This is a genomic window from Pseudomonas sp. Eth.TT006, assembly GCF_054456575.1.
On sequence record NZ_JBTJEN010000001.1, the window covers coordinates 284800 to 396356 of the forward strand.

106 protein-coding genes and 3 pseudogenes (2 of these 109 only partly in view) are annotated in these 111557 nt (G+C 60.2%); 53 read left to right on the forward strand and 56 right to left on the reverse strand.

The window, feature by feature from the left end:
* From ACXR0M_RS01300 to ACXR0M_RS01380, 17 genes are all read left to right on the forward strand, one after another.
* Positions 1-2732 carry the 3' portion of a pesticin C-terminus-like muramidase gene (locus ACXR0M_RS01300; protein WP_458829197.1) on the forward strand. The gene continues 286 nt to the left of window position 1, outside the view, so the window shows 2732 of its 3018 coding nt (coding positions 287-3018); its start codon lies beyond the left edge, outside the window; its stop codon occupies positions 2730-2732.
* 8 nt (positions 2733-2740) lie between these two features.
* Positions 2741-3145, forward strand: coding sequence for a hypothetical protein (locus tag ACXR0M_RS01305; RefSeq protein WP_458829199.1), 405 nt, complete (start codon positions 2741-2743; stop codon positions 3143-3145).
* Positions 3146-3357: 212 nt separating this feature from the next.
* The gene (locus ACXR0M_RS01310; RefSeq protein ID WP_458829200.1) at positions 3358-4107 is read left to right on the forward strand and encodes a lysozyme inhibitor LprI family protein; all 750 of its coding nucleotides are present in this window, start codon (positions 3358-3360) and stop codon (positions 4105-4107) included.
* 47 nt (positions 4108-4154) lie between these two features.
* Positions 4155-4580 carry a hypothetical protein gene (locus ACXR0M_RS01315; RefSeq protein ID WP_458829202.1) on the forward strand — a complete coding sequence of 142 codons (426 nt, stop codon included), beginning with the start codon at positions 4155-4157 and terminating at the stop codon, positions 4578-4580.
* Positions 4581-4589: 9 nt separating this feature from the next.
* A complete protein-coding gene (locus ACXR0M_RS01320; protein ID WP_458829204.1) occupies positions 4590-5051 on the forward strand; it encodes an XAC2610-related protein in 462 nt (153 codons plus the stop codon).
* Between the two features lie 19 nt (positions 5052-5070).
* The gene (locus tag ACXR0M_RS01325; RefSeq protein ID WP_458829206.1) at positions 5071-6435 is read left to right on the forward strand and encodes a lysozyme inhibitor LprI family protein; all 1365 of its coding nucleotides are present in this window, start codon (positions 5071-5073) and stop codon (positions 6433-6435) included.
* Positions 6436-6575: 140 nt separating this feature from the next.
* A complete protein-coding gene (locus ACXR0M_RS01330) occupies positions 6576-7064 on the forward strand; it encodes a cell division protein (RefSeq protein WP_458829208.1) in 489 nt (162 codons plus the stop codon).
* Positions 7057-8499, forward strand: coding sequence for a TIGR01777 family oxidoreductase (locus ACXR0M_RS01335; protein ID WP_458829210.1), 1443 nt, complete (start codon positions 7057-7059; stop codon positions 8497-8499). Before ACXR0M_RS01330 ends, ACXR0M_RS01335 begins: the two co-directional genes overlap by 8 nt.
* 9 nt (positions 8500-8508) lie before the next feature.
* Positions 8509-10959 carry an alpha/beta hydrolase gene (locus tag ACXR0M_RS01340; RefSeq protein WP_458829212.1) on the forward strand — a complete coding sequence of 817 codons (2451 nt, stop codon included), beginning with the start codon at positions 8509-8511 and terminating at the stop codon, positions 10957-10959.
* A complete protein-coding gene (locus tag ACXR0M_RS01345; RefSeq protein WP_458829213.1) occupies positions 10956-11465 on the forward strand; it encodes a hypothetical protein in 510 nt (169 codons plus the stop codon). Before ACXR0M_RS01340 ends, ACXR0M_RS01345 begins: the two co-directional genes overlap by 4 nt.
* On the forward strand, positions 11465-12199 hold the full coding sequence (locus ACXR0M_RS01350) for a hypothetical protein (protein ID WP_458829215.1): 735 nt from the start codon (positions 11465-11467) through the stop codon (positions 12197-12199). Before ACXR0M_RS01345 ends, ACXR0M_RS01350 begins: the two co-directional genes overlap by 1 nt.
* Before the next feature lie 38 nt (positions 12200-12237).
* Entirely contained in the window at positions 12238-12741 is a 504-nt protein-coding gene (locus tag ACXR0M_RS01355) for a hypothetical protein (RefSeq protein WP_458829216.1), read from the forward strand.
* 4 nt (positions 12742-12745) lie between these two features.
* Entirely contained in the window at positions 12746-13291 is a 546-nt protein-coding gene (locus tag ACXR0M_RS01360) for a hypothetical protein (protein ID WP_458829218.1), read from the forward strand.
* A 120-nt stretch (positions 13292-13411) separates the two neighbouring features.
* Complete coding sequence (locus ACXR0M_RS01365; RefSeq protein ID WP_458829220.1) at positions 13412-14125, forward strand: tetratricopeptide repeat protein; 714 nt, start codon at positions 13412-13414, stop codon at positions 14123-14125.
* On the forward strand, positions 14122-15201 hold the full coding sequence (locus ACXR0M_RS01370; protein ID WP_458829222.1) for a tetratricopeptide repeat protein: 1080 nt from the start codon (positions 14122-14124) through the stop codon (positions 15199-15201). The genes ACXR0M_RS01365 and ACXR0M_RS01370 overlap by 4 nt, the downstream gene beginning before the upstream one ends.
* Positions 15198-15797: a lysozyme inhibitor LprI family protein gene (locus ACXR0M_RS01375; protein ID WP_458829224.1), complete on the forward strand. Its 600-nt coding sequence runs from the start codon at positions 15198-15200 to the stop codon at positions 15795-15797. Before ACXR0M_RS01370 ends, ACXR0M_RS01375 begins: the two co-directional genes overlap by 4 nt.
* Positions 15798-15941: 144 nt before the next feature.
* Complete coding sequence (locus ACXR0M_RS01380) at positions 15942-16103, forward strand: hypothetical protein (RefSeq protein WP_458829226.1); 162 nt, start codon at positions 15942-15944, stop codon at positions 16101-16103.
* Between the two features lie 113 nt (positions 16104-16216).
* On the opposite strand, the gene ACXR0M_RS01385 is transcribed toward ACXR0M_RS01380, so the two are convergent.
* Positions 16217-16588 (reverse strand): DUF6124 family protein, encoded by a 372-nt coding sequence (locus ACXR0M_RS01385; RefSeq protein ID WP_458829228.1) that lies wholly within the window; start codon positions 16586-16588, stop codon positions 16217-16219.
* Positions 16589-17108: 520 nt separating this feature from the next.
* On the opposite strand from ACXR0M_RS01385, the gene ACXR0M_RS01390 reads away from it, so the two are divergent.
* Positions 17109-17492 carry an SCP2 sterol-binding domain-containing protein gene (locus tag ACXR0M_RS01390; protein ID WP_458829229.1) on the forward strand — a complete coding sequence of 128 codons (384 nt, stop codon included), beginning with the start codon at positions 17109-17111 and terminating at the stop codon, positions 17490-17492.
* Positions 17493-17757: 265 nt separating this feature from the next.
* Here the strand turns inward: ACXR0M_RS01390 and ACXR0M_RS01395 are convergent, their stop codons facing one another.
* The 6 genes from ACXR0M_RS01395 to exbB all read right to left on the reverse strand — a co-directional run bounded on the left by ACXR0M_RS01395 (position 17758) and on the right by exbB (position 24662).
* Positions 17758-19158 (reverse strand): aminoacyl-tRNA deacylase and HDOD domain-containing protein, encoded by a 1401-nt coding sequence (locus ACXR0M_RS01395; protein ID WP_458829231.1) that lies wholly within the window; start codon positions 19156-19158, stop codon positions 17758-17760.
* Positions 19159-19237: 79 nt separating this feature from the next.
* Positions 19238-21313 carry an ATP-dependent DNA helicase RecG gene (recG, locus tag ACXR0M_RS01400; RefSeq protein WP_458829233.1) on the reverse strand — a complete coding sequence of 692 codons (2076 nt, stop codon included), beginning with the start codon at positions 21311-21313 and terminating at the stop codon, positions 19238-19240.
* 9 nt (positions 21314-21322) lie between these two features.
* A complete protein-coding gene (locus ACXR0M_RS01405; protein ID WP_458829234.1) occupies positions 21323-22252 on the reverse strand; it encodes a LysR substrate-binding domain-containing protein in 930 nt (309 codons plus the stop codon).
* A 266-nt stretch (positions 22253-22518) separates the two neighbouring features.
* The gene (locus tag ACXR0M_RS01410; RefSeq protein ID WP_458829236.1) at positions 22519-23274 is read right to left on the reverse strand and encodes an energy transducer TonB family protein; all 756 of its coding nucleotides are present in this window, start codon (positions 23272-23274) and stop codon (positions 22519-22521) included.
* Positions 23271-23699: a TonB system transport protein ExbD gene (exbD, locus tag ACXR0M_RS01415; protein WP_458829238.1), complete on the reverse strand. Its 429-nt coding sequence runs from the start codon at positions 23697-23699 to the stop codon at positions 23271-23273. The genes ACXR0M_RS01410 and exbD overlap by 4 nt, the downstream gene beginning before the upstream one ends.
* A gap of 6 nt (positions 23700-23705) precedes the next feature.
* On the reverse strand, positions 23706-24662 hold the full coding sequence (gene exbB / locus ACXR0M_RS01420; protein WP_458829240.1) for a tonB-system energizer ExbB: 957 nt from the start codon (positions 24660-24662) through the stop codon (positions 23706-23708).
* A gap of 188 nt (positions 24663-24850) precedes the next feature.
* Here exbB and ACXR0M_RS01425 point away from each other — a divergent pair, with 188 nt between their 5' ends.
* Positions 24851-25708 (forward strand): SDR family oxidoreductase, encoded by an 858-nt coding sequence (locus ACXR0M_RS01425; RefSeq protein WP_458829242.1) that lies wholly within the window; start codon positions 24851-24853, stop codon positions 25706-25708.
* 139 nt (positions 25709-25847) lie between these two features.
* Here the strand turns inward: ACXR0M_RS01425 and ACXR0M_RS01430 are convergent, their stop codons facing one another.
* The 6 genes from ACXR0M_RS01430 to ACXR0M_RS01455 all read right to left on the reverse strand — a co-directional run bounded on the left by ACXR0M_RS01430 (position 25848) and on the right by ACXR0M_RS01455 (position 31155).
* Positions 25848-26588, reverse strand: coding sequence for a putative periplasmic lipoprotein (locus ACXR0M_RS01430; protein WP_458829244.1), 741 nt, complete (start codon positions 26586-26588; stop codon positions 25848-25850).
* A gap of 73 nt (positions 26589-26661) precedes the next feature.
* Positions 26662-27042, reverse strand: a complete 381-nt coding sequence (locus ACXR0M_RS01435) for a RidA family protein (RefSeq protein WP_003229509.1) — start codon at positions 27040-27042, stop codon at positions 26662-26664.
* A 24-nt stretch (positions 27043-27066) separates the two neighbouring features.
* Entirely contained in the window at positions 27067-29172 is a 2106-nt protein-coding gene (gene spoT / locus ACXR0M_RS01440) for a bifunctional GTP diphosphokinase/guanosine-3',5'-bis pyrophosphate 3'-pyrophosphohydrolase (protein ID WP_458829246.1), read from the reverse strand.
* Positions 29173-29229: 57 nt separating this feature from the next.
* Entirely contained in the window at positions 29230-29493 is a 264-nt protein-coding gene (gene rpoZ, locus ACXR0M_RS01445; protein WP_008030604.1) for a DNA-directed RNA polymerase subunit omega, read from the reverse strand.
* Between the two features lie 167 nt (positions 29494-29660).
* The gene (gmk, locus tag ACXR0M_RS01450) at positions 29661-30281 is read right to left on the reverse strand and encodes a guanylate kinase (protein WP_458829249.1); all 621 of its coding nucleotides are present in this window, start codon (positions 30279-30281) and stop codon (positions 29661-29663) included.
* A 10-nt stretch (positions 30282-30291) separates the two neighbouring features.
* Positions 30292-31155: a YicC/YloC family endoribonuclease gene (locus tag ACXR0M_RS01455; protein WP_458829251.1), complete on the reverse strand. Its 864-nt coding sequence runs from the start codon at positions 31153-31155 to the stop codon at positions 30292-30294.
* 270 nt (positions 31156-31425) lie between these two features.
* On the opposite strand from ACXR0M_RS01455, the gene rph reads away from it, so the two are divergent.
* Positions 31426-32148, forward strand: a complete 723-nt coding sequence (rph, locus tag ACXR0M_RS01460) for a ribonuclease PH (RefSeq protein WP_458829253.1) — start codon at positions 31426-31428, stop codon at positions 32146-32148.
* Positions 32149-32177: 29 nt separating this feature from the next.
* Complete coding sequence (locus ACXR0M_RS01465) at positions 32178-32546, forward strand: DUF4870 domain-containing protein (protein ID WP_458829254.1); 369 nt, start codon at positions 32178-32180, stop codon at positions 32544-32546.
* Positions 32547-32638: 92 nt separating this feature from the next.
* On the opposite strand, the gene ACXR0M_RS01470 is transcribed toward ACXR0M_RS01465, so the two are convergent.
* Positions 32639-33418, reverse strand: coding sequence for an exodeoxyribonuclease III (locus ACXR0M_RS01470; RefSeq protein ID WP_003229491.1), 780 nt, complete (start codon positions 33416-33418; stop codon positions 32639-32641).
* 82 nt (positions 33419-33500) lie between these two features.
* Between ACXR0M_RS01470 and pyrE the strand changes: the two genes are divergently transcribed.
* Positions 33501-34145 (forward strand): orotate phosphoribosyltransferase, encoded by a 645-nt coding sequence (gene pyrE / locus ACXR0M_RS01475; RefSeq protein ID WP_011336558.1) that lies wholly within the window; start codon positions 33501-33503, stop codon positions 34143-34145.
* A 107-nt stretch (positions 34146-34252) separates the two neighbouring features.
* Here pyrE and ACXR0M_RS01480 read toward each other — a convergent pair whose 3' ends face one another.
* The 7 genes and pseudogenes from ACXR0M_RS01480 to coaBC form a co-directional block, all read right to left on the reverse strand.
* Positions 34253-34636, reverse strand: coding sequence for a hypothetical protein (locus ACXR0M_RS01480; RefSeq protein WP_458829257.1), 384 nt, complete (start codon positions 34634-34636; stop codon positions 34253-34255).
* Positions 34623-35195: a hypothetical protein gene (locus tag ACXR0M_RS01485; protein ID WP_458829259.1), complete on the reverse strand. Its 573-nt coding sequence runs from the start codon at positions 35193-35195 to the stop codon at positions 34623-34625. The genes ACXR0M_RS01480 and ACXR0M_RS01485 overlap by 14 nt, the downstream gene beginning before the upstream one ends.
* Before the next feature lie 18 nt (positions 35196-35213).
* Positions 35214-35465: a hypothetical protein gene (locus ACXR0M_RS01490; RefSeq protein WP_458829261.1), complete on the reverse strand. Its 252-nt coding sequence runs from the start codon at positions 35463-35465 to the stop codon at positions 35214-35216.
* 209 nt (positions 35466-35674) lie between these two features.
* Positions 35675-36580 carry an acetylglutamate kinase gene (gene argB, locus ACXR0M_RS01495; RefSeq protein ID WP_003229488.1) on the reverse strand — a complete coding sequence of 302 codons (906 nt, stop codon included), beginning with the start codon at positions 36578-36580 and terminating at the stop codon, positions 35675-35677.
* 17 nt (positions 36581-36597) lie between these two features.
* Positions 36598-38001, reverse strand: a pseudogene (locus ACXR0M_RS01500) (phosphomannomutase/phosphoglucomutase); the annotation flags it as partial.
* Between the two features lie 301 nt (positions 38002-38302).
* Complete coding sequence (gene dut, locus ACXR0M_RS01505; RefSeq protein ID WP_458829263.1) at positions 38303-38758, reverse strand: dUTP diphosphatase; 456 nt, start codon at positions 38756-38758, stop codon at positions 38303-38305.
* A gap of 5 nt (positions 38759-38763) precedes the next feature.
* Entirely contained in the window at positions 38764-39972 is a 1209-nt protein-coding gene (gene coaBC / locus ACXR0M_RS01510) for a bifunctional phosphopantothenoylcysteine decarboxylase/phosphopantothenate--cysteine ligase CoaBC (RefSeq protein ID WP_458829265.1), read from the reverse strand.
* 137 nt (positions 39973-40109) lie between these two features.
* Here coaBC and radC point away from each other — a divergent pair, with 137 nt between their 5' ends.
* Positions 40110-40784, forward strand: coding sequence for a RadC family protein (gene radC / locus ACXR0M_RS01515; RefSeq protein WP_458829266.1), 675 nt, complete (start codon positions 40110-40112; stop codon positions 40782-40784).
* 135 nt (positions 40785-40919) lie between these two features.
* Here the strand turns inward: radC and ACXR0M_RS01520 are convergent, their stop codons facing one another.
* Entirely contained in the window at positions 40920-42506 is a 1587-nt protein-coding gene (locus tag ACXR0M_RS01520; protein WP_458829268.1) for an ABC transporter substrate-binding protein, read from the reverse strand.
* 445 nt (positions 42507-42951) lie between these two features.
* Between ACXR0M_RS01520 and rpmB the strand changes: the two genes are divergently transcribed.
* Complete coding sequence (rpmB, locus tag ACXR0M_RS01525) at positions 42952-43185, forward strand: 50S ribosomal protein L28 (protein ID WP_003229474.1); 234 nt, start codon at positions 42952-42954, stop codon at positions 43183-43185.
* Between the two features lie 11 nt (positions 43186-43196).
* Positions 43197-43352 (forward strand): 50S ribosomal protein L33, encoded by a 156-nt coding sequence (gene rpmG, locus ACXR0M_RS01530; RefSeq protein ID WP_003177274.1) that lies wholly within the window; start codon positions 43197-43199, stop codon positions 43350-43352.
* Positions 43353-43562: 210 nt separating this feature from the next.
* Here the strand turns inward: rpmG and ACXR0M_RS01535 are convergent, their stop codons facing one another.
* Complete coding sequence (locus ACXR0M_RS01535; protein WP_458829272.1) at positions 43563-43925, reverse strand: cupin domain-containing protein; 363 nt, start codon at positions 43923-43925, stop codon at positions 43563-43565.
* A 232-nt stretch (positions 43926-44157) separates the two neighbouring features.
* Here ACXR0M_RS01535 and ACXR0M_RS01540 point away from each other — a divergent pair, with 232 nt between their 5' ends.
* Positions 44158-45651: an aldehyde dehydrogenase gene (locus ACXR0M_RS01540; RefSeq protein ID WP_458829274.1), complete on the forward strand. Its 1494-nt coding sequence runs from the start codon at positions 44158-44160 to the stop codon at positions 45649-45651.
* A 188-nt stretch (positions 45652-45839) separates the two neighbouring features.
* Positions 45840-46985, forward strand: a complete 1146-nt coding sequence (locus tag ACXR0M_RS01545) for an MFS transporter (protein WP_458829276.1) — start codon at positions 45840-45842, stop codon at positions 46983-46985.
* A gap of 120 nt (positions 46986-47105) precedes the next feature.
* On the opposite strand, the gene ACXR0M_RS01550 is transcribed toward ACXR0M_RS01545, so the two are convergent.
* Entirely contained in the window at positions 47106-48722 is a 1617-nt protein-coding gene (locus tag ACXR0M_RS01550) for a phospholipase D family protein (RefSeq protein WP_458829278.1), read from the reverse strand.
* Positions 48723-49022: 300 nt separating this feature from the next.
* On the opposite strand from ACXR0M_RS01550, the gene ACXR0M_RS01555 reads away from it, so the two are divergent.
* From ACXR0M_RS01555 to ACXR0M_RS01570, 4 genes are all read left to right on the forward strand, one after another.
* Complete coding sequence (locus tag ACXR0M_RS01555) at positions 49023-49682, forward strand: DUF1120 domain-containing protein (protein ID WP_458829280.1); 660 nt, start codon at positions 49023-49025, stop codon at positions 49680-49682.
* Positions 49683-49800: 118 nt separating this feature from the next.
* Positions 49801-50508 (forward strand): fimbria/pilus chaperone family protein, encoded by a 708-nt coding sequence (locus ACXR0M_RS01560; protein WP_458829282.1) that lies wholly within the window; start codon positions 49801-49803, stop codon positions 50506-50508.
* The gene (locus ACXR0M_RS01565) at positions 50508-52928 is read left to right on the forward strand and encodes a fimbria/pilus outer membrane usher protein (RefSeq protein WP_458829284.1); all 2421 of its coding nucleotides are present in this window, start codon (positions 50508-50510) and stop codon (positions 52926-52928) included. The genes ACXR0M_RS01560 and ACXR0M_RS01565 overlap by 1 nt, the downstream gene beginning before the upstream one ends.
* A gap of 14 nt (positions 52929-52942) precedes the next feature.
* A complete protein-coding gene (locus ACXR0M_RS01570) occupies positions 52943-53479 on the forward strand; it encodes a DUF1120 domain-containing protein (RefSeq protein ID WP_458829286.1) in 537 nt (178 codons plus the stop codon).
* Between the two features lie 12 nt (positions 53480-53491).
* On the opposite strand, the gene ACXR0M_RS01575 is transcribed toward ACXR0M_RS01570, so the two are convergent.
* Entirely contained in the window at positions 53492-54919 is a 1428-nt protein-coding gene (locus tag ACXR0M_RS01575) for an aminotransferase-like domain-containing protein (RefSeq protein ID WP_458829288.1), read from the reverse strand.
* A gap of 179 nt (positions 54920-55098) precedes the next feature.
* Between ACXR0M_RS01575 and ACXR0M_RS01580 the strand changes: the two genes are divergently transcribed.
* Positions 55099-55344, forward strand: coding sequence for a DUF1127 domain-containing protein (locus ACXR0M_RS01580; RefSeq protein WP_458829290.1), 246 nt, complete (start codon positions 55099-55101; stop codon positions 55342-55344).
* A gap of 103 nt (positions 55345-55447) precedes the next feature.
* Here ACXR0M_RS01580 and ACXR0M_RS01585 read toward each other — a convergent pair whose 3' ends face one another.
* On the reverse strand, positions 55448-56758 hold the full coding sequence (locus ACXR0M_RS01585; RefSeq protein WP_458829292.1) for an NAD(P)/FAD-dependent oxidoreductase: 1311 nt from the start codon (positions 56756-56758) through the stop codon (positions 55448-55450).
* A 145-nt stretch (positions 56759-56903) separates the two neighbouring features.
* On the opposite strand from ACXR0M_RS01585, the gene ACXR0M_RS01590 reads away from it, so the two are divergent.
* Entirely contained in the window at positions 56904-57257 is a 354-nt protein-coding gene (locus ACXR0M_RS01590) for a YkgJ family cysteine cluster protein (protein ID WP_458829294.1), read from the forward strand.
* Between the two features lie 118 nt (positions 57258-57375).
* Here ACXR0M_RS01590 and ACXR0M_RS01595 read toward each other — a convergent pair whose 3' ends face one another.
* Positions 57376-57864, reverse strand: a complete 489-nt coding sequence (locus ACXR0M_RS01595; protein ID WP_003177284.1) for an Lrp/AsnC ligand binding domain-containing protein — start codon at positions 57862-57864, stop codon at positions 57376-57378.
* Positions 57865-58019: 155 nt separating this feature from the next.
* Here ACXR0M_RS01595 and dadA point away from each other — a divergent pair, with 155 nt between their 5' ends.
* From dadA to ACXR0M_RS01625, 6 genes are all read left to right on the forward strand, one after another.
* Positions 58020-59324, forward strand: a complete 1305-nt coding sequence (gene dadA, locus ACXR0M_RS01600; protein ID WP_458829296.1) for a D-amino acid dehydrogenase — start codon at positions 58020-58022, stop codon at positions 59322-59324.
* Entirely contained in the window at positions 59296-59649 is a 354-nt protein-coding gene (locus ACXR0M_RS01605; RefSeq protein WP_458829298.1) for a RidA family protein, read from the forward strand. Before dadA ends, ACXR0M_RS01605 begins: the two co-directional genes overlap by 29 nt.
* Before the next feature lie 95 nt (positions 59650-59744).
* On the forward strand, positions 59745-60818 hold the full coding sequence (gene alr / locus ACXR0M_RS01610) for an alanine racemase (RefSeq protein WP_458829300.1): 1074 nt from the start codon (positions 59745-59747) through the stop codon (positions 60816-60818).
* 88 nt (positions 60819-60906) lie between these two features.
* Complete coding sequence (locus ACXR0M_RS01615; RefSeq protein ID WP_007920393.1) at positions 60907-61455, forward strand: cupin domain-containing protein; 549 nt, start codon at positions 60907-60909, stop codon at positions 61453-61455.
* A gap of 182 nt (positions 61456-61637) precedes the next feature.
* Positions 61638-62054: a c-type cytochrome gene (locus tag ACXR0M_RS01620; RefSeq protein ID WP_458829842.1), complete on the forward strand. Its 417-nt coding sequence runs from the start codon at positions 61638-61640 to the stop codon at positions 62052-62054.
* Positions 62055-62415: 361 nt separating this feature from the next.
* Positions 62416-64338, forward strand: coding sequence for an acetyl-CoA hydrolase/transferase C-terminal domain-containing protein (locus ACXR0M_RS01625; RefSeq protein WP_458829302.1), 1923 nt, complete (start codon positions 62416-62418; stop codon positions 64336-64338).
* Between the two features lie 136 nt (positions 64339-64474).
* Here ACXR0M_RS01625 and ACXR0M_RS01630 read toward each other — a convergent pair whose 3' ends face one another.
* Both ACXR0M_RS01630 and rep read right to left on the reverse strand, forming a co-directional pair.
* Positions 64475-65047 (reverse strand): xanthine phosphoribosyltransferase, encoded by a 573-nt coding sequence (locus tag ACXR0M_RS01630; protein WP_007962388.1) that lies wholly within the window; start codon positions 65045-65047, stop codon positions 64475-64477.
* Positions 65048-65101: 54 nt separating this feature from the next.
* Positions 65102-67111, reverse strand: coding sequence for a DNA helicase Rep (gene rep / locus ACXR0M_RS01635; protein ID WP_458829305.1), 2010 nt, complete (start codon positions 67109-67111; stop codon positions 65102-65104).
* A 254-nt stretch (positions 67112-67365) separates the two neighbouring features.
* Between rep and ACXR0M_RS01640 the strand changes: the two genes are divergently transcribed.
* On the forward strand, positions 67366-69036 hold the full coding sequence (locus tag ACXR0M_RS01640; RefSeq protein ID WP_458829307.1) for a putative bifunctional diguanylate cyclase/phosphodiesterase: 1671 nt from the start codon (positions 67366-67368) through the stop codon (positions 69034-69036).
* A gap of 78 nt (positions 69037-69114) precedes the next feature.
* On the opposite strand, the gene ACXR0M_RS01645 is transcribed toward ACXR0M_RS01640, so the two are convergent.
* Entirely contained in the window at positions 69115-70515 is a 1401-nt protein-coding gene (locus ACXR0M_RS01645; RefSeq protein ID WP_458829309.1) for a NorM family multidrug efflux MATE transporter, read from the reverse strand.
* Between the two features lie 152 nt (positions 70516-70667).
* On the opposite strand from ACXR0M_RS01645, the gene ACXR0M_RS01650 reads away from it, so the two are divergent.
* Both ACXR0M_RS01650 and ACXR0M_RS01655 read left to right on the forward strand, forming a co-directional pair.
* A complete protein-coding gene (locus ACXR0M_RS01650) occupies positions 70668-71588 on the forward strand; it encodes a LysR substrate-binding domain-containing protein (protein WP_458829311.1) in 921 nt (306 codons plus the stop codon).
* Between the two features lie 189 nt (positions 71589-71777).
* Positions 71778-73754 carry a methyl-accepting chemotaxis protein gene (locus tag ACXR0M_RS01655; protein ID WP_458829313.1) on the forward strand — a complete coding sequence of 659 codons (1977 nt, stop codon included), beginning with the start codon at positions 71778-71780 and terminating at the stop codon, positions 73752-73754.
* 126 nt (positions 73755-73880) lie between these two features.
* Here the strand turns inward: ACXR0M_RS01655 and ACXR0M_RS01660 are convergent, their stop codons facing one another.
* The 11 genes and pseudogenes from ACXR0M_RS01660 to ACXR0M_RS01710 form a co-directional block, all read right to left on the reverse strand.
* Positions 73881-75278 carry a VWA domain-containing protein gene (locus tag ACXR0M_RS01660; RefSeq protein WP_458829315.1) on the reverse strand — a complete coding sequence of 466 codons (1398 nt, stop codon included), beginning with the start codon at positions 75276-75278 and terminating at the stop codon, positions 73881-73883.
* A gap of 57 nt (positions 75279-75335) precedes the next feature.
* The gene (locus ACXR0M_RS01665) at positions 75336-75842 is read right to left on the reverse strand and encodes a hypothetical protein (protein ID WP_458829317.1); all 507 of its coding nucleotides are present in this window, start codon (positions 75840-75842) and stop codon (positions 75336-75338) included.
* A gap of 4 nt (positions 75843-75846) precedes the next feature.
* Positions 75847-76578, reverse strand: a complete 732-nt coding sequence (locus tag ACXR0M_RS01670; protein ID WP_458829319.1) for a hypothetical protein — start codon at positions 76576-76578, stop codon at positions 75847-75849.
* Between the two features lie 36 nt (positions 76579-76614).
* The gene (locus tag ACXR0M_RS01675) at positions 76615-78159 is read right to left on the reverse strand and encodes a formylglycine-generating enzyme family protein (RefSeq protein ID WP_458829321.1); all 1545 of its coding nucleotides are present in this window, start codon (positions 78157-78159) and stop codon (positions 76615-76617) included.
* A complete protein-coding gene (locus ACXR0M_RS01680) occupies positions 78149-79372 on the reverse strand; it encodes an ABC transporter permease (protein ID WP_458829323.1) in 1224 nt (407 codons plus the stop codon). The genes ACXR0M_RS01675 and ACXR0M_RS01680 overlap by 11 nt, the downstream gene beginning before the upstream one ends.
* Positions 79356-79997: pseudogene (locus ACXR0M_RS01685) on the reverse strand (ABC transporter ATP-binding protein); the annotation flags it as partial. The gene ACXR0M_RS01680 and the pseudogene ACXR0M_RS01685, both read right to left, overlap by 17 nt.
* A gap of 85 nt (positions 79998-80082) precedes the next feature.
* Positions 80083-82062 carry a vWA domain-containing protein gene (locus tag ACXR0M_RS01690; RefSeq protein WP_458829844.1) on the reverse strand — a complete coding sequence of 660 codons (1980 nt, stop codon included), beginning with the start codon at positions 82060-82062 and terminating at the stop codon, positions 80083-80085.
* A gap of 11 nt (positions 82063-82073) precedes the next feature.
* Positions 82074-83093, reverse strand: a complete 1020-nt coding sequence (locus ACXR0M_RS01695; protein WP_458829325.1) for a hypothetical protein — start codon at positions 83091-83093, stop codon at positions 82074-82076.
* 3 nt (positions 83094-83096) lie between these two features.
* Positions 83097-85811: a putative virulence factor gene (locus ACXR0M_RS01700; protein WP_458829327.1), complete on the reverse strand. Its 2715-nt coding sequence runs from the start codon at positions 85809-85811 to the stop codon at positions 83097-83099.
* Complete coding sequence (locus ACXR0M_RS01705; RefSeq protein ID WP_458829329.1) at positions 85808-88867, reverse strand: virulence factor SrfB; 3060 nt, start codon at positions 88865-88867, stop codon at positions 85808-85810. Before ACXR0M_RS01705 ends, ACXR0M_RS01700 begins: the two co-directional genes overlap by 4 nt.
* A gap of 17 nt (positions 88868-88884) precedes the next feature.
* Positions 88885-90240, reverse strand: coding sequence for an SrfA family protein (locus tag ACXR0M_RS01710; protein WP_458829331.1), 1356 nt, complete (start codon positions 90238-90240; stop codon positions 88885-88887).
* A gap of 268 nt (positions 90241-90508) precedes the next feature.
* On the opposite strand from ACXR0M_RS01710, the gene ACXR0M_RS01715 reads away from it, so the two are divergent.
* Positions 90509-91723 (forward strand): aldose 1-epimerase family protein, encoded by a 1215-nt coding sequence (locus tag ACXR0M_RS01715; RefSeq protein ID WP_458829333.1) that lies wholly within the window; start codon positions 90509-90511, stop codon positions 91721-91723.
* On the opposite strand, the gene ACXR0M_RS01720 is transcribed toward ACXR0M_RS01715, so the two are convergent.
* The 4 genes from ACXR0M_RS01720 to ACXR0M_RS01735 all read right to left on the reverse strand — a co-directional run bounded on the left by ACXR0M_RS01720 (position 91720) and on the right by ACXR0M_RS01735 (position 94756).
* Positions 91720-93213, reverse strand: coding sequence for a YifB family Mg chelatase-like AAA ATPase (locus ACXR0M_RS01720; RefSeq protein WP_458829335.1), 1494 nt, complete (start codon positions 93211-93213; stop codon positions 91720-91722). The two genes, ACXR0M_RS01715 and ACXR0M_RS01720, sit on opposite strands and share 4 nt — an antisense overlap.
* Before the next feature lie 172 nt (positions 93214-93385).
* Positions 93386-93556, reverse strand: a complete 171-nt coding sequence (locus tag ACXR0M_RS01725) for a hypothetical protein (protein WP_458829337.1) — start codon at positions 93554-93556, stop codon at positions 93386-93388.
* Positions 93557-93590: 34 nt separating this feature from the next.
* The gene (locus ACXR0M_RS01730; protein ID WP_224794712.1) at positions 93591-94043 is read right to left on the reverse strand and encodes an N-acetyltransferase; all 453 of its coding nucleotides are present in this window, start codon (positions 94041-94043) and stop codon (positions 93591-93593) included.
* Positions 94044-94585: 542 nt separating this feature from the next.
* The gene (locus ACXR0M_RS01735) at positions 94586-94756 is read right to left on the reverse strand and encodes a hypothetical protein (protein ID WP_458829339.1); all 171 of its coding nucleotides are present in this window, start codon (positions 94754-94756) and stop codon (positions 94586-94588) included.
* 205 nt (positions 94757-94961) lie between these two features.
* Between ACXR0M_RS01735 and ACXR0M_RS01740 the strand changes: the two genes are divergently transcribed.
* On the forward strand, positions 94962-95231 hold the full coding sequence (locus tag ACXR0M_RS01740; RefSeq protein ID WP_458829341.1) for a HigA family addiction module antitoxin: 270 nt from the start codon (positions 94962-94964) through the stop codon (positions 95229-95231).
* 86 nt (positions 95232-95317) lie between these two features.
* Here ACXR0M_RS01740 and ACXR0M_RS01745 read toward each other — a convergent pair whose 3' ends face one another.
* A complete protein-coding gene (locus ACXR0M_RS01745) occupies positions 95318-95578 on the reverse strand; it encodes an accessory factor UbiK family protein (protein ID WP_041071977.1) in 261 nt (86 codons plus the stop codon).
* Positions 95579-95990: 412 nt separating this feature from the next.
* On the opposite strand from ACXR0M_RS01745, the gene glnK reads away from it, so the two are divergent.
* From glnK to sutA, 4 genes are all read left to right on the forward strand, one after another.
* Positions 95991-96329 carry a P-II family nitrogen regulator gene (gene glnK / locus ACXR0M_RS01750; protein ID WP_002555808.1) on the forward strand — a complete coding sequence of 113 codons (339 nt, stop codon included), beginning with the start codon at positions 95991-95993 and terminating at the stop codon, positions 96327-96329.
* Positions 96330-96366: 37 nt separating this feature from the next.
* Positions 96367-97704: an ammonium transporter gene (locus tag ACXR0M_RS01755; protein WP_458829347.1), complete on the forward strand. Its 1338-nt coding sequence runs from the start codon at positions 96367-96369 to the stop codon at positions 97702-97704.
* Positions 97705-97920: 216 nt separating this feature from the next.
* On the forward strand, positions 97921-98346 hold the full coding sequence (locus ACXR0M_RS01760; protein WP_458829349.1) for a secondary thiamine-phosphate synthase enzyme YjbQ: 426 nt from the start codon (positions 97921-97923) through the stop codon (positions 98344-98346).
* Positions 98347-98448: 102 nt separating this feature from the next.
* Entirely contained in the window at positions 98449-98775 is a 327-nt protein-coding gene (sutA, locus tag ACXR0M_RS01765) for a transcriptional regulator SutA (protein WP_016772583.1), read from the forward strand.
* Positions 98776-98966: 191 nt separating this feature from the next.
* Here the strand turns inward: sutA and ACXR0M_RS01770 are convergent, their stop codons facing one another.
* The 6 genes from ACXR0M_RS01770 to lptM are packed head-to-tail and all read right to left on the reverse strand — an operon-like array spanning position 98967 to position 103579.
* Positions 98967-99677, reverse strand: coding sequence for an HAD family hydrolase (locus tag ACXR0M_RS01770; RefSeq protein ID WP_458829351.1), 711 nt, complete (start codon positions 99675-99677; stop codon positions 98967-98969).
* On the reverse strand, positions 99674-100573 hold the full coding sequence (xerC, locus tag ACXR0M_RS01775; protein WP_458829353.1) for a tyrosine recombinase XerC: 900 nt from the start codon (positions 100571-100573) through the stop codon (positions 99674-99676). Before xerC ends, ACXR0M_RS01770 begins: the two co-directional genes overlap by 4 nt.
* Positions 100574-100575: 2 nt before the next feature.
* A complete protein-coding gene (locus ACXR0M_RS01780; RefSeq protein WP_458829356.1) occupies positions 100576-101301 on the reverse strand; it encodes a DUF484 family protein in 726 nt (241 codons plus the stop codon).
* A 13-nt stretch (positions 101302-101314) separates the two neighbouring features.
* Positions 101315-102145, reverse strand: a complete 831-nt coding sequence (dapF, locus tag ACXR0M_RS01785) for a diaminopimelate epimerase (protein WP_458829358.1) — start codon at positions 102143-102145, stop codon at positions 101315-101317.
* 3 nt (positions 102146-102148) lie between these two features.
* Entirely contained in the window at positions 102149-103396 is a 1248-nt protein-coding gene (gene lysA / locus ACXR0M_RS01790; protein ID WP_458829360.1) for a diaminopimelate decarboxylase, read from the reverse strand.
* Positions 103397-103405: 9 nt separating this feature from the next.
* Entirely contained in the window at positions 103406-103579 is a 174-nt protein-coding gene (gene lptM, locus ACXR0M_RS01795; protein ID WP_458829362.1) for an LPS translocon maturation chaperone LptM, read from the reverse strand.
* Positions 103580-103894: 315 nt separating this feature from the next.
* Here lptM and cyaY point away from each other — a divergent pair, with 315 nt between their 5' ends.
* The 3 genes from cyaY (at position 103895) to rnk (ending at position 105116) form a co-directional block, all read left to right on the forward strand.
* Positions 103895-104227: an iron donor protein CyaY gene (gene cyaY, locus ACXR0M_RS01800; protein ID WP_458829364.1), complete on the forward strand. Its 333-nt coding sequence runs from the start codon at positions 103895-103897 to the stop codon at positions 104225-104227.
* 4 nt (positions 104228-104231) lie between these two features.
* A complete protein-coding gene (locus tag ACXR0M_RS01805) occupies positions 104232-104450 on the forward strand; it encodes a DUF1289 domain-containing protein (RefSeq protein WP_458829366.1) in 219 nt (72 codons plus the stop codon).
* A gap of 255 nt (positions 104451-104705) precedes the next feature.
* Complete coding sequence (gene rnk, locus ACXR0M_RS01810; protein ID WP_458829368.1) at positions 104706-105116, forward strand: nucleoside diphosphate kinase regulator; 411 nt, start codon at positions 104706-104708, stop codon at positions 105114-105116.
* A 7-nt stretch (positions 105117-105123) separates the two neighbouring features.
* Here the strand turns inward: rnk and ACXR0M_RS01815 are convergent, their stop codons facing one another.
* The 3 genes from ACXR0M_RS01815 to ACXR0M_RS01825 form a co-directional block, all read right to left on the reverse strand.
* Positions 105124-107967: a class I adenylate cyclase gene (locus ACXR0M_RS01815; protein WP_458829369.1), complete on the reverse strand. Its 2844-nt coding sequence runs from the start codon at positions 107965-107967 to the stop codon at positions 105124-105126.
* 183 nt (positions 107968-108150) lie between these two features.
* Positions 108151-108396, reverse strand: coding sequence for a TIGR02647 family protein (locus tag ACXR0M_RS01820; RefSeq protein WP_458829371.1), 246 nt, complete (start codon positions 108394-108396; stop codon positions 108151-108153).
* Between the two features lie 195 nt (positions 108397-108591).
* Positions 108592-108876 (reverse strand): hypothetical protein, encoded by a 285-nt coding sequence (locus tag ACXR0M_RS01825; protein WP_458829373.1) that lies wholly within the window; start codon positions 108874-108876, stop codon positions 108592-108594.
* Between the two features lie 123 nt (positions 108877-108999).
* Between ACXR0M_RS01825 and ACXR0M_RS01830 the strand changes: the two genes are divergently transcribed.
* Positions 109000-109659: a glutathione S-transferase family protein gene (locus ACXR0M_RS01830; RefSeq protein ID WP_458829375.1), complete on the forward strand. Its 660-nt coding sequence runs from the start codon at positions 109000-109002 to the stop codon at positions 109657-109659.
* 110 nt (positions 109660-109769) lie between these two features.
* Here ACXR0M_RS01830 and argH read toward each other — a convergent pair whose 3' ends face one another.
* Positions 109770-111164 (reverse strand): argininosuccinate lyase, encoded by a 1395-nt coding sequence (gene argH / locus ACXR0M_RS01835; RefSeq protein ID WP_458829376.1) that lies wholly within the window; start codon positions 111162-111164, stop codon positions 109770-109772.
* Between the two features lie 334 nt (positions 111165-111498).
* Here argH and ACXR0M_RS01840 point away from each other — a divergent pair.
* Positions 111499-111557 (forward strand): annotated as a pseudogene (locus ACXR0M_RS01840) (sensor histidine kinase) (its annotated part continues 82 nt past the right edge of the window); the annotation flags it as partial.

A 111557-nucleotide genomic window follows, 5' to 3' on the forward strand; every position in this document is an offset into this window, starting at 1 on the left:
TCTTCGGGTCGCCTGTTCGAGATAGGGGGAATTTCTTCGGTTCACAGTCTTCAAACGGACCGAAATCTGCCAAATATGGGGCGGGTAGTGGTTACTGGCCAATGCCTGAAAAGTTTTTACGCCCGAAGCCCCAATTCAGAGGCGCACAACCTGCACCCGCGCCTGCTCCTTCGCCGGCTCCTGCACCGGCAGGCCCAGCTCCGCTGATGAGCTTCCAATATCCATTCAGAAAAGCTGACGGTAAGCAGTTCTCTGATGCGGATGAGATTTACAAGGCTCTCGAAAATGAGAGTGCCGGGCATTATTTGCTGGGCAGTAACAAGTTCTGGCACGGTGGCATTCACATCAGCAATGCCAGCGCTCCCCAGTGCATCTTGAATGAACCGATTCGTTGCATGGCCGATGGCGAGGTGGTGGCCTACCGCCTCAACGAGGATTATCTAAAGTCGACGTTTGGTACAGGAGAAACGGCGAAAAACCTGGATTATTCTAGTTCCTTCTGTTTGGTGCGACATGAATACAAATCGGCGCCAAACCCAGAAGAGGGACCTAATAAAGGAAAGCAGAACGGTCTGATTTTTTATAGCCTATATATGCATCTTTTGCCTTATAAGCACTATCCGTTAGCGGAGAATGAAAAGCCGAACCCGATAGTGACGATGACTGTAAAAGATTTCAAGGCGTATGATGATTTTCCTGTGTCGAATAACTTTCCATATCCAGGAAAATTGGCGAAGCACACCAAGCTTGAAATTTTGGAAAAAAGATCAGTTGAGGATGTTACTTATGCTAAGGGGAAAATCCTTTCCGGTAGCGTAAAACATGGGTCAACTAAAGTCCGCGACGTAGGGCAAGAAGTTTGGTTTGCATATTTAAAGAATGATGAGCCATATCAAAACTCCAGCCACAAGGCTATTTGGGTTGCAGATGCGATACCCGAGCGTGCTAGGCCAAAATATTGGCAAGGCAAGGTAAAGGCTAAAACTACCCAGCGTTTAGCCATGTACGGCGCGCCAACGAACCTTGCTAACGGACAACCTGCAGGTGCACGCATCGAAAATAATCGAGAGATTACAGTAGGTAGTGTCATTGAGTTCGATAGCAAAGATGTACTGAATTTGGTGGTTGGTAACAAGCTGCGGCGTATGGCGCCCTGCGTTCCAGTAGTTGCCAGCATCTGGAACGATAATGGAGCTGTCCCAAGTAATTTTTGGGCGATCATCGAAAGTGAGAAAGATAGTCAGTACACGCAATGGGAATCACTCACTCCTACAAATTTTGATGTTGTGACGACCAGTGTCGGAATCAAGGCTGGTGACCCTATTGGCTATTTGGGTAAAACTGAAAATCTAGTAAATGAAAACGGCCTGGCCGAGAGTAAATTTCAAGTTCATGTCGAGATATTTACAACTCAGGTTGAGGTGAAAGAATTTCTAGATAATGTAGCTGCATTAAAAGTCGGGCGTCAGTATTTGCATCTGCCGAAAGGTGCTCAACTTAAGAAAAAAATGCCTGCTACTGGAACAAGTGAACCTTTAAAAGAAGAACACGCTATTGACCTAGGTAAGGTGCCGGTTGTCAAGGAAGGCAATGAGGATTGGTATGAGCTATCCGTAAATGATGAAGATCAGCCGGTCTCTGGATTGGTCAAAAAATCTGATGCAAAAGTTATCACTCCACACGATTGGACGAAAATGGGTTTTCAGCTTGTAGAGGAAAGCAACTCAGCCTCCGACGGTTTCCTCGATCCTGATGATATGCCCCAGTTTTTTAAAGACCTCTTGAAGAAAATAGACAAAAACCATGACGGAAAGGTTGAGCCATCTGAACTCGCTGATGCATTGAAAAGTCCGGAGACAAGGCAGCACTGGTCAAAATTAGTGGCACACCATCCTACGGAGTGGAAGGATGATACAAAATCAGAGAAATGGAAGAGATTAGACACTTTTCTCGAAGGTTCTGAAAAATTACTAAAACATGAAAAAGAAAGGATAGATTCATACGTTTTTTGGGATAAGTTGGCTGATAAGACCCCGGCAGGAACGGGGTTGATTTATCATTTTCACCCTATAGGTTTCGTTTCAAACTTCCTCGCGATGGAGGATGATAATGATCTGAAGTGGCTAAAGGTTGAGAAGGGACAACTTACTTTTGATGTGGAAGGAAATGACATAGAGGATTCGTCGAATTCTTTACACATGTATTTTAGTAGAAAAGCACATTGGCCAGGCGGAGCATCCGGAATTACGATTGGGAGAGGATATGACCTTGGACAAAAATCGGATCCAATGAGCGATCTCACTGCCGTAGGTGTTCCAGAACCATTATTGAGTTGGTTGGTTGGAGCAAAGGGTCTAAGCGGTAATGCCGCAAGAGATTATCTTAATAATGCTAGCCCTGAAATTCGGAAGACATTCATTACGCGAAAGCAACAATATAAGCTGTTTGTTTCTGTCTATGAAATAATGAAAAATAAAGTTGTGACGATTTCTCAACAACCTTTCAATGTCGGTCACTATGGCACGCTGAATTGGGATGCTGTTGATGTTAAGATCCAAGACATGATTGTTGACTTGATTTACCGTGGCGATTATAAGCCGACGACGAGAGAAATTGTTCAGCGGCCGTTTGTTGAAAATAATAAAGCAGAATTGAAGACTGTTATGTCTCTCGAAAGCAATTGGCCAGGAGTGCCTGCTGCCCGATTCGCTGCACGTAAAAACTATTTATGAGGTGGAAATTGAAAAATATTTTTCTATTGATGGCTTTGGCTTTCTCCTGCTGTGTATTTGCTACAGATGAGAAAAAAACAGCTGTAGATGTATACAAGGCAGATACAGCTATGGTCGCAGGTAAGTTGGTTCGTTACTATCAAACTTTATCTAGTCCGTGCATTATGGTACAGATTCTCGTGCCGGGTGGAGGAGGTGCTGCAAGTAATTCAAAAAAATTCTGTAATGTCTCAGGAAAAAGTTTTAATGATGACTTTTCTGAAGTTATTTTGGAACGTGGGGAATTTTCAAATGAAGGTCTTTCGCTCACGTTGAAGCTTATGCCTCTGACTGAAGGTTCAGATGTTGTTGAAGTATGCAGCTTTAAGATTGAAGGTGAGGCGCTAAGTGGGCCGAAGTGTAGTGTTAAGTAGCGGAAAATTAAAGACCGCGGATTAAAGTGGCGAATAACGAGAGAGAATGAGGGCAGGCTACTTTTTAGGTTTAAAGGGGACGGATTTGTTTGTTGCGCTCGACTGCTTTGAAGCTTTAATAGATCTGGCTCGTTTGTCGGTTCTGACTCTATTTTCTGTCGCAGGGCCGTTCAGAATTGAACGGATCACTAAGTTTTTATGGACGCCAAGGAATGCAGATTTTCAGATTCAGTCTCATTTTTTTACTTTCAATACTGTCGCCTGTGGTCATGGCTGAGGGCACGATGATTGCCACGATCCTTCAGGCCGACTTTTCCACGGACCCGGAAGTCCGGTTGCTTGTCAGAGTCGTCGATGTGGGTGGCGGTTCGGATACCCCTTCCATGGCGATTCGTAATCAATGCCTGGAGAGGAAGGCGTCCGCAGAACGTCCTGGGCCGGATCCGTGCTTCTCAATAGAGATCACTGAGAGCACAAAGCGACGGGCCATTGTTCGGCAAACGCTATTGAATGATCCTCAGCGCACAACGGACCCTATCTATTTGGAAATTGTTTATCGCTCGGAGGTCAGCGAGAGCGATCCGACGAATCACCACCAGCGATCCGCCACGGTGAAGATCGAAGAAAACGGCCTCTACAACTGGAACAATGAGAGCGAACAAGCGTTGGCGGAAGTTGAGTGGTTTCCCTCGGGAAATGGTGTTCTCGACCTATTGGTTCCTGACGCGGATGCATTGCTGAACTCTGTATATCGGGATCGTATGAGTCGGCTGGACGAGAGCGGTCAGAAAGCACTGAGGGAAACGCAAAGAGCCTGGATGAAATTTCGAGATGCGGAGTGCCAGGCCGACCCGAAATCGCATAAATCAGTTTTCGGTGAGTGGTCCGACGCCTGCCTGATTCGCGCGACGATAGAGCGTGCTCGCCAATTGGCTTTGGCACCGGACAAGAGCAGACGTTGAAACGGACAAGCCAGAGCATTCGAGCGAAAGCGCCGACTTGGATGAGCATGAACAAGCTTTTCTTTCTCTTTTTTGCGCTATTTCCTTTAGGTGCTCAAAGCGCAGTCACCACCGAATCACTCTGCTTCGAACTCTCCCCATCCAGCCCGGTGAAATTCGAACTCCGTACCTACTATGACGAAGCCAGCAAATGGTCTGGTGGTTTTGTGAAGTACGCCAAATCCAGCGAGCCCATTTCCATCATGTTGGCTGATTCCCAGAGCGAAATTCTCGATCCGGACGCGCCTTGGCAGTACACCAGAACCTGGTCCGAAGTCGTCAACGGCAAGGTCACGGGGACTTATGAGTTGATGACGCAAGGCTCGCAGATCGTGTCGATGTCTTACACAAAACAGTCCAATGGCAAGGTGTACAGCTTCGGAATCAATACCAGCATCGACTCTTCTCCGGAGTCCGGATGCAAGTGGGAATAGGGCTAGCACATGCATTTCAAAGCTTTAGCGTTATCACTGTTGGGCCTGCTGTGGACGATCCCTTCCCTAGCCGAAACCACCACGTTCAGTCCAACCAAAGGCGTCGACGCAACGCTGATTATCGAAGGCTCCAAACTGAACATCGCGGTTAAAAGCGATACGCACAGCGAGTCGCGAACCATCGATTTTGAAGCCGAAAACGAACTCCACGTGCAGTTCTACGATTTCAATTTCGACGGCGCCCAGGATTTCGCGATCTGGCAGCTCGATGACGGCATGGGCACTCACGACTACTACCGAGTATTCGTTTATCAAGTCAAAACCGCCACGTTCGAGGAGTTGCAGCCGGACTGCGGCGATGGCTTCGTTAACCTGCGCGTCGACAACAAACGCAAAGCGTTGCTCAGCACCTATTGGGAAATGAACATACCCAAGCAATGCATTACCCGATTCACCAAACGCAAAGCCTAATGACTCAAGGATGAACCCAGTGAACCGTTTTGTTTTTACCCTGCTGGCCGTGCTGCTGCCAGTCTCAGCGGTGTACGCGCAGGATGACTGCAGCCATGTCACCTCAAGCCCGGAAATGGTGCCCTGCTCTGAGGCGGCGAAGAGCGCGGCCGATGCGCAGTTGAACGTCAGCTACAAGCAGTTGATGGCGCGACTCGAGTCTGACTATCGAACAAATCCAGCGTTGGGCGCGGAGTACGTGGCGAAGGTCAAAGAGTCGCAACGTGCATGGCTGAAGTTGCGCGATGCGAATTGCCCGTTGGAGGCGTTCGAGATCGAGACGGGGATGCCGGCGCATGTGGTCGCGGTTAATTCGTGCATTGCCAGAATGAGTCGCGAGCGTTCGGCGTATCTGGACAAGATTGCTCCTGCCCTTGCATCCGACAAGAACACTTCGAACGCGCCGGCCAGCGGTGCTTGTCCTTCGGAGGAGTTCGCGCCTTTCCTGGCAGCGTTTTCCGCCAACAGCGAATCACAACGCCGCTTCACGGCGATGACAGTCAAGTCGCTGGTGTTGAGACCGGTAGCGGGGAAGGATCAAATTACCTTTGAGCCTTCAACGTCGGGTGTCAGTGCAGCCACTTTCAGCTATCCGCTGATGGCCGCCATCGCACCCGGCAAGACACCTGGAGTCGAGATCGAAGAAGTCGACGACAGTCACGTCAACGTGGTGGATAAACGAGCGGGCAATAGCAATATCAAGATCTTCAACTTTTCTCGCCAAGCATGCTGGGTATTAGAGGGTGTTGAAGATTGGTCGGTCAGCGAGAAGGATCTTGTCGCGACACTTAATCCCGCAATGAGTCGTGCCGAGAATTTCTGTTACCAACGTGCTGAAGCTTTGGGCGGGTTGGGTTTACTTGAGCAATATCGTTTGACCGCGGAGTTGATTGAAGCGTCTCTGGAAAACTATGTCTGTGCGGCAGAGTCGGGTGATCCACTGGCAAGTCTGTCAGCGGCTAGCTTGAGCCTTTCGCAGATGGCGTCTCAGTTGGAAACCAGCAAGGTTGAGGCGTTGTTCAAAGCGGCTTCGGTAATACCTAAGGGGGCGTTGGCTTATGCCACGTTTTTTTGTATAGGAAACTCCACCGACTATAACGGTCCTTGCCTTCATCCCAAACAGGCAGAAGAGCAGATCTTCCGGGCGATTAACATGGGGTCCACGGATGCGATGAATTATCTGGCTGTTACCTTTGAGAACGGAGAGTTGGGAACAAAGGATATGTCTCGAGCGTTGGCCTGTTATCAAATGGCGGCTGACAAAGGCATTCAGTCGGGTATCGACAGCGTGAAGCGATTGAAGTCGCAAGGTCCGGAGCCGATCAAGGCGAGCCATTGCATTTGAAGTTCGAGGCTATGTTTGAAGCGCCTGCGCACCGGCTTGGCCTACGGTCGTCACGCTAAAACGTTTAACACTTGAGCATCTGACAATCTCGATTTTCCTTTAAACTCCCCACCCCCCAAGGAACGCGCGCAGGACACGGAATGCCAGTCCCCTCGATCTCCCTTCGCCGCATGTTGGTGCTATGGCTGTACGCCGCTGCGCTGGTGCATTTACTCGCCGGTCTCACTTTGAGCTGGGCCGGCCATTCCGGTTTGCTTGAGGGTTATTTGCAAACCCTTGAACAGACTTTCTGGGGCGCCGATGCGGTGCCCGTTGCCGCGCGTGAGCAACAGGTCTGGTGGCTCGCGTTGTTTGGCGCGACGTTGCAAAGCTATTCGCTGTTCATGCTGGCCTTGGTGCACATCGGCAATCGCCTGCAAACCCCGCTGGCCTGGGCCGGGTTGATGGCCGGTATTGTTTGGTGGGCACCACAGGACATGTTGCTCTCCGCGCAACAACAGATCTGGTCGCACCTGTGGTTCGACAGCGCAGCGCTGCTGGTTCTGCTGCCGCCACTGCTCTGGCTGTATCGCCACGACCGCCGAATTTCCTCTTCCGACACTTCCTTGAGTGAGCCAGACCATGCCTGATTTTTCGTTACTGGATTGGGCGCTCACGTTGCTGATTGCCCAGGCGTGCCTGGGCGCGCTGGACACCCTTTATCACCACGAACTGACCGTGGCGCTGCCGTATCGGCACAGTGCGCGGCTGGAGTTGTCGATCCACGCGATGCGTTCGTGTTTCTACGGGGTCTTGTTTCTCGGCATGGCGCACCTGCAGTTCGGTGGTGCGTGGGCGATCGTGATTGCGCTGTTGTTCGCGCTGGAAATCGGCCTGACCCTGTGGGACTTCGTGGTTGAGGATCGCAGCCGCAAACTGCCGGCCATCGAACGCATCATGCACACCGTGTTGGCGGTAAATGGCGGGGCTTTTTTTGCGTTGTACGGGGTGCAACTGGCGCAGTGGGCGAGTTTGCCGACCGGCCTGAGCGCGATCGATCTCGGCTGGAAGGGTTGGGTACTGACCCTGTTTGCGCTGGGCGTGACTGCGTCGGGGATTCGTGATGGCCTGGCGGCGTTGCGTATGCAGCGTGAAGGAAAACCTTCCAACCCGTTTGCCGGCGGCGCCTACAAGCGGGTGCTGGTTACCGGTGGCACCGGGTTTATCGGTGAAACACTGGTCAATCAGTTACTCGACGCCGGCCACACCGTCAGCGTGTTGGCCCGTGATCCGCTGAAGGCTGCTTATCTGTTCGATGGCCGCGCACGCTGCGTGCGGTCGCTGAGCAAACTCGGCTACTGCGAAACCTTCGACGTAGTGATCAATCTCGCCGGCGCGCCGGTCGCCGGCCCACGCTGGACTGCCAAGCGTCAGGCGCAATTGCTCGCCAGCCGCGTCGGCACCACCGAAGCGTTGATGACCTGGTTGAACAACGCCAAGCACAAGCCCGCACTCTGGATTCAAGCCTCGGCCATCGGTTTCTACGGTGTACGCGATGCCAGCGAAAGCCTCGACGAACACGCCAGCAAGGGTGACGGTTTCATGGCCGAGCTCTGTGCGCGTTGGGAGGCTTCGGCGCAACCCGCCACGCTGTTTGGCGTGCGTCAGGTGGTGCTGCGCCTCGGCGTGGTGTTCGGGCCGGGCGGGGCGTTGTTGCCATTGCTGATTCCGTTCCGCCTGGGTTTCGGCGGACGCATGGGCGACGGTCAGCAGATCATGAGCTGGGTGCATCGCGACGATGTGCTTCAGGTGATCGCCCGCTCCTTCCACGATGAAAATTTGCGCGGCACCTACAACATGGTCGCGCCGGAAACGGTCAGTCAGGCAGCGTTCGCCGAGAACGTCGGCCAAGTCCTCAAGCGCCCCGTGTGGTTGCACATTCCCGCCGCGCCAGTGCGTGCGATGGCGGGGGAAATGGCGCAACTGTTCTTCGACGGCCAGCGTGTGGTGCCTCAGCGTTTGACCGCGGCCGGCTACACATTCCGCTATCCAACCCTCGACGCCGCGCTGCGCGATCTGGCCTGAGAATCGCTCATGAGCAAGCCCTTGATGTACCTGCTGGCTGGCAACGGCAGCGCCGCCGATTGGTGGGATGATGCGCTGCCGCACTTTCAGCGCTACGACGTGGTGCCGCTGGAGCTGCCTGGCTTCGGCGCCAATCCGCAGCCGCCTTGCGAGGATCTGGCGGACTACGCGCTGACCTTGTTGGCGATGACGCAAAAGGGCAGCGCGATCATGGCGGTCGGGGTCAATGCCTTGCTTGTATTGCATGCGTTGCAGCGTCGGCCCGGGCACTTTTCCCGCAGCGTTTTGTTGGCGCCGGTTGGTGCGTTTTTGTGGCAGCGGCGCTTGCCGGCGCTGATGTCGCCGCTGCCGATTCGTAAGACCATTCACTGGCTGCTGTCGAACAAACCCACGTTGTTCGCGCGCAAGTTTTCCAACCAGACCTGGACCCCCGCGCAATACCAGCGCATGGGCGCAGGTTATGCGCGCTGCCGTGCGTTCGTGCCGCACTGGGACCTGATCCGCGCCGACACCGCGCTGCCACTGCTGGAGTGGATCGCCGATCCGGTCGAGCTGGTCTGGGGCGATCAGGACGCGGTGCTCGGCATTGAGCAAGCGGCGGCGTGGTCGGCGATTCTCGCTCGCGCCGATCTGACCATCAGCCTCAAACCCGGTTGGGGTCATTACCCATGGATCGACTCGCCCGCGCAGTTCGCGCAGTGGCTGGAGTCGGGCGAGCGCGGGTTTGTCGCGCACACCAAGGGCGGGCGTTTGCGTTTGGCTGAACTGGCGCGGCAAGTGGTGCCGGCAGCGCTGACGCTCAACGATTGCGACGATCCGCGTCTGCCGGCATTTCTCGCCGCGCAACCTGATGCGACCTGGGCGGTGCGTTCCTCCAGTTATGGCGAAGATCAGGCCGACTCGGCCAACGCCGGCTTGAGCACGACCTATCTACGCGAGCCGACCGTCAACGTGCCAACACGCATCGCTGAACTGACGGCCGAAGGCGTCGAGGAAGTGGTGGTGCAGCGCTTCATCACCCCGGTAGTGTCCGGGATCGCCTTCGTGCGCCATCTCTCGGTGGAACTGGAATGGGTTGAGGGTCATCTCGAATCACTGGCCGATGGTCACGTCAGTCCCTCGCGAGCAACGCTTTCGCGGCTCGGCGATGCCTGGCGCAGCGGCACGTTCACGCCGGCCCATGGCTTGACCGAAGACCTGCTCTGGCGCTTTCTGCAAGACGTACTGCGTGTGTTCCACTACGTGCCCGGCGACGTCGAATGGGCCTGGGATGGCGCGCAGCTATGGCTGCTGCAATACCGGCCGATCAGCGACTACGGCTGGCGCCGCCACCTGACCGCTGCGAACATCGCCGAGATCCTGCCGCCGCAACCGAGCGTACTGGTGGAGTACGCCCAGCGCCGCGCCGCCGCGAGTATCCCGGCGATCATGGCGCGTTGGGATGCGCGGGTGTTGCAGGACAACGAGCCGTTCACCGCAGTGTTCGGCGGCGCGTCCTATATCAACAATGATCTGTTTCTTGCCCGGTTGGCCGACTGGGGCATCAGCGCCGATAACTACGCGGGCGAAGTGGGTGGCGCGACTCCGCATTTGCCTTGGCAGCCGCTGAAGATGCTGCGTTCGTTGCCGTTGTTTTTGCGTATGCAGCGTAAGGCGCGCGGCCATTTGCTGAATCTTGAACACGGCTTGCAGCGCTTCGATCAGGAGCTGGCCGACCTCGTCGCCCAGGCTGCTGATGGCCAGCAACTGGCGGACTGGTTCACTCGGTTTTACGTGTTCGTGGTGCAAGGCAATCTGTGCATCGCCACGGCGCTGGCCAGCAGCGGCGGCGATTGGCTCGGCCGCCCGCCGACCGCTTACGACAATCTGGAAAACAGCCCGCATCGCTTGCCGTGGGAAACCGATCCGGCCACCCCGCGACCCGCGTCGAGCGAACTGCCGCTGCAGCCATTCCCGCAATGGTCCGGACTGATCCGCCTCGCCCATTCGACCGGCCTGCCGGGCCTGCGCGGTTACTACCTGCAAGTGCGCGAGTGGTATCGCGACAATCTGATGCGCATCTTCTTCCGCCTGCACCACGCCATGCCATTGGCGGATCGCGAACACTGGTTTGCACCACATCCGGACGTACGCACCCGCGATGGCAGCTTCTGGCAGGACGGTCGCGAAGGTGCTGAGCAGGCCACCGGGTTCATGATTTATCCGGGGCAGGTGCAGGGCATTCTTGGCGTCGACATCCTTCTCGAAGACACCCTTGATCCGGGACGGCACGCGCACTACCAAGCGGCGCGGGCGGTGATTGCGCGGATGGGTGGGCGGCTGTCGCATGGTTCGACGTTGCTGCGGGAATTGCGCAAGCCGTCGGCGGTGATGCCGCAGGTGGATCCGGCGTGGGTAGGGTGCGAGGTGGTGTATCGGGATGGGGAGTTGGAATTGATCAATTCGAAGGATGCGAAGTGAAACGACTGCTGGTGTTATTGATGAGCTGTATGCCAATGGCTGGCATGGCGACTGATCTGTGCAACGAGAGCAGCGATACCAAGAACTTTCTCTCGCAATGGATGGAAAGTGCAGATCGAAAGATTGATGTGCATTCGTCGTTCTACGACGGCCATTTTTCCCTGGAAGAGGGCAAGGTCGTGTATCAAGGCGACCTTAATGGCGACGGCCAAGATGACTTCATTTTTCTCTCATATTCAAGTCACGGCTCAGCAGGTGATATGACGTATGCCTTCCTGATCCAGTGCCGCGGTTACTTGAAACACACGGGCGGTGATTACTTCGCCGGAGTCAAAGTTCTGGACGGACCGCCCAAGAACGGCGGCGATGTAAAAGACATCGAGATCTACTCCTACATCCGCGATAAGCGCGACCAGATCCGCTACAAGGGCAAAGAGGCCATGACCCGGCCCCATCTGTGGCAATTCAATCCGCAGACACAGCTTTATGAAGGGGAGTCAGAGTAATGGACGTTGTAAAACGCTGTTTCCTGAGCGGCTTGTTGACTGGTTTTTTTGCGCTTATGCAGGCAGGTCATGCGGGTGCCGCAAGTGACGTAATGGTCGGTAATGCGACAGGTCAGTTACCGGTCGTGCAAGGGCCAACCGAGGCCTCGGTCGACATGACCCCTTGTCGTTTTTCCATGACGCTTGCGCACGATCAATGGTTGCAGTTCAACGTACCCGATCTGATATTCATCGCCTCCCAACAATTGCCCGATCCCTCCAGCGCACCACACTTGTGGCAAACGCCGACATCCAGCGGCCATGAATGGAATTTTGAAAAGTCGGCCAACCTGACCCAGCCATGGTTCGGGATCATGTGTGAAAACGTCGGCAGTTTTTCTTCCCTGACGACGCAGCCGCCGGCAGATGACACGATCGAGCTGCAACAGCTGCGTGAGGCCAATGATCGCAAATGTCCGGCGACCCTGACCGAAGTCGGCTGGCGACCAACGCCGCTGGCAGGTGACCCGCAAACCTATGCCTTTGAGTCACTGGAGGGGGCGAAGTCGTCAGGGTTCATCATCGGCTACCACCACAAGCATCAACCTCAATTCAGCCGTATCGCCTTCTGCCTGGTTCAGGGCGAGCAGGTGCTGATCGGTGCTGCCGAATCGGGCTCATCCATCCCGTTGGCGATCAGCGCCGAAGGTTTCGAACATATGAAGACTGTAGTGCGCAGCATTGCTTTCCAATGAGCATGCCGGCGATGCCTCACACCGAATGGAGTCACCCCGTGAAAGGATTTGCCGTTGTGTTTGCCAGCCTCCTGGCTGCTTCCACATCCGTGTTCGCTACCGAACCGGCGTTCAAGGACTACAGCGTTTCAGCCGTTTACAGCGGATCGCACCATGGACTCGTGCCGCAGGAAAACAGCAGCCCGATGATGGACAGCACCCGTGCCAACGCCCTCAAGGGCAAGGTCAATTTCGCCGGTCATTACATCCTGTACCGCTTCGGCTGTGGCGGCGGCGCGCTATGCGGCGAAGTGCTGGATGCCCAGACCGGTGAAGTGGTTGGCGGTTTGCCGAATGCTTACGACGGCAGCACGTTCGGCATGGTTTACCAGCCCGATAGTCGCATGGTCATCGTGTCCGGCATCACGCTCGACGGCGAAGAAGACGCCCAAGGGAATGCTTTGGAAAACGGTAACCGGGATCGTCACTACGAATTTGTGAACAATGAATTTCGACTGCTGAGCATGACCGATGTGGAAGCGTCTCCGATGGATGAGGAGTGAGTGGATGAGCCGTTTTCTCGCGGGCAGCTTTTCGCTGCTTTTCTCGCTTCCAGCTCTCGCCTCGCCTTCGGACGCCTTTACTCAGCGCGATGTCATGCAGTGCGGCGGTGTTGAAGTGGTGTTGGTGTCGTCCTGCCGATCGGTGACGGTGGATGGTGCGGAAACCCACGTCGTCCCGGTCTGCTCCGACCAAACGATCAACATCGGTAGCAAGGTGCTTCGACGCGATATCAGCAAAGTTTCACAACTCACTTCTGACGGTGCGAAGACGAAGATGTTGAGCAATGTTGTTGTGGCGATGGACTGCGTGGAAGGCACCAAGGGCAGTCTTGTTTCGATAGGCGGATATGGCGGTTGTGGTGCCTGCGCGGAGTGGCACGGGTATTACTCGACAGCAGGGCGATTGGAGCAATACAGCTTCGATAATAACCAACGCTCTTTGGGCTCGAAGGGATCTCGGGAAGAGCTGATCAAGGCTTATGGCGTCACGAAGAGACAGCTTGTGTCAGAAAGCCCGGCGGTGAAGAGGATCGTCTATGGCCAGCCTTAAGTGGGTGTTGATGATCGGCAGTTTGTTCAGCGCTACCAATGTCTTTGCCGTTGACCCGCCAATAGTGGGAGCCGTCGGAAACACAGTTACGTTCCAGGAAAAAAATGGACATCACCCGTAGTGGAATCTACCACTGCCTGGTTCACCGCGAATGGCAAAACGTTCCCCGTGTTCCATGCCGGCGTTGGTGCCCAGGCTTATCCCGAGGGGCTCAGCCCAGACAAAAAATTTCTACTGGCGACTGCGGTGGAGTACGGCGTAGTCATAGGTGAGAACGGAGAGGAAATAGCGACATCACAGGGACATTGCGATGTGATCTCGATGGAAACCGGTTGCGTACTTGCTGAGAGTTACGAGCGGTTTTGTGAGGGTAAATGGGTAGGCAATCGATGGGTTTCCGAAGAGGGCGGGGTGCTCAATCCTGTCTTGGAGACTAAGTCGCCCAAGGACCTTCTGAAATATGCTTCGAGTATTGGGCCGATACAGTCCCGAGCAGAGTCCATCGAATGGAGCCTGAGCTTTTTAAGCCCGGAATCCTATATGGCGTGTCATCCCCCGGCGCAAAATGTTCAGGCTTACAACGACCTCGGTTTTTATCTGGCCGAGGGCGGCAACGATGAGTTGGCGCTAAAGTTTTATCGAGGCGTTGAGGCTGTCGGCAAGCGCACGGTGCTGATGCTGAACATGGCTGACTCGCTGTGGCGACTTGATCGGCAAGAAGAAGCGCAGCGTTATTACCGCGAGTACCGCGATGCGATGAGTGCCGCCGGTAAAGCGCAGAAAATTCCGCGACGCGTCGTTGAGCGATCCGAAATTCAGGGACTGAAACAGTGAATACGTTTGTCCGCTTTATCGTGTTGAGCCTTGGGCTGGTAACCACTTCATACTCATTCGCTGCTCCACAGGTGATCCAGGAAATTCCGGCTAGCTTGCTGGGTGATGCGTCGCGGCAAAAGGTATTTGTGCTGGCGGGAGATGCGGATGAAGTTTCTAACCGATTGTTGATTGCGCCGGAACAAGCGAGTAACGAGGACATCTTGCTCGATACGTCGAAGGCGCTGCCTCTGATCAAGAGTCAGTACTCGTCTGCGCTTCAGGGTGTATTCAGCGTTCATGTACTCAAAGGTCGTCCTGGCGTCATGACTGTCATTGATCCGCAGGCTGAGGAAGCTGTGATCAAGCAGCCGTTCGTTGACGCTGGGGATTACATCGCGCTGGTAACCAGCGAAGAAGATAACGCGGTTTACAACTTCAACCTGTTGTTCGCCTTCAACAGAGGTTCAAAGCAGTTTGAGCTGAAAGCTCTGCTGGAAGTGGCGAATAACGACTCCTGTGACCGATCGCTTGTTAGCGTAGTGGAGTTGCCGGTGCAGACACTGGGCCCCATCACTCTCGCTTCTTTCGATGGGCGTGAAGTGCTGCCGAAGCTGCAGGTTGCTCGTACTGGCAGTATTGAGGGCGTTAGAAAGAAATTGATGACCGTCAATTCGGTTGATTTGCTGGATATGGCGCTGGCAGCCTACCGCAAGGGTGATGACTCTTCCTTCAGGGATACGATGAGCTACGCGTTGATGAGCGGTGGCTCGCATGACACTTGTCCACCGGATAGCTATATCGTCGCAAAGTACTACTACCCGCAGCGTCCCGGCTGGTCCAACGACCTCGGTTTTCTGCTCGGCGAGGCGGGTTACTACGCTGAGTCGATTGAACTGTTGAATGCGGTAATTGCACACAACCCAGAGCGGACGGTGGCTTATCTGAATCTCGCAGATAGCTATTGGGCTATGAACGATAAAGAGCGAGCGGTGCCGGCGTACAAGCAATACGCATCGCGTATGTCGGAAGCGGGAAAGGCTTCGAAGATTCCCGCTCGGGTAGCTGAGCGCAGTGTTGGAGGATCCGGATCATGATCAAACTCAAGACGTTCTTTGAGCTAATCGTGGGTGTTTTTTTGGCTGCTTCGCTGGTTCCAGCGCATGCGCAGGAAGCCTGTAATCCCGACAGCTTTACCAATCGCGATTTGGTCATGTGCGGTCAGCAGACTTTCGAGAAAGTCGATGCAGTCTTGAATGAGCAATATAAGAAAGCGCTGGCCATTTTGGCGCCTGCGGAAAAGATGCAACTCAAAGACGTGCAGAAGAAATGGGTGCGCTTCAAAGAAGAGTTTTGCGAGGAGATCTATCAAGGCACGTTCCCGGGTGCTGAAGCGCCGATTGATAGGCTTGGGTGTCTGGTGCAAACAACCAACGCACGTTTGGGAGAGTTGATTGCGCTGCAAACCGGGTTACCGCTGGACGGTTTTTACAAAGCCGCCACGGCCATGGCTGGGCAGGACCTGGAAAAAGGACTGGCGACTTCAATGGAGCGATTGGGGGGAGCAGCCTTCGACGATCCGCTTTGGAAACAATACGCTGATGGGCACTGTGAAATGGCTGGTCGGCTGTTTCGTGAAGACTTCGCTTATTGCATTGTTCGTATGCGTTTTCAGTTGCCTATGAATCGCTGATGCAATGATTGGTTTAAAAGCGTTTCCTGCGTTTTTTTACCTGCCCGCTGACAGAAAAGGACTCAATATTCCCTTGTAGTTGACTTGTTATTGGGGGAGCCGCGCCTCTAATATCCGGCAAATCGCGATACCTGCAGGGTTTCCATGAAAAAGTCCAAACATGACCCCAAGCCTATGATGGCTGCCCGGATCCAGGCTGAAGCTCGTGAAGTTTTGGCTAAGCGTTCCGGTAAGCGCAGCCGTTTTCTGGATATTGCGTTGGCCAAAGGTTCTGATTTTGAGCCTGTCGGTCGACTGGCCGGCTGAAGGTTTCGGATTCTCAAAAAAGCTGCCGTGATTGGCAGTTTTTTTTGCCTGGATTTTTACAGACGGTTGCAGAAAGGGGACTTAACGTCCCCTTTTTTCATCCACAGACTTCGCTACGGCTTGGCCGCCACGCTTCGCACTTCAATCTGGTCGAGCGTTCCTTCGACCATCAGACGCACCCCATTTGCCATTCTGCTCAGGGCCAGCGCTACCGAGCGGCGGGAGCCGTGGAGGTCGTCGGCGAGGTCGCAGGCGATTGCGCTGATGGACAGGAGGTCTTCGGAGGCGTTGGCCATCAGGGCTTCGGCGTCGGTGCCGGGGGCGAGGTTGAAGAGGCCGGTTTCGCGTTTGGGCTGGGGTTCGGCGGGCGGTTTGAAGTGGTGGTCGAGGGCGCGTTCGGCGGCTTCGTGGAATTTCCTGGATTCCAGGGATTCGTAGGGCGATATGTCTGGGGATTCGGGGGGATTGGGTGTTGGTTTGATCATGGTGCAGCTTCCTGAAATTGTGAGGCTGACACCCATCGCTTTGCACTTCGAATAGGTGGCAGCTGTGCGTTGGTGTGCAAGACCGGTTCAGGAACCCGGCAGACCCGGAGGTCTCCGACGCACAGCCGCCATAACGATTCGCGAGCATAGGAAAACGCTCGGCGAATTGCCATCAACGAATGTGCACCTGAACCGGACTTGCACGTCCGAGTCACCGATTTTGCGGCGACACACACAGGCTATCGATGATGCTCCGAGCTGCCTAGTTCACAGGTATCCCGGCGCTTTGCGGGAAATTTCCCATAGGTTTGCAGGCTGGAAGATCAAAAGATCGCAGCCTTCGGCAGCTCCTACAGGGATGTGTTTCGACAGGTGTAGGACATTGGGTGTGTGATCGTGACTTGGCGGTCATCGTGCGGGAAATGGGCTGCATCATCTTCCAATAGCGGCAGATAGTGGCGTTATCGTTCGAATCCCTTACACTGCCCCGGCCGTTCATTTTCCTTTTGAGGCTGTGCGCATGAAATTTCGTTTTCTTCTGTGGATGATGGGTTTGTTGATGGCCAAGGCCAGTCGGACCAATCCTGCGTTTCAGCAGCAGTTGGGTGACAAGGATCTGGTGTTTCAGCTGCAGACGCTGGACGGCAAAGTGGCGCGGCATTTTGTGGTGAAGAATCAGCGCATCACCAGCAAGTCCGGCGTGGTGGCGGAGCCGGCGTTTGCGATTGCGTTCAAGGATGCGGCGTATGGCTTTGCGACGATGCAGGCGAAGAACAAGCAGTTGGCGTTTATGCAGGGGATTCAGGACAAGTCGATCCAGCTCAAGGGCAATCCGGCGCTGGTGATGTGGTTTCAGGGGTTGATGAAGTATTTGAAGCCGAGGAAGGCCAAGCCTAAGGTTTGAGTAGAAGGGCATATGTAGATGGGCTGTTGTGGCGAGGGGATTTATCCCCGACCGACTGCGCAGCAGTCGCAAGCCCGGTCAGCTGGATGTTTCAGATGCGCCTGGGATTTTTTGGGGCGGGACCGCTTCGCAGCCCATCGGGGATAAATCCCCTCACCACAGGTTTTGTGTCAGGCGGGTAGATCGAGGTGAATTCTTCGCGAGCAAGCCCGCTCCCACAGGAGGTCACCGAAACCTTGTGGGAGCGAGCTTACTCGCGAAGTGCTTAGGCCTGGCTGAATTGCGAAGCGAGTTCCCGCAGCAGCACTTCAGCCTCAAGCACTTTGCTGACCACATCATTGGCCTTGTCGCGGCTCAGGCCGACGCGGTCGAGCAGGGCGTCGGGGATGTCTTCGTCGGGGCCGGAACCGATGCCGCGGCTGCGCAGCAGGCGCACGGCCAGGCAGACGAGGTTCGGGTATTCGGCGTAGGCGCCGTCGTAGCCTGGGTCGTGCTGGAAGCGCAGGGCGGTGGCCAGTTCGTCGGGCATGTCCCAGTAGCGCATCAGCCACGAGCCGATCTGTTCGCGGCTGATACCCAGCAAGTGTTGTTCGATGTAGCTGTGGCACAGGTGCGGGTTGACCTCCAGGTGGCGGCAGATCAGCGAGAAGTGCGGCGGGAACACGTGGGCCAGCAGCAGGTAGCCGAAGTTGTGCAGCAGACCGGCGAGGTAGGTCAGGCCGGCTTCCGGGCGCTGGGCGCGCGGCATGGCGCGGGTCAGGCCTTCGATGACGGCGGCGGTGTAGATCGATTGCTGCCAGTACGGCGTGGTGTGTTGCGGGTGGTCTTTGGGCAGGCTCAGGGTCTTGCCGAGGGCCAGGCCCAGCGCGAGGTTGATCACCAGGTCGAAGCCCAGCACGCGGACGATTGCGTCTTCCACCGAACGGATCTTGCCCGGCGACGCGTAGTACGGCGATGCGGCCCAGCTCACCACCTGCGCGGCCAGCGCCGGGTCGGTTTCAACGACGCCGGTGATGTCGTCGATGGTGGCGTTGGGGTCGACGCGCAGTTTGATGATTTTTTGCGCAGTCTCGGCCAGCGGCGGAATCTCGATGGTCGCTTCCAGCCGCTGCTGGATCCGGCGTGCGGTGAACGCCTGCACGGCCTGGGTGATTTCCTCGCGGTCATCGTCCGGGCGATCGAGGTTGGGGCGGATGCTGCTCAGCGGCTCGCCGAAGTTGGCGGCGCTGGCTTTGGTCAGCATGCTCTTGAAGTCTTCGCTGGCGATTTCCAGCAGCAGGCCCGGCTCGCCGGAGTTGATCAGCAGCTTCGGCTCGCGCAGCAGGCTTTCTTCGTAGAGGCACGGCGAACTGGTCAGTGCCGGCAGGCCCGGCAGCAGGCTCAGGCTGTGTTTGCCGAGCATCTTTTCCAGACGTTCGGTGGACACTGCGGTCAGGCGTCGGCCGGTCAATTCGGCGAGGCGGTTGAGGTCGAGCAACTGGCTCTGCGCAAACAGCACCATCAGCGCGCCCACGGCATCGTCCAGCAACACGGCCTGGACCTTGCGCGAAGCATTCAGGCCGTGGTGGTCGAGCACTTCTTCGTAGGCGATGCCCAGCTTGCCGAGCAGCAGCCGAATCACGGACGGCGCTTGCGGGAGTTCGGGGGCGAGAGCTGCGTCGGTCATGGTCTGTATCCGTTTTTGAAACAATGGCAGGAGTATAACCAGCTCTGCCGCAAGGAGCTTTGAGAAACTGCGACGGTGCTCACACTTGGCCGTATTGCTGCCCATGGCGCAGCCAGCGGTCGAGCAACGGGCTGACGTGGGTCGGCCAGCGCTCCAGCAGGGCTTGGGCGGCGTCGCGCACGGCGGGCAGCAGATCGGCGTCGCGCATCAGGTCGGCGACCTTGAATTGCAGCAGGCCGGTCTGGCGCGTGCCGAGCATTTCCCCGGGGCCGCGCAGTTCGAGGTCTTTTTCAGCGATGACAAAACCGTCGTTGGTTTCGCGCATGATGCCCAGACGCTGGCGGCCGATCTGCGACAGCGGCGGGTGATAAAGCAGCACGCAATGGCTGACCGCGCTGCCGCGACCCACCCGCCCGCGCAACTGGTGCAACTGCGCGAGGCCGAGGCGTTCGGGGTTTTCGATGATCATCAGGCTGGCGTTGGGTACATCGACGCCAACTTCGATCACCGTGGTGGCGACCAGCAGCTGCAGGTTGCCGGCCTTGAATTCGGCCATCACGGCAGCTTTCTCCGCAGGCTTCATGCGCCCGTGGATCAGCCCCACTTTGAGCTCGCCGAGAGCGGCGGTGAGGTCTTCGAAGGTGGTTTCCGCGGCCTGACAGGTCAGCTCTTCCGACTCCTCAATCAGCGTGCACACCCAATAGGCCTGACGCCCTTCGGCGCAGGCGCTGCGCACCCGCTCGATGACTTCGACGCGGCGGGTGTCGGTGACCAGCACGGTGTTGACCGGGGTTCGTCCGGGCGGCAGTTCGTCGAGGATCGAGGTGTCGAGGTCGGCGTAGGCGCTCATCGCCAGGGTGCGTGGAATCGGCGTGGCGGTCATGATCAATTGATGCGGGCACATGCGCCCGCCGACGCCTTTCTGCCGCAGCGCCAGACGCTGCTGCACGCCGAAGCGGTGCTGTTCGTCGATGATCACCAGCGCGAGGTTCTTGAACTGCACTTCGTCCTGAAACAGCGCGTGGGTGCCGACCACCATCGGTGTGCCGCTGGCGATCTGTTCCAGCGCAGTCACTCGGTTCTTGCCCTTGAGCTTGCCGGCCAGCCACGCGACGTCGATGCCCAGCGGTTCGAGCCAGCGCTTGAAGGTGATGAAATGTTGTTCGGCGAGGATCTCGGTCGGCGCCATCAGCGCGACCTGATAACCGGCCTCCAGCGCTTGCAGCGCAGCGAGGGCGGCGACCACGGTTTTGCCCGCGCCTACGTCGCCCTGAATCAGCCGCAGCATTGGTTCGTGCTGGCTGAGGTCGTAGGCGACTTCGTTGCCTACACGTTGTTGGGCGCCGGTCGGGTTGAAGCCGAGGTTGGCCAGGTACTTCGGCGGCAGCTTGGTGGCTTTTGGCATCGCCGGCGCACGTAACGAGCGCATGCTTTCGCGCAGGCGTTGCTGCGACAGTTGATGGGTCAGCAGTTCTTCGAAGGCCAGACGATGCTGCGCCCAGTGATGACCGAGAGCCAGTTCATCGACGTCGGCATCGGCGGGCGGGTTGTGCAGGTAGCGGATCGCATCGGCCAGCGGTGCCAGTTGGTAGTCGCGGGCCAGCTCGGTCGGCAGCCAGTCGGGCAGTGTGGACGGCTTGAGCAGGGTCAGGGTCTGCATGCACAGCTGGCGCAGACGCTGCTGGGTCAGGCCTTCGGTGAGCGGATAGACCGGGGTCAGGGTTTCATCCACCGGCGGCGGCTCGTCACCGGTGATGGCGCGGTATTCCGGGTGGTAGATTTCCAGCCCCGAGGCACCGGGCCGCACTTCGCCGTAGCAGCGAATCCGCGTGCCGCGCTTGAGGCCTTCTTTCTGCGCATTGCTGAAATGGTAGAAGCGCAGGCTCAGGCCGCCGGTGCCGTCCTGCATGCGCACCACCAGGCTGCGCCGTCGGCCCATGACCACGTCGGCGCCGCTGACGGTGCCTTCGACCACCGCATCCTGACCCGGTCGCAAGTGGCCGATCGGCACCACGCGGGTGCGATCCTGATAACGCAGCGGCAGGTGAAACAGCACGTCCTGGAGATTCTCCAGGCCAACCTTGGCCAGTTTCTCGGCCATGGCTTCGCCGACACCCTTGAGTGCCGTCACCGACACTTGCGACAGCTCGGTCATGACGCTCGCTTACCCGGCCGTAACCGGCGCGGCGGGTTTGGCCACCGAGCACAGGCGAACGGAGTCGGCGAGGATTTCGATGGCTTTCGGCCGCGGGAAACTGGCGCGCCAGGCGATGGCCACGGTGCGGAACGGAACCGGCGCCGACAATGGGCGCACTTCGATCACGCCCGGCGCGTAGTGGTGGCTGTCCACCGCCGACAGCGGCAGGATCGAGATGCCCAGACCGGACGCGACCATGTGGCGGATGGTTTCCAGCGAGCTGGATTCCACCGTGGTGTGCTTGGCGCCGTCGTTGCCTTTGGTCAGGGTCGGGCAGGCTTCGAGCACCTGATCGCGGAAGCAGTGGCCTTCGCCGAGCAGCAGCAGGCTCTTGTCGTTGAGCAGGCCGGCGTCGATCGATTCCTTCTGCGTCCACGGGTGACCGGATGGCATCAGCACATAGAACGGCTCGTCGTAGAGCGGCAGGGTCAGTACGTCGGCTTCGTTGAACGGCAGGGCGATGATGATCGCGTCGAGTTCGCCGTTGCGCAGTTTGTCGCGCAGCACGTGGGTGAAGTTTTCTTCGATGTACAACGGCATCTGCGGGGCGACCCGGTGCAGTTGCGGAATCAGGTGCGGGAACAGGTATGGGCCGACGGTGTAGATCGCGCCGACTTTCAACGGCGCGGTCAGCTGGTTCTTGCCCGCCTGGGCCAGCTCGCGAATGCCTTGCGCCTGCTCGAGGACTTTCTGCGCCTGGGCGACGATGCCTTCGCCGACCGGAGTCAGGCGCACGGCGCTTTTGCTGCGCTCGAAAATCAGCACACCGAGTTCGTCTTCAAGCTTTTTCACGCCCACCGACAGGGTTGGCTGGCTGACGTGGCAACGCTCGGCGGCGTGGCCGAAGTGCTGCTCTTGGGCGAGGGTAACGATGTAGCGTAATTCTGTGAGAGTCATAGCGAGCGTCCATGAAGTTGCGGGCCAAGCATAACGGCTGCAATCGATAGACGCACGTTATCAGACTGAGGGAGGAATGCGACACCGGGCAATGTGAGTTTGCATTGCGCAGATACGTAAAAGGCACCTTGCGGTGCCTTTTTGGCCGAATCTATTGGTTTGCACATCACCTTGTGGGAGCGGGCTTGCTCGCGAATGGGCCGTGTCAGTCAACATTGAGCTGACTGAAGCACCGCATTCGCGAGCAAGCCCGCTCCCACATTTGATCAGCGGCGGCGTTCGAGGGAATACACAAACGGCGCCACAATTTCGATCGAACCGTTGTTCAGCATGTCCGCCGGTGGCTTGGGCAGTGGCTGTGCGCGGCGGATCATTTCCAGGGTCGCCCGGTCCAGATCGGCGTTGCCGGAGCGGCCCACCAGTTCAAACGACAGCACGTTGCCTTCGCCATCAACCACGAAGCGCAGCCGGTTCAAGCCTTCCTTGCCGCGCGCCTGAGCACTGGCCGGGTACTTTTTGTACTTGGCCAGATGCGCGAGCAGGGTGCCTTGCCAGCTTGCCTTGGCGGCCAACTGGGCGGGCGACGGCCCCGGTGCCGGCTGGGCGGATTTCTCCGCCGGCGCCTGGGTTGGTTGCGTATCAGCCGGTTTTTCCTCGGACGGTTTTTCCTTCACCGGCTCCGGCTTTTTCTCCACTGGTTTGGGCGGCTGCGGTTTTGGCTTCGGCTTGGGTTTGGGCTTGGTCTTCGGTACGGCAATCTCGGCCTTGGGCGCTTCCGCCAGTTTCGGAATCGGCAACTCTTCCACCGGCGCCGGTGGCTGCGGCGGTGTGACGACTTTCGGCGGAGCAGGCGGTGGCGGGGCCGGAACCGGTGCCAGCTCGACCATCATTGCCTGCGGCGGCAGTTCGATGGGCGGGCGAGCGGTCCAGTTCAGCGCCAGCGCGATGGCCAGCGCGTGAACGCCCAGCACCACGGCCAGGCTACCGCTGTAACGCGTCAGCTTATGGCGCGTCGTGATCATTTCTTGACTGCGCTCTCGAGGCCCACCAGACCGACCTTCAGGTAACCGGCCGAGCGCAATTTATCCATCACGCTCATCAGGTCGCCGTAGTCCACGCCTTTGTCGGCCTGGAAGAAGATGGTGGTGTCTTTCTTGCCCTGGGTCTTGGCGTCGAGCGTGGCGCCGAGGGTGTCGGCGTTGACTTCGTCGTCGCCGATATACAGGCGCTGATCGGCTTTGACGCTGAGGAATACCGGTTTCTCCGGTCGCGGCGCCGGTTTGGCGGTCGAGGCGGGCAAGTCGACTTTGATGTCCACGGTGGCCAACGGAGCGGCCACCATGAAGATGATCAACAGCACCAGCATCACGTCGATGAACGGCGTGACGTTGATTTCGTGGTTCTCGGCCAGATCGTCGTCTGCGCCTTCTTTCAAATGCAGGCCCATGGCCAATTACCCCACTTTCACCATGTGCGGTTGCGAGCTGCTGCGCTCAGGCTGGTGATCGAGGTCACGGCTGACCAGCAACAGCACCTGCGCCGAAGCGTCGGAAACCTGCGCCTTGTAGCCGGCGATGGAACGGGCGAACACGTTGTAGATCACCACTGCCGGGATCGCCGCGACCAGCCCCAGCGCAGTGGCCAGCAGCGCTTCGGCGATGCCCGGCGCGACGACGGCGAGGTTGGTGGTCTGGGTCTTTGCGATGCCGATGAAGCTGTTCATGATGCCCCATACGGTCCCGAACAGACCGACGAACGGCGCGGTGGAGCCGATAGTGGCGAGGACGCCGGTGCCGCTGCTCATGTTGCGGCCACAGGCGGCAACCAGACGCTCGAGACGGAAGCTGACGCGCTCCTTGATGCCTTCTTTCTCGCGGCTATTGACCGACAGACGCATCTCTTCAAGGGCGTCGTGCACCAGCAGGTTGGCCAGGGTGCCTTCTTTGGCAGCGGTGGCGCTGGCTTCCTTGAGGGTGGCGGCTTTTTTCAGCGCGGCGATTTCACCTCGCAGACGACGCTTGGCGCCCATCAGCTCAAAGCCTTTGGCGATCCAGATGGTCCAGGTGATGATGGACGCGATGGCCAGACCGATCATCACGATTTTCACGATAATGTCGGCGTTCTGGTACATGCCCCAAGGCGACAGGTCGTGGGCCATGCCCAGGCTGTTGTCGGCTTCGAGGACTTCAGGAGTGCCGGCCGGGCTGGCGTCTACCGATTGCACCGGATCGGTGGCGGCTGGCGCTGCGGCGGCAGGAGCGTGTTGTTCGGCGGCTGCCGGAGCGGCCGGTGCCTGGGCGTCAGCGAACGCGGCGGTAGGCGCCAGCAGCAGGCTGAGCAGCAGGGCGGCTACCGTGCTCCAGGCGCGAGGTCGTGTGGTTGGCGAAGCGGGGAATTGATTACGTGTCATGCTGGCCGGACCTGAGATAGAAAAACGGTGATGCTCTTCCAGGCCTCGTGAGGCCGAGAACAAAAGTGGGGTGCATTATTGCAAGTAATTCTTGTTAACTAAAGTAATAGAGTCTCTTTTTTTCCTTGATTGCTAACCACTCGTCATCCGGTGAGCGTGGTTCAAGCCCTTGTAACGGGAGTTTTTCAATGTCTGCGCCTTCGGTTTTGATCGCCGGTTGTGGTGATGTCGGGAGCCGTCTGGCCAAGCAATTGCTGGCCGGCGGATGGGAAGTGCATGGCCTGCGCCGGGACGTTTCGCGTCTGCCTGAGGGCGTCATCGGCGTGGCCGGTGACCTGTTCAAGGAGGATTGCCCCGAGACCTGGCCGGTAGGGGCGGTGGATTACCTGGTGTATTGCGCGGCAGCCACCGAGCACGACGAGGCCGGTTATCGCGCGGCATATGTGCAGGGTTTGCAGAACGTATTGAGCTGGCTGGATGACTACGGGCAAACGCCTGATCGATTGATCTTCGTTTCCAGCAGCAGTGTGTATGGCCAGCAGCAAGGGGAGTGGGTCGACGAGAATTCGGAAACCGTCGCCAGCGGATATTCCGGGCGGCTGATGCTCGAAGCCGAGCAAGTGGCGCTGAAAAGCGGCATTCCGGCGAGCATTGTGCGACTGACCGGGATTTATGGTCCGGGCCGTGAGTGGCTGCTGACTCAGGTGCGTCGCGGTTATCGAGTGGCGGTCGAGCCGCCGCTGTATGGCAATCGCATTCATGCCGATGATGCGGCGGGACTGATGGCGTTTCTGCTGGAGAAGTCTCGGCAGGGCGTGCAATTAGACCCGATCTACATCGGCGTCGACGATGCGCCGACGCCGCTGGCCGAGGTGGTTGCCTGGCTGCGCGCCTATCTGGGGGTTACCGAATGGGCGGACGATGCCAGCGTGCGTCGCACTGGCAGCAAGCGCTGCAGCAATGCCCGGGCGAAGGCGTTGGGCTGGACGCCAAAGTATCCGAGTTATCGCGAGGGTTACGCGGCGATTCTCGACGGCAAATGCTGACGTTCTGCAACCCCAAAAACAACTGTAGGAGTGAGCCTGCTCGCGATGAGGCCATAACATCCAACACTTATGTTGGCTGCCAAACCCTTATCGCGAGCAGGCTCACTCCTACAGGGGCATGTGTTGTTCTGAGGTGCGCTTACTGCTTCTCCAGCAACCACTTGCGTTCACCCGGAGTGAACTGCGGCATTTCATCCGCCAGTGCGGTATTCACCGCCTGGAAAATCTCCAGTGCCTTGCCTTTGCGGGCAAAGATCCAGTTGTTGCCCTGGCCGTTGAGTTGCAGCCACATGCTGTCGTGGTCGCTGTTCATCGACGCGCAGTCGCCGGCCAGGCACAGGGCATAGCGGTCGGCGCCGGGCAGACCGGAAACCTGGCCATCGGCCTGGAATTGCACGGTGTTGCCTTCGCCGTCGCCGCTGGCAATCTTCCAGCTGCCGCCCAGGTACGCGGAGTACAACGCGCGTTCGAAGCTGGCACCGATCGGCGCGCCTTCCGGTACCGGGATTTGCGCGCGATCGAATACCTGGTCGGGTTCGTTCTCGGTGGCGGCTTGTTTCATCCGGCCGCCGTCGCGTTTCAGCTCGCTGCCGGAGCTGCCATAGAAGTCGACTTTCCAGGCGCCGGACTGTTCGCCCTGCAGCCGGCCTTCGACGTTCTCGAAACCGTTGGTGTAGCGGGCCTGACCGGCCTTGGTGTTGACGTCCCACTCCAGGTTCGGGCCATAGGCCTGAAGCGCTTCGCGCAGGGGGCCGCCCTTGGCAGCAGCATCGATCGCCACCTGGTTGATCCAGGTGCCGCTGATGTCACGGTCGGCGGGGTCGCTGGCACAGCCGCCGAGGAAAATGGCGAGCAGCGAGAGAGCAAGCGCTTTGCGCATGGTGGAATCCTTTCAAAACCTTTTCTTTACCGCAGTGCAGGCGGCGCAGCGATTGAACGCTGCGCCGTGCGCATTACTCGATGACCAGGATGGCATCCATTTCGACTTGCGAGCCTTTCGGCAGCGCGGCAACGCCAATGGCGGCGCGGGCCGGATACGGCTGGTCGAAGTATTTGCCCATGATCTCGTTGACCTTGGCGAAGTGGCTCAGGTCGGTGAGGAAGATGTTCAGCTTGACGATATCCTTGAACGAACCGCCGGCCGCTTCGGCCACGGCTTTCAGGTTTTCGAACACCTGGACGGTCTGGGCTTCGAAGCCTTCAACCAGTTCCATGGTCTTTGGGTCCAGCGGGATCTGGCCTGACATGTAGACGGTGTTGCCGGCCTTGATCGCCTGGGAGTAGGTGCCGATGGCGGCAGGGGCCTTGTCGCTGGTGATAACGGTCTTGGTCATGTATGACTCCTTGTTAGGTGTGAGTTATGCACGCATGCGGGTGATGCGGATGACCCCGGTCAGGGCGCGCAGCTTCTTGATCACGCGGGCCAGGTGCACACGGTCGTGGACGCTGACCACCAGCTGCACGACGCTGATGCGGCCATCGCGTTCGTCCATGCTGATTTTTTCGATATTGCCGTCGGCGGCGTTGACGCTGCTGGCGAGCAGGGCGATCAGGCCGCGCTGGTGCTCCAGCTCGACGCGCAGTTCGACGTTGAATTCGCCGGTGACATCCTTGGCCCACGAGAGCTGGATGCATTTTTCCGGGTTGTGCCTGATTTCGCTGATGTTGCGGCAGTTGTCCAGGTGCACGACCATGCCTTTGCCCGCCGACAGGTGACCGACAATCGGGTCGCCCGGGATCGGCGTGCAGCACTTGGCATAGCTGAGGACGAGACCTTCGGTGCCGCGAATCGCCAGCGGACCTTCCGGGCTCGGCAGTTGCTCGCCTTCGCCGAGCAGGCGTCGAGCGACGACGTAGGCCATGCGATTACCCAGGCCAATGTCTTCAAGCAAGTCTTCGATCAGTTCGAGGCGGTATTCGGTGAGCATCGCTTTGACGCGCTCGGCCGGGATCTTGTCCAGCGCGCTGTCGAAACCGTTGAGCACCTTGTTCAGCAGGCGTTCGCCGAGGCTGATCGACTCGGAGCGGCGCTGCAGTTTCAGCGCATGGCGAATGTGCGTACGGGCCTTGCCGGTGACCACGAAGTTGAGCCACGCCGGGTTCGGCCGCGCGCCGGGTGCGCTGACGATCTCGACCGTGGAGCCGCTTTGCAGCGGTTCGGACAGCGGTGCGAGACGGCGGTTGATCCGGCAGGCGATGCAGCTGTTGCCGACGTCGGTGTGCACTGCATAGGCAAAGTCGACCGCCGTGGAGCCTTTGGGCAGCTCCATGATCCGGCCTTTGGGCGTGAACACGTAGACCTCGTCCGGGAACAGGTCGATCTTCACGCTCTCGATGAATTCCAGCGAGTTGCCGGCACGTTGCTGCATTTCCAGCACGCCTTTGACCCACTGACGGGCGCGGGCATGGGTGCCTTTCGGCTGTTCGTCACCGCTGGATTTGTACAGCCAGTGCGCGGCAATGCCGTTGTTGGCCATCTCTTCCATTTCGCGGGTGCGGATCTGGATTTCGATCGGCACTCCGTGCATGCCGAACAGCGTGGTGTGCAGCGACTGGTAGCCGTTGGCCTTGGGGATCGCGATGTAATCCTTGAAGCGCCCCGGCAACGGTTTGTACAAATTGTGCACGGCACCCAGCACGCGGTAGCAGGTATCGACCTTGTCGACGATGATCCGGAACGCGTAGACGTCCATGATCTCGTTGAAGGCCCGACGCTTGCCGCGCATTTTCTTGTAGATGCCGTAGAGGTGTTTCTGGCGACCGCTGACTTCACCCTGGATACCGTCGACAGCGAGGCAATGGCCAAGGGATTCTTCGATCTTGTTGACGATTTCCTTGCGGTTGCCCCGGGCGCGCTTGACCGCCTGGTAGATCCGCGCGGAGCGCATCGGGTGCATCGCCTTGAAACCGAGGTCTTCGAATTCGATGCGAATTGCGTGCATGCCCAGGCGGTTGGCGATGGGCGCGTAGATCTCGAGGGTTTCCTTGGCAATCCGCCGGCGTTTTTCCCCGGACAGCACTTCCAGCGTGCGCATGTTGTGCAGGCGGTCGGCGAGTTTGACCAGGATCACACGAATGTCGCGCGCCATGGCCATGGCCATTTTCTGGAAGTTTTCAGCCTGGGCTTCGGCCTTGGTCTCGAAGTTCATCTGGGTCAGTTTGCTGACCCCGTCGACCAGTTCGGCCACGGTTTCACCGAACTGCGCTTGCAGCGCTTCCTTGGCGATACCGGTGTCTTCGATCACGTCATGCAGCATCGCGGCCATCAGGCTCTGATGATCCATGTGCATGTCGGCAAGAATATTGGCCACGGCAAGAGGATGCGTGACATACGCCTCGCCGCTGCGACGGCGCTGACCGTCATGGGCTTGTTCGGCGTAGAAATACGCTCGGCGGACCAGGTTGACCTGGTCGTTGCCGAGGTAGGTCGATAAGCGATCGGCGAGGGCGTCTATGCTCGGCATGATGACTCCTGCCGTAGGCTGTGTTCCCGCGCCGTGCTACGTCGACCAGGCATAGGCTTAGACGGCCTCGTTGGACTCGTCCTCGAAAGCGGCAAAGAGCGGTTCATCCTGGACGATTTCCTGCTCGGCGATGAACTCGTAGCTCATCAGGCCTTCAGCGATTTCACGCAGGGCGACAACGGTCGGCTTGTCGTTTTCCCACTGGACCAGTGGCTCTTTGCCGCCGGTGGCCAGTTGACGGGCACGCTTGGTAGAGAGCATGACCAGCTCAAAGCGGTTTTCCACGTGTTCTAGGCAGTCTTCAACGGTTACGCGGGCCATGGTATTCCTCGGAGCGAATGCAATATGCGCGCTGCCCGGTTGGGCGAGCGGACTGAGCAGTTTAAAAAAACACCAGCGATTAGGGAAGCGCTGATTTTTTGACCAGACCCTTCAACGCGCTGCAAGCACCAATGTAAAGCGCTCGCAGCGGTTTTGGGAAGTGCTGATTAACCGAGCAATTCGGCCAGCAATTTGCCGAAACGGACCTGCTGGCGTTTCTGCTGCAGCTGATTGGCGCGGAAAATCGCCTTCAGATCGTCCAGCGCGTGAGCGAAATCGTCGTTGATGATCAGGTAGTCGTACTCGACGTAGTGGCTCATCTCGCTGACCGCTTCACGCATCCGGCCGTCGATGATCTCGTCGCTGTCCTGACCGCGATTGGTCAGGCGCTGGTGCAAGGCTTGCAGCGATGGCGGCAGGATGAAGATCGAGCGCGCCTGCGGCATCAGTTTGCGCACCTGCTCGGCGCCCTGCCAGTCGATTTCCAGAATCAGGTCGTGACCTTCATCCAGGGTCTGTTGCAGGCGGCTTTGCGAGGTGCCGTAGAAGTTGCCGAAGACTTCAGCGCGTTCGAGGAAGTCGCCGTGCTCGCCCATCTTCACGAACTCTTCGCGGGTCACGAAGTGATAGTTCACGCCGTCCACTTCACCCGGACGCATGGCGCGGGTGGTGTGGGAGATCGACACGCGAATCTCCGGAATGGAATCGGTCAAAGCCTTGACCAGGCTGCTCTTGCCTGCGCCCGAGGGGGCCGAAATGATGTACAGGGTGCCGGTGCTGTGGGTCATGTCTGTTGCCTTACTCAATATTCTGCACTTGTTCGCGCATCTGCTCGATCAACACCTTGAGGTTGACGGCGGCCTGCGTGCTGCGCGGGTCGAAGGCCTTGGAGCCCAGTGTGTTGGCTTCGCGGTTAAGCTCCTGCATCAGGAAGTCCAGGCGCCGACCAGCGGCACCACCGGATTTGAGCACCCGGCGAACTTCGATGATGTGGGTGCTCAGGCGATCCAGTTCTTCGGCTACATCGCTCTTTTGCGCGAGCATGACCATTTCCTGTTCCAGACGCTGCGGGTCGAGCTCGGCCTTCATGTCGGCGAAGCGGTCGAGGACTTTCTGGCGCTGGGTGGCGAGCATTTGCGGCACCAGCTCACGCAGCGTCACGACGTCTTCTTCAATGGAGGTCAGGCGCTCGTTGATCAGACGTGCCAGCTCCGCGCCTTCGCGCTCGCGGCCCGCCTTGAGTTCCTTGAGACCTTGGTTGAACAGCGCCAGCGCCTCGGCGTTCAGCGCCTGTGGGTCAGTGGCGTCGGCCACCAGCACGCCCGGCCAGGCCAGCACTTCCAGCGGGTTCAGTGCCGCCGGATTCTTGATCAGCCCGGCAACGGTTTCGGCGGCGGCAACCAGTTGAGCGGCGCGTTCGCGGTCGACTTGCAGCGGCTTGCCGGTGCTTTCTTCGGTAAAGCGCAGGGTGCATTCGAGTTTGCCCCGCGACAGACCCTGGCGCAGGGCCTCACGCACGGCGCCTTCGAGGTCGCGAAACGACTCCGGCAGGCGCAGGTGAGGCTCCAGATAGCGGCTGTTGACCGAGCGCAATTCCCAGCTCAGGGTGCCCAGGGCGCCGGCTTTCTCGACGCGGGCGAAGGCGGTCATGCTGTGCACCATGGCGGTGACCTCGCAATGCAGATCGGCGCAGAAGGGATGTTCCGCAGGCTCGATATCAATGAATTTAAGCCGACTGGCAGCAAAGGCGCAGGATTGTAGCGCAGTGCGGCGGATGCGCCCAAACACACGGTGTGACAAAGAGCTGCAGGCCGTCGGTTCTGTGCGTTTCAGGGCCTCGGGACGACGGCTGGAATTTTTAACCCGTGCCCAGGCGCGGTGCAGCGCTCTATAATGCTCGGCAGTTTTCCGTCCCCAGTACAGGTATTCCCTATGAAACGTCCAAGTGGTCGCGCTGCCGATCAGCTTCGCTCGATCCGCATTACCCGCAACTACACCAAACACGCCGAGGGATCCGTACTGGTCGAATTCGGTGATACCAAGGTCATCTGCACCGTCAGCGTCGAAAACGGCGTGCCGCGTTTCCTCAAAGGCCAGGGCCAGGGCTGGTTGACCGCCGAGTACGGCATGCTGCCGCGTGCTACCGGCGAGCGTAACCAGCGTGAAGCCAGTCGTGGCAAGCAGGGCGGTCGCACCCTGGAAATCCAGCGCCTGATCGGCCGTTCGCTGCGCGCTGCGCTGGACATGTCCAAGCTGGGTGACGTGACCCTGTACGTCGACTGCGACGTGATTCAGGCCGACGGCGGTACCCGCACCGCGTCGATCACCGGCGCCATGGTCGCGCTGGTCGATGCACTGAAAGTGATCAAGAAGCGCGGCGGCCTGAAAGGCGGCGATCCGCTCAAGCAAATGATCGGCGCGGTGTCGGTCGGCATGTATCAGGGCGAGCCGGTGCTGGATCTGGACTATCTTGAAGATTCCGCCGCCGAGACCGACCTCAACGTGGTGATGACCAGCACCGGTGGCTTCATCGAAGTCCAGGGTACCGCCGAAGGCGCACCGTTCCAGCCTGAAGAGCTGAACGCCATGCTGGAACTGGCCAAGAAAGGCATGAACGAGATCTTCGAACTGCAAAAGGTCGCACTGGCTGACTGAGCAGGTTGGTAACCCGCAAGGAGGGCGCGATGAGTGATGAGCAAGAGTTACTGCCCAGGCCGAGCCAGGAGGTTCGCCAATGGGCGATGTTCTGTCACTTGTCCGGCTTGCTGGGGATCTGGTTTCCATTTGGCAGTTTGATCGGGCCGCTGATCCTCTGGCAGATGAAGCGTGAGAAGGACTCGTTTATTGATGCGCAGGGTAAGGAAGCACTGAATTTTCAGATCACGATGACCATTGCTACGCTCATTAGCGTGGGGCTGACGGTAGTGCTTATTGGGTATCTGCTGATTATCCCGGTGGTCATTTGCTGTTTTGTCCTGCCGATTATTGCTGGGGTGAAGGCTAACAACGGATTCCCTTACCGCTATCCGTTTACTTGGCGATTGGTCAAATAACGATCAACTCGAGTCCCTGCATAAAAGCAAAAATCAGCGCCCACAAAAAAGCCGACAGCGATGTCGGCTTTTTTGCATCCACGAATCGACGCTTAGATGGTCAGCGTCCAGTCGTAGTCGACGATCAGCGGCGCATGCTGCGAGAAGCGTGGCTGACGCGGCAGGCGTGCACTGCGCACGAAGCGCCGCAGGCCCGGGGTCAGCAACTGGTAGTCGAAACGCCAGCCCAGATTCAGCATCTCGGCCTGTTCGTTGTCTGGCCACCAGCTGTACTGGTCGCCTTCGCGGCTGACTTCGCGCAGGGCATCGACATAGCCCATATTGCCGACAATCTCGTCCATCCAGGCGCGTTCTGGCGCCAGGAAACCCGGGGATTGCTGGCTGTCGCGCCAGTTCTTGATGTCGAGCTTCTGCTGCGCGACGTACAGCGAGCCACAATAAATGTACTCGCGACGTTTGCGCCGCTGTTTGTCCAGGTACTTGCCGAAATCGTCCATGAGCTTGAACTTCTGGTTCAAGTCCTCATCGCCGTTCATACCCGAAGGGAGCAGCAACGTGGCAATACTGACTTTGTCGAAATCTGCTTGCAGGTAGCGCCCGTAGCGGTCGGCCGTCTCGAAACCGAGACCGCTGATGACAGCCTTCGGTTGCAACCGCGAATACAAAGCCACGCCGCCTTGGGCAGGGACTTCAGCATCGCAGGCATAAAGGAAGTAGCCGTCCAGTTGGAAGGCTGGGTCATCCAGTTCAAAGGCGGAGGCACGGGTGTCCTGCAGGCAGATGACGTCGGCATTCTGTGCCTGCAGCCAACTGAGCAAACCGCGCTCGACTGCAGCCTGAATACCATTGACGTTCACACTGATGATCCGCATAAATGGCCCCAAAAATCGCGTGCGTGTATGATACACGGCGTCAAGCTAATTAGCTAAATCCGTGGTATTTGGGGTTTTTTTCATGCAAGCGTATCAGCGCGATTTCATTCGTTTTGCCATCGATCGCGGCGTTTTGCGCTTCGGTGAGTTCACCCTGAAGTCCGGGCGTACCAGTCCTTACTTCTTCAATGCCGGCCTGTTCAACTCGGGTTCGGCGCTGGCGCAGCTGGGGCGTTTCTACGCCGCAGCCATCGCCGAAAGCGGCATTCCGTTCGACGTGCTGTTCGGCCCGGCCTACAAAGGCATTCCGCTGGCGGCTACTACCGCCGTCGCGCTGGCCGAGCATCACAATCGTGACCTGCCTTGGTGCTTCAACCGCAAGGAAGCCAAGGCCCACGGCGAAGGCGGCAGCCTGGTCGGCGCACCGCTGACCGGTGACGTGCTGATCATCGACGACGTGATCACCGCCGGCACCGCGATCCGTGAGGTGATGCAGATCATCGCTTCTCAGGACGGTGCCAAGGCGGCTGGCGTGCTGATCGCCCTGAACCGTCAGGAGCGCGGCAACGGCGAGCTGTCGGCGATTCAGGAAGTGGAGCGCGATTTCGGCATCCCGGTCATCAGCATCGTTTCGCTGAACCAGGTGCTGGAATTCCTCGCTGACGATCCGCAACTCAAGCAGCATCTACCCGCCGTGGAAGCGTACCGCGCCCAGTTCGGCGTTTGACGCTTCCCCTGTAGGAGCTGCCGCAGGCTGCGATCTTTTGATCTTGATCTTAAAAACAGGATCAAAAGATCGCAGCCTGCGGCAGCTCCTACAAGGGGGGGGACGGCTTAACGCAGGTTTCGCCATTTTCTCAGCAGCTTCAGGGTCAATCCTGCGTTGATCAGCGCGAACGCAAGTAACGCCAGCACCACCATCACGTACAACGTCCGATCCACATCAAAATCCCACAGATCCAGCGTGCTGCTGGTGACAATGCCTACAGCGGCTGGCAGGTTGACGTAAAACAACGCCATGAACGCGCCCGTCAGCGGCAGTGCCCGCCAGTAAAAAGCTTGGCGAACCTTCTCCCTGCTGCGTTTTCTGGTCAGCGGACCCGATTGATATTCGTCCTGCGCCAACGCCTCATGGAGTGTCGGCCAGGCCAGGTTGAACATGAAAGTGGTCAAGGTCAGCAGCAAGCCACTGACCGCGACGATGTCACTGAACGGCATTGAGACCGAGCGTCGCGCACAGCAAGTCGTGAGAATCCTCACTGATCTCGAACTGCCCGGCGCTGCCCTTGCGTTTCGTGATGGGTTTGAAAGTCGGTTCATTCTGGGTGATCAGCATGTTCAGCTCATCACGAATCACGTCCGAGCTGATAACCACCAGATACACGCTTTTCGCGTATTCAGCGGTTTCTACCACCGCACGCATGCTGTTTTGCAGAATGTCGTCGAGCTGATTGCGGAAGCGCGAGACCGTGTTCTTCAGCAGAGTTTTGCTCTGGCTTTGAGTCAGTTGAAAGATCGTCGAAATCTGCGATTCGGTCGGCAATGTCTGTCCGAAATAGCTTTGAATCAGATAGAGCAGGCGATCCTGCTTGGCTTCGTCGGCCCGGCTGGGCATGCCGCCCTCGACCAGCATCTTCAGGTATTCGGTCAGGCTGGCCTTGGCGATGCGCTGAAGGGCATGGGCGATGTCCTCGTCGCCGATGCGCAGGGTCTTTTTGACCGGTTCTTTTTGTTCCTGCTCGAAAGCGTCAGCGTCGATCATGAACGAGATCCGCATGGCTCAGGCGCTCCGGGGCTATTTTTTGTTCGAGGGCACGATGGTCTCGACGCTTTTGATATTGGCAGGCTGTTCTGGATACGGATCTTTGATCGCATCGCCTTGCCCGGTGAGGATTTTCCAGCCATTTAGCGTGTGCGCCTTTTTGCGAAACTGCGGGCACGGTGGCATCGAGGTTTTAGCTTGATTGGAATACTGATGGCCGCAATCAACGCACTCGTAAGTGCCAGGGGAAACATCGCTGCCGTAAGGGGCGTAGTCTTTTTGCATGAGTCAATCTCCGGTGGATAAGGGGAAGATCCTAGGGAGATTTGTTCTGAGGTGATGTCGGCCTTTTCGCTGTTTTAGGTAAGACGTTTCTTGCGCTAATAAAAAAGATCGCAGACTTCGTCAGTCCCTACAGAAATTTCATACACACGAAATTCGCTTTTGTAGGAACTGCCGCAGGCTGCGATCTTTTGCTTTTCAGCGATTACCGATCATGGCCGCTTGCGATTGCTGATCAGCGTACCCACACCGGTGTCGGTGAAGATTTCCAGCAGGATCGCATTCGGTACGCGACCGTCGATGATCAGCGAGCTGCCGACACCGCCCTGAACCGCTTCCAGCGCACAGCGAATCTTCGGCAGCATGCCGCCGTAGATGGTGCCGTCGGCAATCAGGTCATCGACCTGCTGGGTGCTCAGACCAGTGAGGACCGTGCCCGACTTGTCCATCAGGCCGGCGATGTTGGTCAGCAGCATCAGCTTCTCGGCTTTCAGCGCTTCTGCAACCTTGCCGGCCACCAGGTCAGCGTTGATGTTGTACGACTCGCCGTTCTCGCCGACGCCGATGGGCGCGATCACCGGGATGAAGTTGCCTTTGACCAGCAGGTTCAGCAGCTCGGTGTTGATCCCGACCACTTCGCCCACCTGACCGATGTCGATGATTTCCGGTTGGGTCATCTCCGGGGTCTGACGGGTGACGGTCAGTTTCTTCGCACGAATCAGCCCGGCGTCTTTACCGGTCAGGCCGATGGCGCTGCCGCCGTGACGATTGATCAGGTTGACGATGCTTTTGTTGACCTGGCCGCCGAGGACCATTTCCACCACGTCCATGGTCGCGGCGTCGGTGACGCGCATGCCGTCGACGAAGTGGCTTTCGATCGACAGGCGCTTGAGCAGATCACCGATCTGCGGGCCGCCGCCGTGCACCACCACCGGGTTGATGCCCACGGCCTTCATCAAGACGATGTCGCGGGCGAAGCCGGTTTTCAGCTCCTCGCTTTCCATCGCGTTGCCGCCGTATTTGATCACCAGGGTCTTGCCGACATAGCGTCGGATGTAAGGCAACGCTTCGGACAGGACCTGGGCGGTGTGGGCGGCGGCTTCGCGTTCGAGGGTCATTCAGGGCTCCGGGTGGATCAGAACGGTAGTTGGAGATCAGGTGCAACGCGTTTCAGTTGGGCGTGGAACACATCCTTGATGCGCTGCAATTCAGCCTCGTCATCGGCCTCGAAGCGCAGCACCAGCACCGGTGTGGTGTTGGACGCGCGCACCAGGCCCCAGCCTTTGGCGTAATCGACCCGCACGCCGTCGATGGTGGTCAGGTCAGCGCCTGCGCCCCACTGTGCGTCGTGCAGTGCATCAATGATGCTGAATTTGCTCTCTTCGGTCACATGGATATTGATTTCCGGCGTAGAAATATCGTTCGGGAAGGTCGCAAACAGCTCTTCGGCGGTGGATTTTTCCTTGCTGAGGATCTCCAGCAGGCGCGCGGCGCTGTAGATGCCGTCGTCGAAACCGAACCAGCGTTCCTTGAAAAAGATGTGCCCGCTCATCTCACCGGCCAATAGAGCACCGGATTGTTTCATTTTCTTTTTGATCAACGAATGCCCGGTCTTCCACATTAGCGGACGACCGCCGTATTCCTTGATCAGCGGCACCAGGCGGCGGGTGCATTTGACGTCGAAGATGATTTCCGCATCCGGGTTGCGCGCCACCACGTCGCGGGCGAACAGCATCAGCAGACGGTCCGGGTAGACGATGCTGCCGGTGTTGGTCACCACGCCGACGCGGTCGCCGTCGCCGTCGAACGCCAGGCCGAGATCGGCGTTGGTTTCCTTGACCTTGGCGATCAGGTCGACCAGGTTCTCAGGCTTGCCCGGGTCCGGGTGGTGGTTGGGGAAGTTGCCGTCGACCTCGCAGAACAGCGGAATGACTTCGCAGTTCAGCGCTTCGATCAGTTGCGGGGCGATCACGCCGGCCGCGCCGTTGCCGCAGTCGACCACGACTTTCAGGCGGCGCGCCAGTTTGACGTCCTGGACGATTTCGGTGGTGTAGCGGTCGAGGATCTCGACCTGAGTCACGCTGCCCTGACCGCTGGTCAGGTTGTTGCTCTTGATGCGCTCGTGCAGCACCTGGATCTGCTCGTTGGCGAGGGTGTCGCCGGCGATCACGATCTTGAAGCCGTTGTAGTTCGACGGGTTATGGCTGCCGGTGAGCATCACCCCGGACTTGCCGGCCAGCACGTTGGCGGCGTAGTACAGCGCTGGCGTCGGCACCAGGCCGACATCGCTGACATGGCAGCCGCTTTCGGCGATACCGCGGATCAGTTCGGCCACCAGCTCCGGGCCGGACAGGCGGCCGTCACGGCCGACCGACACGTTCGGCTCGCCTTGGGCCAGGCTCTGCGAACCGATGGCACGGCCGATCCAGTAGGCGGTTTCGGCATTGAGGAATTCCGGCACAGTGCCGCGAATGTCATAGGCGCGGAAAATGCTGTCAGGCAGCTTCGGGGCGATCTTGGCGGGGGTGCTCATCTGCGGAAATGCTCCATCTCGAAAGTGGCGGGACAGACCGACGATTCACTCGGCGGCAGGCTCAAACTGAAGGGTATGACGGCGTTTTCCGCAGAGAGTTCGTGGTATGAAAGGGCCATGACGCCTTGTCTGGCGTGGCTTGCGCCCGGCAAAACCTTGATTTTCGGCACTAAAACCGGCTACCGACGCAAAGCTTTTTCTGTGGCGAGGGGATTTATCCCCGATGGGCTGCGCAGCAGACCCAAAAATCCGGGGCCGCTTCGCAGCCCATCGGGGATAAATCCCCTCGCCACAATGGTTTTCAGCGTTACTTGGTGCCGGTATGGCCGAAACCGCCCGCGCCGCGCTCGGTTTCAACGAACTCTTCCACCATTTCGAAATGCGCCTGCACCACCGGCACCAGCACCAGTTGCGCCAGGCGCTCGCCGACGGTCATGGTGAAGTCGGACTGGCCACGGTTCCAGCAGGACACCATCAGCGGGCCCTGGTAGTCGGAGTCGATCAGGCCGACCAGATTGCCGAGCACGATGCCGTGCTTATGGCCCATGCCCGAGCGCGGCAGGATCAGCGCGGCGAGGTTCGGGTCGCCGATGTACACCGACAGACCGGTTGGGATCAGCACGGTTTCACCCGGCTTGATCACGATGTCCTGTTCCAGCATGGCGCGCAGGTCGAGGCCGGCGGAGCCCGGAGTGGCGTATTGCGGCAGCGGAAATTGCGTACCGATGCGTGGGTCGAGGATCTTGGCTTGCAAAGCGTGCATGTAAATTAAACCTGGTTCAGACGTTCGGCGATAAAAGTGACCAGCTGGCGAGCGATCTTGCTCTTGCTGGTCTGGGCGAAAACGGTGGCGTGCAGCTCACGGTCGATCACGCTGCAGGCGTTTTCCTCGCTGTTGAAACCGATACTCGGATTGGCCACGTCGTTGGCGACGATCAAATCGAGATTCTTGTCCTTGAGCTTGCGTGCAGCGTAGTCGAGCAGGTGTTCAGTCTCGGCGGCAAAGCCGACACTGAACGGACGGTCGGGACGGGTCGCGATGGTGGCCAGGATGTCGGGGTTGCGCACCATTTGCAGGACAAAGCCGTCGCCGCTTGTAGGGTCTTTCTTGAGTTTTTGCGGGGCAACGACTTCCGGGCGGTAGTCCGCCACCGCTGCCGAGGCGATAAACACGTCACACGGGATCGCCGATTCGCACGCCGCGAGCATGTCGCGAGCACTGACCACGTCGATGCGCGTGACGCGATCCGGCGTCGGCAGGTGCACCGGGCCGCTGATCAGCGTGACGCGGGCTCCCGCTTCCACGGCGGCTTCGGCGAGGGCAAAGCCCATTTTTCCGGAGCTGTGGTTGGTGATGTAGCGCACCGGATCGATGTTTTCCTGGGTCGGTCCGGCAGTGATCACCACGTGCTTGCCGGTCAGCGCCTGACGCTGGAAGCAGTCTGCCGCGCACTGCGCCAGATCGGTGGCTTCCATCATCCGGCCCATGCCGACGTCGCCGCAGGCCTGGCTGCCGGAGGCCGGGCCGAAGGCCTTCAGGCCACGGCTTTCAAGGAGTTGCAGGTTGGCCTGGGTCGCCGGATCGCGCCACATCGCCTGGTTCATTGCCGGCGCGACGGCCACAACGGCGTCGGTGGCCAGCACCAGGGTGGTCAGCAAATCGTTGGCGATGCCTTGGGCCAGGCGCGCGATCAGGTCGGCGGTGGCCGGGGCGATCAGTACCAGATCGGCCCATTTCGCCAGCTCGATATGACCCATCGCCGCTTCGGCGGCCGGATCGAGCAAATCCAGGTGAACCGGGTGGCCGGACAGGGCCTGCATGGTCAGCGGGGTGATGAACTCGGCGCCGCCATGGGTCATGACCACGCGCACTTCGGCGCCCTGGTCGATCAGGCGACGCACCAGATCGGCGCTCTTGTAGGCCGCAATGCCGCCGCCGACGCCCAGAACGATGCGTTTCCGATACAGCCGCTGCATAGGTCTGCCTTTACATTTCGTGGGTGACATACGTAGCAAATCCCCCCTCCCCAGAGTGAATTCGCCCGCAAAAAAGATGGGCTACGATATCACAGCGACCGCTACGGAACAGCGGCGCCCACAGACAAGGAAGGTGTATGAGTATTCGCGATTGGCCTGCGGCGGAACGGCCGCGGGAGAAGCTGCTGGAACAGGGGGCGGGAAGCCTTTCCGATGCCGAATTATTGGCGATTTTTCTGCGAACCGGGGTGACGGGGAAAAGCGCGGTGGATCTGGCGCGACACCTGTTGTCGCAATTCGGCAGCCTGCGCGCGCTGCTGGAAGCGGATCTTGCGGCGTTCAGCGGGCAGTTGGGATTGGGGCCGGCGAAATTCGCACAGTTACAGGCGGTGCTGGAAATGGGCCGGCGGCATCTGGCCGAGCGCATGCGTAAAAAACCGGCGCTGGAGAATCCGCAGGCGGTGCGCGATTACCTGAAGTCCATGCTGCGCCACGAGCCGCACGAAGTGTTCGGTTGCCTGTTTCTCGACTCCAAGCATCAAGTGCTGACGTTCGAAGCGCTGTTTCGCGGCTCGATCGACAACACCAGCGTGCATCCGCGCGAAGTGGTGAAACGCTCATTGGCCAACAACGCGGCGGCGGTAATCCTCTGTCACAACCACCCTTCGGGCAACAGCGATCCGAGTCAGGCGGATCGGCAACTGACCAAGCGTTTGCAGAAAGCTCTGGATCTTATTGATGTGCGGGTGCTGGATCACTTCATCGTCGGTGACGGCGAGCCGTTGTCGATGGCGGAGTGTGGCTGGATGTAGCTTTCAAGACCAAATGCTAACCCTTGTGGGAGCGGGCTTGCTCGCGAATGCGGTGCAACAGTCAGCATTTTTAGTGACTGAAAACCCGCATTCGCGAGCAAGCCCGCTCCCACATTGGGAAATGTGCAGGACGGGTTATTTCAGGGTGACCTTGGAATAGTCCTGCCGGCCGAACGGGCTCACTGAATAGCCCTGAACATCCTTGCGCGTCAGTGCGAAAGCGGTTGGATGCGCCAGCGGCAGCCACAGCGCCTGCTGCTGAATCTGCGCCTGCGCCTGTTCATACAGCTTGGTGCGCACGCCTTGTTCGCTGGTGGTCTTGCCGGCGCTGATCAACTTGTCCAGATCGGCATTGCAGTAGCGGGCGAAGTTGGTCCCGGACTTGACCGCCGCGCAGGAAAACTGCGGCGTGAGGAAGTTGTCCGGATCGCCGTTGTCACCGGCCCAGCCCATGAACAGCAGATCATGCTCGCCGGCCTTGGCGCGGCGAATCAGTTCGCCCCACTCGATCACCCGGATTTCCGCCTGAATGCCGATTTCTGCCAAATCCGATTGCAGCAACTGCGCGCCGAGGCTCGGGTTCGGATTGAGCAGGCTGCCGGACGGACGGGTCCAGATCGTGGTCTGAAAACCGTCCTTGAGTCCGGCCTTGGCCATCAACGCCTTGGCTTTGGCCACATCGTGCGGATAACCCGGCAGATTCTTCGCATAGCTCCAGGTGTTCGGCGGATAAGGACCGTTGGCCGGCTCGGCGGTGTCTTCGAACACGGCTTTGACGTAGTTGGCCTTGTCGAAGGCGAGGTTGATCGCCTGGCGCACTTCCGGCTTGTCCAGCGGTGGATGCTGGCTGTTGATGCCGACGAAAGCGGTCATGAACGCGTCAGTCTTTTCCACTTTCAGCGTCGGCTCTTGCTGTGCCGCCTGCACATCCAGCGGTTTCGGCGAGAGCGCGATCTGGCATTCGTTGCGGCGCAGTTTCTGCAGGCGCACGTTGGCGTCCGGGGTGATGGCGAAGATCAGCGGATCGACCGCAGGCTTGCCCCCGAAGTAATCCGGGTTGGCCTTGTAGCGCACCGCTGCGTCTTTCTGGAAGCGCGTGAAGATGAACGGGCCGGTGCCGATAGGCTGGCTGTTGAGCTTGTCTGTCGCGCCAGCCTTCATCAGTTTGTCGGCGTACTCGGCGGAATAGATGGAAGCGAAGCCCATGCTCAGGGTCGCGAGGAACGTCGAATCCGGGTGGTCCAGCGTAAAGCGCACGGTCAGCGGGTCGAGCGCGTCGATCTTTTTGATCAGTGCCGGCAATTGCATGGACTGCGCGTGCGGGAAGCCGCTCTGCGCCACTTTGTGCCACGGGTTGGCCGGGTCGAGCATGCGGTCGAAGCTGAATTTGACGTCTTCGGCGCTCAGGGTACGGGTCGGCTTGAAATAGTCAGTGCTGTGAAACTTCACCTGTGGGTGCAGCTTGAACACATAAGTCAGGCCGTCGGTGCTGACTTCCCAGCTGTCGGCCAGGCTCGGCACGACTTTGCCGCTGGCGGTGTCGAAATCGACCAGGCGGTTCATCAGCACGTCGGCCGAAGCGTTGGTAGTGGTCAACGAGTTGTATTGCACCACGTCGAACCCTTCAGGGCTGGCCTCGGTGCAGACGCTCAGGGCGGCAGCCTGGGCCAGGGGGCTCAGCAGAAGCGGGGCGAGCAACAGGGGTAGGGCAGCGAGGCGCATGGTCGGCTTCCTTTACAGATCGAAGGCCATCTGCAGGTGCAGTCTGGAAAAGGGTTACCCTAGAGGGCTGGATTGCAAATGACTATCCCCTTTTGCATTTTTCGGGCCGGGACGTAGGTCTTTTTCAGACCGCAGCACGGTGTGAAAAGTCGCAACAGTGCTCAATGGCGGTTTTCTGCGACGAGTGGTCAACATTCGCCGCAGCCTTTATCCAAAGCGTCCGCAGCCGGAAAAAGCGCCTTTTTACCGGTTGATTGCACATCGATTGTTGTTGCGCCCCGGTCTTTCTGGTATAAAGCAGCGCTCTTTTCTAGGGGCCCGGTTCCTTCACTGTAGGTGTAGCCGGTAAGACCTCTAAAGAAACGCGGCGCCTGGCGCCAAATGACTGAGAGATTAAGCGGCCAACCCATGCCGGGTTGGGCATGTGGTTTTAGAGGGCTGAGGCATGTCGAGAGTATGTCAAGTTACCGGTAAGGGTCCGGTAACCGGGAATAACATTTCCCACGCAAACAACAAAACCCGTCGTCGTTTCCTGCCGAACCTGCAGCATCACCGCTTCTGGGTTGAAGAAGAGAAACGTTTTGTGCGTCTGCGCGTATCTGCCAAAGGCATGCGCATCATCGACAAGCGTGGCATCAGTGTCGTGCTCGCCGAACTTCGCCGCGATGGCAAGATTTAAGGGAGCTAATCATGCGTGAATTGATTCGTTTGATCTCGAGCGCCGGTACTGGTCACTTCTACACTACCGACAAGAACAAGCGTACTACCCCGGACAAAATCGAGATCAAGAAATATGATCCGGTTGTTCGCAAGCACGTGATCTACAAGGAAGGCAAAATCAAGTAATTGATTTTTCCCGACTTACAAAAAAGGCCCGTATCTCACGATACGGGCCTTTTTTGTTGCCTGGGATTTCTGTGGTGCCCGGTCGGGCCCCTTCGCGAGCAAGCCCGCTCCCACAGTGAACCGGCGCCGAGTACAAAATTTGAGCTCACAGAAAGTCCCATGTGGGAGCGGGCTTGCTCGCGAAGAGGTCAGCCCACACACCTCACGTCATCAAGCCTTCTGTTCAAAAAACACATAAACCTTGCGGCAAGCCTCCAGCACTTCCCAAGTGCCACGGAAACCCGCCGGAATCACAAAGCGATCGCCAACACGCAAGGTCTTGGCATTGCCATCGCTGTCACGCAGCACCGAAACCCCCTGGAGGATTTCGCAGTATTCATGCTCGGTGTAATTCACTGTCCACTGGCCAACCGCACCTTCCCACACGCCGACGCCCATTTGCCCGCAAGGACTGTCGTATTGATTGAATACTGCTTGCTCGGGATCGCCCTTGAGCACTTTGGCCGGGTCTGGGCGATAGCGTTCGGCTTCGCTGCTGGTCAGGCTGATGTCGACGACGTTCTGGATGTTCATTGTTGTTTTCTCCCGTGATGACGGCGCGGTGGCTGGAAAGGGCCAAAGTCTATGTTTATTAAAATGAACACCGCAAGGCCGTATAGCGCGCTTATGTCAAATATATTGAAACAACCCTGGCCGCTGGTTTAGGGTGGCGGATGCCTTGGGCCGAAAAACAGGCTGGCCGGGCAGTATGCGAAGACGACCGCGAAACGCGCGGCGCTCTATTCAACAAGAGGAGGACACTCGAATGACCACCCTGACTCGTGCCGATTGGGAACAACGCGCCCGCGACCTGAAAATTGAAGGCCGCGCCTACCTCAATGGCGAATACACCGACGCCGTTTCCGGCGAGACGTTCGAGTGCATCAGTCCGGTCGATGGCCGTCTGCTGGGCAAGATCGCCAGCTGTGACGCCGCCGATGCCCAGCGCGCTGTGGAAAATGCCCGCGCCACGTTCAATTCCGGCGTCTGGTCGCGCCTGGCCCCGACCAAACGCAAAGCCACCATGATCCGTTTTGCCGGCCTGCTCAAACAGCACGCCGAAGAGCTGGCGCTGCTCGAAACCCTCGACATGGGCAAGCCAATCAGCGACTCGCTGTACATCGACGTACCGGGCGCGGCGCAGGCGCTGAGCTGGAGCGGCGAGGCGATCGACAAGATCTACGATGAAGTGGCGGCAACCCCGCACGATCAATTGGGTCTGGTCACTCGTGAGCCGGTCGGCGTGGTCGGCGCCATCGTGCCATGGAACTTCCCGCTGATGATGGCCTGCTGGAAACTCGGGCCGGCGCTGTCCACCGGTAACTCGGTGATCCTCAAGCCGTCGGAAAAATCGCCGCTGACCGCCATCCGCATCGCTGCGCTGGCCGTTGAAGCCGGTATTCCAAAAGGCGTGTTCAACGTGCTACCGGGCTACGGCCACACCGTTGGCAAGGCGCTCGCCCTGCATAACGATGTCGACACCCTGGTGTTCACTGGTTCGACCAAGATCGCCAAGCAACTGATGATCTACGCCGGCGAATCGAACATGAAGCGCGTCTGGCTGGAGGCCGGTGGCAAGAGCCCGAACATCGTGTTTGCCGATGCGCCGGACCTGCAAGCCGCCGCCGAATCTGCCGCCAGTGCCATTGCGTTCAACCAGGGCGAAGTGTGCACCGCCGGTTCGCGTCTGCTGGTCGAGCGTTCGATCAAGGACACATTCCTGCCAATGGTGATCGAGGCGCTGAAGACCTGGAAGCCTGGCAACCCGCTGGATCCGGCGACCAACGTTGGTGCGCTGGTCGATACCCAGCAGATGAACACCGTGCTGTCTTACATCGAGTCTGGCCACAGCGACGGCGCCAAACTGGTGGTCGGCGGCAAGCGCATTCTGCAGGAAACCGGTGGCACCTACGTCGAGCCGACGATTTTCGACGGTGTGAGCAACGCGATGAAAATCGCCCAGGAAGAGATCTTCGGCCCGGTATTGTCGGTCATCACTTTCGATAGCGCCGAGGAAGCCATCAACATCGCCAATGACACGCCGTACGGCTTGGCCGCCGCGGTGTGGACGGCGGACATTTCCAAGGCGCATCTGACCGCCAAGGCGCTGCGCGCCGGCAGCGTGTGGGTCAACCAGTACGACGGCGGCGACATGACCGCACCGTTCGGCGGCTTCAAGCAATCGGGCAACGGTCGCGACAAGTCGCTGCATGCGTTCGACAAATACACCGAGCTGAAAGCGACGTGGATCAAGCTGTAAGCCGCTAAAGGGAGCCTGATTTGATCAGGCTCCTGAACCAGACAGAGATCCCCTGTGGGAGCGGGCTTGCTCGCGAAAGCGGTGTATCCGTCAGCACCTTTGCTGAATGTGAAACCGTATTCGCGAGCAAGCCCGCTCCCACAGGGGTTTTGTGGTGCTTATAAAAAATATCCACAGGAGCGTGGAGCATGCGTTGGGCGACGTATTTCGCCGTGTTGGCGTCTGTCTTGAGTGTCGGTCTGGCCCTGGGGGTCAGCATGCCGCTGGTGTCGTTGCGCCTGGAGAGCTGGGGCTATGGCGCCTTCGCCATCGGCGTGATGGCGGCCATGCCAGCGATCGGCGTGTTGCTGGGGGCGAAGATTTCCAGTCACCTGGCGGCGCGCTTCGGCACGGCAAACCTGATGCGTCTGTGCCTGTGGGCCGGCGCCTTGTCGATCGGCTTGCTCGCGCTGTTGCCGAGTTATCCGGTGTGGCTGGTGTTAAGGCTGATGATCGGAGTGATCCTGACCATCGTGTTCATCCTCGGCGAGAGCTGGATCAATCAACTGGTGGTGGAACACTGGCGTGGGCGATTGGTGGCACTGTATGGCAGCAGTTATGCATTAAGCCAACTGTCTGGTCCGTTGCTGTTGGGCGCGCTCGGTACTGAACACGATTACGGTTTTTGGGTGGGCGTCGCTCTGCTGACCGTTTCGCCTTTGTTGCTGATGGGCCGCAGCGGTGCACCGAGCAGTGAAGCCAGTAGCGTGACCTTCAGCGATTTGTGGGGCTTTGTCCGCGAACTGCCGGCGATCGCCTGGGCGGTGTCGTTGTTCGCTGCGTTCGAGGCGATGATCCTGACCCTGCTGCCGGTGTATTGCCTGCAACAGGGCTTCACTGCCGAGATCGCGTTGGCGATGGTCAGCACGGTGGTGATTGGCGACGCGTTGCTGCAACTGCCGATCGGTGCGCTGGCGGACTACCTGTCACGGCGCACGTTGTTCACGGGCTGCGCCGTGATTCTGATGCTGTCGAGCCTGGCGATTCCGCTGCTGATCGATACCCTGTTGATCTGGCCGTTGTGGGTGTTGTTCGGGGCCAGCGCCGGCGGGCTGTTCACCTTGTCACTGATCCTGATCGGCGAACGTTATCGCGACGACGCGCTGGTGCGGGCCAATGCGCACATTGCGCAGCTGTGGGGTGTGGGGTGTCTGGTCGGGCCTTTGCTGGCGGGGGCGGGCAGTCAGTGGATCAGTGGGCATGCGTTGCCGCTGTTGATGGCGGTCGGGGCGTTCGGGTTGGTGATTTTGCTGATGCGCCAGGGTGCATTCGGTCCCGAACCACAGCCTGCTTGAATGCTTCCCTGTGGGAGCGGGCTTGCTCGCGAAAGCGGTGTGTCAGTCAGCACATTAGTTGAATGTGAAACCGCATTCGCGAGCAAGCCCGCTCCCACAAGGGACCGCATACAAATGCGATTACAGCATCCGCTCAAGACCAACGGTGGTACTGAACCACGCATTGAAACGCCGCCACCAGCTCCCCGGCTCCTTGGTCAGCGTGTGCATCTGGCCGTTGTCTTCGGTCACCCAGACCAGCTTGCCATCCTGCAGTTTCGCCTGATAACTCAGTGCTGGCGCCATACCCTGCAGGGCCAGCTCGCGCACATGCTCGGCCAGTTCCGGGCTGTCCACCAGAACCCCGACTTCGGTGTTCCACAGCACTGACCGTGGGTCGAAGTTGAACGAACCGATAAAGGCTTTCTGCCGGTCGAAGATCATCGCCTTGCTGTGCAGGCTGGAATCCGAGCCGCGAAACGACTTGCTGTAGAACAGGTGCGGGCCGCTGCCGTAGTTATCCCCAGGCTGGCGGCGCAGTTCATACAGCTTCACCACGTGCTCGAGCAATGCCTTGCGATACGGCGCGTAACCGCCGTGCACCGCCGGTACGTCGGTGGCTTCCAGTGAATTGGTCAGCAGGCTCACCGAGACCCCGGCGTCGGCGCGCCCGGTCAGGTACACCAGCCCCGGCTGGCCGGGCACGAAGTACGCCGAAATCATGATCAGTTCTTTGCTGACGCCCCTGAGCTCCGGCGCCAGTTGCGTGGTCAGCAGCAATTGCGGATCCGGTTCGGCCTTGGCCAGCACCTTGCTCGGCGCATCCCACAGTGCCTGGTTCCAGGCCCAGATCAGTTCCTTGCGCCAGATGTCCATACGCGGGGCGGTCTTGAACGTCATCAGCTGTTGATACAACGCGTGATTCTGTTTGCGCGTTTCATCCAGTGATTCTTCCAGGCGCGTGCGGGTGTTCTGCAGGTCCTTGGCGGTCGGTTTGCTCGAGAGAAATTCGTCGATCGGCTTGCTCAGCGCGCTGTTCCAGTACTGGTCGAAACTGTGCCCGAGCTGCTCGGCCACGGGGCCGACGCTGAGCATGTCGATGTCGGTGAAATTCAGGTTCGGCTCGGCATCGAAATACTCGTCGCCCAGATTGCGCCCGCCGACGATGGCCACGCTGTTGTCGGCCAAAAACAGCTTGTTGTGCATGCGCCGGTGTTGCAGCGACAGGTTGAACAGGCGTCCGGCCGCACGGGTCACGCCGGTGCTGCGGCCCAGGTGCAGCGGATTGAACAGGCGGATCTGGATCTGTGGATGCGCCGCCAGCGTGGCGATGATCAGGTCGAGGCCGTCGCTGGTGGTGTCGTCCAGCAGAATTCTTACCCGCACGCCACGGTCGGCGGCCTTCAACAACTCTTCGACCAGCATCCGCGTGCTGACGCCGTCATGCACGATGTAGTACTGCAAATCGAGACTGGTTTGGGCGTTGCGGATCAACTCGGCGCGGGCGGTGAAGGCTTCGGTGCTATTGGACAGCAGGCGAAATCCGGATCGACCCTGATAGGGCGCCGCCTGGGCCTGGATCGAGCGGCCAAACGCCGAGCCGTTTGCCGGCAACGCCTGGCTCGGTTCCCGGGGAACATCCAGTGACGTACACCCGCCGAGCAGCAGGACGTACAACAGGGCGAACGGCAGGAAGTGTCTGGAGCTCAAGTCGGATCGTTCCGCGCAGTGGACGAGGTCGGGAGTATGGCACGGCATCGGCCGGGTGCCAGGCGTGGCGTGCTCGTCGGGTCATCCGGCTCCCGGTGCAGAGCGGCTTGTAGCTTATGACTGTCGGCAGGACCAGAGTTCTTAAACAAATCGGGGATTTTTCCGGCTCTCATCAGCTACGTGTTGCAGCGATTTTTCCCGTACCGATTACACCCGCGCCTTACATCGCTGCGTTGAAGCAATCGGAATAATGACAACGCTGATTTTGAGGCAGGACCTTTCCTGTTTTATCAGCAGAAGACGACCAGTTGGCTGTCATCTTTCGATTCTTATGGAGTGAGAATTTTCATGCGTAAAACCTTTCGTGCAATCGCTGTCGCAAGCGCCCTGTGTCCGGGATTGGTCATGGCTGATGGAGCGGATCTGACGATCACCGGCACCATTATTCCGACTTCGTGTACACCGGCGTTCACCGGCGGCAATACCGTGGACCTGGGCGATATTTCTGCCGCATCGTTGAACCGCGACAGTCAGACCGAACTGACCAGCCACAATGTCTCCTTGAGTGTGAGCTGTTCGGCGTCTGCGCCGATGGCGATCAAAGTACATGACAATCAGGCTCACACCCAATTGCCGGGTATCGTCGTCGACGGCTTGGACTGGGCCATGTACATCTACGGAATCGGCGAGGTGGCGGGAACCAAGATCGGCGGATATGGCTTGCGCTTTGGCACCCCGACCGTGGATGGGCAAACCTCGATCGTGATGTACAAGCAAGGTGCCAACGCCAACTGGGATGTTCCGGCCCCTGCCACGCTGGTCGGGAAAAATTATGAAGGCAATCTTCGTTACTCCTGGGGGCGCAGTCTGGCTGCGGGACCACTCCCCGGGGTGGTGCACACTTTTCCCATGACGCTGGTGCCGGTCATCGGCCCGGCATCGAGATTGCCCATCACTTCGCAAATCAGCCTGAACGGTTCGGCGACCTTCGAGCTGCTTTACCTCTGACGGGGCGCACCACGCGCAAGCAATCGACAGGCTTCGGCCTGTCACTTCCAATCAACCCAATCGGCTGGCTCGTGGCCTGGCACTGCTGCCGGCTGCGTGTTTGCCTGTGGACGACGTTATGAACGCCTTTGCGCGTAAACTGATCGCCGGCGTGCTGCTGGTGTTGTTATGGCTGCCCGGCCCGATCCGGGCGGCGGGAATGGTTCCCGAAACACCGGTGGTGGTGCTGGACGAAGGCGTCGGTGAGGCGGGGATCAATGTGCTCAACAGCGAGCCGCATCCGGCGCTGCTGCACACGTCTATCGAAGATGTGCCGCAAGACACCGAGTCGCTGTTACTGCTGACACCGCCGGTGACCCGGGTCGAACCCGGTGCTACCCAGCGCGTGCGTTTCATTTTGCGCAGCGCCGAGCCCTTGAAGACCGAGCGTCTCAAACGTGTGGTGTTCGAAGGTATCGCGCCGCAGGATTCGACGGGCAAGGCGCAGGTCAGCCTGAGCGTGCGGCAGAACATTCCGGCAATCCTGCGTCCGGCGAACCTGCCGGTCGACCGCGAACCCTGGAAGCATCTGCTCTGGTCACGCCAGGGCACCCAGGTGCAGGTGCACAATCCGAGTCCCTATGTCGTGCGCCTGGGCCACTCGGTGACATTGCTGCCGGGACAGCGGGAAATGGATCTGGGGCGCACTTACGTCTTGCCCGGTGAAACCCTGACGTTGAGCGGGCAGGATGAGCCGGGCTCTGCGGCGACGCAGGTGCGGCTGTTTCCGGTGACCACCTACGGCTTCGCGATTGCGCATTTTGACGCACCGTTGGTGCTGGACTGATGCACCCGTGGCGCTATGGCGGCCTGTTGCTGATGCTTGCCTGCGGTCATTCAGCGTCCCACGGCGCAGAGCAGGTGCAATTCAATCAGGACGTGCTCAAGTCGCGCGGACTGGACCCGCGTCTGGCCGAGTATTTCAGCCAGGCGCCGCGTTTTCGCGAGGGAGCGCAGACGGTCACGCTGTCGGTCAACGGCGTGCCCAAGGGGCGGCTGCACGTCACGTTCGATGCTGAGGGCGAGTTGTGTTTTGCGCCGTCGTTGCTCGAGCATGGCGGTATCAGAAGTCCTGATCCCATCAAGACTGAACCTGCACCTGAAGCAGGCTGCGAACTGTTCGTCCGGCGTTTCGCGGCTGCCGAGGTGCAAGCTGATCCGGCCCGCCAGCATGTCTCTTTGCTGGTGCCGACGGCCGCTCTGCTGCCCGAAAGTCCGACCCGTCGCAGTTTCGCCAACGGCGGCACGGCAGGGGTATTCAACTACGACGCGTTGCTGCTCGGCAGCCGCTACGCCGGACAGTCCGCGCAGTACCGCAGCCTCAATAGTGAACTGGGCCTGAATGCGGCGGACTGGTCCTTGCGCAGTCGCCAGGCCTACAGTGAATTCGCCGGGCAGGGCCGGGTCGAGCATCTGTATGCCTACGCCTCGCATACCTTCGAACGCTATCGGGCCAACTTGCAATTGGGTCAGTTGAACATGGTGTCGCCGCTGTTTTCCGGCGAGGCCTTCAATGGCTTTCAACTGCAACCGGAACTGGCGCTGATGGAACTGGGCGAGGACAACTCCGGTGCTCGGGTCGAAGGCATTGCCTACTCCGCCGCGCGGATCGAAGTCACGCAGAACGGCGCGCTGATCTACACCACCGTAGTCCCCGGCGGGCCGTTCACCCTGGTCGGGTTGCCGCTGCTCAGTCAGAGTGTGGATCTGCAAGTCACGGTGCACGAAGAGGATGGTCAGCAACGGCGGTTCATTGTGCCGGCCACCCAGTTGCGCGGAGTGATGCCGGGCCGGGCGGGGGGCTATGGGGTGGCGGCCGGGCAGGTACGGCGCTATGCCGGGGACGAGCGAGATGCGCCATCCTTTGTCGCCGCCAGCAAGGACTGGCGACTGGGTTCACGCTGGCAGGCGAGCGCCGGGACGATGCTCGGCAGCGGCTATGAATCGCTGGGCTGGGCGATGCAGGGCGCGCTCGGTGAGCGTCTGGTGCTGAGCGGCCGGCAGGTGCTTTCCCGGGCGCAGGATCAGGCGCTGTCCGGCGCGCAGTGGCAGTGGACGGCCAACGGCCTGCTGAGTGCAGGTCTGTCTGCCAGTCTGGCCCTGACCCAGCAGACTCAGGACTTTCGCACGCTTTCGGACACGACCTGGGACCCGCGCAATGACCAGCCGTTCCAGCGGGCGCGCAACCAGCTGACGGTCAGCCTCAGTAGCAGTAGTCCTGTAATGGGCGGATTGTCGGCCAGCTACTCGCGGTTCTCCATGTTCGACGGGACAGTCAGCTCGCGAGTCGCGCTGGCCTGGTCGCAGGTGATTCGCCGCGCCAGCCTGACGTTGACCCTGGAGCGAGATGTCGCCGGTGACCCGGACGATGCACGAGGTACGGCGGCGTATCTGAGTGTCAGCGTGCCGCTGGGCGCGCGCCAAGGTTTGCGCGGTTATGTGCGCAATGACGAGGTCAGTGGTACTCGCAGCGGCCTGCGTTTCAATGAGCAACTGAATGACACGTTGGCCTACAGCCTCGGCGCCGAGCGCCCGGACCATGGGCGGGTCGGATACAACGGGCGGGTCAATCTGTTGCCCCGTTACAGTCAACTGGACTTGGGCTATTCACGCAGCGGTGCTGGCGATCAGAGTTACGACCTCGGTTTACGCGGAGGGGCGCTGCTCCATGCTGACGGCGTGACCCTGTCGCCGTATCCGTTGCGCGAAACCTTCGCGTTGCTCAAGGCGGGCGACAGCGCCGGGATCAAACTCAATACGCCGCGCGGCCCGGTCTGGACCGACCGGGCAGGTCATGCCGTGGCGGCCAGTCTACCGGCCTACAGCAAGGCCCGGGTGGAGCTCGACACCGCAAGCCTGGGGCGCAATGTCGATGTCCAGAATGCTTATCAGGAAGTTGAAGCCGCACGCGGCGCGGTGCCGCGTCTGGCGTTCGACATCGTCACCACGCGCCGGATGCTGTTGCAGGCGCGCACGGAGGATGAGGTATTTGTGCGCAAGGGTGTTGGTGTGTTCGACGGGCAGGGGCAGTACGTCACCAGTGTGCTGGAGGCCGGGCGGATTTTTCTGTCCGACGTGCAGCCGGGCCTCGAATTGCACGCATTACTGCCTGACGGACAACGCTGTCGTCTGGAGTTCGCCATGGGCGAGGAGCGTGACCTCGACGCGCTGTATGAAACCGCGCAGGCCATCTGCCGGACTGTCTGAACAAGGAATATCTGATGCAAGGATTGAAGGTAATCGCTCTGGGTGGGTTGTTGGCGAGTCTGCTGAGTTGCGCGGTGACGGCGCAGGCCAATCCCGAGTGCAGCGTCAGACTTGGGCCGTCGGCGCTGGATTTCGGCTCGACCACGCGCGGGCAATTGCTGGCGCAGTCGCCGGGTAGCGACTCGCTGAGTTTCGGGATGCGCCGGACCCTGGCCACTGTTCAATGCGCGCGGCCCGGCGCGTTGCGCCTGGAACTGCTCGGTCCGGCGGCCGATGCCGGGCAATACCGCTTCGGTGCCGGTACGCTCAGGGTGCGGGTGCTGGCGGTGCGCGTGGACGGCAAGCTGGTGCAGTGGCTCAGCGAGGGCGAGGGGCCGGACGCTGACCTGTTGCGCCCCGGCGCGTACCTGACCCCGGCGCTGACCGGGGTTGCCATTGAAGGTCAGGGCATGGAGGTCGAACTGGAACTGGAGGCGCGCGTTGCCTCAACGGCAACCCGGGTCAGCGACCTGACCCGATTCGAGAGCAACCTTGGTTTGCGCCTGCGTTAACCCCTGTTGCGGTCAGAGGTTTTCGCTTTCCGCCAATAACCTGATTGCCGTCGCACCGACCTTGCGAACCGCCTCTTCGATCAGCGCTGTCGGTTTGGCCGCGTAGTTCATTCGCAGGCAATTACGGTACTTGCCCGAGGCGGAAAAAATGCTCCCGACGGCAATCTGTACGCCTTGATCGTGCAGTGCACGATTCAGTTTCAGCGTATCGAACCCTTCCGGCAGTTCGACCCAGAGCATAAAGCTGCCCTGTGGACGACTGGCGCGGGTGCCGGCCGGGAAATAACGGGTCACCCAATCGATCATCACGTCGCGATTGCGCTGGTATTGAGAACGCATCCGCCGCAAATGCGGTTCGAAGTGCCCGGACTTGAGAAACTCTGCGATGGCGATCTGCGGTTGCGGTGCGGTAGAGCCAGTGCTGATGTATTTCATGTGCAGCACGCGTTCGAGGTAGCGACCGGGCGCGACCCAGCCGATGCGCAGCCCCGGCGCGAGCGTCTTGGAAAACGAACTGCACAGCAGGACGCGGCCGTCCTCGTCGAAGGATTTGATCGTGCGCGGACGCGGGTAGGTATAGGCCAGTTCGCCATACACATCGTCCTCGATGATCGCCACGTCGAAGCGCTGGGCCAGGTTCAGCAGGGCGCGTTTGCGCGACTCCGGCATGATGTAGCCGAGCGGGTTGTTGCAGTTGGGCGTTAGCTGGATGACCTTGATCGGCCATTGCTCCAGCGCCAGTTCCAGGGCTTCGAGGCTGATGCCGGTCAGCGGGTCGGTGGGAATTTCCAGGGCTTTCATGCCCAGCCCCTTGAGGGTCTGCATGGCGCCGTGAAAGCTCGGCGAATCCACCGCGACGATGTCGCCGGGCTCGCAGATCGCGTGGATGCTGGTGGACAGCGCTTCGTGACAACCGGTGGTGACTACCAGATCGCTGGCGCTCAACTGGCAGCCCGAATCGAGCATCAGCCGGGCGATCTGTTCGCGCAGTTCGAGGGTGCCATGGATATTGTCGTAATACAGACCGGGCATGTCCTGGCGGCGGCTGATACGGGCCAGCCCGCGCAACAGGGGTTTCATCGTCGGTGACGAGATGTCCGGCATGCCGCGACCGAGCTGCACCACGTCCTTGCGCGGCACTGCGCGAATCAGCTCCAGCACCTGATCCCACTGGGAAATCTCCACCGGCCGTTGCGCCGGGCGCCCGACTGCCGGCAGTTCCGGCAACTCGCGGCCTACCGGCACGAAGTACCCGGACTTGGGTTTCGGCGTGGCCAGGCCGCTGTCTTCCAGCATTCGATAGGCCTGCTGCACCGTGCTCAGGCTGACCCCATGTTCTACGCTCAACGCGCGCACTGATGGCAGGCGATCACCAGGACGGTAGAAGCCTTGTTCGATGCGCGTGCCGAGCAGTTCGGCGAGGTTCACATAAAGCGTCATGGCACTGCCTCGATGCAGATGATTCGTTAAACCAGTACAGATGCGGCGTAAATCGACAATTCAGACTCGGAGACAGCAAATCTGTATGGAAATAATACAGATGTGTTGAATCTGTAATGCTTTTGTCGTCCCGCGCATCATGGAATCTCTGGCTACCCAAGTAAACAGGAGCAATGAAAATGAACGGTTTGAGCGATGTGCGGCTGACGTTACACAGTCAGGAACTGGAGGCAGGGCAACAGGACAACGCGCGCAACGGGATCATGCGCAATGCACCGTCCGGTCTGAGTCTCTGGGGCCTGTTCTGGCATCGTCTGCACACGCGCAAGGCGTTGCTGAGCCTGACGCCGGAGCAGCTCAAGGATATCGGGCTGACCCGTGAGCAGGCGCAGGAGGAGGGGTTGAAGCCATTCTGGCGGCTGTAACTTGCATGCATCCCCCTGTAGGAGCTGCCGAAGGCTGCGATCTTTTGATCTTCAAAAACAAAATCAAAAGATCACAGCCTGCGGCAGCTCCTACAGGGGTGGTTCAGAGCAATTCTTTCATCCGATGCCACAACATCCCCAGCGCCAGCAGCGGCGAACGCAGATGCTTGCCGCCCGGGAAGGTGATGTGCGGCACCTTGGCAAACAGGTCGAACCCACCGCTGTGCTGGCCGCTGATCGCTTCGGCCAGCAGCTTGCCCGCCAGGTGCGTGGCATTCACCCCGTGCCCGGAATAGGCCTGGGCGTAATACACGTTCGGCTGATCCTTGAGCCGGCCGATCTGCGGCAAGCGGTTGGCGCCGATGCCGATCATCCCGCCCCATTGATAGTCGATCTTCACCCCGGCCAGTTGCGGAAAGACTTCGAGCATCTTCGGCTGCATGTAAGCGCCGATGTCCTTCGGGTCGCGCCCCGAGTAATGGCAGGCACCGCCGAACAGCAAACGGCGATCCGCCGAGAGCCGGTAGTAATCCAGCGCCACCCGCTGGTCGCAGACCGCCATGTTCTGCGGCAGCAGGTCGTGCGCCTGGGCTTCGCTCAACGGCTCGGTGGCGATGATGTAGCTGCCGGCCGGGAGCACCTTGCCACTGAGTTGTGGGTTGAGGTCATTCAGATAAGCGTTGCAGCCCAGCACCAGCGTCTTGGCGCGCACTGAACCCTGCGCGGTGTGCACGCGAACTTGCGCGCCGTAATCGATGCGCGTGACCGCCGACTGTTCAAACAGTCTGACGCCAAGTTGCTGCGCGGCAGCGGCCTCACCGAGCGCCAGATTGAGCGGGTGCAGATGCCCCGATCCCATGTCGATCAGGCCGCCGACGTAGCGTTTGGAGCCGACCACGCTGTGCATTTCGTTGGCTTGCAGCAGACGGGTTTCGTAGCGATAGCCGAGGCCGCGCAGTTCTTCGGCATCTTCGGCAAAACCTTCGAGATCGGCAGGCTTGTTGGCGAGGTCGCAGTAGCCCCAGGTCAGATCGCACTGGATCTGGAAGCGCTCGATGCGCTGGCGAACGATCTCCACCGCCTCCAGCCCCATGAGTTTCATCTGCCGTACGCCGTCGGCACCGATAACATCGGCGAACTGATCGAGGCCGTGACCGACACCGCGGATCAGCTGCCCGCCGTTACGCCCGCTGGCGCCCCAGCCGATCCGGTGCGCTTCCAGCAACACCACGCTCAGGCCGCGTTCGGCCAGTTCCAGCGCGGTATTGAGCCCGGAAAACCCGCCGCCGACCACGCACACGTCGGCCAGCACTTCGCCTTGCAGCGGCGGATGATCTGGCTGCGGCAGGCTGCTGGCGGCGTAATAGGAGGCAACGTGGGGCTGGCTCGCGAAGGTTCGGGCGCGGGCATTCATGGGCATCGTCCAACGGCTGAGTGTCGAGAAAATTTGACGGAGCATAAGCCGCGTGCCCGAAGCCGGGCAACACTGGTCGGCGGTCGCTGTCTGGATCGGGTCTTTTGCGGCACAATCGCCGCTTATTTCAGGGATTAGTGTTTCGATGAGCTGCAACCGCCAGACAATCCGCGACTTGCGTCAGCAGATCCCGACGTTCGACTGCGTGCCGGGCTGCCATGACTGCTGCGGGCCGGTGACCACCTCGCCGGAAGAAATGTCGCGCCTGCCGCGCAAGACCCGCGCCGAGCAGGATGCGGCGATGGAAGAACTGAACTGTGTGCACCTGGGGCCGAACGGTTGCACGGTGTATGAAGAGCGGCCGCTGATCTGCCGATTGTTCGGCACCACCAAAACCTTGCCATGCCCTAACGAGCGGCGGCCGGTGGAGCTGATTCATCCGCGGGTGGAGAGGCAGATATTCGAGTACATGGCGGCGAATCGGCAGGTGCTGGTCTAACGGGTTCACTCTGAACCCAGTCGACACCTTCGCGAGCAAGCCCGCTCCCACAGGGGAATGCATTCCAAATGTGGGAGCGGGCTTGCTCGCGAAGAGGCCGGGTCAGACAGCGAAAATCTCAGTCTGGAATCGGTAGGCTCAAGCTCTCCTTAACCTCTTCCATCACGATATAACTCTTCGACTCCCGTACATGCGGCAGCTTCAACAGAATGTCGCCCAACAACTTGCGATACGACGCCATCTCGGAAATCCGCGCCTTCACCAGATAGTCGAAATCCCCTGACACCAAGTGACACTCCAGCACGTGCGGCAGTTTCAGCACCGCGCGGCGGAACTCTTCGAAGGTGTCGCCGGATTTGTAATCGAGGCTGATCTCGACGAACACCAGCAGGCTACCCTTCAAGTGCTGCGGATTCAGGCGGGCGTTGTAACCCATGATGATCCCCTCGCGCTCCAGGCGCCGCACCCGCTCGGTGCACGGCGTGGTGGACAGGCCGACCTTCTCGCCGAGTTCGGTAAACGATATCCGCCCGTCTGCCTGCAGGATCCGCAAGATGTTGCGATCGATCTTGTCCAGCTCACGTTTGGTCTGAGTGTTGGTACGCATAGGGGATGCGCCTCCGTGAAAAGGGTTTTTGCCGAGAATTGTCGCCAAATATAGGCGCTTATATAGTGAAATGCACTGGCCAAACTTTTTTACACTGCGCGCATCATTGCTCTAACAACAGACATGCGCGGCCCCGCCGCGATGAGGGATAGAAAATGCGCGTAATGGTCTTGGGTAGCGGCGTCATCGGTACCGCCAGTGCTTACTATCTGGCCCGTGCCGGATTTGAAGTGGTGGTGGTCGACCGGCAGCCAGCCGCTGCCATGGAGACCAGTTTCGCCAACGCCGGCCAGGTGTCGCCGGGTTACGCCTCGCCATGGGCTGCTCCGGGCGTGCCGCTCAAGGCCATCAAGTGGCTGCTACAGCGCCACGCGCCGTTGGCGATCAAAGCCACCGCCGACATCGATCAGTACCTGTGGATGGCGCAGATGCTGCGCAACTGCACCGCCAGCCGTTACGCGGTGAATAAGGAACGCATGGTGCGTCTGTCCGAGTACAGCCGCGACTGCCTCGATGAATTGCGCGCAGAAACCGGCATCGCCTACGAAGGCCGCAGCCTCGGTACCACGCAACTATTCCGCACCCAGGCGCAGCTCGATGGCGCCGCCAAGGACATCGCCGTGCTGAAAGAGTCCGGCGTACCGTTTGAAGTCCTCGACCGCGCCGGCATTGCCCGCGTCGAGCCAGCGCTGGCGGGTGTCACTGACATCCTCGCCGGAGCCCTGCGTCTGCCGAACGACCAGACAGGCGACTGCCAGATGTTCACCACGCGCCTGGCTGAAATGGCGGTGAAGCTCGGCGTGGAATTCCGCTTCGGCCAGGACATCCAGAAACTCGACTACGCTGGCGACCGCATCAACGGCGTGTGGATTGACGGCAAGCTGGAAACCGCCGACCGTTACGTGCTGGCCCTTGGCAGCTACTCGCCGCAACTGCTCAAGCCGCTGGGCATCAAGGCCCCGGTGTATCCGCTCAAGGGTTACTCGCTGACCGTGCCGATCACCAACCCGGACATGGCCCCGACCTCGACCATTCTCGACGAGACCTACAAGGTCGCGATCACCCGTTTCGACAACCGCATCCGCGTTGGCGGCATGGCGGAAATCGCCGGGTTTGATCTGTCGCTGAACCCGCGTCGGCGCGAAACCCTGGAGATGATCGTCAACGACCTTTATCCTCAGGGCGGCAATCTGGCCGAGGCAAGCTTCTGGACCGGTCTGCGTCCGACCACCCCGGACGGAACGCCGATCGTGGGCGCCACGCCGTTCAAGAACCTGTTCCTCAACACCGGTCACGGCACCTTGGGTTGGACCATGGCGTGCGGTTCCGGTCGTTTGCTGGCGGATCTGATGGCAAAGAAAAAGCCGCAGATCAGCGCCGAAGGCCTCGATATTTCCCGTTACGGCAACCAGCCTCAGGAGTCCGCAAAACATGGCAATCCAGCGCCAGCTCACCAATGAGCGCATGAGTCAGATCGTCAGCCACAACGGCACCGTGTACCTCGCCGGACAGGTCGGCGATGACTTCGACGCCGGGATTGAACAGCAGACCCGCGAAGTGCTGGCCAACATCGAGCGGTTGCTCGATCTGGCCGGGACCGACAAACAGCATCTGCTGTCGGCGACGATTTACCTGAACAACATTGAGGCGCACTTCGCCGGGATGAACTCGGTGTGGGACCAGTGGCTGCCCAAAGGCGCCGCCCCGGCCCGCGCCACCGTCGAAGCGAAGATGGCCAAGCCGAGCATCCTGGTCGAGATCTCCATCGTCGCCGCGTTGCCGTAACTCGTTGTAAAGATCCCTCTCCCGGCGCTGTTGGCGATTCACGTCGTCAGTCGGCGCCGGTTTTTCTTCCCATGACCGCCTAGAAGTCTGCCGCCATGCGTCCTGCCCGTGCCCTGATCGACCTGGAAGCCCTGCGCCACAACTATCGAATCGCCCGCGAAGTCACCGGCGCCAAGGCGCTGGCGGTGATCAAGGCGGATGCCTACGGGCATGGCGCGGTGCGTTGCGCGCAGGCGCTGGAAGCTGAGGCCGATGGCTTTGCTGTCGCCTGCATCGAAGAAGCGCTGGAGCTGCGCGCAGCCGGGATCAAGGCTCCGGTGTTGTTGCTCGAAGGCATCTTCGAAGCCGATGAGCTGGCGCTGATTGTCGAGCATGATTTCTGGACCGTGGTGCATTCGCTGTGGCAGCTCGAAGCGATCGAGCAGACCGCCCTGAGCAAACCGATCACCGTGTGGCTGAAGCTTGATTCGGGCATGCACCGGGTCGGTCTGCATCCGAAGGATTACGCCGCGGCCTATCAACGCCTGCTGGCCAGCGGCAAAGTGGCGAAGATCGTGCTGATGAGCCACTTCGCCCGCGCCGATGAACTGCACGAGCAAAGCAGCGCCGATCAGGTTGCGGTGTTCGAAGCGGCACGTCAGGGCCTGGCTGCCGAAGTCAGTCTGCGCAACTCGCCGGCCGTGCTCGGTTGGCCGCAGATTCCCAGCGACTGGGTGCGCCCGGGCATCATGCTGTATGGCGCGACCCCGTTCGAAGAAGCCAACGCCGTGGCCGAGCGCTTGCAACCGGTGATGACCCTCGAATCGAAAGTCATCTGCGTGCGCGAGCTGCCCGCCGGTGAGCCGATCGGCTACGGCGCCAAATTCATTACCGACAAGCCGATGCGCATCGGCGTAGTCGCCATGGGGTATGCCGATGGCTACCCGCGTCAGGCCCCGACCGGCACGCCGGTGCTGGTGGCTGGCAAGCGCAGCCGGATTCTCGGTCGCGTGTCGATGGACATGCTCTGCATCGATCTCACCGATGTACCGCAAGCGGACCTCGGTTCGACCGTCGAGCTGTGGGGTAAAAACGTCCTCGCCAGCGAAGTGGCGCAGTGGGCGGATACCATTCCGTACCAGATCTTCTGCAACCTGCGCCGGGTGCCAAGGCTCTATTCCGAGGCTTGATGCCACGGCGGGGGCCAAGTGTTGTAAATACTGAACGCTGTCGCCATGATAACGCTCAATATTCTTACAACATCAGGAGGCTCCCGCCTTGGACGTCGGTGAACGACTGCAATCGATCCGCAAGCTCAAAGGGCTTTCCCAGCGTGAACTCGCCAAACGCGCGGGCGTCACCAACAGCACCATTTCGATGATCGAAAAGAACAGCGTCAGTCCTTCGATCAGCTCGCTGAGGAAGGTGCTGGGCGGGATTCCCATGTCGATGGTCGAGTTCTTTTCCGAAGAAATCCTGCAGGAAGTCCCGACCCAGATCGTCTACAAGGCCAACGAGCTGATCGACATTTCCGACGGCGCCGTGACCATGAAACTGGTCGGCCGCGCGCACCCGAGCCGGGCCATCGCCTTCCTCAATGAAATCTACCCGCCGGGCGCCGATACCGGCGAAGAAATGCTCACCCATGAAGGCGAGGAAACCGGGATTCTGGTGGAAGGTCGTCTGGAACTGGTGGTGGGTCTGGAAACTTTTATCCTCGAAGCCGGCGACAGCTACTATTTTGAAAGTACCAAGCCGCACCGTTTCCGTAATCCGTTCGACGCGCCTGCGCGACTAATCAGCGCAGCCACGCCGGCGAATTTTTAAACACAGAGGCGCCAGGCCATGACGGCGAAGGCGTCCGCAAAGTTTTTCCAGCGAGCGGTATAACCCCTTCGACTATGGGGTTGTTTCAGTGTGGCGGGCTACCCGCTATACTTGCGCCCGCCTGCGAACCGTGGCCGCAGGCGTGAATAGCCACCATTGAGGGTGAACGCGTGAACCTAATTATGAAAATGCTGGCTGCACCAGCAACCGTACTGGCCCTCTGGGCTGTCAGCGCTCAAGCTGCGACGAATGACGACATTGCCAAGCGCCTCGAGCCGGTCGGCCAGGTGTGTGTACAGGGGCAGGAATGCAAAGGCATGGAGGTCGCGGCCTCCGCTGGCGGCGGTGGTGGGGCGAAAACGCCTGATGAAGTGATTGCAAAACATTGCGGCGCTTGCCACACCACGGGTTTGTTGGGCGCACCGAAAATTGGTGACACCGCAGCGTGGAAAGAGCGCGCCGATCATCAGGGCGGCCTCGATGGCATCCTGGCCAAAGCCATCACCGGCATCAACTCGATGCCGCCAAAAGGCACCTGCGCCGATTGCTCGGATGACGAGTTGAAGGGCGCGATCCAGAAGATGTCCGGCCTGAAATAAGCTGCGCTTGCGACGAAAAAAACCGTCTTCGGACGGTTTTTTTGTGCCTGCAATTCAAGAGCCCTCACCCCAGCCCTCTCCCGGAGGGAGAGGGGGCCGACCGAGGTATCTGGCGTTATACATCGACCTGAAAGATCGGGGCGATTATGGATTCAGCACCGTTCATTCACGTCGGCGTACCTCTCGAATATCCCCCATTCAGTCCCCTCTCCCTTCGGGAGAGGGCTAGGGTGAGGGCAGCAATTCCAAGCCGTAAACAAATCCGGAATCAAACGCCAATCCAACCCCCAAGCTGTTCATTGCAGCAAACTCAAGGCAATCTCGGTCTACCTCTATTCACGGGACGGGCAGGAGGCTTCAGATGGTGCAGTTGTGTTCGATCGAACAGGCAGTGGACGAGGTGCTTGCACGCCTGCCGGCGCATATCCACATGGGCTTGCCGCTGGGGCTGGGCAAGCCCAATCACTTCGTCAACGCGCTGTACCGGCGTATCAAAGACCTGCCCGAGCGAAACCTGACGATCTACACCGCGCTGTGCCTTGGCCGTCCGAACCTGGGCGATGGTTTGCAGAAGCGCTTCATCGAACCCTTCGTCGAACGCGTATTCGGTGACTATCCGGAATTCGAATTCCTCGCCGACCTGCAGCGTGACAGCCTGCCCGCCAACATCCGTATCGAACAGTTTTTCATGCAGCCCGGCAGCCTGCTCAACAGCGCGCCGGCCCAGCAGGATTACGTCAGCAGCAACTACAGCCACGCCGCCCGCGATATCAACGCCGCCGGTCTCAATCTGGTGGCGCAGTTGCTCGCCAGCAGCAGCGAACATCCTGACCGCCTGAGCCTGAGCTGCAACCCGGACATCACCCTCGACCTGCTGCCGATGATCGCCAAGCGCCGCGAGGCGGGGGAGACCATTCTGCTGCTCGGCCAGGTGCACACCGATCTGCCGTACATGCCCGGCGATGCCGAAGTCGATATCGACACGTTCGACCTGCTGATCGACGCGAAAGACAGCAGCACGCTGTTTTCCACGCCGAACATGCCGGTGGGCTTTCAGGATCACTTCATCGGTCTGCACGCCAGCACCCTGGTGCGTGACGGCGGCACCTTGCAGATCGGTATCGGCTCGATGGGCGATGCGCTGACCGCCGCACTGCTGGCGCGGCAAGCGGACAACGCCGGTTATCAGGCCGTGCTCAACGATCTCAACCTCAGCCAGTGGGCGCAGTTGATCGAACGCGAGGGCGGGACCGCGCCGTTCGCCAAAGGTCTGTATGGCTGCAGTGAAATGTTCGTCAATGGTCTGTTGGTGCTGGCCGACGCCGGGATCATTCGGCGCAAGGTTTACCCCGACGTGCAGACGCAGGAGCAGGCCAACGCCGGCACCCTCGATGAAGCGGCGCAACCCGATGGCATCTCGGTGCACGGCGGCTTCTTCCTCGGCCCGCGCAGTTTCTACGAGCGCCTGCGTGAGTTACCGCTGAGCAAACGCCTCGAATTCAACATGACCCGCATCAGCTACATCAACGAGTTGTACGGGCAGGAGGAGTTGAAGCGTTTGCAGCGAACCGATGCGCGGTTCATCAACACCGTGTTCAACATGACGCTGATGGGCGCGGGGGTGGCCGATCAACTGCAAGACGGGCGGGTGCTCAGTGGCGTCGGCGGGCAGTACAACTTCGTTGCTCAGGGCCATGCGCTGCACGATGCACGCTCGATTCTGATTCTGCGCAGCTGGCGCGAATCCGGCGGCGAGGTCAGTTCGAATATCGTCTGGGAATACGGCCACTGCACGATTCCACGGCACCTGCGGGACATCGTGGTCACCGAATACGGCATCGCCGATCTGCGCGGAAAGTCCGATGCGGTGGTGATTGAGGCGCTGCTGAACATCAGCGATTCACGCTTCCAGCCGGGGCTGATCGAGCAGGCGCAAAAGGTCGGCAAACTGCCGAAGGATTTCCGCCTCGACCCACGTTTTGCCGAGAACACGCCACAACGCTTGCAGGCGATTGCCGCCCGCCATCCGAACCTGTTTCCGGAGTATCCGCTGGGCTGTGATTTCACCGTGATCGAACGCGATTTGTTGCGCGCGCTGAACTGGCTGAAGAGCAAGTTCAAGCTGACCGAGATTCTTGAGTTGGGCAAGGCGGCGCTGGATGCACCGGAGGCTGCGTTGTATCCCGAGCATTTGCAGCGAATGCAGCTCACGAACCCGGAGGGTTTGAAGGAAGACCTGTTCCAGCGGCTGTTGCTGACAGGCTTAAAGGCTACTCAGCCATAACGACCGACACATAACCTGTGGGAGCTGGCTTGCCAGCGATGAGGTCCTTTCAGCCAACATTGATGTTGGTAGATACACCGCCATCGCTGGCAAGCCAGCTCCCACAGGTATTGCGGTGTGCTTGCGGCTTCAGCCGTTACTCGATGAAGGTGACGACGCCATCCTTCAGCGATTTCACGCGAGCCAGCGATTCCACGCGATAACCCTGCGAATCCAGTTCGGCGCGGCCGCCCTGGAACGATTTCTCGATCACGATGCCCAGACCGGCCACGGTGGCGCCGGCCTGTTTGATGATCGAGATCAGCGCCTGCGAGGCCTTACCGTTGGCCAGGAAGTCGTCGATGATCAGCACGCGGTCGCTGCTGGTCAGGTGGCGCGGGGAGATGGCCACGGTGCTTTCGGTCTTCTTGGTGAACGAGTAAACGGTCGCCGACAGCAGGTTTTCGGTCAGGGTCAGCGACTGTTGCTTACGGGCGAAGATCACTGGCACGCCGAGGTTCAGCCCGGTCATGATTGCCGGGGCGATGCCCGAGGCTTCGATGGTGACGATCTTGGTGATCCCCGAATCCTTGAACAGCGTGGCGAATTCGTCGCCGATCAGCTTCATCAGGGCCGGGTCGATCTGGTGGTTCAGGAAGGCGTCGACCTTCAGGACCTGGTCGGAAAGCACGATGCCTTGTTCGCGGATTTTCTGCTGCAATGCTTCCATGAAGCTGTCCTCGTTCAGCGCTTGTGCGCCCTAAGCTTTAAAAAGTGGTCAATTCTAGCGCTTTAACATCGCGCGTATATCAGCCAATGCGCTGTTGCCGCGCACGGCTTTGACTTCGATCGGTGTGTCGTCGTTGCCTTCCCACGCCAAATCGTCCGGCGGCAGCTCATCAAGGAAGCGGCTGGGCGCGCAATCGATGATCTCGCCGTACTGTTTGCGTTTTGCAGCGAAGGTGAAGGCCAGGGTCTGCCGCGCGCGGGTGATGCCCACGTAGGCCAGGCGGCGTTCCTCTTCGATGGTGTCGGCTTCGATACTTGAGCGGTGCGGGAGAATTTCCTCTTCCATGCCCATGATGAACACGTAAGGGAATTCCAAACCCTTGGACGCATGCAGGGTCATCATCTGCACGCCTTCGGCGCCGTCCTCTTCTTCCTGCTGACGCTCGAGCATGTCGCGCAGCACCAGTTTGCCGATGGCGTCTTCGACGGTCATCTCGCCGTCTTCGTCTTTTTCCAGGGTGTTCTTCAAGGCTTCGATGAGGAACCAGACGTTGCTCATCCGGTAGTCCGCGGCCTTGTCGCTGGAGCTGTTGGTGCGTAGCCAGTTCTCGTAGTCGATGTCCATGACCATGCTGCGCAGTGCCGAGATCGGGTCTTCGCCGGCGCACTGCTCGCGGACCTTGTCCATGAAACGCTTGAAGCGCGCCAGACGGTCGGTGAAGCGGCTGTCCAGATGTTCGCCGAGGCCGATTTCGTCGGTGGCGGCGTACATCGAGATTTTGCGCTCGGTGGCGTAGTTGCCGAGTTTTTCCAGAGTCGTCGAGCCGATTTCCCGGCGCGGCACGTTGATCACCCGCAGGAAGGCGTTGTCGTCGTCCGGGTTTACGATCAGGCGGAAGTAGGCCATCAGGTCCTTCACTTCCTGGCGGCCGAAGAAGCTGTTGCCGCCGCTCAGGCGGTACGGCACCTGGTGGTGCTGCAGCTTCAGTTCGATCAACTTGGCCTGATAGTTACCGCGATAGAGAATCGCGAAATCGCTGTAGGGGCGGTCGGTGCGCAAGTGCAGACTGAGGATTTCCATGGCCACGCGCTCGGCTTCGGCGTCCTCGTTGCGGCAGCGGATCACGCGGATCTCGTCCCCGTGGCCCATCTCACTCCACAGCTGCTTTTCGAATTCGTGCGGGTTGTTCGAAATCAGCACGTTGGCGCAGCGCAGGATGCGGCTGGTAGAGCGGTAGTTCTGCTCCAGCATCACCACTTTCAACGACGGATAGTCGTCCTTGAGCAGCATCAGGTTTTCCGGGCGCGCGCCGCGCCAGGCGTAGATCGACTGGTCGTCATCGCCGACCACAGTGAACTGGTTGCGCTTGCCGATCAGCATTTTCACCAGCAGGTACTGGCTGGCGTTGGTGTCCTGGTATTCGTCGACCAGCAGGTAACGCACCTTGTTCTGCCACTTTTCGAGAATGTCGGCGTGCTCTTCGAAGAGCTTGACCGGCAGCAGGATCAGGTCGTCGAAGTCCACCGCGTTGAACGCCTTGAGCGTGCGCTGGTAGTGGGTGTAGACGATGGCGGCGGTCTGTTCCTTGGGATTGCGCGCGTTCTCCAGTGCCTGCGGCGGCAGGATCAGGTCGTTTTTCCAGGCGCCGATCATGTTCTTGATCTCGTCGACACCGTCGTCGCCCGCGTATTCCTTCTGCATGATGTCGGTCATCAGCGCCTTGACGTCGGTCTCGTCAAAGATCGAGAAACCGGGCTTGTAGCCCAGCCGCACGTGCTCCTTGCGGATGATGTTCAGACCGAGGTTGTGGAAGGTGCAGACCGTCAGGCCGCGCCCTTCGCCGGCGCGCAGCAGGGTGCCGACCCGCTCCTTCATCTCGCGCGCGGCCTTGTTGGTAAAGGTCATGGCGACGATGTACTGGGCGCGGATGCCGCAGTTCTGGATCAGGTGCGCGATCTTGCGGGTGATCACGCTGGTCTTGCCGGAGCCAGCGCCGGCGAGCACCAATAGAGGGCCGCCGACGTAGTTCACGGCTTCTTGCTGCCGGGGATTGAGTCGGGACATACGAAAATTCGGGAGTCGTTGACGAAATGGGCCGGCATTTTAACAGGCTCAGCGAATTGTGCTGCTCTGTCCGACTTGTGACGCACCACGCGATTCAAATTTGCCGGTTTTGTTACTTTCGCGGAGGATGTACGGTGATTTTGCGGCTAATGTTCTCATTCGCGACACAAAATAACGTTCTGATAACCGTTGTCATTGAACATCGCGACGGCATAATGCCCCGCCCACATCTTTGCAGAGTCTAGGGAGCTAGCTTGTCTACGCCTGTCGAACCCTTGCGTTTGCTGCTACTGGCCGAAGCGCCAGCGTGGACAGCGTTATTGCGCGAGTGTCTGGCTCCGCTGGGGAGCACGGTGGTGCTGATCAGCGCACCGAGCTGGGAGTCGGTCAGCAGTCTGTTCGAAGACAATCGCCATGCGGTGTTGTTGACCGTCCCCGCGTTGCAGCCGGCCCCGGGCCGTTGCAGCTTGCCGACAGTGCTGTTGCTGGAGCACGAACCGATCACTGCACCGGTTGGCGTCAGCGACTGGCTGGCGTTCGACGCTCTCGACGCCGGCATGCTGCGCCGTTGCCTGCGCCATGTGCGTGAGCGCGGCGTGCTGGAAAACACCCTGCAACGCCTCGCCGAACAGGATCCGCTGACCGGTATCGCCAATCGCCAGGGGTTCCAGACTTTGCTCGCGGCGCGCCTGGCGGAAGGCGACGGCCGCGGCCTGGCGCTCGGCCATCTTGATCTCGACAATTTCCGCCACGCCAATGATGCCCTGGGGCATCAGGCGGGCGACCGGCTGATCCTGCAAGTCGTCGCCCGACTGAAAAGCCAACTGGAGGCCGGTGATCAACTGGCCCGCCTGGGCAGCGATGAATTTGCCCTGCTGATTGACACCCGCCGTGCGCCGCAACGCGCCGAGTGGATGGCTGAACGCATTACCGAGGCGCTGTCCGAACCGTACTGGGTCGATGGCGAAAGCCTGTTGATCGGCTCCAGCCTCGGCATCGCCCATGCCCGCGCCCAGGGTGGCGCCGACCCGCTGATGTGGCACGCGCACATCGCCATGCAGCAGGCCAAGAGCACCCAGGGCTGCACCTTTCATATCTTCAATGAACGCATCAACCGCAACGCGCGGAGCATGGCTGATCTCGAAAGCGAGCTGCGCCGGGCCTTGCGCCGCGATGAGCTGGAACTGCATTACCAGCCACGGCTGAATCTTGAGGACGGCCAGATCGTCGGCCTCGAAGCCCTGGTGCGCTGGCGTCATGGTGAACGTGGTTTGCTGCCACCGAGCGAGTTTGTACCGCTGGCCGAGCAGAGTGGTTTGATCGTGCCGCTGGGTTACTGGGTGATTTCCCGGGCCCTGCGTGACATGCAGGCCTTGCGCGAACGTGGGCTGCCGGCGCTGCACATGGCGATCAACCTGTCGTTCCGTCAGTTTCAGGACAGTCAGTTGTTGCCGACCCTGAGCCGCTTGATCGCCGAGCGTGGCGTTGAAGCGCAATGGCTGGAATTCGAACTGACTGAAACCGCAGTGATGCGCCGCAGCGATCTGGTCAAACAGACCATGGACGCCCTCGGCCGCCTCGGGGTGCGCTTCTCCTTGGACGACTTCGGTACTGGCTTCTCGTCGTTCGTGCACCTCAACAGCCTGCCGATCACTTTGTTGAAGATCGACAAGAGCTTCGTGGGTGGCATGGAACAGCGCGAGGAAAACCGCAAACTGGTGCACGCGATGATCAACCTCGCGCACAACTTGCATCTGGAAGTGGTGGCGGAAGGGGTCGAGACGCCGGAGCAACTGGAGTTGTTGCGCGGGTTTGGCTGCGATCAGGTGCAGGGCTATCTGATCAGCCGACCGTTGCCGTTGGCGGAGTTGGTGGAGTACCTGACATTCGGTGCCAGCCAGCAAACTGTGCTTGAGGTCATTTAAAAGATCGCAGCCTGCGGCAGCTCCTACATTGGAATGCGTTCCCCTGTAGGAGCTGCCGCAGGCTGCGATCTTTTGCTTTTAATCCGCGCGTACGGCCTCGAACCCTTGCGAAACCGGCTCCTGGCGAATCATCCGCTTCATCTTCCACTCAAACGCCAGCGTCAGACTCACCGCCGCGCACGCCAGGCCCAGCGCCAGCCCCCACCACACGCCGGTCGGGCCCCAATCGAGATGGAACGCCATCCACCACGCCGCCGGGGCGCCGATCAGCCAATAGCAACCGAGGCCGACCAGGAACGTGGTCTTCGCATCCTTGAGTCCGCGAATGCAGCCCATGGCGATGGTCTGGGTACCGTCGAACAGCTCGAACCACGCTGCCACTGCCAGCAGACTCACGGCCAGTCGAATCACCTCGGCAAACGCCGGATCCTGCTGATCGAGGAACAACCCGACCAGCTGATTCGGCAACAGCCAGAACACCATGGCGAAACCGAGCATCACCACCGCGCCAAAGACGATCCCGACCCGCCCGGACATCCGCGCATCGCTCAGTTGCCCGGCGCCGTAATGCTGGCCGACGCGCATGGTGATCGCATAGGACATGCCCGCCGGCACCATGAACGCCACCGAAACGATCTGCAGGGCGATCTGGTGGGCGCCCAGTTGCGTGCTGCCCATGGTGCCCATGCACAGCGCGGCGAAGGCGAACAACCCGACTTCCACGGCGTAGGTGCCGCCGATGGGCAGGCCGAGACGCCACAGCTCCTTGAGGTATTGGCGATTCGGCCGCGACAGGCCGGAACGCAGCGGGTAAGCGTCGTAGGCCGGACGCCGACGAATGTGCCAGGCGAGGGCCAGCGCCATGCAGTTGGCGACAATCGCGGTGACCAGGCCAATGCCGGTCAGCCCGAGTTTCGGCAGGCCGAACATGCCGGTGATCAGTGCGTAGTTGAGCAGGAAGTTGGCCACGGTGCCGCCGAGGCTGATGACCATCACCGGGGTTGCCCGGCCGATCGCACTGGTGAAGCCGCGCAGGGCCATGAAGCTCAGGTAGCCGGGCAGGGCGAAGGGCAGGGCGATCAAAAATTGCCCGGCGGCGTTGACGTTGGTTGCGGTCTGGCCGAACAGCAGCAACACCGGTTTCAGATTCCACAACAGCAGCCCGGCGCCCAGCGCCATCAGCCACGCCAGCCACAGCCCGGCCTGGGTCAGGCGCGCCGCGCCGATGATGTCTCCAGCGCCCTGGCGGATCGCCACCAGCGTGCCGACCGCCGCGATCACGCCGATGCAGAAGATCGACACGAACGAATAACTCGCTGCGCCCAATCCGCCGCCGGCCAGCGCTTCAGGGCTCAAGCGCGCCATCATCAAGGTGTCGGTCAGCACCATCAACATGTGCGCCAACTGCGAGGCAATCAACGGCCCGGCCAGCCGCAGGATGGCCCAGAGTTCGGTACGCACAGGTTGCTGCATGGTCATCACCACTCATTCAAAGAGGGAACAGGGAGCCGACGATTCTCGGCGCTTAGCCGATCCGGCACAAAGGGATAAAAAGGATGAGTGGCATGAGTCAAACTCATCCTGCGCAGATTCTGCTAAGTTGGCTGCATCCCGTTATAGGAGCTTTGCGAATGTCTCGTCGTCTGCCTCCCTTGTATGCCCTGCGCGCATTCGAAGCGGCGGCGCGGCACAGTTCGTTCACCCGCGCCGCCGAGGAGTTGTCGATCACCCAGAGTGCGGTGAGCCGGCACATCCGTACGCTTGAAGAGCATTTCGCCTGCAAGCTGTTCCACCGCAGCGGCCGCAATCTGCAACTCACCGAATCGGCGCGCATGCTGCTGCCGGGCATTCGGGACGGCTTCGCCGCTCTGGAACGCGCCTGCAACACCTTGCGCGCCGAGGACGACATTCTGCGCATGAAAGCCCCGTCGACCCTGACCATGCGCTGGTTGCTGGCGCGGCTCAGCCGCTTCCGGCATCTGCAGCCGGGCAACGAGGTGCAACTGACCAGTGCGTGGATGGATGTCGACTCGGTGGACTTCAACAACGAACCCTTCGACTGCGCGGTGTTGCTCAGTGACGGGCACTTCCCGCCAGACTGGGAGGCCAGCCTGCTGTTTGCCGAAGAACTGATTCCCGTCGGTGCGCCGAATCTGCTCAACGATCAGCCCTGGGATCTGGCGCGGCTGGCGTCCACCGAGTTGCTGCACCCGACCCCGGATCGCCGCGACTGGCGCAGCTGGCTGGAGCACATGGGCCTCTCCGAGCAGGTGTCGCTCAAGGGTGGGCAGGTATTCGGTACCCTGGAACTGGGGATGATTGCCGCGGCGCGGGGTTACGGTGTGTCCATGGGCGATCTGCTGATGGTGGCCGAGGATGTGGCGCAAGGGCGCTTGAGTCTGCCGTGGCCGACGGCTGTCGCCAGCGGGTTGAATTACTACCTGGTGTGGCCGAAAACCCGGCCGGGAGGTGAACGTTTGCGCCGTCTCAGCGACTTCCTCCAGGGCGAGGTGCGGGCCATGGCGCTGCCGGCGGTTACGCGCTTGAGCTGAAACGTTCGAGCCGCCACAATGGCGGCCTCACGCCATACCCCTGTTGCCTGCTCAAGTATTCGCGTTTACCGCCGACTATGAGCAAGTGGGACCGTCGTGCCGGTCGCCATGCTTACACCCCCATTATTAGAATTTTCCGAGCAAGTGCTGCGATCAAGGAGGATCCGGTGGCTCGGCCAGGAGCTGTCCATGTCTCAACCTCGCGCCCGGATCGCCTCACAGCTGGGCCTCGCGCTCGCTGTGATACTGGCGATTGTCATCAGTGGCAGTACGGTGTTCGCCCTGCGTTCGCTGGATACCGCCAACCTCGCCACCCGTGAAGAGCATCTGGCCAGTGAGGCGCGGCTGCTGGCCGACCAGCTGAGCACCTTTCACGGCACGCTGCGTGAAAGCACCCAGCGCCTGAGCGGGTTGTTCGAGAAGCGCTTCAGCGCTGGTCTGAGCATTCATCCGGACCAGCCGGTGACCGTCGCCGGCACCCAGACCCCAGGCCTGCACCTGGGTAGCGAAGTGTTGAACAACAACTTCAAGGAAGTCGACGAGTTCAAGCAGATGACCGCCGGCGTCGCCACGCTGTTCGTGCGCAGCGGCGAAGACTTCGTGCGTGTCAGCACCTCGCTGACCAAACAGGACGGTACACGCGCCATCGGCACCTTGCTCGATCATGCACACCCGGCTTACGCGAAGTTGATGGCGGGGCAGGGTTACGTGGGCCGTGCGCTGTTGTTCGACCGTTCCTACATGACCCAATACACCCCGGTGCGCGACAGCAGCGGCAAGGTGATTGCGGTGTTGTTCGTCGGCTTCGACTACACCGATGCGCAGAACGCCCAGTTTGCCAACCTCAAGCGTTTCCGCATCGGTCAGAGCGGCTCGCTGGCGTTGCTGGATGAGCAAAACAAATGGCTGGTCGCGCCGGCTGGGGTGCAGGCGCTGGATCAGGCTGTTCCGGTGATCAAAGGCCTCGCTGCGAAACCCGGCAAGGGTGAGTTCTGGAGCGACACCTCCGAAGATTTCTACAGCATCGCCGTGCCGTTTGATGGCGGGCCATGGTCGGTAGTGGCGAGCATGCCGAAAGCCGAGATCCGCGCGGTGACCTGGAGCGTCGGCACGCAACTGGCGATCGGCAGTCTGCTGGCGATGCTGCTGGCTGTCGGTTCGGTGGTGTGGTTGCTGCGCAGCAAACTCGCCCCGCTGAGTGACCTGGTGCGCCAGGCCGAAGCCTTGGGCGCCGGTGATCTGAGCGTGCGTCTGAACGTGTCGAGCAACGACGAAATCGGCCAGTTGTCCCGCGCGTTCAACCAGATGAGCCAGGCGCTGTCGACCATGGTTGAGCACATCCGTAGCGCCTCGGAACAGGTCAACAGCCGTGCTCAGGCGCTGTCCGGTCTGTCCGGTGGCGCGTACGAAGGCATGGAGCAGCAGTCCGGTGAAATCACCAGCATGGCCGGTGCCGTGGAAGAGTTCAGCGCCACTTCGCTGAACATCGCCGACAACATGGGCAACACCCAGCGTCTGGCCCAGGAAAACGCGCAGCAGACCCAGATCGGGCGTAGCTCGATGGAAGAAGCGTCGTCCTCGCTGGAGCAAATCGCCGGCGCGCTGAACACCACCGCCACCGTGATCAACACCCTCGGCCAGCGCTCCCAGGAAATCGGCGGCATTGTCAGCGTGATCACCTCGATTGCCGAACAGACCAACCTGCTGGCGCTCAACGCGGCCATCGAAGCGGCGCGTGCCGGTGAGCAGGGACGTGGCTTCGCCGTAGTGGCCGATGAAGTGCGCAGCCTGGCGTCGCGCACCCGTCAGGCGACGGACGAGATTTCCAGCATGATCCACAGCATTCAGCAGGAAACCGGGAACGCCATCAGCACCATGGAACAGGGCAATGTGCTGATGCAGGAAGGCCTGTCGCGCAACGCCAATGTCGCTTCGGCGCTGGCGCGGATCGACGAGCAGAGCCGGTCGGCGGGCGAACAGTTTGCCGCGATCACCACCGCGACTCAGGAGCAGAGCAGCACTGCGACGTTGCTCAGCAGCAACCTGCAGAGCATTGCCCTGGCCAACAGTGAGCAGCGGGAGGTGGTGTCGAACCTGGCGGTTACCGCCAAGGAGCTGGAGAAACTGGCGGCGGATTTGCGTTCCGAGGTTGACCGCTTCCGTTGAAGCCCCTTGCAGGCGCTGTCGAGTGCAACGAGGCTGCGATCCTTTGATTCTGGAAAGCAAGATCAAAAGATCGCAGCGTGCCGCAGCTCCTACAGGTATTACGCGGTAGGGAATAACCGAAGGGTGTCAGTTACATTTGGCACTGCTGGACACTTCCTTGCTCGCCAGTTTCAACTGCCTGGCCAGTTCGACCGCATTGGTGCTCGCGTAAACCCGACCACCGGTGTTTTTCGCAATGCACTGCGAAGGTCCGCCAGCGCCGATACTCACTACGTTGACCCGCAACCGCGGTTGCTCCTGGGCAATGCGCCGGGACACCGCGCAGACATCTTTCTGGCAACCATCCTCGCCGTCGATGAACATCACGATGACCGCGTCATTGTTGCGCCCGTCCACAGTGCTCGCCGCCTTGGCCAGGCTGTCGGCCAAGGGCGTGCCATCGTTGGGCACCAGGCCGCGGATTCCGTTGATCAGGCGTGGCCGGTCACCGAACTTGAACACGCCTTGGTCAGGCGTGCTCTCGCACCCGGCGAAGGTAATCAGACGCGTATCGATTTTCGGGTCCAGCGCGTTGATCATCCCGGCCAGCGAATCCTGAGCAACGTTCATGCGGCTCGGTTTCTCGAAGATTTTCAGGGTGCGGCTGGGGTCCAGGTACCTGTTCAGATCGTTGCCAAAAAACCAGTCTTCATCGGCTTTCACCGCTTTGATGTTGAGGTCCATCGACCCTGAGGTATCGAGTACCACGACGAATTGCGGAACCTTCACATCCGGTGCGTTTTTACGGCAGGCGAAGTTGTCCAGTGTCGGTGGCGGGGCAACGACCACCGGTTTGGGCGGCGGCACCGGTTTGGGTTCCGGAACGGGTACAGGCTCTGGTTCGGGAACAGGTTCCGGCTCCACGACCGGTTCGGGCAACGGCTCGACCGGTTGCTCCACGGGCGCCACGACCGATGCGGCCGGCACCACCGGGACGACGGCAGGCTCACGGTGCAGAAACCACCACAGCCACAGTGCCAGCAGCAGTAACAGCAGCGCCAGCAAAGCTGCGGCAATCCACCAGCCACGGCGCGAAGGCGGTACCACCGGGGCCAATGGCGCGGGTGGAATCACTGGCGGCACGATCGGTCGCGGTGGTCGCTGGTTCCAGCGCACCACCAGCGGCTCGCCGTTGAGGCTGTAGAGCTTGTCCAGCTCCGGGCTGCCGAGCAGGCTGCGCAACTCATCCGCCGGGCCGGACTGCCCGCGTTTTTGCAATTCGTCCGCCAGTTGTTCAAGGGCGGTCTGGCGCACTTCGTAGGTTTGCAGCAGGCGTCGCTGCGCGTCCTCGTTGAGCTCGGCATAAGGTGTGGGCTGGCCACCCAGTTCGGTCCACCACTCCAGCACCTCGCCGCTGCCCATCCGGGGGATGGCGAACAGGCTCGCGGTGGTGGGTGGAAAGTGTTTCTGAATGAGGGCGACTTTGGCCTGCAGCGCACTCATCCCCTCCGGTGTGGCGTGCGCATCCCTGATGACCCGCTGCATGACGACGATTCCTGAAAAAGCTGCAGGCCTGCGACGGCAGGCCTGCGGGGTGAACAGTTACTCTTCGTAACCGAGACTGAACTGCAACTGATTGACCTTCTTCTGCAGCGTTTTGAGCTGCTCCTGCTTGGCCGCCAGCGTCGCCGGTGAGGCTTTGGCGGTCGGCGCAGCCTGCGAAGCCTTGAGCTGCTGCTCCAGATCGGCAATCTGCTTTTGCACCTGGCCTTCATTGCCGCGTCGGCCCTTGAGCGAGGTCAGCAACTTGCCCAGCGACTGGTTCAGTTCAGCCTGGGATTTCTGCTGGCTGGCCAGATCGGTCCGGGTGCTCAGTTGCTGGGCCTGAATGTTCTCGTAGACCTGACGGAACATCGCGTTTTGCTGGCGAGACTCTTCCAGCGCCTGCTCCTTTTGCTTGACCTGATCGCTGTAGCCACCGGAGTAGTCACAGTTCATCTTGGTCAGCATGCTGCTGTCGCGATTGGTTGCATCGCATTCGCCCGGTCGGGTGGCGCAACCGCTCAGCGCCAGGATGGCGGTGAGCACCGCCAGCTGTTTTAGCGTCATGTGCTTAGCCCAGAGTGATTGCGGAGCGCTGGCTGTAGAGACCGTCCACTTCCTTCTGCAGGGCCGCGACTTTCTCGTTCATTTTCAGGATGTTCATGTCGACCTGCTTCATTTCGGCACTGGAACCCTGAGCACGTTCGGCGTCGGCCACTTTGGTGTACTCGGTGACCTTGGTGCGCATGTTGCCGAGGTCTTTGCGCAGGCGCGCGATGTTCTGGTCGATTTCGGCGATTTGCGCCTGGGCCTTGGTCTTGTCGACTTTCTTGCTGGCGATGTCTTTCTTGATCTGGGCGATGCGCGCCTGATCGTCGTTGATCACTTGTTGCGCCGTCGCGGTACGGGCGACCACGTTTTGCGTGTCTTGCTCGACATCGCTGTTCATCTTCGCCAGACGGGTCGTGGTGTCAGCGTATTCGCTGCGGCGCTGATCCAGATAGTAGTTGGCACCCATGGCCACGCCACACGCGGTGATCCCGGCGGCGATGGCGCAGACCGCCTTGTTGCTGCTGTTGGACAGCGCGCAGCCGAGAATGCCGACACCGGCACCGACCGCACAGGCCTGATAACCGGATTTGCTGAAGAACTGCGCGTCATTGCCCTGGGTCAGGCGTGGGTCAGCACCCTCGCTGCCGCCGAGCATCGAGCTGCCGGTGTTGGCGCAACCGGTCAGCAGCAGGCTGCCGGTGACAACGAAAGCGATTTGTAGCTTGAAGCGAGTCCAGAGGCTGCGCGACATGGTGAAGCTCCTTGATGACAGTGTTGTAGTGCGTTGTTATGGGGTGACGGTTTTGCAGCTGCCGAGCCAGGCATCGGTGTCGATCTTCTGCTTTTGCAGAAAGGCCTTCTGATTCGCCCAGTGCGTGCGCAAATAAGGTTTGAGGTCTTGCAGCTGTTTGTTGCGGGTGATGATTTCTTCCATCACCGGAACCTGTGCTTCAAGCAGCGGCTGGCCATACAACGTCGCCGATTCAACCAGGCTGCTGGCGTAATAACGGCTGAGTTTGTGCAGGCGGTCCTTCTGCTCGTCGAGCTTGCCTTTGCGCATGTCGCAACTGGCGTCCTTGTCGGCGGACTCGCAGTTGAGCTTGTAGTTCTTCTGCAGGAAATCCACGTACTGGCCGTCATCAAGCATCTTGGTGCAGAGGAACGCACCGAGGTTGAGGCTGGCGCGAATCGCCTGGTCGCGGGTTTCTTCCTGCTGCTGATTACTCGCGCGCAACTGGTTTTCCAGGGCCTGGAGTTGTTCCTTCAGCGCCTTGTCTTCGACGCCCGAGGCCAGCGTACTCAGGGATTGCACCGTGCCTTTATCCGCCGATGCGGTTTCCTTGCTACCGGTGCCGAGCTTTTTCCAGCTGCTTTCGATACTGGCGACGCGCTCACGCGAGGTCAGGGTTGGCGACACCATGACCAGGCGCAGGCCGGTGGTCTTGTTTTTCACCTGGCCGTCGGCGTTGTAGTACGGCTCTTCCTTGCGCAGCGCGGTGCGCAGGTCGGCCTGAGCGGTCAGATAGTTGCCGCCGCGCACCACGTAGCCGCCTGCCTGGCCGTGCTGGCGGTCGAGTTTGTTCAGGCGAAACGGTTCGAACATCATTTCGTCAACGTTGCCGAGCATGTCGTGCAGGCCCAAAGGGTTGGGCTTCTGCAGGCCGGTCAATTGCAGTTTGCCGTTGGACGATTGCGCCCCGGCGAACCACTCGTAAGCGTTGATGCCATCCGGCATCGGATAGCGCGTGTCGCGAAACTCCGCGGCGCTGACTTCCAGCCCGCCCCGTGCGGCGAACTCCCACTCGACTTCTGTCGGCAAGCGCAGGAAGCCCAGGGCGCCGTCTTCTTTTGGCAGCTTGTCGGCGGCGTTCTTGCGCAGCCACAGGTTATATTTGTCGGCGGCATCGATCGCTTGCACCCAGCTCACGGCGACCTGCGGCAAGCGCATTTTGGTCGCGGCGGTGGGGCAGGTTTCTTCGGTCAGCGCGGCGTATTGCAGCTGACTCATTTCGTACTTGGCCATCAGGTAATAACGGGATTTATCGCTCTTGCCGCCGGTAAAGCTGCCGGCGATGAAGGTCGGTCGTGTCTGCTCGACATAACCGTATTCCGCGCCGTCCTGGCCGATGTTGATCGGGTAGTCATCCAGCGGTCCGGCGACCGGGATGAACACCTTGCGAAACACCATCGAGCCTTCGCATGGCATCGGCAGGACCACGTCGCTGGCCTCGGGCATCGGGTTGTAATACTTCTCTTCCCAGCCCGCCGCCGAGGCGTCGAGCAGATAACCCAGGCTCAGGGACAACAGCCAGCCAAAACGTTTATAGCTCACGCAGACTCTCCGCAGGTTGGATGGTGATGGCACGCACGGCGCCGATCATGGCGACCAGTGCAGCGACCAGAAAGGTCAGGAGCAGGGCGGCGAGGCCGTGCCAGAAAGTGATGTGGCAGACGAAGGTGCCAGTGGCCTGGCTGCTGCCGAGCAGGTAGTCGAACAAATGGCTGCCAACGGCGTAAAACCCCAGACCACCGAGATAGCCGGCCAGGCTCAGCAGCAGCGCCTGGGTCACCACGAAGCCGCCGACCGCCGCGCGGTTGAAACCCAGCAAACGCAGAACCGCCAGGCTTTTGCGCTTGCGATCGATGTTGGCCAGAAACGCCCCGACCATCGATGCCACGCAGCCGATCAGCGCTGCCAGAGCAATCACGCCGAAGATCAAGCCGAGTACATGGTTGATGGCTTTGACATTGTCGATGTCGGCCAGGCGGCTTGAGGTCTCGATGTGCTGTTCATTGAGCCAGCGTTCAAGCGGCGCGACCTGATCGATGTCACGCGCGTATACGCGAGCGCGGGCATACACCGGTTGCAGCTGGCCCTGTGGCTTGCCGGTGGAGATACCGAACGCGGCAATCTGATAGCCATCGCGAAAGCGTTCGAGATCCAGCAGCAGCGGCGGTGCGACAAACCCGGCGGCGCGGCCGAAGCGTGCGCCATCCAGCACAGCGAGAACGGTCAGGGTGATTTCACCGCGCTCGTTGACGCCGTCCAGTCGGCGCAGCACGCGCAGCTGCACCCGGTCGCCCGCCTGGGCCTGCAAGCGTTGTGCGGCGCGCGCGCTAAGGATCACTTGATTGCCGAGCGGATTGAGCTGCGGCAGGTTCAGTTGCGGGTCGCCAGGTTCGGTGGCGATGATTTCCGCACCTTCGACAAATCGCTGCATACCCGTCAGCAAGTCGGCCTGGGTGTTGAGCGAGCGGGTCTGGCCAAGGGCAAACCCGGTTTCCGGGCGTTGGCGCAGGCGTTCGATCCAGGCGCTGTCGTAGTTGCCGTTGCTGAGCATCTTCACTTCAAGATTGCGCGGGTCGCGCAGCAATTCATCCTGCAACTGGCTGACCACGCCGTGCTTGAGCCCGAACAACAGCAGCAACGGTGCGATCACCGCCACCAGCGAGGCGGCGATGCACAGCGACACCTTGCGGTCGTGCCAGAGGTCTTGCAGGGCCAGCGTGGTCAGCAGGCACACGCGCTCAGTCCATCGGTTCAAACAGTGTCTCTCCCTGACGGCTGATGGCGCCGAGCCGTGGCAAGCCGAAATCCCTGAGCAAGGTCCAGTCATGGGAGACCACCAGGGCGCTCAGGTTCATGCTCGACACCAGACTCAGCAATAACTCGAACAAACGTCGCGCGCTGTGCGGATCGAGGGCGGCCGTCGGCTCGTCGGCCAGCAGCAGCAGCGGTTCATGGGCAATCGCCCGCACGCAGGCAACCCGTTGGCGCTCGCCGATCGACAAGGCCTGCGGTTTTTTATCCAGCAAGCCTTGCAGGCGCAGCACCTCGACCGCGTGATCGACGTGAGCGCTCGCCGCTGGCATCCCCAGCAAGCGACGCGGCAGGCTGATGTTGTTGCGCACACTCAGAAACGGCAACAAGCCGCCACTTTGCAAAATGAAGCCCAGATCCCGCGAACGCACGGCCGCCAGTCCAGGCTGGTCATCGCTGGACAGCAATCGGGCAATGTCCTGTGCCGGTTGGGTAGCCGACGATGCTTTGCCCAAGCGAAAGCGTTCGAGCTCGACCGGTGCCAGCAACAGGCCGATGGCTTCGAGCAGCGTGCTTTTGCCGCTGCCGCTCTCGCCGGTGATGGCGAGGATTTCCCCGGCACCGACCTGCAAGTGCGGCAGACGCACATGATGCGCCAGTGCGCCTTCGCCACGGCGCACCAGCAGGTTTTTGATCTCGAGCATCAGCGTCTCGTCAGGGCATCATTTCCAGAGGCACGGGATAAACGTTGTCCCGTGCATCGCTGTCCTTGGCCAATGCCACCCAACGGTCGACGTCAGCGTTGTAACGCTGGTAGTGCCGCAGTTTGGTGTTGAGCGTACGGATGAATTTCTCTTGTGCCAGACCGTCCCAGCTCTTCCAGGTCTCTTCGTCGAGGTTCAGCACTTCGCTCTGGTAAGGCAGGTCTTCGAGGTACTCGCCGAGTACACCCATGTCCGCCAGTCTGGCGTTGCCGTTCTGTTTGAGCTGATTGGGATCGGCGCCCATGGTCGCGGCGACGGCGCGCAGGCGATCGAACATTTCCGTCGGCGAGATCAGGCCTTCGTTGGCTGCGTCGAGGATCTGCTTCATCACATCGCTCAAATCGCTGAGCTGGGATTTGGTCAGCAACACGCGCACATCGGTGGTCGGGATGTTCTGTTTGATCAGATCGCGGTCGGTAATCCACGCCTTGAACACTGGCGGAGCCTTGCTGTTGGTCTTCTCGCCCAGATACGCCAGTTGCATGGCGTGCCCGATCAGCGCGGCATCGTCGAGCATCTTCTTCTCGGCCGGATCCTGCTTGGCGTTCACCGCGCTGCCGATGGCGTCTTCGCCCATGTAGGCCGCTTTCACCTGCGAGGTGATGGCCGCGGCCAGGGTGTCGACCTTGTGTCCGAACTCCTGAATGTCACCGGCGTTCACCGGGTAGTACAGCGAAGTGTTGGTGCCCGGATAAGTCGACAGATTCTGGTACTGCGCTTCGGCCTTGGCGTGGTCTTTCATGCCCGCCGGGGTCTTCAGGTGCAGGGTATAAATCGCCACGCCCGGATTGGCCGCTTCAATACGCACCTGCGCAGCGCTCAAGCCGGTTTTCGACAGTTTGTCGTCGCCTTCGATGGCACCGGCATCGGTGATCAGCACCACGTAACGCGCGCCAAACTGGCTCCAGTCGACCTTGTCGATGCTGTGCATCACGCCAGCGTAGGCATCTTCGTCGAAGCTGCTGCTGGAGACCTTGGCCTGCTTGAGGTCGGCGACCTTGGCGAGGAAGTCTGCGCTGTCCTTCACCTTGGTCGGGTCGGCGTACATTTTGGTGGTGTATTCCAGTCCCGGCACCGCATCGGTGCTGGAACGGAAAGCGACCAGGCCGAACTTCACCTGCTTGCCGAGGTTTTGCGATTCGATCTGCTGATAGACCTTGCGAATCGCTTCGCGGGTGCGGTCGATGTACGGGTCCATGGAAATGGTCGAGTCGATGACGAATACCACCGCGGCACTGAATTCCTTCAGTTGGCTGGTGGCTTTTTCTTCAGCTTCCTTGCCGCCGGATGCGCCACCCGCGGCAGCAGCTGCGGTGTCCTTGGCCTCGGCTTTGCTGACCGATGCGACATTGAGCAGGCGGGTGCGGAAACCCGCTTCGGTCATGACTTCTTCGCCGCTGAGTACCGGCAGCAGGTAGAACTGCTTTTGCAGGTCGACGAAGTATTCAGGTTCTTCGGCGAGCACGCCGGGAGCCTGCTTGCCTTTTTTCAGCGTGGCCCGCAACGGGGCGACTTTGCTCACCGGATCCGGCGCATCAAGGATGCCTTCGACCGTTGCCCGTTCTTTGAAAAACAGCAGTCGGTCGCGGTTCGCCGGGTTGGTGAAGGCCAGCGTCAGCTGCATTTTCCAGTCGGTGGTGCAACCGGCGGGCAGCCAACCGATGGTTTTGCCGTAACTGTCGGGGCCGACCTTTAGCCACTCGGCGTTGCTCGCCTGCGCACGTTCGTAGACATAGAAACGGCTGAACACCGGTTGCTCGTCGCCTGCCGCACCGCCCGCGGTCGGGCTGATCTTGCAGCCCGGAGTGGTCAGCACGCGCTGGAACAGCGTCTTCTTGCCGGCCTGAAGCAATGGTTTGTCATCGGCCTGTGCCAGCGTGCCGATGCACAGCGCGAGCACGGCGGCACCGCTGAGCAGGAAACGATTCACGGATGCACGCTTCACTTCTGCAACTCCTCGAAGCGTTGTTTGGCCTCGGCGTTGTTCGGGTCCTGGCTCAGGATGGTTTCGTACCAGTAAGCGGCAGTGGCGTTATCCGCCGCCGGGAAGCACTCGCTGGGCTTCAGGTACTTTGGATCGTATTCATGGGCATAGGCGTTGGCGATCAGGGCGTCACCGGCCTGGGCGCGGTTGGCGTACAGACGCTGGGCGACGCCGCAGTGTTTGCCGGCCTTGGCCTGCTCGATGATCTCCAGCAGCCTGGCGCTGTCGGGCGCAGCCTTGATGCAGGTCTGGACGAAGGTCAGTTCCGGCACGCTGTTCATGCTTTCCAGCGTGCAGGCAGCGGCATCGGCACTGGCCGCTGGCGCCGCAGCAACTGCGGGAGTGGCAGGTTCCGGAGTGCGTTTGATCAGCCAGAAAGCAATGGCTGCTGCGATCAACAGCAACACCACGACGAGCAGACCGATCAGACCCTTGTTGGTTTTCTTCACCGGCGCCGGCGGCGGAGTGTAGACCGGCTCCGCGACCAGCGGCTCTGGTTCGACGGGCGCCTCGGGCTCAGGCAGCACCAGCTCTGGCAACTCGGGAATTTCTGCTGACTCAGCGCTCGGTGTATTCAGCTGGGCTGCGCCGTAGGTCGAGCGGGTTTCGCCGCCGGCCGTGGAGGGCAGCAGCCCGACACCCGGGCGGACGACGCCGACATCGCTCGGCCCCGGCCCCTGCTCGCGCAGTTCGATGCGAAATTGCGAATTGGCGCCGCCTTCCAGCAGCGGGTCGACGACTTCCGGGCCGACCTGCGCTTCCAGAGCATCACCGCTGGCGGCGAGGTTGAAACGCGACACCTGAAACCAGAACGGGTTGTTGCTCCAGACTTGTCCTTCCTGGAGATAGAAATGGTCCTGGTTACGCTGAATGGAAAACTCCAGCTGCTCTTCGGCGCCTTGCCATTTTTTTACGCTAAGGCAGGCGCGGCCAGGGACATTGGGCTCTAACGCGAGCAGGTCGACACGAATTGGCATTGCTTATCTCGCTGCGAAGGCGCTGAGCACTTGGCCCAGTCGTTCGTTCTGTTCAGGGGTGATTTCGCGACCGGCACCATGGCCGGCGTTGTCCAGCGTGATGTAGGCCAGGCCCGAGAGCCAGTCGCCGAGAAACAGCTGCGCCTGGTTCGATGGTTGTGCCGGCAGCACTGGAACCTGTCCCGGACCGATGTCGGCATAGAACGAAAACAGCGGCGCCTTGGCTCCGGCGCGACTGTTCGGGCGTTCGCTCACCGGTTTCTGGATGTAGCCGAACCAGGAAACGAAATCACGCAACACACGCTGGACTTCCAGGACTTGGCGTTCGACCAGTTGATCGCGGCGTGCGCCGCTCTGTGCACGTTTGAGTACGGCACGGCTCAGCTGACCCGGCAAGTCATGGCGGTAACCGGCGGTGATCAATTCATCGACCACGGCCTCGAGCAAGGCTTTTTCCAGACCCAGCAGGTTAAGCAGGCTTTGCCGGGTGGTCAGTTCGCGCAGGTGGGCAATCCACGCTTTGAACGCCGCTTTGGCGAAGCGATGCTCATTGCTTTGCAGCTCCGGCGCTGCGCTGGCGGGTTTGCTGTTGACCGGTGCACTGTCCTGCGCGAGGTCGCCACCGAAGTCGAAATCGAAACCGGCGTCGTTGCCGTACAGGCTCTGGCTCGGCGGGGTGCTGACCGGTTCATCGCTGGCGGCCGGCTCGTCTTCGGTTTCGTAGACGCCGCTGAGGTACAGGTCGCGCACTTCTTCGCTGCGCATGTCGAGCTGGTCGATCAGTTCGCCCAGCACCGCCGGACGCCGACCCAGGCCGGACAGAATCATCTGCGCCTGGGCTTTCTTGGCCGCCGCCGCGCCATCCCCGTCAGCGTGATACCAAGTGCTGAGGCCGTGGGTGGTCAGGCCTTCAAGGCACTCATCAAGCTGCTCGCGGATGCGCTGCAGTTTGAACTCGATATTGGCCACGCCGGTGAAACTGCCGCTGAAATGGCTGATGCCACCGTCATCGTTGCGCAGCATTTCTGCCCAGGCTTTGGCGGGATTGGCGACGTGTTTGCACACCAGCGCATTGCTGGCGAAACTGCTGCCCAAGGCTTCGACGCGCGCCTGGTAATTACTGTTGAGGCCGGTTTCGGCGCCATTGGCGTCCTGCACTATGAACGCCGCGTCCATGCGTGGCTTGCGCACCAGGAAGGTGTTCTGGAACGGCTTGCCGGCCCAGTCGTTCATCCAGTTGAGGCTGCCGAAGCGCTCGAGCATGGTCAGCTTGACCATGCCGTTCCAGCTTTCGTCATATTGATCGGCGGTCAGGCTCAGGGAGTTGGTCACGCGCAGGTCGAGCATGGTCAACGCCCAGATCAGCCCGGTCGCGCGTTTGCTGCGCTCGGCGGCATCGGCACCCTGGGTCTTTTCGATCCAGCGCGTCAGCACCGGACCCACGTCGTTGACGTCACTCTGCTTGGTCGAGCCGGTGCAGACCACCAGTGCGTTCATTTCCTGATTGTCGGTGTAACGCTCGAACAGGTAGGCCACCTTGCCGCGCAGAATCAACTGCGAAACCGAGTTGTCCTTGGTCGCCGACTCCGGGTCGCTGGAGTCGGCAATCTCGTGGAGCTTCTTGCGTCCGCGATAACCGGGGAAGTCGAGCAGATCGACCTGATTGACGATGTCGTCCGCCGGCGGCTCGATCAGGCCGAAGGTCATTTCCGCGGTCAACGCCGCCAGCTGCGCCACCGGGATGCCCTGACTGTTTTGCAGACGGCCGGCGACTTGCGGGCGCACATCGATCGGCAAATCCGCCGGGCTGCCGAAGCGCTCGAGAATGTCGACGTTCATGATGCTGTCGCGCTGGCTGTAAGTACCGTTCTCGAACGTCACCAGGGCCTTGAGCGGCGCGAACACGGTTTCGGGCAGGCCAAGCTTGTGCAGCGCGCCGGCCAGTTGCTGATACACCCGGGTCAGTTCGCGTTGCTCACCCCAGAGGATGGCGAACAGCTCGGCACGTTCCTGGTAGTTCAGGCGTGGCGCCAGTTGCAGCGCTTTCGGCCAATAGAGGTGTTCGAGCTTTTTCACCGAGTTACGGAAGTTGTCCCGCAGGTAATCCCACAGCGACACCAGATCGTCGGCGTTGACCCCCGGTTGCAATGGCCCGTTCTCGCGGCCTTCGAAGGGTTTCAGCACGCGCTGGATGCGCGCTTCGTCGATCTCGTAGGAAATCCGTTCAAGGTCGAAGTCCTTGAACCAGGAGTTGGCGAGAATCTTCGCCAGCTCGATTTCCTTGAACAGCGTCAGCTCGACCGGGAACTGTGGATCTTTACTCGGCGTGGCACGGCGACTGAAGCGCGTCACCAGACCGGTTGCCTCCTTGCCGCCACCGACCGGGTTGATGTGCCGGATGAAGTCCAGGCGCTGGCCGCCGTAGTCGGTCTCGAGCTTGCCGTTCTGACCGGCCGCAAGGGCCGAGATCAGGTACGACTTGCCGGCCTGGGACAAACCGAAAAAGCCGATGGTCATCGGCGTGCAGGCCACGCGACCGAGGCTGTGAGCCAGGTTGCGGGCGCGATGCAGGCGGATGTTCAGGTTGTCGGCTTCGCTGTCCAGGCGCGGCGCGTTGCCGCGCGTCTGGCCAATCCAGTCCAGTGCCTGACCGGCACCTTCATAAACCGCAGCCCATTGGGCAGAGAGCTGGCGTTGCTCGGGGGTCAGGTCGTTCATTTGCGTTTCACACTTCCACTGTCGAGCCAGTACTTGGTCTCGCTCAGGCCGGCGTCGAGCATGGTGTTGAGTTCCAGTTCGAGGTCGCTGCGCGGGTTGAAGCTGACATTGTTGCTGTTGGATTCAATGGACCGTACCGAGAGGCGGTCGCTGACCAGCGCCTGGGTTTTCGTGTATTTGTCGGCGGACTTGACCTCGAACCGCACCTTGAGCAGCGGCGCGCTGCCATTTTCACCGACCGCGCGGGAGAACTTGTCCCGGCCCGATCTGGTGAAACGCAAGGTGTACAGCGGCGAGGCCGACCAGCGATCAGCTGCCAGCTGGCGAAAGCCCAGACGCAGGTCGCCGCGCATTTCCAGCTGCGGCGTATCGGCTTCTTCGCCGACACCGATTTCCGGCAACTTGATCTTGTAGTCTTCGGACTGGATGTCGCGGTACAGCACGTCGGCATCCTTGATCACGTTGTTCAGGTCGATCACGCCGATGTGCTTGACCGTCGAATACGGTTTCAGCGCCGAAGAGCGGAAGTAGAAGTTCGGCACGCTGTGGTTGGCGCACAGCAGGCAGAGCATGGCGCCGACCGACGCGGTACTTTTCGGATCGTCGATGCGGCCGTTTTTGTGGAACGGGTACCAGCCGCCGGTGCGATAGTTCTGCAAGGCCAGAATGCGCCCCGGTGGTAGCGGCAGGACCTTGCGGATAAACGCCTGAATGCCTGGCAGGCGCGAAGGGCGGCCAGTCAGCAGGAGAACGTCGCACGGGTACTGCGCGACCACTTCACACAGCGCACCGAGGATCTTGGTGATATTGATCTGATCGTTGAGAAACGCCGCGTGAAGCTTTTGCAGGTCGAAGCTGATCGGTGCTTCGTACAGGTCGAAATTGCTTTGCCCGCCGACATCGCGGCGCACGGCGGCATTGACGTATTCGAGTACGGTCTGGCTGATTGCATGGTCGCCGAGCAGTTGTCGATAGCTCTGCGGCGTGACTTCCTGCGGAACCTGCGGATCGTAATGCTCGTAGGCCTTGAGCAGCGCCAGGCCAAGTGGCGAGAACACCTGCAGGTTCAGTTGCTGGCGCAGGATCACGTCCTGGGCGCTGACCGATTCGTCGCCACACAGACGTGACATCAGCGAATCCGGCGCCTTCACCCCGGCGTTCTGCAGGGCTTTCTCGAAGCTCGGCAGAATGAAGTCCTGAATCACATCGAGCAGGATGTCGTCGCCAGCCACTTTGAACCCGTCGCGAAAGCGCTGCTCGGGAACGATGTGCACGTTGCTGCCGCTGCCGGTATTGCCGGCGCGGTCGAGGCGGTAATCGGTGATGACCAGGTCCGTGGTGCCACCGCCGATGTCGATGGTCGCCAACGTGATGCGTTCGCGGTCGGTCTTGTCAGGTCGGGCGATGGTGTCGAAAAACTCCTCCGGGTGACCGGCAAAGTTCTCGTTGACCTCGGTGTACAGATAGACCAGCTGGCCGCAGGAGGCTTCGTCCCATTCGACGCGGATGCTCGGGATCGGCGTGCGCGGGCTGACGCCTTCCTTGACGTGCGGATCCTCTTCGCCGGCGTGCCAGCCGAGGCTTTTCCACACCAGACCGATGGCCTGGAGCATGCGCTCGTTGAGAATGCTGCGCTCGGCCTGAGGCATCCCCGGCGGCACGGTGAGGGTAATGCTGTTGAGCTGACGCGGTGAGCGGGTGTGCCCCTGACGTGAACGTTGCGCCGGGCTGTTGATTTGCGACAGCGCTTGCGCCAGCACTTCGGCGAGCATGAAGGTCATCAGCGAACTGCGCGAATAACGCGGCATGAACACCGGCAAGCGGTCATCTTCGTCGAGGCTGTAAAGCGCCTCACCGGTTTCATTGATCAGGTGCGAAAACGGCGCAGCGGTGGCGTAGGGCTCGTTGTCGGTCTTGACGTACGAGCAGTTGAAACGCCAACCCGGCGCGTAGGCCTTTTCGTCCCACAAATAGCGTTTCGGACTCGACAGTCCGGTCGAACCTTCAGTGCCGCGACGGCGGCTGGCAAGGCGACCGGCCTCATTGCCGACGCGGGCGATCGTTGCCCACTGGAACGCATCGTGCCGACCACTCTTGACCGAGCAATGGTCCTTGCCGAAGTTCGCCTGGGCGAACTCGACACGGCTTTCGAACGGCTGATTGTAGGTGTGTTCCGGTGTGATCAGGTCGCGCAGCTCCAGCACGTAATTGTGCTTGAGTCCGGAACCGGCCTGGCCATGGTTCTCGATCAGAATGCCGCAGGTGCGCGAGTTGCCGACGTCGAGAACCAGGTCAACCGGAATCGATTGACCATTGGCTTCATTGGCGACCACTTTGAGTTCCGGGATATCGACTTTCGGCCGGGCCGTCGACTGCATGGCCGATGATGGTTTGCCCAACAGGCTCAGTACATTGAGGTAGTGCGCCAAGTGGTGGCCGGCGCGAATGTCGATGTCGAGTTCTTCGCGCGAACGATGGCCGTTACCCTCGTTGAACAACTCGAGCAGCCATTCGTTGACCCATGGCTGGGCCAGGAACCAGCGGGTCTCACTGGCCTTGGTCGCCAGTTTGAAAGAGACGCCGGAGCTGATGTCCTCTTCATTCGGAGCCAGGTAGGCGGTGCCGTCACGCTTGGGCATCACGCGGCTGTCGAAGGCCATCGTCAGGCGATGGGTGTTGCCGTCGATGTCGGGCGCAGCCAGTTTCACCAGACGCATGCGCGACCAGTTGCTCGGGCCTTCGTCAAAGCGGTGCGGCGGCATGAAGCGGAAAAACGGAATCGGCAGCCAGACACCGTCGAGCAGGTCGAGGCTGCTTTTCATGTCGAGGCTGAACGCTGGCTTGGCCTTCTCGATCTTTTCCGGTTCGGGCTCGTAAAAGAAGAAGTCTTTCTCTTCGTTGTACATCAACCGGCAGACCAGGCCGCTGATCATCGGGGCGAACTCGCCCGCCGGTTCCTTGCGCGGATCCAGGCGCAGGGCGAAATCCATGAACTGGATGCCGGTGTCACTGACGAGCGTGACGGTGTCTTCGAATTGGGTGACTTCAGGCAACATTTCGCGTTATTCCGTGCTTATTCGCCCATCTGCCGCATGGACATGGGGAATTGATCTTTGCCATAACCGCCGGTGCAGTCGGCGACCGTGGTCGCTCCCTTGCGGCAGTTGACCTTGGGCATGTCGTAGGTGCTGCCATCGCCGCACACGGCCTGGCCCTGACTGTCGATGGCGAGACTGCCACCCTTCATGGAGGCGGCGACCGGGCCGCTGCACTTCGAGCCATCAGCCTGATGCACCGTGACTTCGCCCTTGCCGTCCTTGAACTGGTATTCCAGGCGTAGCGGTTTGCCGGTTCGGCGGTCTTGAATGCCGGCGCCGGCGCGGTATTGGCCATCGAGGAAGTCGGCGGCACCGTCTGCCGCATTGGGCGGAATGCTCAGAGCCGGGCCCGCTTTGGCCGCAGCGGCTTTTTCAGCCTCTGTCGGTGGCGCGGGTGGCGCAGTCGGGTTTTGCGCCGCATCGGCGGGTGTTTCGGCAGGTGGATCCTGGCTCACACCGGCGTTCTCGGCGGCGGTTTGGTTGCCGTCGACTGCCGGGACTTCTGCGGGTTGTGTAGCGAGCACTGCGGCGCCGGTGTCGACGCCAGTGCCCGTACCCGTCACTGGAACGCCATTGAGCGTGGTCGCGGTGCCGACTGGCAGTGGTTCGACCTGTCGCTCCACGGGCACGACGCCCTCCGGCAACAAGTCAACGGCCACCAGGGGAATCGGCACGCAGCCGCGCAAGCCGAGCAACAGCCACAACAACAGCAGCAGAAGCGGCAGCAGCAAGAGCCACCACCAGCGCCGCCACCATGGACGCGCCACGACAGGAACCACCGGCGCGACTGGTGCCGCGACCGGTGCCGGTGTTTCGGGAGGCAAGGTGAAAACCGGCGGAACCTGATACAGGCAGTGCAGCGGATCGCGATTGCGGTCAGCACCGGCATGCTCGAAACCCCAGAAGGTCAGCACCGGTTTGCCTTGCACCAGGTAGACAAAGTTTTCATCGGGGAAATGGATGACGCGCTTGAGCAACTTGCCGAACACGGCTTTGTCGCCTTGCTGCGGTTCCTCGGAGTCAGTGCCGAGGAAACGCTGACTCAATTCTTCGAGTGCTGTTTTCAACGCTTCGAGCTGGCGACGCGCAGGCGCGCGCTCTTCTTCGGTCGCGGCACTCCACGGGATCACATCGCCGTCGATGCCGCTGTACCAGTCGATCTGATTGCCGAGTTCATCGCTTTGAGGAATGGCCAGGTGATCGACCAACTCGGGGTTCTTGCGGCGAATCGCTTCGCGCAATTGCAGGGCCGCCCGGTAAACGGGTTGGCCTGTTTCGCCCAAGGCAGTGAATGACCCGCTCTTACCGCTGCGTAGTAGTGCCCCGCGCATCCATACTCCATATGTTCCGTTGCGCAAATGACAGGCGGAAATGCCTGTGCCTTGCTCCTGCATTTAGCTGGCGACCTTAATGTCATTATGATGTCGCCGTCAATCAGCCGATAGGCCAAAACCGCATGAGGCTAGCCTAACCACGCGAAGCTCGCTCGGGATTATTTTGCCATTCACCAAAGAGCGGTTTGGATACAGGTTTTTTGCGCTTGCTGAAACGATTCATCAGCGCTATAAAATCTCTACAACTCCAATAAAAGGCAGCCTCATGACTTCGCTCAAAATCGCCGTTGCGCTCGCCACCCTGGCGGCGGCCACCCAGGCCATGGCTTGGGATTACGTCCTGCTCGACAGCGACAAATCCGCGCAGAACTGGTCCGTTACCAGTGAGCAGCTGGGCGTCAAATCCGACAAAGCGTTTTCCGTGACCCTGCGCACTCTGCATGGTGGTCGGCAGGAGGGCGTAAGCATCGTCGACATCGATAACGGCACCATGAAGCTCTCGGTGGTGCCGACCCGTGGCATGAATGTGTTGCAGGCCTCTGTCGGCGACGTACGCATGGGCTGGGATTCGCCGGTCAAGGAAGTGGTCAATCCGGCCTTTATCGAACTCAATGGCCGTGGCGGATTGGGCTGGCTGGAAGGCTTCAATGAGCTGGTGACCCGCTGCGGCTACGAATGGGTCGGCCATCCGGGTATGGACAATGGTGAGTTGCTGACCCTGCACGGGCGCGCCGCGAACATTCCGGCGAGCAAGGTCACCCTGCACATCGACGAAAAACCACCCTATGCCATCAGCCTGCGGGGCGAGCTGAAAGAGCAGGCGTTCAAGAAAGTCGATTTCTCGGTGGCCACCGAACTGGTCACCGTGCCTGGCAGCACCGCGTTCGCGCTGAACGATACGTTGACCAACAATGGCGACTATCCGAAGGAATATCAGGCGCTGTATCACAGCAACTTCAGTACACCGTTTCTTGAGCAAGGCGCCCGTTTCATCGCGCCGGTCAAACAGGTGTCGCCCTTCAACGACAAGGCCAGGGCTGAACTGGCCGACTGGCAGACCTACCGCGCGCCGACCAAGGATTACGATGAAACGGTTTATAACGTCGTGCCCTACGCGGATGCCCAAGGTCAGACGCTGACTGTTCTGCACAACAAGGCGGGCAGCCTCGGCGTTTCCGTCGGCTTCAATACCCAGCAGTTGCCGGTGTTTTCGCTGTGGAAAAATACCGATACCCAAGGGCAGGGCTATGTGACGGGTCTGGAGCCGGGCACCAGCTTTTCCTACAACCGCCGCTATCAGCGGCCGTTGAACCTGGTACCGACCATTGCGCCAAAGGCCAGTCAACAATTCCAGATCAGCTACAGCCTGCTGGCAAACAAGGGCGCTGTGGATAACGCGTTGAAGCGCGTGACCGAGATTCAGGCCGGACGCGAAACCGAAGTGCGGCAGGCGCCGTTGGTGGATCTGACCGAGCATTAAGGCGTCGCCGGGCGGTATTGCAGCGCCTCGGCCAGATGCTCGCGCTTGATTGCGCCGACTTGCTCAAGGTCGGCCAGGGTGCGTGCGACCTTGAGCAGCCGGTGTGCTGAACGTAGCGACAGCGTCAGGCGCTCACAGGCTGACTCCAGCCACTGCTCATCGGCTGTGGATAACTGGCAGTGCCGCTTCAGTCCGGACAGATCGAGACACGCATTGGCGCAACGCTGACGCTTTTGCTGGCGCTCCCGCGCCTCGGCCACCACGACTGCGGCGCTGGCACTGTCCTCGCCCGGTTTCGCTGCCGGATTCAGCGCGGTCGCCTCCCGCGCTACTGTCAGGTGCAGATCGATGCGGTCGAGCAAAGGCCCCGACAACTTGTTGCGATAGCGCTGGACCATGTCCGGTGTGCATGAACACTTGCCGCTCGGCTCGCCAAGATAGCCACAGGGACACGGATTCATCGCCGCTACTAATTGAAAGCGCGCCGGAAAGCGCACGCGATCCTTGGCGCGGGCGATCACGATGTGCCCGGATTCCAGCGGCTCGCGCAGGACCTCAAGCACCTTGCGATCAAACTCCGGCAGTTCATCGAGAAACAGCACGCCATGGTGGGCGAGGGTGATTTCGCCGGGTTGCGGTTTCGAGCTGCCACCGACCAGAGCCGGCCCTGATGCCGAGTGGTGCGGCTGGCGAAACGGACGTTGCGGCCAATGCGTCAGCGGCACGCCACTGGCGACCGATTGAATCGCCGCCACTTCCAGGGCTTCGCATTCGGACAGCGGCGGCAGCAGCCCCGGCAGGCGACTCGCCAGCAAGGTCTTGCCGGTTCCCGGTGGCCCGCTGAACAAGAGGTTGTGCGCGCCCGCTGCCGCAATCAGCAACGCCCGTTTCGCGGCCATCTGTCCCTGGACTTCATTGAGATCGGGATAAGGTTTCGCCGCATGGATCAGCCCGTCCGACACATATGGCTCGACCGGCGTGTGACCGTTGAAATGCGCCACCGCCTCCAGCAGATGATCCACCGCAAACACCTTAAGTCCGGAGGCCAGGCACGCCTCCTCGGCATTCGCCCGCGGTACCACCAGCGCCCGTCCGGCCTTGCGCGCCGCCAGTGCTGCCGGCAACACCCCGCGCACCGGGCGCACCGCCCCGGACAACGCCAGTTCACCCAGACATTCCACCTCGTCCAGCGTCAGACACGGCACCTGCACACTCGCCGACAGAATCCCCAAGGCAATCGCCAGATCAAACCGCCCGCCATCCTTGGGCAGATCCGCCGGCGCCAGATTCAAGGTGATCCGCCGCGCCGGAAACTGCAGTCCGGAATTGATGATCGCGCTGCGCACCCGATCCTTGCTCTCCTTCACCGCCGCTTCCGGCAGGCCGACCATGGTCAGTGACGGCAGACCGTTGGCGAGATGGACTTCGACGGTGACGGCGGGGGCTTCGACGCCAATCTGGGCGCGACTGTGGACGATGGAGAGGGACATGGTCGTTCCTTGAGCTGAATCGGGGAGCCGCTTCCTGCGGGTTTTTGAAGGGTAGTCTGGGGAGAGAGCGTTGGTCGGACAGTTTTAAGGGCTAACTTTCACTGGATGTTGCTGAAGGCACTAATCCTCAGGCATAAAAAAACCGCCTGTCAGGCGGTCATTTTTGCGGTACTCAGGTTCCACCACCGGCGAGCCAACCATCGGGCTCCATTTCCTTGCCATAGGTCGCGGCTATTTTCAGAAAATGCCGCTGGCTGGCTGAAACTCTGTCCGGTAAACCGAGTGTCTCGGTACCTGGTTTGGAAACCCGTGCCGGTTGGGTTTTCTGCTTCTTCTGCTTCATAAACACCTCACGTGCCTGGATGTTTGATTCGATCTTATTGGTCGTCCAATGGAAAGACAAGGCGACCGGTTGTATCAAAATAAAATCCCAGCGTCTGATAGTAAGGGATGGCGCCTGAGTCTGGCTCTTGTACTTCGATTTGCGTGCACCCCAGCTTCCGGGCGTAGAACTCTGTTGTCAGCAATGCCATCGGAGCGATCCAGCCCCGCAAGGTATTTGTCTTGCAGGTGTGTCCCTGCAAAAGGACGATTTTCATGCAGATCGTGCTTCTTCGCGGCGTTGCGTAGCACAGTCCGCACAGTTCTTCTTCGTACCAGAACGCCAAGTCCAGCCCTTTTGCATCTTTGGTCTTCCAGTCCAAAACAGCGTCCCAGGGATACCCAACGGGGCCGGTCCACTGGTGGAACGCGTTGATTGCTACTGGAGTTATCGGATCGATCCTGAGTGATAGAGCATCAACTCCAGCTGCCAGAGCTTCTGGGTCCATGGACATTGTTTGATGTGCAAGTTTGCGCGATTCAGATTTGAGTGTCTGATTTCGAAGCTCGGTACCTTTGCCTTTTCTTCGCATCGTCTTGTTCTGTCGGGATCAATATGCAGACGATATCGAAGACATTGATGCTTACGTAATCAGACGTAGGGGACGGTCATCGTAGGACTGTGCTTGCGTTAGTGAAGGACGTTGGAGATGACCAGTTCATGGTGTGAGAGGGTGGAGAGGCAATACTTTATGTCGGCATGGATGAGGGTTTTGCGGTGCTCTTGATCGTAAATGAGCTTTGACTCCTGAGCGGTACTGAAGGATCCTCCCGCTCAAGGACTGCAACTGCGCATTCGTCGGGACTGGGCACCAGTAAAAGCTCCCCCGCATTTTTGGCAGCAGAGAAAGCTGGTTTCTCTGAAGTAGTGACGACGGGCTAGCCTGTCGGATTCTGAACCCACGGCCGTAAAGCCAGGAGCTAAAGAATCGCTGCGACTATTCCTTCGAACAAAAAAAGGCGTCCTATGGACGCCTTTTTTATTTTTCACTCAGGATTTTCTACCGGCCAGCGCGCCGCTTGGCTCAAGCGCTGGCCCACATGTAACAGCAACTTCAATAAATCGCCGTTGGTTGGCTGACATATCCCCAGCCAAACGGAGTGCTTCGAGGTGCAAATCAACAATCTGAAATAGCTTTTCCTTCCTCTTCTTGTCCTTCACAGATACCTCCCTCTTGATGGGCGTATTTCATTTGCCAATGTAATGACATGCCTAAGGGCTGCGTAATTAGGCGCAGACGCTGATGTTTGTAGGGCCATGCCCTAATAGTTGTAGGACGCCGGCGAAAGGGGGGGGGGTGAAGGTCTTGTATCCGGGAGTCGGATGCTCCAGTTTGGCCAATCAATACAGCCTCTGGAGGCGAAAAATGGACCGCAATGGTATGCGCGCGATTCATCCGGGCGAGGTTCTGTATAAGGAATTCATGGAGCCGTTGGGCATGACTGTCATGGATCTGGCCACGCCCACGAACTGGCACGAAAGCGAGATCGAAAAGCTTGTGAAATGCCAGTTGATGATCTGCGCAGATCTGGCAATCAGACTTGCTGTTCATCTCAAGACTACGCCTGAGTTCTGGATGAATCTTCAGTCGACTTATGAATTGCGCAGGGCTCAAAGCAGGCGTGCGGGCTTTTAGCGATGAAGCGTGTAGGACGTTTACCGGGATGAAAGGCTGGAGATCAAAAGATCGCAGCCTTCGGCAGCTCCTACAGAGGGCGCGGATTATTCAGCGGGCGGCGTCAGCCTGGCTTCGAGCTCGGCGACTTTGGCTTCGAGGCTTTCGAGGCGGGCGCGGGTGCGGGCCAGGACGACCATCTGGCTGTCGAATTCTTCGCGGCTGACCAGGTCGAGTTTGCTGAAGGCACTCTGCAGCAGCATCTTGAACTGGCTTTCGATTTCGGCTTTCGGCAGCGGGGTGTCGCCGCTGAAGAGGCGGGAGGCGGTGCCGCTCAGGGCGTCGAGGAAGTCTTTGGGCGCGAGCATGGAAGGTGTCCTGTAAACAGTGGCCGGCAGTGTATCACGCAGTGTCTATAGTCATTGTTGCAGGCACCGATGCACGCTTTTCGCGCAGATGGACGCACAGTGGCGCACCGTTGTTGTGCGTAACCGTCGGTCGATTTTCGCGCCAGTGCCTGCGGTAGCGGCCAAAGGATTGAAATCAGGGGAATTTGGCGAGATGGCAAGCTTTCTGCTTAGTCGGTAGTGACCCATGCACTGATGCAGTCGCTGTGACGAATGCAGTGCGGCAGACGGAGCGGGAGTTTCGTCAGCAGCGGTTAGCTGGCGTCAGTCGGGCAGGTAAGGCCGACGATGCGTTACAAAGCCAGGCACTGCGCTTAGACTTGAGTCGGGTTTGTTTTCCTGGGGCAAGTCCACCAATTCGGGAGAGAGTTTCATGAAGCTAGTCACTGCCATCATCAAGCCGTTCAAGTTGGACGACGTGCGCGAGTCGCTGTCCGAAATCGGCGTGCAGGGCATTACCGTTACTGAAGTCAAAGGCTTCGGCCGGCAGAAGGGTCACACCGAGCTGTATCGCGGCGCGGAATATGTGGTCGATTTTCTGCCCAAGGTGAAAATCGACGTGGCCATCGACGACAAGGATCTGGATCGGGTTATCGAAGCGATAACCAAGGCGGCCAACACCGGCAAGATCGGTGACGGCAAGATCTTCGTGGTCAATCTGGAACAGGCGATTCGCATCCGTACCGGCGAAACCGATACCGACGCGATCTAAGCGCCGCCACAAACCCAACGCCCCAGGAGAAAACAATATGACTCTGCGTAAATTCGCAGGGCTAGGCGCCCTGTTGTCCATCGTAATGCCCGGCCTGGCCATGGCGGCAGATCCGGTGGCGCCTCCAGTCCTCAATTCCGGCGATACCGCCTGGATGCTGACCTCCACAGCCCTCGTGCTGTTCATGACCATTCCCGGCCTCGCGCTGTTCTACGGCGGCATGGTGCGGTCGAAAAACATTCTTTCCGTGATGATGCAGTGCTTCGCCATTACCGGTCTGATCAGCGTGTTGTGGGTCATTTATGGCTACAGCATCGCGTTCGACACCACCGGCATGGAGCAGGGCGTCGTCAACTTCAACTCCTTCGTCGGCGGCATGGGCAAGGCGTTCCTGGCCGGTGTCACCCCGGCGAGCCTGACCGGCCCGGCCGCGTTGTTCCCTGAGGCGGTGTTCGTCACCTTCCAGATGACCTTCGCGATCATCACCCCGGCGCTGATCGTCGGCGCGTTCGCCGAACGCATGAAGTTCTCCGCAATGCTGATTTTCATGGGCGTGTGGTTCACCCTCGTCTATGCACCGATCGCGCACATGGTCTGGTCCGGTAACGGCGGCCTGCTGTGGGACTGGGGCGTGCTCGACTTCGCCGGCGGCACCGTGGTGCATATCAACGCCGGTATCGCCGGTCTGGTAGCGTGCCTGGTACTGGGCAAGCGCAAAGGCTTCCCGACCACTCCGATGGCGCCGCACAACCTCGGTTACACCCTGATGGGCGCAGCGATGCTGTGGGTCGGCTGGTTCGGCTTCAACGCCGGTTCCGCCGCTGCCGCCAACGGCACCGCCGGCATGGCGATGCTGGTCACCCAGATTGCAACCGCGGCTGCCGCGCTGGGCTGGATGTTTGCCGAGTGGATCACCCACGGCAAACCAAGCGCACTGGGCATTGCCTCGGGTGTGGTTGCCGGTCTGGTGGCAATTACTCCGGCTGCCGGCACCGTGGGCCCGATGGGCGCACTGGTGATCGGTCTGGCGGCGGGCGTGGTGTGCTTCTTCTGCGCCACCACCCTGAAACGCAAGCTCGGTTACGACGACTCCCTTGACGCCTTTGGCGTGCACGGTATCGGCGGTATTCTCGGCGCGATCCTGACCGGTGTGTTCGCTGCGCCGTCGCTGGGTGGCTTCGGCACCGTGACCGACATCGCTTCGCAAGTGTGGATTCAGTGCAAAGGCGTCGGCTTCACGGTGATCTACACCGCGGTCGTCACCTTCATCATCCTCAAGGTACTGGATGCCGTGATGGGTCTGCGTGTGACCGAGGAAGAAGAGTCGGTTGGCCTGGACCTGGCACAACACAACGAACGCGGCTACAACCTGTAAGTACGCGTATCAAAAAAACTTGCCCGGCTTGCCGGGCATTTTTTTGTCCGGGATTTGTCATTGAAAGGCGGGCTGAAAGGTTTTTTCCTACGGCTTTGGCCGTGTTTTCGATTCGCTTTTTTCTGCGGCCAATGGCTTACATCATCGCGGGAATATTAGGCTCTTTGTTTTTTCCCAGAGCGCGCTAGAATGCGCCCCGAACGTGCGGAGAACTGTATGTGGCAACAGACTCTGATAACCCTGCGGGCACGGCCCCGGGGCTTTCATCTGGTAACGGACGAGTTACTCGCCGGCCTGCCTGAACTCAAGGCGTGCCGGATCGGTCTGTTGCATTTGTGGCTGCAGCATACCTCGGCGTCGTTGACCATCAACGAGAACGCCGATCCGGCGGTCCGTCGCGACTTCGAACGATTTTTCAATCGTCTGATCCCACAAGGAGCAGACGGCTATGAGCATAACGACGAAGGCCTGGACGACCTCCCGGCGCATTTCAAGGCCAGCGTGCTGGGCTGCCAGATCAGTTTGCCGGTAGCGGCGGGACGGCTGGCACTGGGCACCTGGCAAGGCGTTTATCTGGGCGAGCACCGTGATCATGGCGGTGCCCGTAAAGTCCTCGCCACCTTGTACGGTGAAGGGGCGTAAACCGCTGATCATCAGCGGTTACCGATTTTTTTCCGGCGACTTTCGACAGTCGCCAAAGCTGGTCTATAACTAATCTGCTTTTCGCAAGTCATGAGGTAGAACATGAGCGACGATGATCTGGAAAACGACGACCTCGAAGTAGGCGACGAAGACGAGGCCGAGGAAGGCCTGGAAGCAGCAGCGGAAGACGTTGCTGAAGACGATGGCGGTGACGATACGCCGGCCCCGGCTGCCAAAGGCAAAGCCAAGGCTGCGGTGTCGGTAGACGAGTTGCCAAGCATCGAAGCCAAGAACAAGGAGCGTGACGCCCTGGCCAAGGCCATGGAAGAATTCCTTGCGCGCGGTGGCAAGGTGCAGGAAGTGGAGGCCAACGTGGTCGCCGATCCGCCCAAGAAGCCGGACAACAAGTACGGCAGCCGCCCTATCTGAGGCGTGCCACTTGCTTGCTGAAAAAGCCCGCCGTCGCTGCGGGCTTTTTCATGCCTGGAATAAACATCTGAAGGCGATGCGGACCTTGTGGGAGCTGGCTTGCCAGCGATGGCGGCCTGCCAGACAACATTGATGCTGGATGTGCTGGCCTCATCGCTGGCAAGCCAGCTCCCACAGGGAATGATGTAAATTCAGGATGAGAGTCGGGAATTCCAATTCGCCAGTACCGCTGGCAGATCCGTGAGGCTACGAATCTCGGCGTCCGGCAGACGATCCGCCTCCCAGGCCTTGCCCGCCGGGTTGAACCAGATCGCCCGCATCCCGGCCTGCTGCGCCCCGGCAATGTCATCACCTGGATGATCACCAATGTGCACCGCCCGGTCAGCGCTCACGCCACCACGCTGTAACGCCTCGTGAAACAGCCGCGCATCCGGTTTCGCAATGCCGATGTCCTCGGCGCACAAAGCGAATTTGAAGTAGTCCGCCAGGCCCAGGCGACGCACATCGGCATTGCCATTGGTGACCACGCCCAGGGCGTAATGGTTGGCGAGAATCTCCAGCACGGGCTCGACTTCAGGGAACACTTCGATTTGATGCCGCGCATGCAGAAACACTTCAAAACCCTTGTCTGCCAGGTCGGTTGCTTCGCCATGGGCGTATCCAGCGTCCTTCATCGCGTGAAACAACACTCGCCGACGCAGAGCGCTGATGCGATGTTTCAACCCCGGTTCATTGGCCAGCACCCGCTCGCGAATCGCCCACAGATGCTCTACCGGTACAGTGCCGAGGTTCGGCGCATGTTCGCTCAGCCATTCGCGCAGTACCGCTTCGGCGCTGACAATCACCGGGGCGGTGTCCCACAGGGTGTCGTCGAGGTCGAAGGTGATCAACTGGATGTTCATGAATCGTCGCCTTTGCTGCGTTTGGCCCGTGGGTGGGCGCTGTCGTAGACCGCCGCCAGGTGCTGGAAGTCCAGATGGGTGTAGATCTGCGTGGTCTTGATGTCCGAGTGGCCGAGCAGTTCCTGCACCGCGCGCAGGTCCTGCGAGGACTCCAGCAAATGACTGGCAAAAGAATGCCGCAGCATGTGTGGATGCAGGTTTTGCCCCAGTTCACGCTCGCCAGCGAGTTTGACCCGCACCTGAATCGCGCGCGGACCGAGACGGCGGCCTTGCTGACTGACAAACACCGCGTCATCCGCCGGATTGGTCATCGCCCGCAGTGGCAGCCATTGCTCCAGCGCTTCGCGGGCCTTTTTGCCGACCGGCAGCAGACGGGTCTTGCTGCCCTTGCCGAGCACCTGAACCATGCCGTCCGCCAGGTCGAGCTGATCGAGGTTGAGCCCGGTCAGCTCGGACAGGCGCAGGCCGGAAGAATAGAAAAGCTCGAGAATCGCCTGATCGCGCCGCGCCAGAAAATTATCCTCGACCGCACCTTCAAGCAGTTGCAGGGCGCGATCGGTGTCGAGGGTTTTCGGCAGGCGCCGCTCGCCTTTCGGCGGGGCCAGGCCGGTGGCCGGGTCGTGGTCGCACAGGCCTTCGCGATTGAGATAGTGATAGAGCCCGCGTACCGCCGAAAGCAGGCGGGCGAGGCTGCGCGAAGACTGGCCCTGCGCATGCAAACGGGCGATCAGGCTGCGCAGACGCTGAATATCCAGCGCGGCCCAACTGCCGATGTTCTGCTTGATGCACCAGCCGAGGACTTTATCGAGGTCGCGGCGGTAGGCCGACAGGGTGTGCGGCGACACCTGTCGCTCACTGCGCAGGTGCTCGCAGTAAGCGTCCAGTTGCCGTTCCATGTTCAGCGTACCGAGCGCAGGGAGTTGTTGACCCGTGGCAGCACGCGACCCATGACTTCAGCGATGTAGCTCAGGAACAGCGTGCCGACCGAACTCTTGTAATGCTGCGGATCGCGGCTGGCGATCGCCAGGATGCCGTGAATCCCCTGGTGGCTGACCGCAACCACCGCAGTGGAGCCGATCTGCTTGCGCTGCTCTTCGCCGAACAGGAAGTCCAGCTCATGTTCACGCAGGGTGCCGCTGACGCTTTTGCCTTCGGTGAGCAGGCCGCCAATTGCGGTTTGTGCGTCGGCGTGAGTGACCCAGCGGCCGACCGGCGCCGGGTTGTCTCCGAGCAGGATGAGGCTGACAAACGGCACCTGAAAGTCCTGGCGCAGGCTGTCTTCGACGCAGATCACCACGTCTTCGAGACTGGCGGCGTCCATCAGCGCCAGGATCAGGCGGCGGGTCTTGTCGAACAGGCGATCATTGTCGCGGGCCACGTCCATCAACTGCGAGAGGCGGTGGCGCATCTCGATGTTGCGGTCGCGCAGAATGGTCATCTGCCGTTCCACCAGTGACACGGTGTCACCGCGCCGGTGGGGAATGCGCATGGCGGGCAGCAGTTCTTCGTGCTCGACGAAGAAGTCCGGGTGAGCCTCGAGGTACGCGGCAACCGCTGCCGCCTCCAGGCTCTCGGACGCGGATTCGGCGGACTGTCGGGCGGGTACCTGAGGCTTATCGGTCATGGCTTCTGCTCACTCAAAGACGCACTTGTCCTTCGTATACACGCACTGCCGGACCGGTCATCAGTACCGGTTGGCCGGGGCCTGCCCATTCAATGGACAGACGCCCGCCGGGCAGGTCGATCAACAGCGGCGAATCCATCCACCCCTGACTGATGGCCGCCACCGCCGCCGCGCAGGCGCCGGTACCGCAGGCCTGGGTTTCCCCGGCGCCGCGTTCCCATACGCGCAATTGCGCGCGGTGGCGGTCGATGACCTGGAGAAAGCCGACATTGACCCGCGCCGGAAAGCGCGGATGGTGTTCGATTTTCGGCCCCAGCTCATGCACTGGTGCGCTGTTGATGTCCTGCACGCGCAGTACCGCATGCGGATTGCCCATCGACACGGCAGCCAGTTCGACCGTGGTGCCATCGACTTCCAGCTGATAGCTGGTCGCCTGCGTCGGTGCGTCGAACGGAATGTCCGCCGGCACCAGGCGCGGCGCGCCCATGTTGACGCCGATCTGGCCGTCGTTGCGCACGTCCAGCTCGATGATCCCGCCCTTGGTCTCGACGCGAATCTTGCGCTTGGCGGTCAGACGCTTGTCGAGCACGAAGCGCGCGAAGCAGCGTGCACCGTTGCCGCACTGTTCCACTTCCGAGCCGTCGGAGTTGAAAATCCGGTAACGGAAATCCACGTCCGGGTTGCTCGGCGCTTCGACGATCAGCAACTGGTCGAAACCGATACCGGTGTGCCGGTCGCCCCATTGCTTGGCGTGTTTGGGCTGAATATGCGCGTGCTGGCTGACCAGGTCGAGAACCATGAAGTCATTGCCCAGGCCGTGCATTTTGGTAAAACGCAGCAGCATGGGTTACTCCGGCAGCAGGCTTTCGCCGGCAAACAGCTCGGCCACGGTTTCGCGGCGGCGCACTTCAAAAACCTGATCACCGTCTACCAACACTTCAGCGGCACGGCCACGGGTGTTGTAGTTGGAACTCATCACGAAGCCATAGGCACCGGCCGAATGCACGGCCAGCAAGTCGCCCTCTGCCAGCGCCAGTTCACGATCCTTGGCGAGGAAGTCGCCGGTTTCGCAGATCGGGCCGACGATGTCGTACGGGCGCGCGGCGGTGTCACGCGGCTTGACCGCGGTGACGTCCATCCACGCCTGATACAGCGCCGGGCGGATCAGGTCGTTCATCGCCGCATCGACGATGGCGAAATCCTTGTGTTCGGTGTGCTTGAGGTACTCGACCTGAGTCAGCAGCACGCCGGCGTTGGCGACGATGAAGCGGCCCGGCTCGAACACCAGCGCCAGATCGCGTCCGTCCAGACGCTCGCGCACAGCCTTGATGTAGTCGCCAGCCAGCGGCGGCTCTTCATCGCGATAACGCACGCCCAGGCCACCACCGAGATCGATGTGGCGCAGGTGAATGCCGCAATCGCCGAGGCGGTCGACCAGATCCAGCAGGCGGTCGAGGGCGTCGAGGAACGGCGGCAGGGTGGTCAGTTGCGAGCCGATGTGGCAATCGACACCGATCACTTCCAGGTTCGGCAGGTGCGCGGCACGCACGTACACGTCTTCGGCGTCAGCAATGGCGATGCCGAACTTGTTCTCTTTGAGACCGGTGGAGATGTACGGGTGGGTGCCGGCATCGACGTCCGGGTTCACTCGCAGCGAGATCGGCGCGCGAACGCCCAGCTCGGCGGCGACCACTTGCAGGCGCTCGAGCTCGTCGGTGGATTCGACGTTGAAGCAGTGCACGCCGACTTCCAGGGCGCGGCGCATGTCGTCACGGGTCTTGCCGACGCCGGAGAACACGATCTTGTCCGGGCTGCCGCCAGCGGCCAGCACACGTTCCAGCTCACCCCGGGAGACGATGTCGAAACCGGCACCGAGGCGGGCCAGGACATTCAGCACACCCAGGTTGGAGTTGGCCTTGACCGCAAAGCAGACCAGGTGCGGCATGCCCGTCAATGCATCGGCGTAGGCCAGATACTGGGCTTCGATGTGTGCGCGGGAGTAAACATAAGTGGGCGTGCCGAAGCGGTCGGCGATGGCGGACAGCGCCACACCTTCCGCGAACAGCTCCCCGCCACGGTAGTTAAAAGCGTCCATGGCGATCCCTTATTGGTAAACGTCGTGCTTGTGTGCTTTGGACGGCTGCTTTTGCGAGGTCTGGGCTTGTTCGGCCGGGTCCTGATCGTCATCCGGCAGGTACAGCGGGCCTTTTTGACCACAGGCCGAAACGAGGCAGGCAACCGCGACGAGCGCAGCAAGGGAAGAGATCAGGCGCTTCATGGCGAAATCCTTGAAAATGCGTTAATTGCGCCGGAGTATACCGGCCACCCGGCAGCTTGCCTATGTGATGGCCCTCCCGTCTGGCGGGGCTGGTGCGTGAGTACTTGATTACCCTGTGGGAGCGGGCTTGCTCGCGAAAGCGCCGTGTCAGTCGGCATTGATGTTGAATTTGCCGACGCCTTCGCGAGCAAGCTCGCTCCCACAGGGGCAGCTCTGGATGGGAAGCGGCGCTTGGTCGTTATCCTTTGCAATCGGCCGGCAGCCTCCGTATCTTGCGGCGCTGAGCCTGATCCGACATTTTTTGAGGTTGCCACAATGAGTTTGTCCGAAGCGCGTTTCCACGATCTGGTCGATGATACCCAGGAAAAACTGGAAGACATCTTTGAAGAAAGCGACCTTGATATCGATCTGGAAAACTCGGCAGGTGTCTTGACCGTCAAGTTCGAAAACGGCTCGCAACTGATTTTCAGCCGTCAGGAACCATTGCGTCAGCTGTGGCTGGCGGCGGTGTCCGGTGGATTCCACTTCGACTACGACGAAGAAAGCGAGCGCTGGATGTGCGACAAGAGCGAAGAGCAGCTGGGCGAAATGCTCGAGCGCATCGTCAAGCAGCAGGCTGGCGTCGAATTTGATTTCGAAGGCCTGTGATTTCGTGACCGATAGTGCTCCTGTCCGGCCGCCGAAGCCGCTCTACAGTAACGTCAGTCCGGCGGTGCCGTCGCCATGCACCGGTGTCTGCCGGCTGGACGAACAGAAAGTCTGTCTCGGCTGCGCGCGACATGTCGAAGACATTCGCGAGTGGCGTTCGGCGGATGATGAGCGCCGGCGAGTGATTGTTGCCCAGGCTGTTGCTCGCAGATCCTTGGCCTGACTCAACGCTGTGGTGAGGGGATTTATCCCCGATAGACTGCGCAGCAGTCTCAAAAGCCTGGGGCCGCTGCGCGACCCATCGGGGATAAATCCCCTCGCCACAGAGGTTGCACGGTGTCCGGCGGTGACTTGTATATTTTTTGAGCTGTGATAGTGTCCGGACACGCCTCAACTCATCGAGGCCTGGTGAAAACCCCGTCTTTTGTGGCGGGGTTTTGCTTTTTTTGTGTGCAGAAGAAAGGAGTCTGCCCGGATCATGACCGCACCTTCCATCACCCTTACCCGTCTGGACGTGCAACGTCTGGAGCGCCTGATCGACGGCCTGGATGACACGCTGCCGGGCGTGATCGCGCTGCAAACCGAGCTGGACCGCGCCGATACCGTGGTCGGCCACGAAGAAGTGCCCGCCGATGTCGTGACCATGAATTCCCGCGTGCACTGCCGCGAAGAGGGCAGTGGCAAGGACTATCACCTGACGCTGGTCTATCCCAAGGATGCCAACGCCGATGAAGGCAAGATCTCGATTCTGGCGCCGGTCGGCAGCGCGCTGCTGGGCCTGAAAGTCGGGCAGCACATCGACTGGCCGGCACCGGGTGGCAAGACCTTGAAACTGACCTTGCTCGAAGTCGAATCCCAGCCGGCCAACGGCGGTGATTTCCGCGAGTAACCGCGCCTCAGACCTGTTCGAGTGCCTCGTTCAGGGCGCGCTCCAGGTCGGCCTTGTAACGCAGATACAGATTGCTTGAACTCTGACCATCACCGAGCAGGCCCGACAGGTCGAGGTCGGTGATGTAGCAGCGATAGCGCTCGGTCTCGCGGCGTTGCTCGACGATCTCCCCGGCGACCACGCGGAACAGCTGGTCGCCATGTTCCAGTTCGCTGAATTCCCGTTGATTGCAATACAGCGTGACCTGCACTTCTCCGGGTGCGGCTTTGCCGATGATCGCCTGCACGTCGTAGAACGGTTTGTTGACCGGTGTCTGCGGCGCCGGCCGGGTTTCGACCCGTCGGGCGCGGCCGGGGCCTGAAGGCAACAACTGGTAATACAAAATCTCCAGGCTGACCGATGGGCTGCTGTCCATGGGCAGCAGTGCTTCACGCCGGTACTGGATCGATTGCAGGAACCGCTGCAACGGCACCAACAGGCTTTGCTCGTCGTGATACGGCAAATGCTGCTGCCACAGCGCGTTGTACTCATCCAGCACGTACAACTCGGCCTGTTGCTCGGTGATCCGGTAGAACACCTGAATCGCTTCCGGCTGGCCCATCGGCAGGATCAACGCCAGGTCGTGGTCTTCCAGCGCCATCGGATCGAGGTGCAGCGGGCTGTAACGTGCCTGTTCTTCGCCGAGGTAATCCAGCAGCGCCGGCAATGTCGCGAGGGCGACATGGTTGACCTGGCCCGGCACCAGCTCCAGCACGTGGTAGTGCTGTTGCACCTGAATCAGGTAGCGATGGTTCAACTCGCTGAGTAGCAGGGTTTGCGCGGTGTCGACGATCTCTTCCACGCGTCTGGCAATGAACTGCGCGCGGTTGTGGCAGAAACAGCGCACTTTCAGAGAGGGCTGTTGCCTACCGCGCGGCAGATTGTTCAGGTAGTCGCGCAGGCAGTCGAGCAGCGCGTGCGGGCCGTCGAAGCGATTGACCAGCACCTCGTTCCAGCTGTTGAGCGTGACCTGATCGAGGGTCAGCACAAGGTTTTCGCGCACGCCGGCGTAACTCAGCGAGTCGGTGCGCTCGGTGGTCATCAGGATATTCAGGTCGCGGTGATGCTTGAGTGGATCGACGCCCACGTTGACCAGCATCAGCACCTCGCTCGGCACTGCGGCACGCAGTAACGGCTCTTCGGCGACAGTGGGCAAGGGCAGGGCAATGCACTGTTGCAGGCTGCCGAGCAGGTTGAACAGCTCGAACTCGCTCAGGTCGCTGTCGCCCGGATGCAGGGCCAGACGGGTGCTGCTGTCGATCACGCCGTTGCGATGGCACCAGGTGAGCAGCTCGAGCAGTTCGCGGCTGCGCTTGATCGGCGCGAAGTGTTCCCACTCCAGCGCGGTCAGGCTGCCGTTGTACAGGCCCCATTGGGTTTGCCCCGGCTCTTTCTTGTTCGGCGCCTGCACCAGGGTCAGGGTGTCTTCGGCCAGATCCGGGGCGATCCCGGGATTGATGAACTCGACCTTGTCGGCCTTGCGCTCGAAGGCTGCGTACAGGCGCCGGCCCAGCACGTTGAGATCGCGCTTGTTGATCAGGCTGACGGTCTGTTCGGTGCGAGCGAACTGAGTGAGGAAGCGATAGCTGTAATTCAGCTCATTGACCAACGCGCGGCGTTCGGCGCTGACCTGGCGGACTTTCCACTGGCTGCGACTGTCGAGCAGTGCCAGTTGGCGCTGGTCCCAATGCCATTCAATGGCCAGGCGTTCCAGCAGCGAGCGTTGCCAGCTCTGCGTGCGGCTGTTGCCGGTGAGCTTGCGGTTGACCTTGAGGTACAGCGCGCGGCGCACCAGCTCCAGGCGCTCCGGCTCATTGCGCGCGACGAGGTATTCCTCGATGCGCCGGTACACCACCATGTACGGATCCAGTTCATCCAGATCCAGTTGATTGGCAAACACCGCTTTTTTGAAGCGCAGGCTCAGGCATTGCACGTGCGGATGTTCGCTGGCGTAAACCTCGGTCAGCAGCAGTTTGAGCACCGACTTGTAGGGCGATTCGATGCCCTTGAACAGTTGCCACAGCCCGGCGCCGATGAACTCCCCCGGCGGGATCGTCGCCAAGTGGCCGAGGTCGAGGGTTTCGTCGGCACGGATGAAGCGCTTGGACAGCAAGGTGTGGGTGTACTGGTCGTAAGCGGTTTCTTCGTAGACCGGCACCAGCCACCAGATCGGCGTGCGTCCGGCGAGCCAGATCGCCGTGCGGTAGAACTCGTCGAGCAACAGGTAATGCTGGGTGCTGCCGCAGTTCTCGGAACTGAGCTGAGTGTCGCGTTCGCCTTTGACGAAGCGCAGCGGATCGATCAGGAAAAAATGCGCTTCGGCGCCTTGAGTCGCGGCCCAGGCTTCAAGCAACTGACATTTCTTGTGCAGCTCGGCCAGCTCGTTTTCGCTCAGCTCCGGCGCGTGACAGACCCACACGTCCATGTCGCTCTGATCGGCCTGGGCCAGCGTGCCGAGGCTGCCCATCAGGAACAGCCCGTGAATCGGCCGGGGCGGGTTGCTGCCGTGGCGCGGTTTATAGGAGAACGAGCGGGTCAGGCGCTGGGCTTCAGCGAGGGTATTGGCGTCCGGTTCGTAGCTGGACAGACCCGCCGGCGTGCTGCCCGACACATAACCGGGCAGCAGCGGATGATTGACGTGAAAGAACAGCGGCAGCAGCGTCAACACGCCTTGCTGGCGCGTCGACAAGCCTTCGAGCGCCCGGCCCAGGCGGCCCTCATTGAGCTTGAGAAAACGCGCGCGCAGTTGGCTGAGGACCTTGCGGTCGATGCCTTCGTCCAGATCAGGGCGGATTTCATGGGTGCGCGTCATGTCAGCTCAAACCGGCTCGCAGGCTCGGACGAAGAGGGTCTCGGAATGGGAGGCAGTTTAGCCGTTGCGCAGCGGGACTTTTAAGCTGAATTTGTTTTTTGACGTCAGGTTTTTAACGCGAGGGTCGGGCAGGCCCGCGGAAATCCCGTGGCAGGGGTTCCCGTGGGCGAAGTCAGGGGGGAATCAGGCGGTTGCCTGCTCTCTCAGAATGGTCAGCACGGTTTGCACATTTTGCGCGGCATCGCGACCGAGGCTGGTCAGATATCCGCCATCGGGCTGGTCGGTGAGTTCTTTTTCAAAGAGGCGTTGGGCGGCGGCAATGTGTTTTGGGGCAGCGGTCTGATGAATTTTCAGACCTTCCTGGGAACTGTCCAGGTTGAAGAGTGCGAGGACTTCCAGTTCGGCAACCAACTCAGGGGTAAGCGACATAAGGACTCCAGACTTTCTAGGAATTGGACGACAGCGCCCCTAAGGTGAACCCGCTGGTGCGGCATGTCCAGTGCTCAGCTCAGGGTTTTTGTCTTGAGGCGGATTCCAGTGTAGTCCCCATAAAAAAGATCGCAGCCTGCGGCAGCTCCTACACGATCCAATGTAGGAGCTGCCGCAGGCTGCGATCTTTTGATCTTAGGCTTGTTCCGGTGGCAACTCGGGCAGTTTGCGCAGCGCCGTCTCATACCACTCGGTATCGAACGCGCGATCTTCATCCAGCATCGCGTCAATTTCGTACGCCAGCACGTGGGCCATCAGATTGAGGATCTCTTCGCGCTCGACGCCCACCAGCGTCAGCTTGTTGAAGGTCGCCTTGGCCGCTGGCGGGTTGTCGCTTTCGATCTGGTTCTCGATGGCTTCGATCAACGTCGCTTCGGTGAACTCTTCTTCGTCGTTGTCGATGTCTGTCGGCTCGCTCATGGCAGGCTCCTCAAGGAAAGGCGCCAGTTTACCCGCATTCAGCGGCGTGATGCTGCTGGCAGGATCGCGTCCGGCGATCTATAACCTGTGCCTGCCCACCCCGCACGGCCTGGAGGCTATGTGATGTTCAAGCTCTATGGATTCGCTGTCAGCAACTACTACAACATGGTCAAACTGGCGCTGCTGGAAAAAGGCCTGGCGTTCGAAGAGGTCACGTTCTATCCGGCGCAGACCCCGGAATCACTGGCCATCAGCCCGCGCGGCAAAGTCCCGGTGCTGGGTGTCGAGGCCGGGTTCATCAATGAAACCGCGATCATCCTCGAATACCTCGAGCAGACGCAGAAGGGCACGCCGCTGCTGCCGAGCGATCCGTTCGAACGCGCGCAGGTGCTGGCGATTGCCAAGGAAATCGAGCTGTACATCGAGCTGCCGGGACGCGCCTGTTATGGCGAAGCATTTTTCGGTTCGGCGGTGCCGGAGGCGATCAAGGACAAAACCAAAGCCGAGCTGCTGCTGGGTTTTGCGGCGCTGAGTCGACATGCCAGGTTCGCCCCGTACGTGGCGGGCGACAGATTGAGCATTGCCGATTTGTACTTTCTCTACAGCGTGCCGCTGGCATGTGCGGTCGGGGAGAAGTTGTTCGGGATCGATTTGCTGGCGGAAATGCCGAAGGCCAAGGCGCTGCTGCAGCGACTTGAACAGAATCCGCATGTGCAAAAGATTGCGGCGGACAAGGAAGCGGTGATGCCGGCGTTTTTGGCGATGATCGCGGCGAAGAAGTGAGATTTGTAGCGCTCTGAAGTCAGCATTCGCGAGCAAGCCCGCTCCCACATTGGATCTGTGAACGTCACAGATCCAATGTGGGAGCGGGCTTGCTCGCGAAGCTTTTGCTTTTAGCGGCTGGCGAGCAACGCCTGACCGCGCGCCACGGCAGCCTTGACCTGCGCCGGCGCAGTGCCGCCGATGTGGTCACGGGCATTCACCGAGCCTTCCAGGGTCAGCACGGCAAACACGTCCTGCTCGATCTGATCGCTGAACTGGCGCAGTTCTTCCAGGCTCATCTCGGCCAGATCCTTGCCGGTGTCGACGCCATACTTCACCGCGTGACCGACGATTTCGTGACAGTCACGGAACGGCAGGCCACGGCGCACCAGATAGTCCGCGAGGTCAGTGGCGGTGGAGAAACCACGCAGCGCCGCTTCACGCATGATCGCGTGCTTGGGTTTGATCGCCGGGATCATGTCGGCAAACGCCCGCAGCGAATCGCGCAGGGTGTCGGCAGCGTCGAACAGCGGCTCCTTGTCTTCCTGGTTGTCCTTGTTGTAGGCCAGAGGCTGGCCTTTCATCAGGGTCAGCAGGCCCATCAGTGCACCGAACACACGGCCGGTCTTGCCGCGCACCAGTTCCGGCACGTCGGGGTTTTTCTTTTGCGGCATGATCGAGCTGCCGGTGCAGAAACGGTCCGGCAGATCGATGAACTGGAACTGCGCGCTGGTCCACAGCACCAGCTCTTCGGAGAAACGTGACAAGTGCATCATCGCGATGCTGGCGGCGGAGCAGAATTCGATGGCGAAGTCGCGATCGGAAACGTTGTCCAGCGAGTTGCCGCCCACGGCGTCGAAGCCCAGCAGTTGCGCGGTGTATTCGCGGTCGATCGGGTAGGTGGTGCCGGCCAGCGCGGCGCTGCCCAATGGCATGCGGTTGGTGCGCTTGCGGCAGTCGACCAGGCGCTCGTAGTCGCGGCTGAGCATTTCGAACCAGGCCAGCATGTGGTGCCCGAAGGTCACTGGCTGCGCGGTCTGCAGGTGGGTGAAGCCCGGCATGATGCTCGCGGCTTCGCGCTCGGCCTGCTCCAGCAGGCCTTTCTGCAGGCGGGTGATCTCGGCCAGGATCAGGTCGATTTCGTCACGCAGCCACAGGCGGATGTCGGTGGCGACCTGGTCGTTGCGGCTACGCCCGGTGTGCAGTTTCTTGCCGGTGATACCGATGCGGTCGGTCAGGCGCGCTTCGATGTTCATGTGCACGTCTTCGAGGTCGACGCGCCAGTCGAACTGGCCGGCCTCGATTTCGCCCTGGATGGTTTTCAGGCCATCGATGATGCTGTCGCGCTCGGCATCCGTCAGCACGCCGACCTTGGCCAGCATGGTGGCGTGGGCAATCGAGCCCATGATGTCGTGGCGATACAGGCGCTGGTCGAAAGTGACGGAGGCGGTGAAGCGGGCGACGAAGGCGTCGACGGGTTCACTGAAGCGGCCGCCCCAGGACTGATTGGTCTTGTCAGTGCTCATGAATTCGCTCGTATCGGCTTGGAGAAAGAAGGCGTGAAACGCTGGCGCGGATAATAACAGGGTTGCCAATCCTGTCGCTGACACCGGTCGATACGTTTTTTTCTCATCTGCTCGGGCATAGTCGGCGCGGTCTGCGGGTGATTTGCACAAGGATATTTTTCGATTGAGCAATATCGGCCCGGCAAGCGTCTACAGTTGGACAGAAGGGTCGGCGCGACTGCGGATCGCACACAGGTCCGGACGCCGGCTAAAAGAACAGGGGGTAGGTGGATTGTCCTTTGACGAACCCCGTGAGAAACGCAGGAAACAGCGGGCTTTGAGCAGTACGACCCGGACACTGGCAAATATTGCTGGCCGACGTACGGCACTTTTTGGCGCTCGGGCTAGTCTTAG

Excerpts from the sequence above, each read along its gene's own strand:
- ACXR0M_RS01310 (WP_458829200.1), top strand. The coding sequence starts at position 3,358 with ATGCAGATTTTCAGATTCAGTCTCATTTTTTTACTTTCAATACTGTCG.
- ACXR0M_RS01315 (WP_458829202.1), top strand. The coding sequence starts at position 4,155 with ATGAACAAGCTTTTCTTTCTCTTTTTTGCGCTATTTCCTTTAGGTGCT.
- ACXR0M_RS01320 (WP_458829204.1), top strand. The coding sequence starts at position 4,590 with ATGCATTTCAAAGCTTTAGCGTTATCACTGTTGGGCCTGCTGTGGACG.
- ACXR0M_RS01330 (WP_458829208.1), top strand. The coding sequence starts at position 6,576 with ATGCCAGTCCCCTCGATCTCCCTTCGCCGCATGTTGGTGCTATGGCTG.
- ACXR0M_RS01335 (WP_458829210.1), top strand. The coding sequence starts at position 7,057 with ATGCCTGATTTTTCGTTACTGGATTGGGCGCTCACGTTGCTGATTGCC.
- ACXR0M_RS01340 (WP_458829212.1), top strand. The coding sequence starts at position 8,509 with ATGAGCAAGCCCTTGATGTACCTGCTGGCTGGCAACGGCAGCGCCGCC.
- ACXR0M_RS01350 (WP_458829215.1), top strand. The coding sequence starts at position 11,465 with ATGGACGTTGTAAAACGCTGTTTCCTGAGCGGCTTGTTGACTGGTTTT.
- ACXR0M_RS01360 (WP_458829218.1), top strand. The coding sequence starts at position 12,746 with ATGAGCCGTTTTCTCGCGGGCAGCTTTTCGCTGCTTTTCTCGCTTCCA.
- ACXR0M_RS01375 (WP_458829224.1), top strand. The coding sequence starts at position 15,198 with ATGATCAAACTCAAGACGTTCTTTGAGCTAATCGTGGGTGTTTTTTTG.
- ACXR0M_RS01380 (WP_458829226.1), top strand. The coding sequence starts at position 15,942 with ATGAAAAAGTCCAAACATGACCCCAAGCCTATGATGGCTGCCCGGATC.
- ACXR0M_RS01385 (WP_458829228.1), bottom strand. The coding sequence starts at position 16,588 with ATGATCAAACCAACACCCAATCCCCCCGAATCCCCAGACATATCGCCC.
- ACXR0M_RS01390 (WP_458829229.1), top strand. The coding sequence starts at position 17,109 with ATGAAATTTCGTTTTCTTCTGTGGATGATGGGTTTGTTGATGGCCAAG.
- ACXR0M_RS01395 (WP_458829231.1), bottom strand. The coding sequence starts at position 19,158 with ATGACCGACGCAGCTCTCGCCCCCGAACTCCCGCAAGCGCCGTCCGTG.
- recG (WP_458829233.1), bottom strand. The coding sequence starts at position 21,313 with ATGACCGAGCTGTCGCAAGTGTCGGTGACGGCACTCAAGGGTGTCGGC.
- ACXR0M_RS01405 (WP_458829234.1), bottom strand. The coding sequence starts at position 22,252 with ATGACTCTCACAGAATTACGCTACATCGTTACCCTCGCCCAAGAGCAG.
- ACXR0M_RS01410 (WP_458829236.1), bottom strand. The coding sequence starts at position 23,274 with ATGATCACGACGCGCCATAAGCTGACGCGTTACAGCGGTAGCCTGGCC.
- exbD (WP_458829238.1), bottom strand. The coding sequence starts at position 23,699 with ATGGGCCTGCATTTGAAAGAAGGCGCAGACGACGATCTGGCCGAGAAC.
- exbB (WP_458829240.1), bottom strand. The coding sequence starts at position 24,662 with ATGACACGTAATCAATTCCCCGCTTCGCCAACCACACGACCTCGCGCC.
- ACXR0M_RS01425 (WP_458829242.1), top strand. The coding sequence starts at position 24,851 with ATGTCTGCGCCTTCGGTTTTGATCGCCGGTTGTGGTGATGTCGGGAGC.
- ACXR0M_RS01430 (WP_458829244.1), bottom strand. The coding sequence starts at position 26,588 with ATGCGCAAAGCGCTTGCTCTCTCGCTGCTCGCCATTTTCCTCGGCGGC.
- ACXR0M_RS01435 (WP_003229509.1), bottom strand. The coding sequence starts at position 27,042 with ATGACCAAGACCGTTATCACCAGCGACAAGGCCCCTGCCGCCATCGGC.
- spoT (WP_458829246.1), bottom strand. The coding sequence starts at position 29,172 with ATGCCGAGCATAGACGCCCTCGCCGATCGCTTATCGACCTACCTCGGC.
- rpoZ (WP_008030604.1), bottom strand. The coding sequence starts at position 29,493 with ATGGCCCGCGTAACCGTTGAAGACTGCCTAGAACACGTGGAAAACCGC.
- gmk (WP_458829249.1), bottom strand. The coding sequence starts at position 30,281 with ATGACCCACAGCACCGGCACCCTGTACATCATTTCGGCCCCCTCGGGC.
- ACXR0M_RS01455 (WP_458829251.1), bottom strand. The coding sequence starts at position 31,155 with ATGGTGCACAGCATGACCGCCTTCGCCCGCGTCGAGAAAGCCGGCGCC.
- rph (WP_458829253.1), top strand. The coding sequence starts at position 31,426 with ATGAAACGTCCAAGTGGTCGCGCTGCCGATCAGCTTCGCTCGATCCGC.
- ACXR0M_RS01465 (WP_458829254.1), top strand. The coding sequence starts at position 32,178 with ATGAGTGATGAGCAAGAGTTACTGCCCAGGCCGAGCCAGGAGGTTCGC.
- ACXR0M_RS01470 (WP_003229491.1), bottom strand. The coding sequence starts at position 33,418 with ATGCGGATCATCAGTGTGAACGTCAATGGTATTCAGGCTGCAGTCGAG.
- pyrE (WP_011336558.1), top strand. The coding sequence starts at position 33,501 with ATGCAAGCGTATCAGCGCGATTTCATTCGTTTTGCCATCGATCGCGGC.
- ACXR0M_RS01480 (WP_458829257.1), bottom strand. The coding sequence starts at position 34,636 with ATGCCGTTCAGTGACATCGTCGCGGTCAGTGGCTTGCTGCTGACCTTG.
- ACXR0M_RS01485 (WP_458829259.1), bottom strand. The coding sequence starts at position 35,195 with ATGCGGATCTCGTTCATGATCGACGCTGACGCTTTCGAGCAGGAACAA.
- ACXR0M_RS01490 (WP_458829261.1), bottom strand. The coding sequence starts at position 35,465 with ATGCAAAAAGACTACGCCCCTTACGGCAGCGATGTTTCCCCTGGCACT.
- argB (WP_003229488.1), bottom strand. The coding sequence starts at position 36,580 with ATGACCCTCGAACGCGAAGCCGCCGCCCACACCGCCCAGGTCCTGTCC.
- dut (WP_458829263.1), bottom strand. The coding sequence starts at position 38,758 with ATGCACGCTTTGCAAGCCAAGATCCTCGACCCACGCATCGGTACGCAA.
- coaBC (WP_458829265.1), bottom strand. The coding sequence starts at position 39,972 with ATGCAGCGGCTGTATCGGAAACGCATCGTTCTGGGCGTCGGCGGCGGC.
- radC (WP_458829266.1), top strand. The coding sequence starts at position 40,110 with ATGAGTATTCGCGATTGGCCTGCGGCGGAACGGCCGCGGGAGAAGCTG.
- ACXR0M_RS01520 (WP_458829268.1), bottom strand. The coding sequence starts at position 42,506 with ATGCGCCTCGCTGCCCTACCCCTGTTGCTCGCCCCGCTTCTGCTGAGC.
- rpmB (WP_003229474.1), top strand. The coding sequence starts at position 42,952 with ATGTCGAGAGTATGTCAAGTTACCGGTAAGGGTCCGGTAACCGGGAAT.
- rpmG (WP_003177274.1), top strand. The coding sequence starts at position 43,197 with ATGCGTGAATTGATTCGTTTGATCTCGAGCGCCGGTACTGGTCACTTC.
- ACXR0M_RS01535 (WP_458829272.1), bottom strand. The coding sequence starts at position 43,925 with ATGAACATCCAGAACGTCGTCGACATCAGCCTGACCAGCAGCGAAGCC.
- ACXR0M_RS01540 (WP_458829274.1), top strand. The coding sequence starts at position 44,158 with ATGACCACCCTGACTCGTGCCGATTGGGAACAACGCGCCCGCGACCTG.
- ACXR0M_RS01545 (WP_458829276.1), top strand. The coding sequence starts at position 45,840 with ATGCGTTGGGCGACGTATTTCGCCGTGTTGGCGTCTGTCTTGAGTGTC.
- ACXR0M_RS01550 (WP_458829278.1), bottom strand. The coding sequence starts at position 48,722 with ATGCCGTGCCATACTCCCGACCTCGTCCACTGCGCGGAACGATCCGAC.
- ACXR0M_RS01555 (WP_458829280.1), top strand. The coding sequence starts at position 49,023 with ATGCGTAAAACCTTTCGTGCAATCGCTGTCGCAAGCGCCCTGTGTCCG.
- ACXR0M_RS01560 (WP_458829282.1), top strand. The coding sequence starts at position 49,801 with ATGAACGCCTTTGCGCGTAAACTGATCGCCGGCGTGCTGCTGGTGTTG.
- ACXR0M_RS01565 (WP_458829284.1), top strand. The coding sequence starts at position 50,508 with ATGCACCCGTGGCGCTATGGCGGCCTGTTGCTGATGCTTGCCTGCGGT.
- ACXR0M_RS01570 (WP_458829286.1), top strand. The coding sequence starts at position 52,943 with ATGCAAGGATTGAAGGTAATCGCTCTGGGTGGGTTGTTGGCGAGTCTG.
- ACXR0M_RS01575 (WP_458829288.1), bottom strand. The coding sequence starts at position 54,919 with ATGACGCTTTATGTGAACCTCGCCGAACTGCTCGGCACGCGCATCGAA.
- ACXR0M_RS01580 (WP_458829290.1), top strand. The coding sequence starts at position 55,099 with ATGAACGGTTTGAGCGATGTGCGGCTGACGTTACACAGTCAGGAACTG.
- ACXR0M_RS01585 (WP_458829292.1), bottom strand. The coding sequence starts at position 56,758 with ATGAATGCCCGCGCCCGAACCTTCGCGAGCCAGCCCCACGTTGCCTCC.
- ACXR0M_RS01590 (WP_458829294.1), top strand. The coding sequence starts at position 56,904 with ATGAGCTGCAACCGCCAGACAATCCGCGACTTGCGTCAGCAGATCCCG.
- ACXR0M_RS01595 (WP_003177284.1), bottom strand. The coding sequence starts at position 57,864 with ATGCGTACCAACACTCAGACCAAACGTGAGCTGGACAAGATCGATCGC.
- dadA (WP_458829296.1), top strand. The coding sequence starts at position 58,020 with ATGCGCGTAATGGTCTTGGGTAGCGGCGTCATCGGTACCGCCAGTGCT.
- ACXR0M_RS01605 (WP_458829298.1), top strand. The coding sequence starts at position 59,296 with ATGGCAATCCAGCGCCAGCTCACCAATGAGCGCATGAGTCAGATCGTC.
- alr (WP_458829300.1), top strand. The coding sequence starts at position 59,745 with ATGCGTCCTGCCCGTGCCCTGATCGACCTGGAAGCCCTGCGCCACAAC.
- ACXR0M_RS01620 (WP_458829842.1), top strand. The coding sequence starts at position 61,638 with ATGAAAATGCTGGCTGCACCAGCAACCGTACTGGCCCTCTGGGCTGTC.
- ACXR0M_RS01625 (WP_458829302.1), top strand. The coding sequence starts at position 62,416 with ATGGTGCAGTTGTGTTCGATCGAACAGGCAGTGGACGAGGTGCTTGCA.
- ACXR0M_RS01630 (WP_007962388.1), bottom strand. The coding sequence starts at position 65,047 with ATGGAAGCATTGCAGCAGAAAATCCGCGAACAAGGCATCGTGCTTTCC.
- rep (WP_458829305.1), bottom strand. The coding sequence starts at position 67,111 with ATGTCCCGACTCAATCCCCGGCAGCAAGAAGCCGTGAACTACGTCGGC.
- ACXR0M_RS01645 (WP_458829309.1), bottom strand. The coding sequence starts at position 70,515 with ATGACCATGCAGCAACCTGTGCGTACCGAACTCTGGGCCATCCTGCGG.
- ACXR0M_RS01650 (WP_458829311.1), top strand. The coding sequence starts at position 70,668 with ATGTCTCGTCGTCTGCCTCCCTTGTATGCCCTGCGCGCATTCGAAGCG.
- ACXR0M_RS01655 (WP_458829313.1), top strand. The coding sequence starts at position 71,778 with ATGTCTCAACCTCGCGCCCGGATCGCCTCACAGCTGGGCCTCGCGCTC.
- ACXR0M_RS01660 (WP_458829315.1), bottom strand. The coding sequence starts at position 75,278 with ATGCAGCGGGTCATCAGGGATGCGCACGCCACACCGGAGGGGATGAGT.
- ACXR0M_RS01665 (WP_458829317.1), bottom strand. The coding sequence starts at position 75,842 with ATGACGCTAAAACAGCTGGCGGTGCTCACCGCCATCCTGGCGCTGAGC.
- ACXR0M_RS01670 (WP_458829319.1), bottom strand. The coding sequence starts at position 76,578 with ATGTCGCGCAGCCTCTGGACTCGCTTCAAGCTACAAATCGCTTTCGTT.
- ACXR0M_RS01695 (WP_458829325.1), bottom strand. The coding sequence starts at position 83,093 with ATGCCAATTCGTGTCGACCTGCTCGCGTTAGAGCCCAATGTCCCTGGC.
- ACXR0M_RS01700 (WP_458829327.1), bottom strand. The coding sequence starts at position 85,811 with ATGAACGACCTGACCCCCGAGCAACGCCAGCTCTCTGCCCAATGGGCT.
- ACXR0M_RS01705 (WP_458829329.1), bottom strand. The coding sequence starts at position 88,867 with ATGTTGCCTGAAGTCACCCAATTCGAAGACACCGTCACGCTCGTCAGT.
- ACXR0M_RS01710 (WP_458829331.1), bottom strand. The coding sequence starts at position 90,240 with ATGCGCGGGGCACTACTACGCAGCGGTAAGAGCGGGTCATTCACTGCC.
- ACXR0M_RS01715 (WP_458829333.1), top strand. The coding sequence starts at position 90,509 with ATGACTTCGCTCAAAATCGCCGTTGCGCTCGCCACCCTGGCGGCGGCC.
- ACXR0M_RS01720 (WP_458829335.1), bottom strand. The coding sequence starts at position 93,213 with ATGTCCCTCTCCATCGTCCACAGTCGCGCCCAGATTGGCGTCGAAGCC.
- ACXR0M_RS01725 (WP_458829337.1), bottom strand. The coding sequence starts at position 93,556 with ATGAAGCAGAAGAAGCAGAAAACCCAACCGGCACGGGTTTCCAAACCA.
- ACXR0M_RS01730 (WP_224794712.1), bottom strand. The coding sequence starts at position 94,043 with ATGGACCCAGAAGCTCTGGCAGCTGGAGTTGATGCTCTATCACTCAGG.
- ACXR0M_RS01740 (WP_458829341.1), top strand. The coding sequence starts at position 94,962 with ATGGACCGCAATGGTATGCGCGCGATTCATCCGGGCGAGGTTCTGTAT.
- ACXR0M_RS01745 (WP_041071977.1), bottom strand. The coding sequence starts at position 95,578 with ATGCTCGCGCCCAAAGACTTCCTCGACGCCCTGAGCGGCACCGCCTCC.
- glnK (WP_002555808.1), top strand. The coding sequence starts at position 95,991 with ATGAAGCTAGTCACTGCCATCATCAAGCCGTTCAAGTTGGACGACGTG.
- ACXR0M_RS01755 (WP_458829347.1), top strand. The coding sequence starts at position 96,367 with ATGACTCTGCGTAAATTCGCAGGGCTAGGCGCCCTGTTGTCCATCGTA.
- ACXR0M_RS01760 (WP_458829349.1), top strand. The coding sequence starts at position 97,921 with ATGTGGCAACAGACTCTGATAACCCTGCGGGCACGGCCCCGGGGCTTT.
- sutA (WP_016772583.1), top strand. The coding sequence starts at position 98,449 with ATGAGCGACGATGATCTGGAAAACGACGACCTCGAAGTAGGCGACGAA.
- ACXR0M_RS01770 (WP_458829351.1), bottom strand. The coding sequence starts at position 99,677 with ATGAACATCCAGTTGATCACCTTCGACCTCGACGACACCCTGTGGGAC.
- xerC (WP_458829353.1), bottom strand. The coding sequence starts at position 100,573 with ATGGAACGGCAACTGGACGCTTACTGCGAGCACCTGCGCAGTGAGCGA.
- ACXR0M_RS01780 (WP_458829356.1), bottom strand. The coding sequence starts at position 101,301 with ATGACCGATAAGCCTCAGGTACCCGCCCGACAGTCCGCCGAATCCGCG.
- dapF (WP_458829358.1), bottom strand. The coding sequence starts at position 102,145 with ATGCTGCTGCGTTTTACCAAAATGCACGGCCTGGGCAATGACTTCATG.
- lysA (WP_458829360.1), bottom strand. The coding sequence starts at position 103,396 with ATGGACGCTTTTAACTACCGTGGCGGGGAGCTGTTCGCGGAAGGTGTG.
- lptM (WP_458829362.1), bottom strand. The coding sequence starts at position 103,579 with ATGAAGCGCCTGATCTCTTCCCTTGCTGCGCTCGTCGCGGTTGCCTGC.
- cyaY (WP_458829364.1), top strand. The coding sequence starts at position 103,895 with ATGAGTTTGTCCGAAGCGCGTTTCCACGATCTGGTCGATGATACCCAG.
- rnk (WP_458829368.1), top strand. The coding sequence starts at position 104,706 with ATGACCGCACCTTCCATCACCCTTACCCGTCTGGACGTGCAACGTCTG.
- ACXR0M_RS01815 (WP_458829369.1), bottom strand. The coding sequence starts at position 107,967 with ATGACGCGCACCCATGAAATCCGCCCTGATCTGGACGAAGGCATCGAC.
- ACXR0M_RS01820 (WP_458829371.1), bottom strand. The coding sequence starts at position 108,396 with ATGTCGCTTACCCCTGAGTTGGTTGCCGAACTGGAAGTCCTCGCACTC.
- ACXR0M_RS01825 (WP_458829373.1), bottom strand. The coding sequence starts at position 108,876 with ATGAGCGAGCCGACAGACATCGACAACGACGAAGAAGAGTTCACCGAA.
- ACXR0M_RS01830 (WP_458829375.1), top strand. The coding sequence starts at position 109,000 with ATGTTCAAGCTCTATGGATTCGCTGTCAGCAACTACTACAACATGGTC.
- argH (WP_458829376.1), bottom strand. The coding sequence starts at position 111,164 with ATGAGCACTGACAAGACCAATCAGTCCTGGGGCGGCCGCTTCAGTGAA.